The organism is Ahrensia kielensis DSM 5890 (assembly GCF_000374465.1).
Lineage (GTDB): Bacteria > Pseudomonadota > Alphaproteobacteria > Rhizobiales > Rhizobiaceae > Ahrensia > Ahrensia kielensis.
Genome location: NZ_KB894528.1, coordinates 519107 through 633949, shown reverse-complemented (window position 1 = coordinate 633949; position 114843 = coordinate 519107). Strand labels below are relative to the sequence as shown.

Genomic DNA, 114843 nt, shown 5'->3' with positions numbered 1-114843 from the left:
GACATTGCCTTTGCTGCGCCAAATGCCGAGCGCAAAGACCAATGAAAAAGCGATATAGGTGGAAAATGTCGTTGCCAGAATGTAACGCCACTGCGTTAATTCTTCGATTGGCGTCTGTGACAATAGCTTGAAAAACAATGCAGGCAGCGCAATATAGATTATGAAAGTATTCATCCAACCAAGCGCTTCAAGCGGCTGTTTGGTCAAGCGTGCTGTTGCAAATCCGAGTGCTATCAGGCCAAAAAATGGCAGTACAAGCGCGATAATGCTTGCCATTGTTGTTCCTCACAGACGAAAATACGGGCCATTTAAGGCTTAAAGCGCGCGCAGATTGATGGTCAAGCCCTTGAAAAGCCCGATTGAACAGGTCATTTAAACTATATGGGTAAAAGAGCTACAAAAATTGTTGAAACACGCTACGCAATCGGACAAGTCGTCAAACATCGGCTCTATCCGTTTCGCGGTGTTGTTTTTGATGTTGATCCGGAATTTGACAACACCGATGAGTGGTATGATTCAATTCCTGAAGACGTCCGCCCTTCAAAAGAGCAGCCTTATTATCATTTGCTCGCTGAGAATGACGATTCTGAATATGTCGCCTATGTTTCAGAGCAAAATTTGGTGCTGGATGAATCAGGCACGCCCGTTCGTCATCCGCAAGTTGAAGAGATATTTGACTGGAACTCTGAAAAAAACCGTTACATGACGCGCGATAATTTCGGACATTAAGTGTTTGGGTGGAGGGCTTTTATAGCCCCTCACCGGCAGCAATCTTTTTAATCGCCATTGCCAATGTTTCTGGCGCTTGCGCACCCGAAACGCCGTATTTTCCATCAAATATAAAGCACGGTACGCCGCTCACACCGATTTGTTGTGCGTGGTCGATGGCTTGTCTCGTTTCCAAAAGACCATCTTCAGATTTTAATCTTGCGGCAACTTGCTTTGCGTCCATTCCAGCTTCAGTCGCAATTTCAGTCAGAACAGCATGGTCACCGATATTTTTGCCATCTTGAAAATAGGCTTTGAACAGTAATTCGACCATTTGATTTTGCGGTTCATCACCTTGCTGACCAGCCCAAGCAATTAAACGGTGTGCATCAAGTGTGTTGGGAGAGACTTTTATGGCATCAAAGTCGAAATCTATCCCCTCACCCTCGCCTGCTTGCTTTATCGTCTGGTAAAACTTGTCGGCATTTTCTTTTCCGCCAAATTTATCGGATAGATAAAGCTGTCGGTCTTTGCCCTCTGGCGGCAATGTTGCATCAAGCTGAAACGGCAGCCAGTTAATCTCGACACTAATATTCGGATCGGTATTTTCGAGTGCTTTTTCAAGTCGTCTTTTGCCGACAAAGCACCAAGGGCACATCACATCTGAAACGATGTCGAGTTTTACAGTATTTTCCGCAGCGCTCATTCTTCGATCCACCATGTTGGTAATTGGTAGCCGTATAGAGGGCTGTAATCCGGCTGTTTGATGCGTGATCTATGCGCCACGCGTTTTTCGCTCAGGTGGTATAGTGGGATCACATAATGTCCCGATATCAGTAAGCGATCATAAGCGCGTACGGCGGCTGCAAAATCTTCGCGTTCACGCGCATTCACAAGCGCATCAATCATCGCGTCAATGCCCGCAGATGAGCCACCGGAATAGTTAAACGTGCCTTCAGGTTCGACAGATTGTGAGCCCCAACGCCAGATCTGTTCTGCGCCGGGTGACAGAGATGCCGACAGTGCACCTGCAACCATGTCATAATCCCATGTCTGGCGGCGCTTTTGAAATTGTGCATCATCAACAGCGCGAATGCCAACATTGATGCCTACGGCTTCAGCCGTGCGCTGATACGCCAACACCATGCGCTCGATTTCACTTTGTGATGCACCGGCGACACTGCCGATAAGCACTTCAAACGACAATTGCTTGCCGTCTTTCATCATCTTGCCGCCTTCAATTGTGTATCCAGCCTCGCTGAGCTTTTTAACCACATCACGCATAATTTTGCGATCACGGCCCGAACCATCCGTTTTAGTTGGCGCATAGGTGCCATCCATAACACTTGGCAAAACATCATCCATGAAAGGTGCAAGTAGCTCTTTCTCTTTGTCATCCGCAGGGCGGCCAAGAGCAGATAGTTCTTTCGAATTTTGCCAATAGGAGCCAGTACGTGTGAAACGATCATTGAACAGGTTTTTGTTAACCCATTCAAAGTCAAACAGCATGGACAATGCTTCACGCACTGGGCGCTCTTTAAAAATTTCACGGCGTGTATTGAAGAAAAAACCAACCATCCGCTCAGGTTCATCGGATGTGAATGTCGATTTGATTATTTTGCCTTCGCTGACAGCTGGAAAATCATAGTTGTTTTCCCATTTTCCTGGGTCCGTTTCAGGATAGATGTCAAACACACCTTTCTTGAAAGCTTCGAATTGCGCTGTCGTATCGCGGAAATATTCAACTTTGATTTCGTCATAATTATCGACCCCAACTTTCGATGGGATATTTTTGCCCCAATAGTCAGGGTTTCGTTTGTAAGTGATGCTTGTGCCCGGTTTCACTTCACCCACAAGGTATGGCCCGCTGCCAATTGGTGCTTCAAGCGTGGATTGCTCAAATGTTTCAGGGTCAATGGCGTGTTTTGGAAGAACAGGCGTTAGGCCAATAATGAGCGGATATTCGCGGTTTGATTTTTCATTGAAGGTGAATTTAACTTTGCGCTCGCCCGTTTTTTCAATCTTTTCGATACGGGCCATTCTACCATCATAAGGTGGGCGGCCTTTCTCGGTTAAGATTTCATAGGTGAAGATAACATCTTCTGGCGTGACAGGCACACCGTCAGACCATTTTGCACCTGCATTAAGCGTAAATTCGATCCATGTGCGCTCGTCGTCGGTTTCAACCTTCTCGGCTAGCAATCCGTACATGGTAAAAGGTTCATCGTAATTGCGTTGAAGCAATGATTCATAGACAAGATTGCCGAATTCTGGATCCCATATGCCTCGCGCAGTTGTGCGCATGCTTTTTAACACAAAGGGGTTGAGGCTATCGAAAGTGCCAACAACACCATAAGCCATAGAACCACCCTTAGGCGCATCTGGATTTACATATTGGAAGTGTTTGTAATCCGCAGGTAATTGCGGCTCTCCATGCATTGCAATGCCATGTTTAGGCTCGGCGACTGCGAATGAAGTTGTTGCAAGTAATATGGCGCCAACAGCTAAGCAGCTTTGAAATTTAGCAAGCAAAAGGTCTCTCCCAAGGCTGGTATTAATGAGTCGTAACACTATCATTGTGCAATTGTGCCGTCCAACCCAAGCGATAAATTCTATCAAGTCTATATGTGGGGCTGGAAATTACGTGTCCGTTTGTGTAAACGGGCGAGAACAAATGACATTTTGCGGCCTTATTTCAAGCCCAGAGCGTCGATATTACAATTTGAAGTATCTAAAAGGACAAGCTCGCTTATGCGTTCACTCATGAATAAAACAGTTTTCGGTTTTGCTGCCCTCGCAGCTACTTCCATTATGACGCCTGCATCTGCACAAGATGCTGCTCAACAACAGCCGCAGGGTTGGTTTAAAGTTTGTACTCAGCAAGGTGATAATAACATCTGTAATGTACAAAACATTCGCCAAGCCAATACTGGCCAGCTTTTGACAGCTGTGAACCTCATTCAGATCACAGGTAAAACAAACCGTGCTCTCTTCCAGATTGCTGTTCCAACTGGCCGCGTTATTCCAGCCGGTGTTGGCATGCAAATCGATGGTGGCACAGCCAAGAAGATTAATTACTCAATCTGTTTGCCAGACCGCTGTGTTGCTGAAGCTCCATTGACACCGGAATTGGTTGCTTCTTTGAAGCGTGGCGGTGAATTGACATTGACGACTGTTAATTTCCAAAACCAGCCAAACCCAATCAAGATCACTTTGGAAGGTTTTACATCAGCATTTGATGGTGAGCCGCTAAAGCAGTCTGAATTGCAAGATCGCCAGCAAGAACTTCAAGCTGAGATCGTAAAGCGCCGCGAAGAATTCCAGAAAAAGCTCAAAGATGAGCAGGAAAAAGCGAAAAGCGCGCAGTAAAAACTGCTTAAGTTTCTTTATTAGAAATCAAAGCCGCTGGGTAAAACCAGCGGCTTTTTTATTCAGTTGTTTGAAGCTTCTGCGATTTTGGCCAGCTTATTGATGATGACCGCGGCCCCTTTGAGGCGTTTTTCTGCACTTGGCCAATCACGGGCAAAGACAATCGACTGATCCGGACGGATACGGGCCAAAGTGCCCTGCTCGCCAATCCATTTGACAAGACCTGCCGGATCCACAAACGTTTTCTCACGGAATGTGACAACTGCGCCTTTGGGCCCTGCGTCAATTTTCTCAACATTAGCCTTGCGGCAAAGTGCTTTGATATAAACGATTTTCAGCAAGTGCTCGACTTCGCTTGGTAGCGGACCAAAGCGGTCGACCATTTCAGCGCCGAATGCATCAATTTCTTGCAATTCTTCAAAATCACCAAGGCGCCTATAGAGCGACAGACGCAATGACAGGTCAGCAACATAGCTTTCCGGAATCATGACTGGTGTACCGATTGTAATTTGCGGCGACCATTCAGATGATTGCGGGCTGTTATCGCCTTTAAGTTCTGCGACCGCCTCTTCCAGCATTTGCTGATAAAGCTCAAAACCGACTTCTTTGATATGGCCGGATTGCTCATCGCCAAGCAAATTGCCCGCACCGCGAATATCCAAATCATGGCTTGCCAATTGGAAGCCAGCACCAAGCGTGTCCAGCGATTGCAAGACTTTAAGGCGGCGCTCAGCATTTTTCGTCAGCGTTTTATTGACCGGAAGCGTAAACAGCGCATGGGCGCGCAGTTTCGAGCGGCCAACACGTCCACGCAATTGGTAAAGCTGTGCAAGGCCGAACATATCGGCGCGGTGCACGATCAATGTGTTTGCAGATGGAATATCTAATCCCGATTCGACAATCGTGGTTGCTAAAAGCACATCGTAAGAGCCGTCATAAAACGCGTTCATGACATCTTCCAGCTCGCTCGATGCCATTTGGCCGTGGGCGATTGCAACGCGCAGTTCTGGAACATCGCTTTCGAGAAAAGCTTTCACATCAGCGATATCTGAAACGCGTGGGCAGACATAAAAGCTTTGGCCGCCGCGATATTTTTCGCGCAGTAATGTCTCGCGAATAATCAGCGAATCAAACGGCGACACGAAGGTTCGCACCGCTAAGCGGTCAACGGGTGCCGTTGTGATAAGCGATAATTCGCGTACGCCCGTTAGCGCCAATTGCATGGTGCGCGGGATTGGTGTTGCCGATAGGGTCAGCACATGAATGTCTGATTTAAGCTCTTTTAAACGCTCTTTATGTTTCACACCAAAACGCTGCTCTTCATCGATAATAAGCACGCCAAGATTTTTAAAGCTGATGGTTTTTGCCAATAGCGCATGGGTGCCGACCACGATATCAACAGTGCCGTCCGCAATGCCTTTTTTCGCTTCGGACAAGGCTTTGGAGCCTGCAAGCCGTGATGCATGTGCAACTTTGATGGGCAGGCCAGCGAAACGTTCAGAAATTGCTTTGTAATGCTGGCGGGCAAGCAATGTCGTTGGCACAACAACCGCGACCTGAACGCCGTTCATGGCACCTAAAAAGGCTGCACGCTGTGCAACTTCTGTTTTGCCAAATCCCACATCACCGCAAACCAAGCGGTCCATGGGTTTTCCAGCGCCTAGATCATCAATGACGGCATCAATGGCGCTCTGTTGATCTTCTGTTTCATCATAAGGGAAACGGGCTGCAAATTCATCATAAAGACCATCTGGCGAGCGCAATATTGGCGCATCGCGCATTTGGCGTTCAGCGGCAATGGCGATGAGTTCCCCTGCCATCTCAAGCAGTTGCTTCTTAAGCTTGGCTTTGCGTGATTGCCATGCGCCGCCGCCTAGGCGGTCAAGCTGTGCTTCTGCGCTATCCGAACCGTAGCGCGATAAAAGCTCGATGTTTTCAACTGGTAGGAACAGGCGATCATCGCCGTGGTATCTAATTTCGAGGCAGTCATGCGGTGCGCCCGTCACATCAATGGTTTTCAGGCCTGCAAAGCGGCCAATACCGTGATCAACATGAACAACCAGATCGTCCACATTTAGCGATGCGACTTCGGAAATGAAATCAGAGGCGCGTTTTTTGCGGCGGCGGCGCACTAATCTGTCGCCCAAAATGTCCTGTTCGGCTAAAACAATTGTACTTGGTGTTTCAAAGCCGTGTTCAATATTTAATACCGCAGTCGCAGTGACACCATTTTGAACATTGGCAATATCTGATGCGCGCTCAATGGGCTGAAAACCACCCAGACCATGCTCTTCTAGTATCTGGTGTAAACGGCCAAGTGAGCCGTCCGACCAACCGGTCAGCAGCGTGCGCTTATTATCTGCGCGACGATCTGCAATATAGTGCGCCGCAATCTCAAATACATTTAGATTAGGCGTGGCGCGTTCAGCCGAGAAGTTACGGCCGGTTTTCGCATCTAGCGATACGATTGATCGTGTATCGCTTTCCGGCTCATCAAAAGGGGTGATGTTAATGCGGGTGCGGCCTGTTAGGCTGGCTTCAAATTCACTCTTACCGACATAAAGCAGATCAGGATCAAGTGGTTTATAGGGCGTGCCCTGCCCACTTTTGGAATTTTCTAGCGATGTTTTGCGCGAATCATAATGGTCATCGACCTGCGCTCTGCGTTCTGCGATCGAATCCTTCGCCAGATGTTCAAAAATGATCGGCGCGTCATCTAAAATAAGCAGCGGTTCGTCCAGCGCCTCATAAAAAAGAGGCAGCCAGTGTTCCATGCCAGCAAAACGGCTTTGCGCTGTAATGGCTTCATAAAGTGCATCACCGCGCTGTGTGGCGCCAAATGTCTCCAAATAACCCGATCTAAAACGTGCAATCGTCTGCGCGTTGAGCGTGACTTCGCTCATAGGTTGGAGCGAGAATGATTTAAGCTGTGTAATTGTGCGCTGTGTTGCGGGATCAAATGAGCGAATTGTTTCCAGCGTATCGCCAAAAAAGTCCAACCGAACGGGTGCATCACTGCCTGGTGCGAAAAGATCAAGAATACCGCCGCGCACTGCAAATTCACCGATTTCACGCACGGTGCTAACGCGCTCAAAGCCATTACTTGAGAGTTTTCGCGTGATTTCATCCATCGCGATGACGGAACCGGGTTTGGCTGAAAACATCTGCTGTGCGACAGATTCAATCTTTGGAACGCGTTGCAAGACGGCGTTGGCCGATGTGATGATAATAGCCGCTTTGGGTGTTTCTTTTAATGCGCCAATTGCTGCCAATGCCATCATGCGCTGCGCTGAGACTTCTGCGCTCGGTGATACGCGGTCATAGGGCAAACAGTCCCAAGCGGGGAAGTTGATGACTTTTAATTCCGGCGCTTCAAACGCAATGATCTGCGCGAGCTCAGCCATATGTGCGCCATCGCGCGCTACATAATAAACGGGCGCTTTGAGCGTCTGCGCATATCGAGCCGCAAATAATGCTTCTATGCCATCAGCGGCATTGGCAAGTGTAACCTCGCCTGCATCTTTGGGAATATGCGGCAGGTCGAACAAAATAGCTTTATCGCTCATGACAGATCTATTTTATGAAAAGCACAAATTTTGTGAAACACAGGCGTGTTAAATTCGTCAGGCACTGGGCCTTCGCCTGTGAACCATTTGAAAAGATCTCGGTCGAGACTATCCATCAAATCTTCTAAAATTGTCAGATCTGATTCTGATATATCGTTGATATGTGCATCGGCGTAACCGCCCAAAATCATATCCATCTCTTTCATGCCACGGTGCCAAGAACGAAATCGTGCGCGTTTGCGCCGTGCATCAAGTGATATTGCTTCGGTCATGCCTTGCCTTTAATTCGCTTTGATATGCTTTTTTCAATCTTTGCTAGAGTTGGCGGTATAACGCTACACTATTGGTTTGTCAGCCTTGATCTGTCAGCAATTTCGAAACAAAGATAAGTCATGCGCCCTTCTATTCTCGATCCATTGTTTGCACCCGTTACCACGCTTGAGGGCATTGGTAATAAAGTGGCTATTCTTTTGGGCAATCTGCTGGGTAACAGTGGAGAGCTTAATGTGCCGCGCGTGAGTGCCTTGGCATTTCATTTGCCGCACTCTTTGATTGACCGCCGCTCGCGGCCGGGCATTGCCTTTGCTGGCGGCGGCATCGTTACGCTTGCGCTTTATATTGACCGACACCAGCCCACACCGCGCGGTCAGCCGCGTGTGCCATACCGTGTTTTTGGACATGATGAGACGGGCGAAATCAGCCTCACGTTTTTCAGAGCAAAAGGCAATTGGCTGGAAAATGCGCTGCCTGTTGGTGAAAGAGTCATCGTGTCTGGCCGTGTGGAATGGTTCAATGGTCGCGCTTCTATGGTGCATCCAGACTATATGGTGCTTGAAAGTAAATCGCATGAATTGCCATTAGTTGAGCCAATATATGGGCTTACGGCTGGTCTTTCATCTAAAGTATTGCGAAAAGCTGTGACGCAATCTGTAGAACGCGTACCAGAAATGCCTGAATGGATTGATCCAACTCTTCTGGCGCGTGAACAGTTTCCGCCATTTAAGCAAGCACTTGAAACATTGCATAATCCTGATTCGGAGGCTGATCTTGCGCTGGATACTTTACCGCGCCAGCGCCTTGCATATGATGAATTGCTGGCGGGGCAGCTCGCGTTGGCTTTGGTTCGCAAAACGATGAAGCGCAGTGCCGGACGTAAATTGGCTGGCGACAACACCATAAATCAGCGCGTTCTTGAGGCCTTTCATTATCCGCTTACCGATGCGCAAAAACGATCAATTGATGAAATCAAAAAGGATATGGCGTCTGACGAGCGCATGCTTCGTTTGCTGCAAGGTGATGTTGGTAGCGGCAAAACGATTGTGGCTTTATGTGCGCTTAGCACCGCCGTTGAGGCGGGCACGCAAGGAGCTTTGATGGCACCAACTGAAGTGCTGGCGCGCCAACACTTTGCGACAATCAAGCCGATTGCAGAGCGTGCAGGCTTGCGTGTGGACCTACTCACAGGCCGTGAAAAAGGTGTTGTGCGCCGCGATATGCTGGCTGCGCTGGCGGCTGGCGAGCTTGATATTCTCATTGGAACCCATGCGATTTTTCAAGAAGGTGTTGTTTTTAAAGACCTTGGCCTTGCTGTTGTGGATGAGCAGCACCGTTTTGGCGTTCACCAACGCTTGCTCTTGGCGTCTAAAGGGCAAGCAACGGACATGCTGGTTATGACAGCAACACCGATACCGCGCACATTGGTTCTTACGCATTATGGCGATATGGATGTTTCACGGCTTGATGAAAAACCTGTTGGCCGTAAGCCTATTAAGACGGTTGCGCTGCCGCTTGGCCGGATTGAAGAGATTACCACCCGTATGGGCGATGCGATCAAAGAGGGACAAAAAATCTATTGGATTTGCCCTCTTGTTGAAGAAAATGAGGATTTAGGTCTGACCTCAGTTGAGCAACGGCACAAAGAACTGAGTAGCCGTTTTGGCAGCAATGTCGGACTTGTTCACGGGCAGATGAAGGGCGCAGAAAAAGACGCTGCAATGGCTGCGTTTAAATCTGGCGAAACGCGTATTCTTGTTGCAACAACGGTTATTGAAGTTGGCGTTGATGTGCCTGATGCAACGATTATTGTGATTGAACATGCGGAACGCTTTGGCCTGTCGCAATTGCACCAGCTGCGCGGCCGTGTTGGTCGCGGCGATCAAGATTCCAGCTGTTTGTTACTTTACAAAGATCCGCTCGGCGAAACATCGCGTGCACGCCTAGAAGTGATGCGGCAAACCGAAGATGGATTTCGTATTGCTGAAGAGGATTTGCAGCTTCGCGGCGAAGGTGAAGTTTTGGGCACACGGCAGTCCGGCATGGCGGGATTTCGCTTGGCGCGAATGGAGGCGCATGGACATCTTTTGGAGATTGCACGCGACGATGCGCGGCTGATAATCCACAATGATCCAAAGCTGGAAACGCAGCGCGGCCAAGCGCTACGCACCCTGCTCTATTTGTTTGAGCGCGATAGCGCGATCCGGCTTTTGCAAGCAGGTTAGGCTTTCTTTGACGCTTCATAAATTGCTTTGATGCGTGCGCGTAATTTTACGGCTAGACCCAGTTTGGTTTCTTGACGTGCGCGGCCAAAACCAACGGCATCTACTGGAATATCATTCGTGATGACTGAACCTGATGCGATATAGGCATTGTCGCCGATTGTTAACGGTGCAACCAATGAAGAGTTGGAGCCGATAAATGCGCCCGCACCAATCGTCGTCTTGGCCTTGTTCATGCCGTCATAATTGCAGGTAATTGTACCTGCGCCGATATTTGCGCCAGCACCAATAGAGGCATCACCGATATACGTTAGATGATTGACCTTTGCCCCTTCGGCAATGTCAGCATTTTTAACTTCGCAGAAATTGCCAACCTTTGCCTTTTCGCTCAAATTTGCCCCGGGGCGCAGGCGCGCAAAAGGTCCAATCTCTGCATTTGCGCCAATTTGGGCGCCTTCCAAGTGGCTAAAAGCACGAATTCTTGCGCCTTTATCAATGCTTACTTTGGGCCCGAAAAACACATTTGGTTCGATCACAACGCCATATTCGATTTTAGTATCATGATGGAAGAAAACAGTATGCGGCGCGGTCATGCTGACCCCGTTTAGCAGATGTTTTTCGCGTATGCGCTCTTGCCAAATTTGCTCAACATTGGCCAGTTCCACGCGATTATTGACGCCAAGCACATCTTCTTCAGATGCAATCATTGCTTCAACATTCAGGCCTTGAGCATTGGCAACAGCAACAGCATCGGTCAGGTAAAACTCACCCTTGGCATTTTTATTGTCGATCTTATCCAGCAGTCCGCCAAGTTTGCGGCCGTTAAACGCCATCAAGCCGCCATTGCAGAACGTAATTGCGCGTTCGGCGTCATTGGCTTCTTTTTCTTCGACAATAGCGGTTAGCTGCCCATCTTTGACAACCAAACGGCCATAGCCGAATGGATTATCTGTTTCAAAGCCGATCACAACGACGTGGGCACCAGCTTTTAGTTTTTCACGTGCGTCAGCCAGTGTTTCAGGTTTTACCAATGGAGTATCGCCAAACATAGCGATGACATCATCAAAGCCTTCATCGATGACGCTGCGCGCTGCATCAACGGCATTGGCGGTGCCTAATTGTTCTTTCTGGATACATGTTTGCGCGTCCACACCGTGCGACTTCAGCGCCTCGTCAAGCAGTTCTGCGCCGTGCCCTGTCACAACCGCCAGCCTGTCCGTACCAGCTATATTTGCAGCATTGATCGCATGCATAACCATTGGCAGGCCGCCAACAGGATGAAGCACTTTTGGTAAATCGGATTTCATGCGCGTACCCTTGCCTGCTGCAAGGATGATTGTGAGGCATTTTCGCGTCATATGGACGGCTCCATCGTTCGGATAGTCAATTATGACCATCATTTATAGGTGCGCCTTGATTTCATGACAGGACACATAGCGCAAGATATGGCTTGAAGAATATTGCGTTGCGTGAGATTGCGCTAGAATGAGCACACAGTCTTCCCCAAATTGGTTGCCGATCTTAGTCATGATCGCAGCACCGGCATTTTTCTCAACGAATCTTATTTTCGGACGTTATGTAGCACCGGAAACCGACCCTTTTATATTGGCATTTATTCGCTGGGCGTGCGTTGCGATCATTCTTTTGCCATTTGCGATTAAAAGCGGCGGTGCGCAAATGGTGCGTTTGATACGAACTGAGTGGCCCTTCTTCTTGTTTTTGAGCTTTTTGGGCATGGGGATTTCTGGCAGCGGCGTGTATTTAGGCCTTCAATCGACAACCGCGACCAATGCAACGCTGATCTATTCCACAGCGCCGATTCTCATCATTCTGCTAGAGCGTGTGTTTGCGGCACGTAAGTCCAGCCCAGGCGAAGGCTTGGGAATCGCCGTGGCATTTGTGGGCATTGTTATTATTGTCGCTAAGGGCAGTTTTGATACGATTGCGCAGTTTGCGTTTAACCCTGGCGATTTGCTGATTGCTTTGGCCGCTTTGTCATGGGCTGGATATTCCATCCTCTACCGCTCTGAGCGCTTTAGCGGACTTTCCAGTGTTACGCTTTTCGGGATAATCGCTATTTTCGGTGCGATCATCAATTTACCTGTTGCTACTTATGCTTTTTATACAGGCGCGCAATTGCCTCACTCAGCTTCTGCATGGAGTGCTGTGGCTGGCATTATATTCATTTCATCTTTGATCGCGTTTTCAGCTTATCAATATGGGGTGCGTGCGCTTGGTGCATCCATTGCCGGATTGTTTATGTATCTGATGACGCCATATGGCGTACTGATGGCAGTGATCTTTCTTGGCGAAGAATTGCTACCATTTCACATCATTGGCATTATTTGCGTCATGGTCGGCGTAACAATGGCGACTTTTCCCAAATCCATGCTTGATAAATTTAAGCGAAAAGCAGCTTAACCAAGGCGTCCGAGCGCTGGAAACTCTTCAAGCAGCCAAAAGGCCATGCTTTGCATGCCGCCGGTCAAGAACAACACGCCGGCAATGATCAGAAGAACGCCCATTACTTTTTCTACCAAACCCATTTTGCTGCGGAAACGGCTTAAGAATCGCATAAATGCGCCAGAAAACAGTGCTGCAATTAAAAATGGTATGCCGAGACCTGCTGAATAGACCGCTAGCAGCATTGCGCCGTCTGCGACGCTGTCTTTTGCGCCTGCGAGCGTAAGGATTGGGCCGAGCACGGGCCCGATGCAGGGTGTCCAGCCAAATGCGAAGGCAAGGCCCATAATATAAGACATGAAGGGATTGGCTGGTTTTCCTTGCGCTTGAAAACGTGCTTCGCGCGATAATATCGACAAGCGGAAAACGCCAAGAAAATTCAAGCCCATGATAATGATCACGACACCGGCCGCGATTGCCAGTTCTTGCTGATATGCGCGCAAAAAGCCGCCAATCGTGCTGGCCCCTGCTCCAAGCGCCACGAATACGGTTGTAAAGCCTAAAACAAAGGCAAGCGAAGCGGTGATGAGTGCGCCGCGTATGACGATAGCTTTTTTCTCAACGGCCTCTCCGCGAAACTCATCCACAGTAACGCCGGCCATGTAGCACAGATAAGGTGGTACAAGCGGTAAAACGCATGGTGATAGAAATGATAAAGCGCCTGCACCCAGTGCCGTTGCGTAAGAAATGTCCAGTGCCATACAGCTTAATCCGTGTGATTCTCTAATTTAGAGCTTAAGCGGCTTATTTGGTTTGTTTACAAGGTGGTTAAACCGCGCACCCTTTGAAATTAGGGGCACAAATAGGCTGTAAAACGATCACAAGCCAATCACCATTTCGCGTGTGTGGCAAAATTAAGTATTTTTCTACAAATCAACGCAAAAACGCGGTTGACCGCGCGATAATGTATCCCTATACCTCGCGCCGACCAGAAGGATATTTTCTGATTTATCCAATCAAATTTGGTTTCCCTTTGGGAGCGCGTAGCTCAGTTGGTAGAGCAACTGACTTTTAATCAGTAGGTCCAGGGTTCGAATCCCTGCGCGCTCACCATACTCTCTCATAAAATTACATTGATGAATGTTTGAGTGTTTCCATTGAGTTAGAATGGAATGCTAACGCGTTCTAATGTTTGCTTTGCGGAAACCTCAAATGCGTCCTCAGCAAACCCTTTATGGCTTAGTTGTCCATTTTATCCGCGCTTTAGAGTTGTTTTGGCGTTTAGGTATTAAACATCCCCGCTCAATATTTTATTATTACTAATAATTCGCATTATATTTATTTATGTTCTTTAATGTTATGTATTTATGTTTACTTATATTAAATATAATTCACACTAATAAAGAGCTATATTAATCAGTATTTGATAATTCATATCAGGCCTGTTTTATATTTCCGCCTGCGTTTGCGGAGCCTCATGACCACCCAGAAGATCGACTTAATAGTAAGTACTTGGCGTCTCTTAGCGCCATAGCTTGCGTCTAAAGCAGCTTAAAAAGCGAAGATGATGGAAGCGTCATGATGGGTGGTATGCACGCAAATTTTCTTGGGCGGGATATCTGCAGCTAAATAAAAGCGGGAGCCATCGACATGATTTTAGTAACAGGCGCAACAGGTAATGTCGGCTCGAAATTAGTGCAGCGGCTGACAGACAAGAACATCGCCTTTAAAGCACTTACACGCGATCCAGTGGCTGCAAAATCAATATTTCCTGACGGCACGCAGATCGTGAAGGGGGATTATACAGATTTGGACAGCCTCAAAGAGGCAACAATGGGTGTTGAGGCTGTCGTCCTCATTTCTCCTGCGCATCCAGATATGGTTGCTCACCAAACAGCTATTATTGATGCCGCTAAAGCCAATGGTGTAAAAGATATCATAAAATTGTCTGTTCTTGGCGCGAATCTTGGCGCGCCTATTCGACTTCCAAAACTTCATGCGGAAATAGAGATTTATGCTGCAAACAAAGGTTTGCGTGTCACAGCAATTCGGCCCAATCTTTTCATGCAAACTCTGCTTGGCAATCAGGATAGCATTTCATCGAATGGAAAGATTTACGCTCCTGCAAGTAATGCTGCTATTTCTTTCACTGATACATGCGATATTGTTGACGTTATCGTTGGCGTGATCCGAAAAGAGGCTTTGCGCGGCCAGATTCACGAAATTTCCGGTCCCGAAGCACTGACTTATGCGCAAATCGCCAAGAAGATTGGAAAGGTAGCTCGCTATAATGTTGAACATGTTGATGTGTCCGAGGACACCGCGCGCCAATCCATGCTGTCTATGGGAATGGACCCATGGGTGGTTGAAGCTTTTCTTGAGCTTTTCGGTATTTACCGTGCTGGATATGGTGCTGCTATTCATGCGGACAATGTTGCAAAAATAACAGGGTCACCTGCCCGTAAATTTGATCAATTCGCGTTCGACTTCAAAGATAAATTTGCACTTCGTGTATAATCAATTCTGGCAAAATGAGCCTATAGAATAAGCTCAAAAACTGCGCAGAAAGAGCGATCAGATCGCGAGATATTCATTCCGCAATTGCTCATTCTCAAGCACGTCTTTAGCAAGCCCGTCATAAACGAGCGTGCCTGTATCGAGAATAAGAGCGCGGTCAGCAAGTTTAAGCGCAGCAATGGCATTTTGCTCAACCAGAATGGTTGTCATGCCCTGATCGCGGATAATATTGAGGGTTTTCTCGATCTCCTGCACGATCACAGGTGCAAGGCCTTCGTAAGGCTCATCGAGCAACAACACTTTGATGTCACGGGCTAGTGCGCGCGCAATGGCCAGCATTTGTTGTTCACCGCCAGATAGCGTTACGCCCTCCTGTTTACGGCGTTCTCCCAAGCGTGGAAACAGATCATATAGGCGCTCAATCGACCAGCCGATTGGTTCAACAATTTGCGCCAACTGTAAGTTTTCTTCGACCGTCAGGCCGGCAATAATGCGCCGATCTTCTGGCACAAGGCCGATACCGGCAACGGCAGCCTGATGGCTTTTCATCTGGTGCAATGGTTTATGGTCGAGCCAAATTTCGCCGCGCCGAGCTTCGGGCGAATCGAGCCTTGCAATGGCTCTGAGCGTTGATGTTTTGCCTGCACCATTACGGCCCAGAAGAGCGATAATCTCGCCCTCATGAACGTTAAAGCTCACACCTTGAACGATGTAGCTCTCGCCATAATATGCATGCAGATCGTGAACAGACAGATAGGCTGGCGCCGTTGCAGCATGGTTGGCGTTTTTATCAAATTCCGGCATCGCGTTCATTACCTATAACCTTATTGTCAAATTGAGTGTGTCTGGCTTTAAGCCGCTGTCTCACCCAGATAAGCTTCTTTTACTTTCGGATGGCCTTTGATTTTTTCAGGCGTATCCTCAACCAGTGGCCTGCCCTGCGCGAGTACGGTAATGCGCTGTGCAAGCGAGAAAACCACGTGCATATCGTGTTCGATAATTACCATAGTTATGTCGCGGCTGGCTTTGATTTCTTTTAAAAGCTCGATTGTGTTGTTTGTATCGGCGCGTGCCATGCCGGCCGTTGGCTCATCCAGCAGCAAGAGTTTTGGCTCTTGCACAAGACACATCGCCATTTCCAACCGGCGTTTATCACCGCGCGACAATGCACCCGACAAGACATCTTTCTTATCCAGCATATTCACATCATCGAGCATTTTTTCAGCCGTTGACATGACGTCTGTTTCATTGCCGACGGTGCCAATTGCATTCATTCGAAACGAACCATCACGTTTTGCAAAACACGGAATAAGTACGTTTTCCAACACGCTTAGGTCACTGAAAATTTCCGGTGTTTGAAAGACACGGCTAATGCCCAACTGGTTGATTTGGTGCGGTTTTAAGCCGAGTACTGGTTGACCATCAAACGTGACCGAACCTGTATCTGGCTCTAATTTTCCAATCAGGCAGTTAAGCAGTGTCGATTTACCGGCCCCGTTTGGACCGATAATCGCGTGAACCGTATTTTCCTGAATGTCCAGATTAACATCGCCCAGCGCTTGAAGACCGCCGAAGCGCTTATTGACGTTTTTAACTTCGAGAATACCCACGTTAAATCCCCCTATTCGGCTGGTGTTGCTGGAGCGGACAGGCCGCCATTGGTGTCTTTGGGCTTGCGCTTGAACATTGCGCCAATGCGTTGCCCACCTTCAACAAGACCGCCAGGCAAGAAGATCACGACCATCATGAACATAAGACCTAGAGTGAGATGCCAGCCCTTACCAATGAATGGGTGAACGATCGTAATGAGGAAATCCTCAAGACCATCTGGCAAAGCTGAGAACCATTGATGCAAGATATTGTCATTAATCTTGGAAAAGATGTTTTCAAAATATTTGATAAAGCCTGCGCCAAGCACTGGACCAATCAATGTGCCCGCGCCGCCAAGAATAGTCATCAAGACCACCTCGCCTGATGCGGTCCATTGCATGCGTTCAGCACCTGCAAGTGGATCCATTGCCGATAGAAGCCCGCCAGCCAATCCGGCATACATGCCCGAGATGATAAAAGCTGCAAGCGTGTAAGGCTTTGTGTTCAATCCGGTATAAATCATGCGTTGCTGGTTTGACTTCACCGCCCGCAACATCAAGCCGAATGGAGAGCGGAAGATGCGAATAGACAGGTAAAATGCTAAAATCATGATGATCGCGCACATGTAATAGCCAACGTTGAACTGGAAATCCCAGCCGCCAACAGTCAGTGTTTCTGTTGCGCGCATTGGCAAACCGAACAAATGCGGTGCATTTGGCGCGCTGGCTGATTGCAACCATTGCGGATCACTGGCGTAAACTTGCAAACCGGTTTCACCATTAGTCAAGTTAAAGGCCGGATTTGAAAGAACCGAATAGGCAATCGCGAATGACATTTGTGCAAAGGCAAGTGTCAAAATCGAGAAGTAAATGCCTGAGCGCCTAAGACTGATAAAGCCAATCGCTACAGAGAATATGCCAGCCATTACCACTGAGAGCAAAATTCCGGGCACAACATTGTAGCTGAGCAGTTTGAACATCCACACACAGCTATATGAGCCAATGCCTAAGAACGCAGCGTGACCGAAGGATAAATATCCGGTTAGGCCAAACAGGATGTTGAAGCCAACCGCGAAGATGCCAAAAATGACAAATCGCTGCATTAAGTCTGGGTATCCGGCATTGAACTGCGCCAAGGCGCTGTCCGTCGGAAACGGATTTAAGATAAATGGTGCGAATAATGCCAGCACCATGACTATGAGAAGGAGGTTTAGATCCTTTTTATGTAGCCCCATCATGAGCCTATTCCTCCATAACGCCTTTGCGCCCCATGAGACCGCGCGGACGGGTCAAAAGCACAATAATAGCAACGAGATAAATGATAATTTGGTTGATTCCCGGCAGCATATTTGATGCCCAAGTTGTGGACGCAAAACTCTCCAGAATGCCAAGCAGGAAGCCTGCAAGAACGGCGCCTGGTAGTGACCCCATGCCGCCAACCACAACAACAACAAAACTAAGAACCAGAAAGTCCATACCCATATGGTAATTGGGCGAATTGATTGGCGTATACATGACGCCGGCTAGACCTGCGACAGCGGCGGCAATACCAAACATAATGGTGAAGCGCTTATCGATGTTGATGCCTAAAAGGCCGACAGTTTCACGGTCTGCCATGCCTGCGCGCACAACCATTCCAAATGTTGTAAATTGCAAGAAGCAGAATACGGATGTGATGAGTACGCCAGCAAAGGCGAAGTAGATTAGACGCCAATATGGATAGATGATCGAGCTGCTTTGCATGCCAATCAAAGCGCCAAAATCTAGCGAGCCTTTGAATGCATCAGGTGCAGGCATTGGAATTGGGTTTGCACCAAAGAAATATTTCACGATTTCTTGTAGGACAATTGCGAGGCCAAATGTTACCAGAATCTGGTCGGCATGCGGCCGCTTATAAAAGTGCTTAATCAGGCCGCGCTCTATCGTAACGCCTATTAAAACCATGATCGGGATGGCGAATAATATTGATAAGGGAACAGACCAATCAATGATCCAGGCGCCAACCTCAGGACCAAACCAATCGCTCACATAAGGCATTTTCACCTTAAGCGGATTGCCTAGAAAATCAGTTTTTGTCTCATCGACAACAACATAGCTGACCTGAAACAGTCTTGATATAGTTACAGCGCAGAATGAGCCGAGCATGAAAAGCGCACCGTGAGCGAAGTTTACAACGCCAAGTGTGCCAAAGATCAAAGTCAAGCCAAGCGCAATAAGTGCATAGGCGCTGCCTTTGTCTAACCCGTTTAATATTTGAATAATGAGGGCGTCCATTGAGAGACCTGTCAAAGTGCTTGTTCAAAAGGGAAAATACAGTTCATCAATGGGCCGCGCGGAAATATCCACGCGGACCAAAATGTAGAACTCATGGCCTAAGCCATTAAGTCTTATGCGCCTGGGTTACATTTACCCATGTCGCGTCCAGCGAAATCAGGGTGATCCAGTGCATACTCAACTTGAGCACGTGGTGTGATCTCCACAACTTCGAGCAAGTCGAACTCTGATGTTGGGTTTTCTTTACCCTTCACGACGAGAACGTCTTTAAAGCACTGGTGGTCGCCAGCACGGTAAAGTGTTGCGCCATTGCCCATGCCGTCAAACTCAAAGTCTTCCAAAGCTTCAGCAATGCCGCACGGGTTGAATGTGCCTGCACGTTCAGCAGCATCAGCATAAAGAATTGCTTGAACATAACATGTGTGTGCAGCCTGTGATGGCGGGTAGCCAAACTTTTCGCCAAAGGATTTAACGAATGCTTTTGAGCCTTCGTCTGTCAAAGACCAATGCCAGTTGGTTGAACCGAAAATGCCTTTAGCAGCTTCACCAGCACCGCGCGCCATAAGGCGAGAATAAAGCGGTACGATGATTGTGAAGTCTTTGCCGTTAACCTGCTTGTCACGAAGGCCGAACTGAACAGCCTGTGTGAGCGAGTTCACCATATCACCGCCGTAGTGGTTCAAGATGAGCGTATCGGCACCAGAGTTTAGAACGGGCGCGATATAGGATGAGAAATCGCCAGCACCAACGGGTGTTTTAACGGTCTCAACCGTTTCCCAACCAAGAGCCTCAGTATAGGTTTTCATCGAGCTTTCTTGTGAATAGCCCCATGTGTAGTCAGCTGTAAGGTGATACGCTTTACGGTCTTTACCGTAAGCTTTCTCTAAGATTGGGCCTAGCGCCGCACCAGACATTTCAGTGTTGAAGAAATGGCGGAAACCGTTGGCTTTGCCGTCTTTACCAGTTGTGTCGTTTGAGTGTGTCAAACCAGCCATAAAGATAATGCCGGCTTCCTGACAAAGACCTTGAACGCCAATCGCAACACCTGAAGATGATCCACCAGTGATCATAACAGCCTTATCTTTTTCAATAAGTGAACGTGCGGATGAACGGGCTGCATCTGTGTTGGTTTGTGTGTCGCCTGTTACATATTGTACTTTTTTGCCGAGAATACCGTTACCTTTGAGGGCTTTTGATGAGAATGTGTTCATCATGCCGCCGTCGCCAACACCGTTTAGATGCTCGACAGCCAACTCATAAGCACGAAGTTCGTCTAAGCCTTCGTCTGCATAGGCACCTGTTTGAGGTACGTTAAAACCGAAAGTAACGGTGCCGCCAGTTGGTGCATTTGTGTAACCTGCCTGCGTTTGTGCAAAAGCAGGTGAAATAATCGTAGGCATTGCCAAACCAGCGCCTGTAGCAGCCGCTGCCTTGATCAATCCACGACGTGTAAATTGAAAATTGGACATATAGTTCCTCCCTATGTTCCGCCATAACCCCTCCCGAGTTACAGCAGGCTAGATTCGTAGCCTTGGATGGAAGAAACCGCATTTCTAAAATAAAATCTATGCGACTTACGTTGTGGTTAGTCGCATTTTAATCACAAAATTGCCGAATTGCGCCCGATCAGAGAACTGACAAGGCGCAAAATCAGTTAAACGAGCCTGCTTTGTTTCAACGCAGCTTCAATGAAACTGGAGAATAGTGGATGTGGCTCAAATGGGCGTGACTTTAATTCAGGGTGATACTGAACGCCGATAAACCAAGGATGCACGTCTGCTGGATATTCGATGGTTTCCGGTAGTAAGCCATCAGGTGACATGCCAGAGAAGATAAGGCCCGCCTCTTCCAGCTGCTCTTTAAAGTCCAGATTGACTTCATAGCGGTGGCGATGGCGTTCGCTCACATCATTTTTGCCATATATTTCAGCAATATGGCTGCCCTCTTTCAAAGGATGAGGATAGGCACCAAGGCGCATTGTGCCGCCAAGATCGCCAGCTTCTTCACGCTTTTCAAGGCGGTTGCCCTTGAGCCATTCCGTCATAATGCCGACGACATTTGTACCATTTTCATTGGTGTCAAATTCGCTGGAGCGTGCATCTTTAATGCCTGCCAAATTACGCGCAGCTTCAAGAACGGCCATCTGCATGCCGTAACAAATGCCGAAATATGGCACTTTATGCTCGCGTGCGAATTGCGCTGCTTTGATTTTGCCTTCTGCACCCCGTTCGCCAAAGCCGCCTGGTACGAGAATACCATGCACATTTTCGAGATGCGGTGACGGATCTTCTGATTCGAAGACTTCTGATTCGATCCATTCGAGTTTTACACGGGCGCGATTCGCGATGCCACCATGCGTCAACGCTTCCATCAGCGATTTATAAGCGTCTTTCAGGCCTGTATATTTGCCCACAATAGCAATTGTGACTTCCGCATCAGGGTTATGGATACGGTCAGAAATATCGTTCCAAACATCCATGCGCGGCTGCGGCGCAGGTTCAATGCCAAATGCAGACAGAACTTCTTGGTCAAGCCCCTCTTCATGATAGGCTTTTGGCACATCATAGATGGATTTCACATCAAGCGCCTGAATAACGGCTGATTCGCGCACATTACAGAACAAAGACAATTTACGACGTTCAGACTGCGGAATTTCGCGGTCTGCGCGCACAAGCAAAATATCCGGTGCGATACCAATTGAGCGCAGTTCTTTAACAGAGTGCTGCGTTGGCTTTGTTTTGAGTTCGCCCGCGGCCTGAATCCACGGCATAAGCGTTAGGTGCACATAGACAGCATTGCCACGTGGCAAATCATTGCCCAGCTGGCGAATGGCTTCCATGAATGGCATCGCCTCAATATCACCGGCAGTGCCGCCAACTTCGCACAACACAAAATCATAGTCATCATTGCCTGCCAGCACGAAGTCTTTGATTTCATTGGTAACGTGCGGAATGACCTGTACCGTTGCACCAAGATAGTCGCCGCGGCGCTCTTTGGTGATGATATCTTGGTAGATTCGGCCCGTGGTGATGTTGTCTTTCTGATTGGCCGAGCGGCCTGTAAAGCGCTCATAATGACCAAGATCAAGATCGGTTTCAGCCCCGTCATCGGTGACAAAAACCTCACCATGCTGATAGGGCGACATCGTGCCCGGATCGACGTTGAGGTATGGGTCCAGCTTTTTAAGCCGAACGGAATAACCCCGCGCCTGTAAGAGTGCGCCTAAAGCTGCAGCTGCAATACCTTTTCCAAGGGAAGAAACCACGCCACCAGTAATAAAAACATATCGTGCCATGGGAGTTAACGCTTAAAATGGTTTGTGTTGTTTGGCAAAGAAAAAATCAATTCTCAAAAAAAATGCCGGTGGAAAACCGGCATTTAAAAAAGTGTTTCGTAAAAATTATTCCGTTGGTACGGAGGAGCCGCCTTCAGGAGCTGTCTCTGCGCCGCCAAGTTGATCAAGAATACCGCCCTCTGTCGGGACACCACTTTGTGATTCAATTGGCGAATTACCAATACGGTCCAAAATGTCTGTTGGGTTTGTGCCGTAACGGCCAACCACGCCCAATGCTACAGACGTAAAGAAAAACGCTGCGCCAAGAATTGCAGTTGTACGTGTTAGTGTATCAGCTGCGCCGCGTGCGCTCATCATGCCACCGCCACCGCCGCCGCCAATGCCTAGACCGCCGCCTTCAGAACGCTGAAGGAGTACAACGATCACCAGCGCGATAACGACGATCAGGTGAATGACTATAAGGACGTTTTCCATAAACTTATTCCGTTAGATTTCCGGCGCGTCCATACATGCTATATCCAAGCATGCCAAGGCGTAGCGGTAAGATTTATCGCAAATTGCGCTGACTTAACTGTTTGGTACTGCCTCACAGATGGCTAGAAAATCATCAGATTTCAAGCTCGCACCGCCAATTAGACCGCCATTGACGTTCTTTGTACGCAGAATTTCGGCTGCATTGGAAGGTTTTAGTGAGCCGCCATACAAAATGCGCATGTTTTCGCCTTCAACGCCGTAACGTTCTGACAATTTTTGTCTTATGTGCGCATGCATGTCTTCAATGTCATGGTTTGACGGCACCAAGCCTGTTCCAATGGCCCATACTGGTTCATAAGCAATAATTGTGTTTTGGCTGTTCGCATCTTTAGACATTGAGCCTTCTAGCTGTGTGCTGACGATTTCCATCGCCCGACCCTCTTCGCGCTCTTGGCGTGTTTCTCCCACACAAATAATCGCGCTTATGCCTGTTTCATAGGCCGCCAAAGACTTCTTAAGCACATCCGTATTTGTTTCATCATGGTCAGCACGGCGTTCAGAATGGCCCAATATAACATGGCTTGCTCCTGCATCTTTGAGCATGTCGGCCGAAATATCGCCGGTATGTGCGCCGGATTGTTCAAAGTGACAATCTTGTCCACCGAGTAAAAGCGATGTGCCGTTGCATAGCCGCGTTCCGCGCTCAAGCATCGTTGCTGGCAAGCAAATCAAACCATCAAGCTTGTCTGTATGGTTGCTTACACCTTCTGCAATTGTGCGTAATGCGGTTAGTCCGCTGGTGACGCCGTTCATTTTCCAATTGCCTGCAATGAGTGGTTTTGGAGTAGTAGCCATCTTTATTTTTATCCAATTATGGGCATTATTTTGCCTGTTTACTGCAATTTATTGATAGCTAGCGTGTTTGTGATCAGCTTTAAAGCCCGAACCTCCTTGCTTCTGGCGCAAAGCATTCATAAAAGCATTGAACCAAATCAATTCGCTAGAGGTTTAAATGTTAAGTACGCTGCGTGATGCGTCCAAGGGCTGGGTTGCTAAAATATTATTGTTGTTGCTGGTGCTCAGCTTTGCCGTTTGGGGCATAGCCGATCAACTGAATGGCAATATTGGCGGCACGACCGTTATTGAGGCTGGAAATACCAAAGTAACGGCGACCGAGTATCGTCTTGCATATGACCGACAAATTTCGGTTCTTTCGCAACGCCTAGGGCAGCGCATCTCAAATGAGCAAGCGCGCCTGTTCGGAATAGACGGGCAAGTGCTTGGCCGTTTGGTCGGCGGTGCTGTTTTAGATGAGCAAGCCCGTGTGATGAAGCTTGGCCTCTCCGAGGACCGGCTTGCCAGTTTGATTGCCGAAGATGAGGCCTTTCAAGGTTTGAGCGGCCAGTTTGACCGCGGACAGTTTCGTGCTGTGCTCAACAATGTTGGCATGCGTGAACAAGATTACATTGTCAGCCGCCAGCAAGCTGCAATACGTCAGCAAGTCGCTGAAGCCGTTTCAGATGGCATGACAGCGCCGAAAACATTCCTTGATGCATTGTTTCAATTTCAGGGCCAGACGCGTGATGTGCAATATATTTCCATTGATGAGCAAAGCTTGGCTGAAATCGAAATGGCCGATGATGAAGCTTTGAAAGTGTTCTTTGAAGAAAATAAAGCCGATTACCGCGCACCAGAATACCGTACATTCAAAGTTGTAACACTCACGGCGCAAACGCTTGCTAATCCAGATGATATTGCAATGGATGATGTGCGTGCTGAATATGACAAGAATCAAGATCTCTATTCGACACCTGAAACACGCACTATTCAACAGCTCGTTTTTGATAATAAAGAAGCTGCTAATGTTGCGCGTGAGCGTATTCTAGCTGGTGAAACATTTGAGGCAGCTGTTGAAGCTGCTGGTCGCAGCGTGTCTGACGTAACGCTCGGCACGTTTTCTAAAGCTGATGCGCCAAGCACAGAAATTGGTGAGGCTGCATTCGAATTGGCATCAACAACCGATATTAGTCCGGTTATTGATGGCTTGTTTGGCCCAATCCTTATTCGCGTGTCGGAAATCATAAAAGAAGACGTTAAGCCCTTCGCTGCTGTCAGCGATGAAATTCGCCGTGATATGGCGCTCGTTGAAGCGCAGGATATTTTGCTAAATGTTCATGATGGCTATGAAGATGCGCGTGCTGGCGGCGATTCGCTGGATGAAGCAGCTTCAAAACAAAAGCTTGAGGTGAAAACCTTTGAATTGGTCGATCGCCAAGGTTTGGACAATAATGGACAATCAGTCGATATAGGCGATGAAAAATCAGCCATTATCCAAGCGGTTTTCGAAGCTGAAGAAAACACTGAAAATCAGCCGCTTAATGCGGGGCGTGATGGCTTTATTTGGTACGAAGTTACCAAGGTTGAAGAATCCCGTGATCGTGATTTTGACGAAGTTAAAGACCGTGTGCAAGCCGATTGGCTGATTGCGGAAAAATCCAAGCAATTAAGCGCAGAGGCAGAACGTCTTGCATCTGCAATCCGCGACGGCGGTGATATGAACGCGCTTGCAGCGGAGAAGTCATACCCTGTTGAAAGCAAATTTGGCGTTGCGCGCAATGCTGATGATGCCGATTTTGGTAATGCGGGTGTGGGCGAGATTTTCGCCGTCGGTCCGCAAGGTGTTGCCGTTGCCGAAGCTGCGACAGGTAACCGCCGTTTGGTTTTCAAAATACAGGCGATCAATACTCCGCTTGGAAATGGTGAAACGCTCTCTGATCAAGAAACAGCAGCTGTAAATAGTGCTGTTGGCAATGATCTTCTCGACCAGCTTGTTGGTCGTTTGCAGAATGAATTTCCTGTTTCCATCAATCAATCAGCAATTCAAGCTGCGCTCCTTCAATGATCGGGCGCAGACTTAGAACAGATATTTAATTGAGAAGAATATGAGCGGCCTAAAACCTATCATCGCAAAAGTGGCAGACGGCGCTTCTTTAAGTGTTGAAGAGGCCCGTGAAGCGTTCGGTATAATGATGTCTGGCGATGCTACGCCGTCGCAGATTGCAGGCTTTCTTATGGCTTTGCGCGTTCGCGGCGAAACCGTTGAGGAAATCAATGGTGCGGTTTCCACAATGCGTTCTAAAATGCTGAAAGTGGATGCGCCTGAAGGTGCTGTCGATATTGTGGGTACAGGCGGCGATAATTCTGGCAGTTATAATATCTCCACCTGCGCGGCGATTATTGCAGCGGGTGCAGGCGTTAAAATAGCCAAGCACGGCAATCGATCCCTCTCCTCAAAGTCTGGCACTGCGGACGCGCTTTCTCATCTCGGTGTTAATATTGATGCGGACGCCAAAACCATTGGCCGCTCAATTGCTGAAGCAGGTCTGGGATTTATGTTTGCACCAATGCACCATGCAGCTATGCGCCATGTTGGTCCAAGCCGTGTTGAGCTTGGAACCCGTACAATTTTCAATTTACTTGGCCCGCTTTCAAATCCGGCAGGTGTGACCCGTCAACTGGTCGGCGTGTTTGATCCTAAATGGCTTGTACCCATTGCCAATGCGCTTAAGCAATTAGGCTCAAAACATGTTTGGGTGGTTTATGGTGACGGTCTTGATGAATTGACCACGGCGGGCACAACACAAGTTGTGGAGCTTAAAGACGGTCAAATCACTGAGTTTGAGATCACCCCAGAAGATGTTGGACTTACGCGTGTGACGATCGATGATCTGAAGGGCGGCGAACCAGCTTATAATGCAGCAGCGTTGATGGATGTTCTTAAAGGCGCGAAAAATGCCTACCGCGATATTGCGTGTTTGAATGCTGGGGCTGGTTTGGTAGTTGCTGGTCTTGCATCTGATTTGAAGGACGGCATTGCTCAATCACAAAAGGCGCTCGATAGCGGCGCTGCTTTGAACGTTCTAAACAATGTGATCGCTGTTTCCAATGGAAAGGCAATGAGCTGATGGTTGATATTCTAAGCAAGATCGAAGCCTATAAGCTTGAAGAGATCGCCGCAGCAAAGGCTGTGCTGCCTCTTGGCGAGCTCAAGGCACAAATTGACGATGTCGAAGCACCGCGCGGTTTTTTAAACGCATTATATGCCAAACGTGATGCAGGAAATTATGGCCTAATCGCAGAAATTAAAAAGGCCAGCCCATCGAAGGGCTTGATTCGCGAAGATTTTGACCCGCCTGCTCTTGCAAAAGCCTATGAACAAGGCGGCGCTGCCTGTCTTTCTGTTTTAACAGACAAGCCTTCATTCCAAGGTGCGCCTGAATTTTTGACCAATGCACGTGCTGCGGTCAGTATTCCGGCGCTGCGCAAAGACTTTATGCATGATATTTATCAGGTTTATGAGGCTCGAAATTGGGGCGCTGATGCTATTTTGATCATTATGGCAAGTGTCAGCGATGATCTGGCAAAATCGCTTGAGGATACAGCATTCGCGCTTGGCATGGATGCGCTGATTGAAGTGCATGATGAGGCCGAGATGGAACGGGCGTTAAAGCTTGATTCGAAACTTCTTGGCATTAACAACCGCAATTTACGAACCTTTGAAGTGTCTTTAGAGGTAAGCGAAACGCTTTCAAAAATGGTGCCGGATGATCGTTTGCTTGTTGGCGAAAGCGGCATCTTCACACCTGATGACTGTGCGCGGCTGAAAACATCAGGCATCACAAGTTTTCTTGTTGGTGAAAGCCTGATGCGGCAGGAAAATGTGACCGAAGCCACACGCACATTACTCACACAAACACGCGAAACTGCTGCGTAATGGCTGGCGATAAGCTCACCCATCTAACCGGTGACGGCTCGGCCCATATGGTGGATGTGGCGGACAAAAATGTAACGCGCCGAGAAGCTGTTGCCAGTGGCCATGTGATGATGAGCGCTGACACGCTCGCGGCCATTTTAGCGGGTGACGCAAAAAAAGGCGATGTGATCGGCACAGCACGTATTGCCGGTATCATGGCGGCAAAAAAGACGCATGAGCTGATCCCGCTCTGCCATCCGCTTATGTTGTCCAAAATCAATATCGATATAGATCAAGGTACTGATTTTACAGGTCTATCGGTAACAGCAACTGTCAGCCTATCTGGTAAAACAGGCGTTGAAATGGAAGCGCTAACGGCTGTTTCTGTTGCCTGTCTTACGATTTACGACATGGCTAAAGCGCTCGAAAAAGACATGGAAATTGGCTCCATTAAGCTGATTTCTAAAACAGGTGGCAAGTCCGGCACTTGGACACGCGGGGCGTAATGGCGGCTACTCGCAAACCGCTTTTACCTGTTGATGAAGCGCTTGCACGGCTTTTGCATGGCGCTGAGCCTCTTGGCATTGAGACCATTGCCCTTGAAGACGCCCATAACCGCACTCTTGCCACCGACTTGTTTGCCAAACGAACACAGCCGCCCTTTGCTGCTTCTGCCATGGATGGTTATGCCGTTCGTGCGCTTGATGCTGCCCATGTAGGTGCAACGCTCAAAGTGATTGGCGACGTTGCTGCCGGCTATATGTTTGACGGTGTGGTTGGCGCTGGCGAATGCGTGCGCATTTTCACAGGTGCACCGCTACCTGATGGCACGGATGCCATTCTTATTCAGGAAGATGCAGAGCCTGCTGGTGATAACCACATCACAGTGACCGAAACTGTTACTAGCGGCACTTATGTGCGCCCTGCTGGACTGGATTTTTCAGACGGCGATATTTTGCTTTCTCAAGGGCGCGTTCTTGATGCGGGAGCGCTATGCTTGGCTGCTTCTGGAAACCATGCATCCCTGCCCGTCTATAAAAAACCGCGCATCGGTATTTTAGCGACAGGTGATGAATTGCTTGCGCCCGGTTCGACTTTAAAGCCCGGACAAATCATTGCCTCTAACGCTTATGGTGTTGGTGCAATCGCGACTGAATATTATGCAGAAGTCATCGATCTTGGCATAGCGCGCGATGACGAAAAGTCGCTTAAAAATGCTTTGCAGAGCGCCATTGATTCGCAATGTGATGTGCTAATCACACTTGGCGGTGCTTCTGTCGGCGAGCATGATTTGGTGCGCTCGGTTTTCATATCAGCTGGCATGGAACTTGATTTCTGGAAGATTGCCATGCAGCCCGGAAAGCCGCTGATGTTTGGCAAACTTGGCAATATGCGTATTCTCGGCCTGCCAGGAAATCCGGTTTCTAGCCTCGTTTGCACACATTTGTTTGGTGTACCGCTGATCTGCGCACTGGGTGGACGCAGCTATAATCAAGTTCGCCAGAAGGCAACACTGACAGGTCCGATTAAAGCCAATGGCAACCGTGAGCAATATGCCCGCGCGATGATCAAGCGCACAGATTCAGGGTTTGAAGCGTCCGTTTTTGAAAATCAGGATTCTTCGATCATCTCTTTTTACGCCAATGCCAATGGTCTTGTTGTGCGCCCCATTGATGCGCCTGCAGCGATTGCAGGCGATGACGTTGAGTTCATTGCGCTCACACCGATTGGCCGTTAAGCCAGCGTGAAAGCGTCAACAAATGCGTCCACGGCAGCATCGCTATCACCTGCAGCGTAGGCTTCCATGCTTACCGGTCCATTATATCCGATTTTGTTTAGTTTTTGCGCAACGACCTTGTAGTTGATCTCGCCTGTGCCAGGTTCGCATCGTCCCGGATTATCGGCGACTTGAACTTCTCCAATCCACGGCAAGCATTTTTCACACCAACGGATAAGATCACCCTCGCCGATTTGCGTGTGATAAAGGTCAAGATTGATGCGCAATTGAGGACGGTCAATGGATGACACAAGCGCAAGAACATCTTTGGTGGAGCCAAAAGGACAACCGGGGTGATCGAGTAAATTCAGGTTTTCAAGCGTAAACATCACATCTTCATCATTGGCTAAATCACAAATGCGGTTGAGTGTATCGCGGGCTTTGAGCCACATTGCACCATCCGTCACATCGTTTTGCCAAATTGGAATGCCGCCGTCACCGAGCGCGGTGCCATGTAAATTAAGACGGTCGACACCAAGGCGCTTGCCCACTTGAACTGTTTCACGAACCGATTTTAGCAGCAGATCAGCCCCCTCATCGTCAGCCAACCGTCCTTCAAGATAGCCATTCATGATGGTGTAGTTGGCACCGACAGATTCAAGCTTTTCCAAACAATGATTGTTGTAGTTCCACAGCCCGACCCCAAGCCCCCGTTCGTTCAAACGAGCGGCACGCCATTCAATGGGTTTGTCAGTCCAAATCATTTCGGCGCAAACAGCGAGTTCGAAAGGCTGGGTCATTCTGGCTTCTTTCTATTTGGGTTGCAGCCCATTATTTCATCAAATGTTCCAAATTGGGTGCGGCAACAAAGCGCCATGCGCGGCGCGGCCCAGCCATGACGTTGAGATAATACATCTCAAATCCGTGCGGTGCGCCGCAAGGGTGATGGCCGCGCGGAACACATACGACATCATGATCATGCACAGCCATGGTCTCATTGAGGCTTAGATCATCGGTATAGACACGCTGAATGCCAAAACCATCAGCAGGGTTCAGGCGGTGATAATAGGTCTCTTCAAGATAGGTGATGCGCGGAAAGTCATCCTCATCATGGCGATGGCTTGGGTAGGATGACCAATTGCCAGCAGGCGTGAACACTTCTGTCACCAGAAGGCTATCGCAATAGTCTTCGTTTTCCATCGCAATATTATTGATGTGGCGGGCGTTTGAGCCTTCGCCGCGCTGTGTCAATGTGATGCCATCAGGGCCAATGCGGCGTGCCTCATGCCCTGATTTTCCCGGTGCCTTACACACGGCAATGGTCGCATCGGTTGTGGTTTCAAGCGTCCAGTCACTGTCGTTTGGAACGTAAAGACAATGCGGCGGTGTCTTTTCAAACACATTCATCCGCTCACCCAATTCACCCCAGTTTTTTCCAGCTGCGTGAATTTTTGCTTTGCCTTCTACCATGACGAGGATGATCTCATCTTGCCCTGTAACATCTGCAACTGTCTCACCTGCCCGCAGGCGGTAAAGATCGAACCCCACATAACGCCAGCCCGCGCTTTGGGGTGTTATCTGGTGCACTTTTCCATGGGCGCCAAAAGGATGTTTGAGAAGATCAGGCATGATAGAAATTCCTTACTTTGGCTTAGATAAGTTGCGTTTCACGTGCGAGACGTTTCAGTGTCGCCAGACCGAGGGTCTGATATAAGAGTGGATTACGCAATGCTGGGTCTTGTTCTGCTTCAATCACGATCCAGCCATCATAATTATGCTCTTTTAGTATTTGCAAAAGCGGTCCAAATTCCACGGCCCCTTCTTGATCGCCCGGCACTGTGAATACACCGCCGCGCACACCTTCCATAAATGACCAGCCGTCACGCTCGACGACTTCGCGCACAGATGGACGCACATTCTTGGCATGGAAATGGCGCACACGACTTGCGTGTTTTTTGAGCACTTCGACGGGATCTCCGCCGCCAAAATAACAATGACCTGCGTCAAACAACAGCTTTGTCGCTCCGCCAGCTGCCGCCGTTGCGGCCATAAATGCATCAATGTCTTCTGGGCTTTGCACCACGGTTCCCATGTGGTGATGGTAAACCAAATCAATGCCCTGATCTGCACAATAGGCCGCGATCTGTTCCACGCGGTTAGCAAAATCTGTCATCCCAGCATCATCTAAAACTGGGCGCTCAGACAAAGGTTTAACCTCGCCTTGGATCGTATTGGAAGTCTCGCATGCGATACAGACTTTGCAGCCATTATATTTGAGCTTGTCGAGGTGTGGCTGAATAGCCAGCTTTTCGTCCTCAATCGAATTGGTAAGCACATTGAGTGAATGCCAACCTGTAATGAATTGCAATCCATAGCTATTTAGCAGCTCTTTGAGGGCTTTTGGATCATCCTGCGGCCAACGGTGGCCATTCTCGATTCCATCAAAGAAAATTTGACGACCCGCCTCCTCTAAGATTTGCGTCGTTGGAACATGCGCGCCAAGGCTATGGTCATCATCGTTCGCCCATGCAATAGGGTTCGTGCCAAATTGAATCATGGCTCTTGTCTCCGGAAATTGTGTGTTAATTGACGCGGCTCTGACGAGCAATTTGGTCAAGATATAAAAGGTAGCGCTCACGCTGTTCTTGGCGTTCAGAAACTTCAGGCACTGCGACATCCCAGAAGAAGCCGTGCGGACCTGCGGTTGTTTCTAGCCCCGTTCCGGGAAAGTCTTTTGCCGTGGTGTCGATGACAATAACAGTGGGAATATTACGACCACGGGCCGCTTTAACTTCCGCCTCCAACATGTCGGTGCCAGATACTTTAACCGCATGCGCGCCCATGCTTGCTGCATGTGCCACATAATCAATGTTGGGCTGTGTTTCGATGTTGCAATCGACATACATATTGTTGAACGGCTCACCGCTACAGCCCTGTGTCTGCAAACGGTTGATACAGCCATAGCCTGCATTGTCTGTCAGCACGACCGTGAACCGAATACCCCGCATAACGGCCGTTGCCAGTTCCGAGTTCGCCATCATGTAGGAACCGTCGCCGATAAAACAGATCACCTCGCGATCAGGTGTTGCGAGTTTGATGCCCATAGCGCCGGCAATCTCATAGCCCATGCATGAAAAACCGTATTCCATATGATAACCGCCTTGAGCGGGTTGCCATAGGAGTTTGAGCGCGCCGGGCATTGTGCCGGCCGCACACATTGCAACGGTTTTGTCATTAGATGCGCGTTGTACTGCGCCAATGACTTGGCCGTCTGTCGGTTTGGCTGCCTGATCTTCGGGGCGTGCGCAATATACGTCTACAGCACGTAGCCAGTCTGCACGCGCATCCAAATTGGGTGCTTGTGCCTTGTAATCAGGAATAGCTTGCGAGAGTTTTTCAAGCGCGATTTTGGCATCTGCAACAAGGCTTTCTGAGGCGTGTTTAGCTGCATCATAACCATGAATATTAATCGACACGAGCGTTGCACTCTCATTAAAGAGTGTGCGTGATCCCGTTGTGAAATCTTGCAAGCGTGTGCCAACACCAATCACAAGATCGGCCTCTTTCAAAGCTGCATTGGCAGCAGCAGAACCGTCTACGCCGCTTGCACCAAAATTCATTGGATGGCTTTGTGCGAGAGCAGATTTACCTGCCTGCGTTTCAGTCACTGGAATGTTATGCTTGACCGCAAATGCTGCAAGCGTCTCTTCTGCTTGAGCATAAATCACACCGCCACCGGCAATGATTACGGGGTTTTTGGCCAATTTGATGAGATTTGCCACATGGGACAGCTCCTCTGCATCAGGTTCAGGACGACGAATGCGCCATGATTTTTGATCAAAGAAAGCTTCAGGGTAATCATAAGCTTCTGTTTGAACGTCTTGGCAAAAGCTTAGCGTAACCGGTCCGCAATTAGCCGGATCGGTCAACACACGCATCGCACGTGGCAACGCCGTTAAGAGATGCTCAGGCCGTGTAATACGATCAAAATAGCGCGAAACTGGGCGCAAGCAATCATTGGCTGTAACCGTTCCATCATCAAAATCTTCGATTTGTTGCAACACAGGGTCGGGCCTGCGGTTGGCAAAGACATCGCTTGCCACGATTAGCACAGGAAGACGATTAACATGCGCAAGCGCTGCGGTTGTGACAAGGTTTGTTGAACCTGGTCCAATAGAAGATGTTAGAGCCATTGCGCGCGTGCGTTTTTTAGCCTTGGCATAGGCAATAGCCGCATGGCCCATTGTTTGCTCGTTTTGACCGCGCCACGTTGGAAAAACATCGTGATAGGCATGCAGCGCCTCGCCGATACCTGCAACATTGCCGTGACCAAATATGGCCCACATACCGTCAATATAGCGCTCACCCTCGGATGTCATTTGGACAGAGAGCCATTTGATCATCGCTTGGGCAGCTGTTAGCCGAATGGTTTTACTCATGTTATCTCCTTAACCAGCCATGTTCAGGCGGGCGTTTGATCGGGCAGTGTCCCACACTTTACACAATTGGCTATATCGAGCGCTCATTTGTTGGATAGCCGCTGCATCATCAATCTGGCCCATCATCCAAGCGCGTGCTGCATCACCAAAAATCGTGCGTCCAACCGCGAACCCTTTGACCAATGGATAGCTGGAAGCGATCTCAAAGCTCTTTGCAAGCTCGGCTTCCGGGGCATCCAAGCCCAGAACCACAATTCCGCGAGTATGCATATCGTACTCTTCGATGGCAGCCACGGCGGCAGACCAGCCTTCCGCGTCTGCCATCGGTTCCAGCTTCCACCAGTCAGGATAAACACCTGCTTGGTAGAACTGCCGGATCAAGGTTGCGGTCGTGTCGGGAGTAACAGGCCCAACCTTTGATGGAATGACTTCCAGTAAGAATTCAAGATTATTGCGGCGTCCTGCATCAAACAGGCGTTTCACAGTTTGTTCTTGGCTTGCGCGTGTTTGTGCATCATCATCAGGATGGCAAAAGCACAGACATTTGATCACGTTTTCACGTGGCCATTCGTTCAAACCGCCAAAATCAGAGCCAAGCTCAGGCTCCAACGTCAATGGCCGTGATGCTGGCCATTCCGTAGGGCGTCCAATCCAAAGGCCGGAACCAGAAGCAGCATGCAGCGCTGATTTTCCAATCCGGCTGTCACACAAAATGCCGTAGCCAGTTTCGCCGTTTTGCACGTCCAATGCAGCTTTTAAGCACAGTTCTTTAAAGGCGCCCGCTTTATCAATGGAATAGCCTTCCATTTCTTCAAGCTGCAGGCGGTGATCAAAGGCAAAAACCCGCATGGATGACCAATCGCCAGAATTACGTGTATGGCGCGTGGTAGACCAATGGATTTGTTCCAACACAGGATCGTTACGCAGATCCTTTTGCACAACGCCGCGCTCAAGGAAGAGATTAAGCTCTTCCACGCTTGGATAGGCAGGTGTGCAGCCATGACGCGATACCGCAAAGGCACCGCAGGCATTGGCGTATTTGAGCGCTGTTGGCCAATTTACGTCGTCAAGACTGCCTGATTCCATCCAGCCTTTGAGCAAGCCTGAGAAAAAACCATCGCCTGCACCGAGCACATTGAATACCTCAATGGGAAAGCCCTCACCTATCTGCCCATCATCAAGGCTGGCAGGGATTGCGCCTTCAAAAGCCGATGCTCCAAGAGCGCCGCGTTTACACACCAGCGTGGCGGGAGATTTCGTGCGCACTGTGCGCAGCGCCTCAAGCGTATCGCTCGACCCGCCAGCAATATGAAACTCTTCTTCTGTGCCCACAATGAGATCAAAATAATGTAGCGTCGCCAAAAGCTTGTCCGTAACAGCTTGGCTTTCGACAAAGCGATTTTCGCCGTCGCCATGCCCTGCAACACCCCAAAGGTTTGGTCGGTAATCAATATCGAGCGCTGTGCGTAAGCCATGTTCACGTGCTATCTTTAGCGCTTTGATCACAGCTGCGGCCGTGCGTGGGTTGGATAAATGCGTTCCGGTTACCACCAGCGCACGCGCGCGTTTGATAAATGCCTCATCAATATCATCTTCGCACAGCGCCATATCGGCACAATTTTCACGGTAGAAAATCAGCGGAAATTGTTCCTCGTCGCGAATGCCCAAAATCACCAAAGCCGTCAGGCGTTCAGGATCGGTCACAACGCCGTCCGTACACACATTTTCACGCGCGAGTTGCTCTAATATGAAGCGTCCCATGTGCTCATCGCCGACGCGGCTAATCAGGGCTGTTTTCAAACCTAGCCGCGATGTGCCGCATGCAATATTGGTTGGTGATCCGCCGATATATTTCTCAAAGGAACCCATATCCTCCAAGCGTCCACCAATCTGCGCGCCATATAAATCAACGCTTGAACGGCCAATTGTAATTACATCTATATCTTTTGCCATGGTCTATCCAGAATAACAGGGCATCCTTGCGACGCCGACATTGCGTGAATGATCCGCTCAATTTCCAGCCCTTGCTTGAAATTCGGACCTACATTGTGATCGCCTGCTATTGCTGCAAGCAGATCGCGCGCTTCGACGATCTTTTGTTCGTTAAATCCAAAATTATGCCCTGGTGCAGGGCAAAAGTTTGCAAATTCAGGCTGTTCGGGACCGCTGAGGTGGCGTGTAAAACCCGCATCACCCGATTTGTGGACCCACAATTCGTTCATATTTTCTTGGTCAAATATGATTGTCCCATCGGACCCATGTATTTCCCATTGCAGGCGACATTTACGGCCTCTTGCTATACGCGATGTCGCAAATGATCCTTGCGCACCGGAAACAAACTTCAACATAGCCATTGCGCTATCTTCATTCTCAACGGCTCTTGGACCATCAGGTGAACTGCGCTGAGGAATCGCGATATGTGACTGCGCTGTTAACTCGGCAACTGGCCCCATTAAAGCAACCATTTGGCTTACAAGATGGCAGCCCAAATCACCGAGCGCGCCAAGGCCGCCGCCTTCATGCGTCATACGCCAAGACCACGGCAGATCAGGGTCAGCAGAATAATCTTCATCATACACGCCGCGAAAGGTGTGCAGAGCGCCGATTTCACCTTTTTCAATCATACTGCAAGCCGCTTTGAAGGATGGGCTGCGTAGGTAGTTGTATCCCAACATGGTGATTTGCTCTGGATATTGCGCTGCCGTATCCATCATCGCTTCCGCATCTTCGAGCGTTAGTGCCATTGGCTTTTCGAGCCAGACATGTTTGCCAGCTTTAAGTGCTGCTTCTGCCATAGGGCGGTGAAACCCGTTCGGCGTCGTAATAGATACGATATCTACATCTGGGTCAGCAAGCGCACCCTTCCAGTCTGTTGTGGCGCGTTCAAAACCGAATTGTTCAGCATGGTTGTTAGCTTCCGCCTTATTAACATCGCACAAAACCACAAGCCGTGGACGTGCGCCGCCAAAGACTGTCGACACATTGTTCCATGCCATAGCATGGCATTTTCCCATGAAGCCTGTACCGATCAGCGCAACACCGAGGGATGTTTTTGGCAAGTTTGACATGTACATTTCCAATGGCCAAGCGGCCCAATAGATGAAAAATATAGGTAGCAACCCAACAAGACGCTGGGTTGCTATGCGTGTTATTTAAATAGTGCCGCCCAAAGAGCCTTCTAGCTTTGCTAGTTCTTGGCCACCTGCCATCAGGTCTTGCAACTCAGCGGACGTAATCTCATCTTTCTTGGCCGTACCAAGAGTTTGCCCACGGTTGAGAACAGTGAAACGGTCCCCAACAGCCATGGCATGACGCACATTGTGCGAAATGAAGACCACGCCAATGCCTTGTCCACGAACGCGGTCAATCGTTGAGAGCACATTCGACGTTTGGCGCACGCCAAGTGCAGATGTTGGCTCGTCTAAGATCAGGACTTTCGCTCCGAAATATACGGCACGCGCAATCGCTACCGTTTGACGTTCACCGCCCGAAAGTGTGCCAACGGCTTGATCTGGTGCACGCAAATTAATGCCCATTTTGCGCATCTCTTCCATGCAGATCTCATTGGCCGCATCAACATCGAACCGTTTTAAAAGACCTCTCCCCTTGGTTGGTTCACGCCCCATAAAGAAGTTTCGGGTCACACTCATTAGCGGGATCATTGCCAAATCTTGAAACACCGTAGCGATGCCAGCTTCCATTGCATCGCGCGGCGAACTGAATGAAAGTGGCTTGCCTTCAAATGTTATCGTTCCTTCGGTCGGCTTATGAACGCCCGACATGGTTTTGATGAAGGTTGATTTGCCTGCGCCATTGTCGCCTAAAAGACAGTGGCATTCGCCAGAACTTACATCAAAGGTTACGCCATTGAGTGCAATGACATTGCCAAAATGCTTCTTGATGCCTTCCATATGAATGATCGTATTGGTCATATTAGTGCTCCCCTGTCACGCGTTTGCGGATAACGTTGTTGAACACCACGGCGAGTAAAAGCATGCCGCCTAAGAACACTTGAAACCAGTCTTGGTCGAAATTGGTATAAGTTAGACCAATCGTTACCATGCCGAAAATGATCGCTCCGAAGAAGGCACCAATGGCCGAGCCATATCCACCTGTGAGCAAGCAGCCACCAATAACTGCGGTAATGATTGCTTCAAATTCTTTCATGAAACCACGGCGGGCATCTGTAGAACCTGCATCAATCACTGTGATAATCGCGACAAGAGCAGCGGCCATAGCGGTCAACATAAAGAGTGAAATTTTTACTTTTTTGACAGGAACACCAGAGTTGGATGCCGCATTGGAATCACCGCCTGTAGCAAATATCCAGTTGCCAACGGGGGTGCGAAGCAACACATAGGTCGCCACTGCTGCAAGAAGGATAAACCAAAGGATTTCAACTGGAATACCAGGAACCTTTGAGGCACCGTTTTTGAAGGTTTCCACCATACCTATGCTTGCAAGATAGCTAAATAGGCTCTCAAATGCATCGCCAGAGAAGATTTCAATTAGAGGGTCGCCTTCAAGAGCGTCGCGCACACCGCGTAATTGTGTTGAACCACCTGAAAAGAGTTTCAAACCAACGAGAGAGACACCGCGAAGAATAAATAAACCAGCAAGGGTAACGATGAATGATGGTAATCCTGTGCGAATAACAATCGTTCCGTTTACAGCCCCAACCGATGCAGCTGCTCCAAGCGTTAGCGGGATAGCCAGGATCAAAGGTAAGCCGAAGTTAACGGTCAGGACGCCAAAGATCATACCTGCAAAAGCAATCATGGAACCGATCGAAAGGTCAAATTCCCCACCGATCATCAACATAGCTGCCGCAATACCCAGAATACCCAGTTGGGCTGCTGGCGTCATGAAATTCATGGTGCCCGATAAGGTAAACATCGTGCTATCAGCGGTCATGTAAAAGAAAATAGTCACGAGAATGACACCGCCCATAGCGCCAAGCTCTGGACGTTTCATGAATTTAGTAACTAAAGACTCCGATTTTACCCGTTCGTCACTTGTGCTTTCAGCATTGCTGGTCATGTGCTCTCCTCCAAAAGTTAAAAATCAGGCCATGCTGATGCATGGCCTGATAACCGGTTTAGCGAATGCCTTGTGCAGACAGTTCGATCACTTGACCGGCTGCATCTTGAGTCACAAGATTTGGACCAGATGGCACATCACCGCCTGGCATCAATCCGTATTCAGCGTTTAACGCCAAGAATGCGACAGGTAGGTAGCCTTGCAAAAATTGCTGTTGGTCGATGGCAAATGCAGCCTTACCTTCAGACACGTGCTTCAAAAAGCCAGCAGACAGGTCAAAAGATGCGATTAAAACATCGTCACGACCCAAAGCTTGGGCGGCCGCTACCGCTGGTTCACCGACCAATGATGCTCCAAGACCAAGAATAGTATCAACATCTGGATCTGAATCGAGTGCAGCGCGAACCTTAGATTCAACTTCTGCTGGATCAGCCTGTGTCGGAATAACATTTACTTCTTGAGCAAAACCATCGGCAAAACCTTCACAGCGCAAATCGAGCGCAACATTACCAACTTCTTGGTTTACACAAATACCTTTTGTGCCACCCATAGAAGCAAGTTTTTCACCTGCTGCTTTACCTGCATCATATTCAGATTGACCAACATGAAGCAAAACACCAAGGCCTTTAGCAACATCGGAACCAGAGTTCATCGAGATAACAGGAATACCAGCCGCTACGGCACGTTCAATTGCAGGCCCGAGCGCATCAGCGTCTGGGATAGATACCACGAGGCCATCGGGTTCTTGGTTTACAGCTGCGTCAATTAACTGACCCATAGCGACCATGTCGAATGTTTCAGGTGAGCGAAATTCAACATTCGCGCCAGTATCTTCGCCAGCTTTTTGAACGCCGTTTTTCACAACTGACCAGAATGGGTCATTTGCTTGACCATGAGCAACGACAATAATGTCGCTCGCCATTGCAGGGGTAGCAACAGCCAAAGTGGCGGCCATAGCAACAGATGATAAAAGTTTTTTCATGTTTATCCTCCCGAGGATTTTTCAGGTGACTAAAATTAATCACCTCTCCGATATCAGGCGTTTCAAATCGCCCGATCATTGATGCGGCTGGCGCGATCTGCGCCTCACGCAAATCTGTGTTAGTAGCTCACCTCAACGGCCGAGCCTGACTTGAAACTTTCTGTTGCAGCTTCGGCCATTGCCAATGCGGCAACACCGTCCTCCAGCGTCACAGGAATGTCCGCGCCATCAAGAACAGCGCAAACAAACGCCTCCCATTCGGCGATATAAGCGGGCATGTATCGTTCTAAGAAAAAATATGTCGGCTTGGCTGAAACAACGCCGGCGGCGGTTGATTTGACCATTGTGTTTTCAAGCATGTTTTGAACTTGAAGCAGCCCTTCAGAGCCTAGAATCTCGACGCGTTGATCATAACCAAAGGCTGCACGGCGGCTGTTTTTAATCACTGCGATACGGCCATCGTGATAGGTCATGGTAACAACGGCTGTATCAACGTCTCCAGCTTTACCAATTTCAGGATCGACAATTGAACTGCCAACGGCACGAATTGTTGTAGGACGTCTGCCCATCAAGAAATTAGCCATATCAAAATCATGAATCATCATGTCGCGAAACAGACCGCCCGATACTTTAATGTACGATACTGGCGGCGGTGCTGGATCAAACGAGGTGACAGACAGTAATTCTGCCTTGCCTATTTCGCCTGCCGCAAAAGCCTTGCGCACAGCTGCAAAATTAGGATCAAAGCGGCGATTAAAGCCAATCATAACCGGCTTGCCGGTGGCAGATACGGCTGAAAGACAGGCCTTTGCACGTTGCAAAGACAGATCGACAGGTTTTTCACACAGAACCGCTTTTCCAGCAGCCGTGGCCGCCTCAATCAGATCGGAATGAGTGTCGGTAGAAGATGCAATAAGGACAGCATCGATGGCAGGGTCGGCCAAAATTGATTCGACAGAGCGCGCTTCACATTGATGATCAGCCGCTAGTTTTTCAGCAGCCTCCTGATTCACATCAGCAACCGCGACTAAAGTTGAACGTGCGTTTCCCGCTATATTGACTGCGTGGACCTGACCAATTCGTCCAGCTCCAAGTAAACCGACCTTAAGCATTCAAACCTCCCATTTTGCAGCTGTTATGCCGTCTTAGGTAAATCTATAAGCATTTTGCACGCGTGTGCAAGATATTTTTGCACACGCGTGCAAATTATTGTGATAGCTTGAATTGGTAGCGTTGCTATAATTATGAAAACACTATGAAAAATGGTCATTTCGACGTAGACACATGAAATCGGAAAATGGAGTTATTGGTTTGAAATCGTCGCCTTCGACTGGGTATGTTACCGCTGATGATGTTGCGACCGCCGCTGGTGTGTCACGGTGGACCGTCAATCGCGCTTTTAAAAAAGACGCTTCAATATCAGCGGCAGCACGAGCGAAGGTTCTCTTAGCTGCCGAGACATTAGGCTACGTTCCAGACCTGAGGGCTGCATCGCTTGCGTCCGATCATTCCAATCTTGTCGCAATCCTAATTGATGATTTTGCAAACCCACATAAATTGGTCATGCTTGAGCGCCTCACCCGTGTGCTGCGCGGCCGTGGCTGGGACATGATGCTGGTTAACACCTTGGACCGAGATGATGCAGAGCCAGCACTTATGAATGCGCGCCGCCGCCGCGTCGATGCAACAATCCTAATCGGTATACAGTTTGATGACGAGGTTTTAGAAGCAGCTCACAAAGCGCAGCATTTCAAAAAGCTGATTATCTTTGCACGCTCTTCTGAAAACAAAGACACGATCTCAATATCGGTCGATGACCGCGCTGCCACGCTAGAAATTGCTGAATATGTCCGTGACCGAGGCTATAAGGCACCCTTCTATCTTGCGGGCCCTCGCACGAGCTCTGCACACCTATCTCGAAAAGAAACTTTTTTGGATTTTTGGGCCAAAGAGTTTGGCGTCACCTGCGATAGTGTTGCTGTTCCTGCCTATGACTCTATCCTTGCCGCTGATATCATCTCTGAAACATTGTCTAACAAGCCAGAAAATCAAAGGCCTGATATTATTGTGTGCGAAAACGATGCGCTTGCCCTTGGTGTTATTGATGCCATTCGGCACCGCTTAGGACTTCGGGTTCCCGATGATATTGCTGTGATTGGTTTTGATGATGTGCCTCAATGCGAGAGCCCTAATTACCGTCTCACAACATACCGCCAACCCTTGATGGACATGGCAAATTATCTCGTTGATGTTTTGGAAAGTTCCGAAAATTCTCAACTCGATAAAACTTTTATAGGGCGTTTGGTTGTGCGCGAAAGTGCGTAATTAGCTTCATAAACATATGATTTAAAACAGATATTGTTCCTCTCGCAGGGCTTGCCCCGTCATCAAATGGGCCTCAACTAAATCTTACAGGTTGCAGAACACAAATAGAACACGTATAGATGTTCTTGATTTGTTTTATTGATTCTGGAAACCGCCATGCTGACACGTAAGCAACTTGATCTTCTCGTCTTCATTAATGAACGACTGAAGGAGACCGGTGTTCCGCCTTCCTTTGACGAAATGAAGGAGGCGTTGGATCTGGCATCAAAATCAGGCATTCACCGCTTGATCACGGCACTTGAGGAGCGTGGTTTTATTCGGCGCCTGCCCAACCGTGCCCGTGCATTAGAAGTTATAAAACTGCCAGATGCTATGATGCCCGGTAATGGCGCACGGCAAGCATTTTCACCCAGCGTTATTGAGGGCAGTAAAGGCAAGGCCCCAGCCCCAATCAAGACATCGCCAGCACATTTTAATGGTGCCAGCAATGATGATAGTGTCGGCATCCCTATGATGGGTAAAATTGCTGCTGGTGTTCCGATTTCTGCTATTCAGCACCAAACACGTTCCATTCAAATGCCGCCGGATATGATTGGCAAGGGTGAACATTACGCGCTTGAGGTGGAAGGCGATTCCATGATCAATGCCGGTATTCTGGATGGCGATACGGTTATTATCCGCCGCACAGATGTTGCCAATATGGGCGATATTGTTGTGGCTCTGGTTGATGATGAAGAAGCAACGTTGAAGCGCTTCCGCCGCAAAGGTGCATCCATTGCCTTGGAAGCTGCTAACCCTGCCTATGAAACCCGTATTTTCGGACCGGACCGTGTTCAAGTTCAAGGCCGTCTGGTTGGTTTGGTGCGTAATTACTGATCATTCGCGTTGATAAGGCCCGAGATTTCGGGCCGAACGCGAATATTTGCGGTGTGCCTGCCAAGGGCGTGCCGCATCTCCTTGTGCAAAGATTGTTTGATATTGCAGCTTCTTTTCATCCGTTTGACTGGCTTTACGGATATATATCTCCGCACTGCCGTTGAGTGCTAATTGCTGCGCTGTGATGATGATATTCTGCTGGTTTTCACATGTCGCTGTAAAGGGTGCGAATGCGGCAATAATTATGCCCTCTTGCTTGCAGACCGATGTCCATTGCGCTTCATCGGGTGCCTCAGTGAGATAGGTTACAGTGTAGCCGTGGCCATTGACCTGCCCTTCATAATCGCATCGTTGTTTGCTTTGGCAGATAAAACTGCCTTCGCCTTTATCCGGCAGTTTTATTGTTTTTGCGTTATAGGCGGCTTGCCATTGTTCTATAATAAATGCGCTGGGTCGTTTACGGTTTACTTTTAACGCTCTTTCTTCTGCATCAATGATTGCAACTTGTTTTGCGTCCTCAGAAATAATCAGCTGCGGCATTTCAAGCGTTGATTGCGCGATATAGGCCGGTATCAGGCACAATAGCCCCAAATATCGAAGCTGCGAACGCAACAAACAGATCATTAGAATTGTTGCACTCAACCAAATAAGCGCTGCTGGCGACAATGCGCCAGTAGAACCATCCGGCGTGATGTCGGATACTATTTGGGCGATTTCGATGACAATTTTTACAGACCAGTTCATCGCTTTGTAAACATAGCCATCCAGCCCAAATGGAATGAGTAGTGTCGCAATTATGGCAAGTGGCATTGTGATTAAAGACACAATCGGCATGGCCAATAGGTTTCCCAGCAATCCAAGCATGGCAATACGCTGAAAATGATATGCTGCGAATATTCCCGTCGCAGTGCCCGCAACCATAGATGTCACAGATAATCCCGTTAAAAAGCCTGCTGATGTGCGCGTTATGTTTACGGCCACGCTTTGGCTCTCAACAAATTCCCTGCCTGCTCGGTGGCTTGTCCACCAAGCATAAACGCCTATCAAAGCCAGTGTTGCTGCAAATGACATCTGAAAGCTTGGCCCCAGCACAGCTTCCGGCGCGATAAGAATCACAATGATTGCTGCAATTGCCAGATTGCGCATTGTGAGGGCCGACCTGTCAGACAATAGTGCGCCCAACATCACAGCCAGCATGATAAAAGATCGCTGCGTGGCGACGCTTGCCCCCGCTAAAAACAGATAGATAATAATTGCGCTAAATCCGGCAATTGCTGCGTATTTTTTGGTTGGCCGGTTTGCTGACCAATTGGGAGAAAATGCGAATGCCGCGCGCAGAGCAAACATCACGGTGCCGGCAACCAAAGCCATATGCAGCCCAGAGATGGAAAGAATGTGCGCCAAGCCTGATATGCGCAGCACTTCATTCGTCTCTTCTGGAATTGCAGCTTTATCGCCTGTGATAAGCGCAGCAGATACAGCACTCACCGCACTTTTATTGTCACCCCTTATTCTGTTCGCCAACCAGTAACGCGCACGTTCAACCAACAATATGGGGGTGTTTTTGGTATATTGTGCGCCTTGATCGTTGGTTTTGGGCTGCCCTAAGAAGAAACCATTTGCGCCAATACCGCTAAAATAATTGTAGTACGCAAAATCATAGCCCAGTGGCCTGACGGCACCGGATGGCGGGCGCAGGCGCGCATATCCATGAATTCCTTCTCCAATTTGCGCTTTTTGGAGCGGTTTCCTTGCCGTTAGACGTATACGCTCTGGTGCGTAGCGCAGCTTTGGCCGCTCTGTTTTGGTCAAATCAATTGTGTAACGCACCGATCCGTTGGGCCGGTTTTCAATTGCTCTGATTTGACCTGTAATACGCGTTGAAACTTCTGAACCCAGCATAGGCGTTGCCAGCACATGCGTTCGTAACTGCATCAAACCCATTGCGCATAAAATGATAAGCGCGGCATTCATTGCAAAACGCATTAAAATTGGCGCATGGCGCAGTACAATTCGCAAAGCGGCAAAAACAAATAGCGCTGCGGGTATGTTGTGAATGGCAGGCTCAACAGGAAGCGCCATATAGATTGTCACGCCAATAATCATAGCGACGGGAATGAATAGAAATGCTGTGCCCTGCCCGATTTCTATCTGAAGCTGCGCATCAAGCCATTCATGCAACCTTTGGCTAAGCGATAGAGCGCCATATTGTATATTCTGCTTTTGAAGCTTTTTCGCACTTGGCGTTTTCGCTACAACAACATTGTCTTCAAGCGTCCTAATGTCGGAATATGGAGGAATGTCTAAATGATTGAAATCATCAAGCTTTAACAACCAGCGTTCATCTGGCTCGAGCGATTTTTCTTGTTTTAAATCCCCACGCATGGCGCGTCATCCTGCACCGGCCACCCCAAATTACAGCCGCGGGCCGTAACCTAACGTCAGTTTAGGTTAAAACGCAAATTTATCCAGATATTGTCGCCCACGCTTGCACGACAAGGCGGCTGTGCTACATCACACACATCAAAGCGCATATGCTGCGCTCACCCAAATTTGGAGACGTTCTATGACAGCAGGTGTTGTGACCCGCTTTGCCCCTTCGCCAACTGGTTTTCTGCACATTGGCGGGGCGCGGACAGCGCTTTTTAACTGGCTTTATGCAAAACATACTGGCGGCAAAATGCTGCTGCGTATTGAGGATACGGACCGCGCACGCTCTACGGATGAAGCTGTTGAAGCTATTAAAGATGGTTTGACCTGGTTGGGCCTTGATTGGGACGGCGATGTAATTTCTCAATTTGACCGCGCTGAACGCCACCGCGAGATTGCAGAGCAATTGGTTGCCGATGGTAAAGCCTATTATTGCTATGCAACGCCTGAAGAATTGACCCAAATGCGCGAAGAGCAGCGCGCAGCGAAAAAGCCGCCGCGCTATGATGGTCGTTGGCGTGATCGTGATCCGAGCGAAGCACCCGAAGGCGTTAAACCTTCCATTCGTATCAAAGCGCCGCAAACAGGTGAAACGCTTGTTGCAGATGCTGTTCAGGGCGATGTGCGTTTTCCCAATGCTGACCTTGATGATCTGGTAATCCTGCGCTCAGACGGCACACCTACTTATATGCTCGCTGTTGTGGTTGATGATCATGATATGGGCGTTACCGATATTATTCGCGGTGATGACCATTTGACCAATGCCGCACGTCAGCAAATTATCTATGATGCGCTTGGATGGCCGATCCCAAAAATGGCTCATATCCCGCTTATTCACGGTCCTGATGGTGCAAAATTATCCAAACGCCACGGCGCTCTTGGCGCGGAAGCCTATCGCGCAATGGGCTTCTTGCCAGAAGCTTTGCGTAATTATCTTGCGCGTTTGGGTTGGAGCCATGGCGATGATGAAATTATGTCTACCGAGGACATGATCTCATGGTTCCAAGTGAGCGACATTAACAAGGGCGCTGCACGCTTTGATATTCAAAAGCTTGAAGCTCTTAATGGTCATTATATTCGCGAAGCCAATGATATATTTCTCGTTGATTCAATTGAGCAACTTTTGCCTTATCTTGAAGGCGGTGAAGATCTTTCAAAAAGCCTATTTGGACAAAACAAAGAGCGCCTTGTTGCGGCAATGCCAGGCTTAAAAAATCGCGCAAAGACTTTGTTGCAACTCATTGAAAGTACGTATTATATTCACGCCTCAAGGCCGCTAAATTTTGATGACAAAGCAGGCTCCATACTTGATGGCGATGCGCGTGCTTTATTGGTTGATGCGCATACAGCTTTAAGCGCAGTAGATGACTGGACTGTTGAAGCTTTAGATGAAGCTGTGCGTGCTTTTGCAGATAGCAAAGAACTTAAACTTGGCAAGGTTGCGCAGCCAATTCGCGCCGCTTTAACGGGCCGTGCAACATCGCCGGGTGTGTTTGATGTTTTGTTCGTTTTGGGCAAACAGGAAGCGTTAGCGCGTATTTCAGATCAAGCCTCCAACTAAGATATATGAACTTTATTGCATCGCACCAAATAACCCTTTGGGCTAGCTTGGCAGCTTGCCCGAAATGTTCTAGCAAGTGTGCACAGGACAACGGATCTTCGGGTTCGTGCATTGCATGAACCAACGAATGTCCATCATGACGAGGAGTATGAATACGATGGCTGACAATAAGTCAAAGCTGAATGTCAATTCTAAGGATTACGAATACGAAGTTAAAAGCGGGACTATTGGTCCTGACGTAATCGATATTGGCAAGCTATACGCCCAAACAGGTATGTTTACGCTGGACCCTGGCTTTACATCCACCGCTTCATGTGAATCGCAAATTACCTATATCGATGGTGATGAAGGTGTTTTGCTGCACCGCGGTTACCCGATCGATCAATTGGCAGAACAAGGCGACTTCTTAGAAGTTTGCTACCTTCTTCTTTATGGCGAGTTGCCAACAAAAGCGCAGAAGAAAGACTTTGACTACCGCGTAACGCACCACACAATGGTGCATGAGCAGATGCAGCGTTTCTTCACTGGTTTCCGCCGTGATGCGCACCCAATGGCAATCATGTGCGGTGTCGTTGGCGCCCTTTCTGCGTTTTACCACGACTCAACAGACATTGCTGATGAACACCAGCGTATGGTCGCATCATTGCGGTTGATCGCCAAAATGCCAACAATCGCAGCTATGGCCTTCAAATATCATGTGGGACAGCCTTTCATATACCCACAGAACGATCTGGATTATTCTGCAAACTTCCTGCGCATGTGCTTTGCTGTTCCATGTGAAGAGTACAAAGGAAATCCTGTTCTTGCCAAAGCAATGGATAAAATCTTTATCCTTCACGCTGACCATGAACAAAACGCGTCAACATCAACTGTGCGTCTTGCTGGTTCTTCAGGCGCTAATCCTTTTGCATGTATTGCTGCTGGCATTGCATGTCTTTGGGGCCCTGCTCATGGCGGCGCGAACGAAGCTGCGCTTAATATGTTGGCGGAGATTGGTCATGTTGATCGTATTCCTGAATTTATCGCCCGTGCGAAAGATAAGAACGACCCATTCCGCCTAATGGGCTTTGGACACCGCGTTTATAAAAACTACGATCCACGCGCTAAAATCATGCAGAAAACGTGTCATGAAGTTCTTACAGAACTTGGCATTAAGGATGATCCACTGCTTGACGTTGCGATGGAACTTGAAAGAATCGCGCTGACGGACCCATACTTCATTGAGAAGAAGCTTTATCCAAACATTGACTTCTATTCAGGCATTACGCTCAAAGCGCTCGGCTTCCCAACAACAATGTTCACAGTGCTGTTTGCACTGGCACGTACAGTTGGTTGGATTGCTCAGTGGAAAGAGATGATCGAAGATCCAGGTCAGCGTATTGGTCGCCCACGCCAGCTTTATACAGGTTCAGCGCACCGCGATTATAAACCTGTCGAAGAGCGCTAAGCGTTCTTTATAAACATTAAAAAGCCCGGCTTAGACCGGGCTTTTTTAGTTCTTTTGACTGAGCAGTTTGGCGATGATTTCAGCTGAATGTTGGCTGGCACCTTTTTCGATGGCCATTTTCTCGCGCACTTCGCTGTAGCCTTCCAGCACATATTGCCGCGCGAAAAGTTTTGGGTTCACCAGTTCTTCTATCGACCGTGCCAACACGCCGGCACGAACGAACTCTTCATAAAACTCTTTGATAATCGGCCTATCAACAATGATATTGGGCAATGCTGCCGACCATGTTGTGATCAATGATTTGGCAAGCTTCATGATAGGATCAACACGGTAACAGCTGATTGCGGGTATGCCTGCTAAAGCCAGTTCCAACGTCACAGTGCCAGAAGCTGCTAGCGCCACATCTGAGCGCTTATAGGCATCAATCTGGCTCTCACGGTCGGTCGTAATGACGGGCGATACGGGCCAGCTTGCCGTATATTGACGTATACGCGTTTCTAGCCGTGGTAAGGTTGGCAGACATATATTGAGCTTGTTACCGCGCTCATGTAGCAAATGCACCGTTTTACCAAACTCGTCCATCAGCGCATTGATTTCGCCGCTGCGCGATCCGGGCAACACCAATAGGTTTATCGTATCGCTTTCAGGCATTACCTTATTGTAATTGTGGTCCCACACATTTTTCAGTGCAGAATCCGATATAAGGCGATGGCCCACATAATGGGTTTTTGGGCCACCAAGCTTTTGCATAACTTCTGGCTCAAAAGGTAAAATTGCCAGAATTTCATTGATATAGGATGCCATTTTTGCCGCACGCTCAGGCCGCCAAGCCCAAACGGTGGGGGCCACATATTTAACTATGGGCAAGTCCGGCAGCGCGGTTTTGACTTTTTTTGCCACGCGCAACGAAAAGTCAGGACTATCAATCAGTAAAAGGCAATCTGGCTTTTCTTTGATGATTGCATCTGCTGTTTGTTTAATGCGTGCAATCAGCTTCGGCAGTGTTTTGATGACAGCAGAAACGCCCGTAATAGCGATTTCAGCAGGGTCGAAGATAGACTTTAGCCCCAAGCTTTCCAGCCTTTCGCCGCCGACACCGATCAATTTTACGGGCTGGTCAACAATCTCGTTGAGCGCGTCGATGAGTTCACTGGCCAAGAGTTGTCCCGATTCTTCACCGGCAACAATTCCAATTTTATAGGGTTGGCCATCAGTCATTTTGACTGCTCCCATAAGTACCATCAATGCCTATTATAAACATGTCAGCGGCATCAGCCTGTTTGATGACATCTTCAACGTCAACAATCATTGCATTATCGCCATGAACTGCAATGCCGTCGAGCATGGCCAGCGCTGCATTTTCAATGGTGGACTGGCCAATGGTTGGCAAATCAACGCGTTTGTCTTGTTGCGGTTTGCACATTTTGACCAGAACGCCGCCGCGCGTATTTGTAAGGCGGCCATGTTGTTTTTGATCTGCAACACGTTGCAGCATCGCATCGGTGCCTTCAACGCCTTCCAGCGCAATGATATTGCGGCCAATAACAACGCAGCATTGTCCTGCATCAATCACGCCAAGCGCTAAGGCGGCTTCAATGCCCCTTGCTATCGATCCTCGTTGAGAAGCCGTAGGCATAGAGCCTGCAATTTTGCCCATAGGCGCCAATAGCTGCGGCATCACATCATGCGCGCCAACAACTTTGACACCTATTTCTTCGATTGTTTCCACGATTTTAGAAAGCAGTTCATTGTCACCGCTCACGAGACCCGAAACGAATCGACCAAGAAATTTCAGCGTGCTTAAATCAGGGCGCAAATCTGTTATTTTCGGCCGTCTGCGAACACTGCCAATTATAACAACACGCTTGATTTGTTGCTCTTTCAGCACGCAAACCAGCTTGCCAATGGCTGCAACACTTATCTCTTCATGTTCGAAAGCATAAAGCGCTGGATCAGCTTCGCCTGCCAGCATAATTATAAAGGGTTCTTGCTGATTTTTGCGCAAATAGTGTGCGATCTGGACTGGCACTTTGCCGCCGCCTGCGATGATCGCAATGCGGCCGCCAGCGTTCGCATCGCCATTCAGGTCGCTGATTTTTGTATCGCGACCTGTCATGATTTAGATGCCTTCATGTTCACGGGCTTTGCGCCCTGTAATCGGCGTAATGAATTTGCGTTTACTGTCGGCAAGAACAAAGCCAAGCATGTCTTTTACCGCTGCGCTATTGCTGTATTCGATCATCAACTCTGCTGCGTTTTCTCGCAAGGTGCCGCTGTTTTCTGCAAATAGCTTTTTGTAAGCACCACGCACAGCGTTGATTTCATCGCGGGGCATGCCGCCGCGCTTCATGCCAACAAGGTTCAAACCTGCTAAAAATGCGCGGCTGCCGACGACCATGCCGTATGGGATAACATCATTTACCACAGCAGACACGCCGCCGATAAAGGCGTGATGCCCTACCGTGCAGAACTGGTGAATACCTGCGCCGCCGCCCACAATAACGCGGTCTCCGATGGTACAATGACCACCAATCATCACATTATTGGCAAAGGTTACATGTTCGCCCAAAATGGAATCATGGGCGACATGTGAATAGGCAAGAAACATACAATTATCGCCAACAATCGTCGTGCCACGCGCATTACCAGTGCCGCGATTCATCGTCACACCTTCACGCACAACAACGTTTTTGCCAACGACCAATGTGGTTTCTTCGCCCTTATATGCAATGTTTTGTGCGTCAGATCCCAACACAGCGTTCGGAAACACTTTCGTTCCCGCTCCTAAGGTTGTGTGACCGATAACGCTGACATGACTCATCAATTCGACATTTTCATGCAGCTTGGCATCGGCACCGACGTGACAAAACGGTCCGATCTTTACGCCAGATGCGAGTTCAGCCCCATCTTCAACATAGGCAGATGGATGCACTTCTACGGCAGTATTCGTCATTATTTGCTCCGCGACTTCGCATCTGACGGAGAAAGCATGGCTTGCACCTCGGCTTCAGCCACCTTTTCACCACCAACAATGCCAGTACATTCGTACTTGCAGATGCTGCCACGTTGTTTGATGAGCTTTACATGATATTCCAGAATATCGCCCGGCACGACCGGCTTTCTGAACTTCACCTTGTCAATTGTCATAAAAAACACGAGCGCAGGCTTGTCGAGCTTCAAATCGCGGATGCCGATTGCGCCGGATGTCTGGGCCATGCCTTCAACAATCAACACACCTGGCATAATTGGCTCGCCTGGGAAGTGTCCTTGAAAATGTGGCTCATTGAAGGTGACGTTCTTAATGCCAACGGCAGAACGATTGCCATCGATATTGATGATGCTGTCAACCAGCAGCAGAGGATAGCGGTGTGGCAAAAGGCGCATAATCTCGTGCAGATCGGCTTTTTCCAGCGCATTATCATGCGTTGTAACCTGATGTGTCATAGCAAGACTTTCCAAGTAGCGTTATTATTGAATTTTAAGCTTTATTTGGTTTCGCCAAGCGGCGCAATGTTGCTTGTTCACGAAAGAAAGCTTTGAATGGCTGCGCAGGCGTGCCAGCCCATTTTTCACCATCAGGAATATCGTTCATAACGCTTGATGTTGCGGCAAGCTGAACGCCATTGCCCAGAGTGATATGATCGGAAATTCCCACGCGGCCGCCAATGAGGCATCCATCGCCAATTTTAGCCGAACCGGAAATACCCGCAAAAGCTGCGATAGCGCAGCTTCTGCCAATAATGACATTGTGGCCAATCTGAACCAGATTATCAATCTTGGTGCCCTCACCGATCACGGTATCGCTCAAAGCGCCGCGATCAATGGTTGTATTTGCGCCAATCTCGACATTGTCTTGAATGATAACACGGCCGAGTTGCGGCATTTTTTCAAGGCCGGTCTTTGATGCAACAAAGCCAAAACCATCTTGGCCAATGCGAACACCGGGATGTATCGAAACATCATCGCCAATCAGCGCATATTGGATCGTCGCACTGGAACCAATCGAACTATTGCGACCTATCTGGCAATTTTCACCTATTGTCGCATTCGCACCAATGAAAGAACCTGCACCAATTGCAACACCTGCCCTGATAACAGCGCCAGCACAAATCGTAACATCATCTTCAATCGTTGCACTGGGATCGACAATAGAAAATTTCGAAATACCTGTTTCAGCACGACGATTGCCAAGACTATCTGGGTAAAGTTCGCGCGCTAAAGCGGCAAAAGACAGTTGTGGATTTTCAACAATAATCACCAACGGACCATCTGGCATTTGAGCTGCTAGCTTTTCCTGACAGATAACCGCGGCACATATGGATAGCGTGCTTAATTCCAGCCCTTTTGGGGACTGCACAAATGTAAGCATATCTGATTTTGGATTATTGGCTGCACAAAGGCCGAGAATCGCATTGTCCTCTGTGTTCGAGCTTCCTTCGTCAGCGCCTAGGAATGTCTTTATCCAGTTTAGTGATGCTTTTTGAGTATCAATTTTATGGAAGACTGGTGACGAATGGGACAATAGAGGACTCTCAACGAGCAAATACGCGATACAAGTGGAAAGTCCGGCACTTAGCCGGACTTTTTAATTTAGAATGCTGACGACACAGAGAAGTTGAACTGTTGCACGTCATCCGTATCTTCTTTTGATATCGGGAAAGCGTAATCAACACGCAATGGTGCAAATGGCGACTGCCATATCAAGCTGATACCAGCTGACGTACGGAATTTCATATCGTCAGTACCAGCTTGCACACCAGCAAGGTCGCTTCCAAACACTGTACCTGCATCAGCAAACACAGCACCTTTGAAGCCTAGATCACGCGGGATAGCAGGCAGAGGAAACTGTGCTTCAGCAGTAAAGTTCAAATAGTTCTTACCACCGAGATGATTTCCAGCTGCGTCCACAGGCCCGATACCATTATTGGCAAAACCGCGAAGACGCGATGGTCCCATACGTAGATTGTCAAAATATCGAATATCTTCACCAAGGCCAGTAATGTTACCACCGCCTGCGCGCAAGAACCCGACAATGTCAGCCTCTTCAGAAAGCGTATGATAATAGCGTCCATCAGCTGTTGTCTTGATGTAGCGTGCATCACCGCCCAAACCAGCAATTTGTTGCTGTACCGTTACATAAATACCTTCATGCGGGTCATTGCGATCATCAATTGAATTATAGACGAAGCCATAATTGATAGCAGAGCGCGTATATGGGTTACGACCAGCAGAAAACTCAGTCTGAATGGAATCTGGCAAAGTACAGTTAGCAAGAGAATTATCGACGACACCGGCTCCGGTAATACAATTGCCGTCGGCAGTATATTCATCTTGCGAATAAGAATAACCGAAATTGGCACTGAAATTATCCGTAATTGGCAAGCCGAAGCTTACTGAGCCGCCATTTGTCGCGCTATCATAATCTTCATCAGAATACTCATTCGTGCTTCTAAACGCACGGAAAGTAGCCGACATACGGTAGCCCAAGAAATAAGGCTCTGTGAAGGATACGTTATAAGTGCGGGTATCAACACCACCGCCAACAGCAAGGCGAATTGCCTGTCCGCGACCTTGGAAATTACGCTGAGAAATTGAACCTTCAAAGTTCACACCAGCATCAGATGTATCTGTGCTGCCGGTTGAGTAACCAACGCCGATACCAAACTCACCTGTTGGCTTGTCTGCAACTTGTACAACGATAACAACGCGGTCTGGCTGTGAGCCTGCGCGTGTTGTGATTTCAACGCGTTGGAAAAAGTCCAATGCTTCCAAGCGCTTCTGCGCACGGCGGATCAAAATCTGGTTGAAAGCATCGCCTTCTGACAGATCAAATTCACGGCGGATGACATAATCGCGTGTTGTTGTATTACCAACGATTTCAATACGTTCAACATAGGCACGCTGGCCTTGGTCAACGATGTAGGAAACGTCGATTGTGTTATTTTCGAAATTGCGGTTACCAACAGGTGTCACTTCCGCAAACGGAAAGCCTTTAGCGGCAAGCTTTTCAGACATTGAGATAAGCGTGTCTTCAACATCTTTTGCGCTGTATGTTTTGCCGTCGCGGGTTTCTACAGAGCGTTTCAGCTCCTCTGGATCAACACCAGAAACCGTACTGTCGATATCAATATTGCCGAATGCATAGCGTTCGCCTTCATCAACTTCGAAATTGATGGCGAGATTGCCTGTTTCAGGGTCAACATTCGCTGAAGAAGAAATCACACGGAAATCTGCATAACCACGGTTAAAATAGAAACGGCGAAGTTGTTCTTCGTCTGCAGCTAAACGCTGGTCGTCATAAACGTCCGTGCGTGTGAACCATGACAACAAGTTTGTTTTCTTGATAGAAATGATGCCTTGGAGGCGACGATCACCAAACGCATTGTTACCAACAAAGTTGATCTGCGAAATTTTTGTTTTTCCGCCTTCAGCAATCTGGAAGATTACGTTGACGCGGTTCTCACCCAAATCAACAACGCTTGCGTTGACTTCAACGTCAGAACGGCCAGTGCGGCTGTAAGCCTCAACAATAGCGTCAACATCAGCATCAAGTGTTTCTTGGTCAAAACGTTCGCGTGAACGCAAACGCACAACCGCAGAAAGACGATCGTCTTTTAGCTTGCGGTTACCTTGGAAGAGCACCTGATTGACCGTGCCGTATTCAACAACACTGATAACCAGCGTTGAGCCTGACGTCTTTACAGACACATCAGAAAATAGACCTGTACGGAAAAGTGCTTTAACAGCGCTGTCGATTTCAGAACCTGAAAAGTTCTTTCCAGATTTATAGCCGACGAAATCAGCAATCGTTGCATCGGCAACACGCTGATTACCGCTCACTGAAATCGAGCGTACAACGGCTGCTTGTGCAGCAGATACGCTGACAGCCTGAAGAAGAATAGCGCCGCCAACAGCCGGTGTGACGGATAAGGCAAATATCGATGCCGCGTTTAGTAATTTTCTAGCCGCTCTCATGCGGTTACTTCCCCACTATTGTCTGTTTGTTCGCACGCACAGGCGCACCTATTCCACAGTTATCTAAGTCGTATTACAGTCTTTTTACCTACACGCAAGCTTTAGGGTTAAAAAGCCTTTACCTTGTGCCGTTCCGTGACGTTTTAGCCACTAATTTCTCGTTCCTATGGTTAAAAAACCATGATTTTCACGTCAACTAGCGCTAAAAATGCGAGTCACGTCGTTCCACGTCGCAAAGACCATCAAACCAAGAATCAGCGCGAATCCAATCCGATATCCGAATTCCTGTGTTCGCTCTGAAAGTGGCTTTCCTAAGACCGTTTCAAAAAGATAAAACAATAGATGGCCGCCATCAAGTACTGGAATCGGCAGCAGGTTCAAAAGACCGATTGAAACCGATAAAATCGCCGCCAGATTGAGCAATGCTGCAAATCCAAGTGTGGCAACCTGCCCTGAAACCTGAGCAACGCGAATTGGACCGCCAATTTGATCTGCCTTTTCACGCCCTGTGACCACACCAGACAAATACCCACCTGTGCGCGCGATAACCCAGCCGGTTTCTTTGACACCCATCCACAGCGACTCACCGATACCATATTCACGCTTACGGAAATTGCCGACTTCCGAATTATTGGTCACGCCAATAATGCCCTGCTCCATTTTATTGCCGAAGCGATCTTCAATTTCCAAACGCTCAGGCGTAACGGTCAAATCAAGTTCTTCATCGCCGCGGCGCATACGCATGACAATTGGCGTCTCGGCGCGCGGTGCCACATAGCGTTGAACATCGGAAAATGTTTCCACAGATGCACCGTCAACAGAGACAAAGATATCGCCAACCTGAATACCGGCAGCTTCTGCTGCGCTTTGCGTACGCACTTCGGCAACAATGGGATCTGCGATGGTTCGGCCATATGTTGCTGTAATTACTGAAAATATTACGATGGCTAAAATAAAATTGGCAATCGGACCCGCTGCAACAGTTGCTGCGCGCCGCCATACTGCTTTGTTATGAAACGCGCGCGCTTGGTCTGCTACAGACAGTTTTGCATTTGGATCATGCTCGGTGGACGTCGTTGAGGCGGCATTCATATCGCCAACAAATTTAACATAGCCGCCAAGCGGAATGAGAGACAGACGCCAGCGTGTGCCGCGCTTATCATTAATGCCGAAGATCTCTGGGCCAAAGCCCACGGAAAATGTCGTCGCGCCAATACCGCACAAACGCCCTACCCAGTAATGCCCAAGTTCGTGGATAAAAACCACGATGGTCAACACGAAGAGGAAAGGCACAAGTGTGCCCAATATAAATCCATCTGTTGATATCAGGCTGGAGACAAATTCCATGAAAACTACCTATAATAGAATCGCGCTAACGCGTTAAACAAACAATGCTGTTGCTGGTGCAACCAGACCATTGATAACGACACTGAACATCCACAATACAATTGCAGCGAAAACTAGGCCGTCGACCCGGTCCATCATACCGCCGTGCCCTGGAATGATATATCCGGAATCTTTAACGCCTGCGCGCCGTTTAATGCCAGATTCGAACAGATCCCCCATTTGGGAAACAGCAGAGAGCACAATGGCCAACAACAATAAGACGCCTTGGTTGTGCACGCCAGAAACAATGATAATGATCCATGCGCCAAATGCGGCAGCAATGATACCGCCCATTGCTCCTGACATTGTTTTATTGGGAGAGATTGAAGGCGCAAGCTTAGGCCCGCCAACAAGTCTTCCCACAAAATAGGCACCGATATCGGTGAACCAGACGGTGACGCACAAATAAAGGATAGCAATCAATCCGGCTGTGCTTTCAAATCCGCCGCGCAGGCTCACCATCGCGATTAAAAAGCCACCGGCATATAAAAGACCGGATACGCCGCGCGTTCCGCCAGACCAAGATAGCAATAGGCTGCTGGCAATTCCGAATGCCGCAATAATTGTTATGAACAGAAGCGCCCCTGAAAAGAATAACAAGGCGATCGTCATAATGGCGATACAGACAAAGCCGACGAGCTTTGCGCGGTCATCCCCGTCGGGTAGCATAATATTGGTCCATTCAGACCAAATAATTGCCGACATAACGCCAATGAGAGCCGCGAAAAGCCAACCGCCCATAAAGACGGCGAATAAAAACACAACGGCCATAACAATGCCGGAGACAACGCGTAAATAAAGTTCGCTCATAATATAGCGCCTTTTACGGCTTCAACACCGCCATAGCGGCGCTCGCGCCGTGTGAACTCTTGAATAGCCTCTTCCAAGTGGCTTTCGTCGAAGTCTGGCCACATGCAATCCAGAAACACCATTTCTGCATAGGCAACCTGCCAAAGCAAGAAATTAGACAAACGCATTTCACCGCTTGTCCTAAGAATTAAATCAGGATCGGGACTGGCAACAGTATCCATGACGGCTGAAATATGCTGCTCGGTAACAGGTTTTCCGTTTGCAACGGGTCCAGACGGATCATCTATAATGGTTTGCATCGCGCGAACAATTTCATCACGCCCACCATAGTTAAAGGCGATATTCAAATTAAGTTCAGTATTATGCGCGGTTTTTTCTTCTGCAGATTCAATCAGCGCCAATATATCAGGGCGCAAACCTTCTCTGCGGCCGATGATGCGCACCCGTACACCGTTTGAAGCAAGTTCGGCCAAATCACGCCGAATATAGAGTTTTAGCAAACCAAGGAGATCTTTGACCTCGTCGGCTGGCCGCGACCAGTTTTCAGATGAAAACGCATATAAAGTGAGGTGCTTAATACCAAATTTTGGAACAGACTTTACGGTACGGCGCAAAGCCTCGACACCCGCTTTATGACCGAATGTACGCGGCATTCCGCGTGCGGCAGCCCAGCGCCCATTGCCATCCATAATAATGGCAAGATGGTTCACTGGCTGTGTCATGTTGGCGGGTGTGTCATTCAGCAAATCTGCAAAGCTCCTCTTTCATTTGGATTTGCGACTAAAATTAAGCCGCAAATGATCAAACCTGCAAAATTTCCTGCTCTTTTTCGGTCAGCATTTTATCAATGCGCTCGATAAAACCGTCGGTTTGTTTTTGCACAGATTCAGATTCAGCGCGGGCTTCGTCCTTACCCAAATCGCCGTCTTTTTCCAGCTTTTTGAGGATATCCATACCGTCACGGCGCACATGGCGCACAGCAATACGCGCATTTTCCGCATATTGGTTGGCAACCTTCACAAGTTCGCGGCGGCGCTCTTCGTTGAGCTCCGGCAATGGAACACGCACTGTCGTGCCATCTGTCATCGGGTTAAGGCCGAGCGTTGATTCACGGATTGCTTTTTCCACAGCAGAAACCATGCCCTTGTCCCAAACATTAACGGCAAGCATGCGTGGTTCTGGCACTGTGACGTTGGCAACCTGCGTGATTGGCATTTGGCTGCCATACGCATCAATCATAATTGGATCGAGCAAGCTGGCCGAAGCGCGGCCCGTGCGCAAACCTGCCAAATCACCGGAAAATGCATTGATTGCGCCTTCCATACGGCGTTTTAAATCCGCCAAATCATATTCATTACTCATCTGGCTAAACCCCTATAGTTATGCTTTCGCCCTGTGCATATAATCCTGATTATACAGTCTATGTGCACCAATATTGATCAAAATGAGGACTACACCTCGGTTACAACTGTTGCGCGTCCGCGCCCATTCAAAATTTCGGCAAACATGCCTTTTTCGTGGATCGAGAACACGATAATTGGAATGTGGTTTTCGCGTGTAAGCGCAACGGCCGCGACATCCATGACGTTGAGGCCTTTATCCAAAACCTCTTTATGTGTCAGCTTATCAAAGCGCGTTGCTGCCGGATCTTTTTTCGGATCGGCTGAATAGATGCCGTCGACTTGCGTTCCTTTGAACAAGGCATCCGCGCCAATTTCTGCAGCGCGCAAAGCAGATGCAGAATCGGTTGTGAAATATGGATTGCCAGTACCGCCAGCGAAGATCACGACACGTCCTGTATTGATGTAAGCCATTGCTTTGCGCTGAGAGAAACTCTCGCAGATTTCTGGCATTGCAATCGCAGATAAAACAACCGCGTCAATGCCATGTTTTTGAAGTGATGTACGAAGCGCCACAGAATTGATCACAGTGGCTAGCATGCCCATATGGTCGCCGCTGACGCGGTCACCGCCGCGTGAGGCGACCGCGACACCGCGGAAAATATTGCCGCCGCCAATAACGATTGCAACTTCCACGCCTAAGTCGCGGGCTTGTTTGATATCACCGGCAATGCGGTCTGCAACAGAAACATCAATGCCGAAGCCTTGATCGCCCATCAATGCCTCTCCCGAGACCTTAATCAAAACGCGTTTGTAGAGAGGCGTGTCCGTCATCGTTCTATATTACTTTCAATGTGGGCGTGTGGATTCGTACTTTCGATACAACAAGGGCACCGCGTTGTCACGCGATGCCCTATAAATGTTCAATTCAAACCAAAGGTTTTCTTAACAAGATAACCCGCAGGAATTGTTTTAGCCTTTTGCAGCCGCTGCTACTTCTGCAGCAAAGTCGCTTTCTTCTTTTTCAACGCCTTCGCCAAGAGCGAAACGTACCATGCCAGTAATTTTAGCAGGTGCGCCGATTTCTTTTTCAGCTTCTTTAAGAGCAGCTTCAACAGAAAGATCAGGGTTGATAACGAATGCTTGGTTCAACAAGCAAACTTCGCCGTAGAATTTGTTGATGCGGCCTTCGACCATTTTCTCAATAATGTTGGCTGGCTTGCCTGAAGCGGCTGCCTGCTCTGAGAAAATCGCGCGTTCACGCTCAACAACATCCTGATCAAGATCAGAAGGGCTGATTGAAAGTGGGTTAGTCGCAGCAACATGCATAGCGATTTGGCGGCCAATTGCTTGCGCAGCAGCTGCATCGCCAGTTGTTTCGATAGCAATAAGAACGCCCAGCTTACCAAGATCAGTTGCAACAGCATTGTGCACATATGATGCAACAACGCCTGAACCAACGCTCAACTTTGCAGTGCGACGTAGGTTCATGTTTTCGCCGATTGTGCTGATAGCGTCTTTAATCGCGCCATCAACGCTTTTGCCGCCAAGGTCAGCCGCAAGAACAGCTTCAACTGAACCGTCTGTACCCATAGCTGCACCAGCAACACCAGTTACCAACGCTTGGAAGTCATCGTTGCGTGCAACAAAGTCAGTTTCAGAGTTTAGCTCAACAACAACGCCCTCAGTGCCTTCGCTCTTCACGCTAACAAGACCTTCAGCGGCTGTACGGCCAGATTTTTTGTCCGCTTTCGCGATACCTTTTGTGCGAAGCCAGTCCATCGCGGCTTCAATATTGCCGTCGTTTTCCTGAAGTGCTTTTTTACAGTCCATCATGCCTGCGCCAGATGCTTCGCGCAGTTCTTTTACCATTGCTGCAGTAATAGTAGCCATTTTCATTACCTCTTGTGCCGCTCTTGTAAAATAGATGCGGCTTATTTTCGATCAGACCCTAAATAGGTGCTCTGAACGTGATTTTCATCAGTTTTATGAAAGTGCATGTGCGGAAGCTCATTTGCATCCGCACATGTCTTATAAATTCAAGCGTTTAACGCTTATTCAGCAGGTGCAGCTTCTTCAGCCAAAGCTTCTTCTACTGGTGCGTCTACCATGCCGCCAATATCGATGCCTGATGCGCCGGCCTGACGTGCAATGCCGTCAAGCGCTGATTTAGCAATAAGATCGCAATAAAGTGAAATTGCGCGTGCTGCGTCATCGTTACCTGGAATTGGGAAGTCAACAACATCTGGGTTACAGTTTGAGTCAACGATCGCGATAACAGGAATTTTCAAGCGGTGCGCTTCTTGAATAGCGATTGCTTCTTTGTTGGTATCAACAACAAACATAAGGTCCGGCACGCCGCCCATGTCTTTGATACCGCCAAGTGCGCGGTTTAGCTTTTCACGCTCACGTGTGAGGTTCAAAAGCTCTTTCTTCGTAAAGCCTTGGCCTTCGCCAGCAAGCAATTCGTCTAGTTTACGAAGGCGCTGAATTGAATTGGAAATTGTTTTCCAGTTCGTCAACATGCCGCCGAGCCAGCGTGCGTTTACGTAGTACTGTGCTGAACGCTCTGCAGCGTCTGCAACGATCTCAGAAGCCTGACGCTTAGTACCAACGAAAAGAACGCGGCCGCCGCCTGCAACAGTGTCAGACACCATTTTAAGCGCGTTTGAAAGAAGCGGAACAGTCTGTGAAAGATCGAGAATGTGAACGTTGTTACGGTCACCAAAAATGTATTTAGCCATTTTTGGGTTCCAGCGGTGTGTCTGGTGACCAAAGTGTACGCCTGCTTCTAGGAGCTGACGCATTGAGAAATCTGGCAATGCCATCGTATTTTCCTTTCCGGTTTAGCCTCCACGGAGAGAAGCAACATTATGTTGCAACCGGTGGTGCTTTGGGATTTCTCCCCAAAACACACAGACTCCGTGTGTGGAATGGCGCTGCCTTAACGCACAGCGCCTTTAAATGCAATAGAGCCTCGCAGAAACTAGTCTTCGCAGCTTTCCGCTTCGATCAACTCAAGGTCTGTAATCTTTCCTGTCAATGAAAACTCACCATAATCCATTTCCAAATCACGGGTCACGCCATTGTCGTAAAGTTTAAAAGCAATTGTGTACTCCGGCAACGCTTCTTGCTTATCGGCCTTGTCAAAATAAGAGATTGTCACCTTGCGGTAATCATCATCTGCCATTGCGCCCAGCACAGCCTTGTCTTCATCTGCATTTGTTTGTTCAGAGCCAACGATGACTGTCGTTGAGAGAACACGGTCGCCGCCATCAGAACCGTCAAATATTGGCAGTTCAAAAAAGGTTTCGCCCGCATCTGCGCGATTGAGCAAGTCAACGATATGAGCCGTTGGGAACATCGCTGGCGACAATTCCAGATTAATCTCGTCAGGCTTTGCCAATGCCACGGCCGTGTTGTCTTTTTTCGAAACAGCACTGCCTTCGATCTCACGATCTTTCTTATCGTTGACATAGGTTTGCGTGACAAAGCGGAAATTTTCACCCTCAGCATCTTCATATGTGGAGGTGCGTTGATCGGTGACATTTGATTCGCCGCGCGCCGTCACACGGTTCACAAACCTGAAACTCGTCGTGTAGCCCTCACAGGTTGAGCCGCGAAACTCATAAACGATACGTCCGCTCATGCCATTTATGCCGCTGCGTTCGGATGCTTCGTCTAAGTTGACGTCATAGACAGCGCGGTGCGGCACGAGATTAACCTCAGCAAAAGCAGTGTTTGCCGGCACGATAAAGCCCGCCAGTGCTGCACAAGATAAGGCAATTTGATACTTGGTAAAAATTGGACGCATAGGTTTCCTCTAAGATTTGACTTGAATATAGAATTTCTCGTGGCAGAAGCGAGGCAGAAGATATTTATTTACAATCAATTTTTGCATCAGGTTAACAGGAGCATTCAATGAGCGGTACAATTTCAGAACGTTTGGAAGCAATGGGCGTAACAATTCCAGAGGCTGCGGCTCCTGCTGCAAATTATTTGCCTTGGATTCGCTCTGGTGAGCTTTTGCTGACATCCGGCCAGCTGCCGCTTGAAGATGGCAAGCTGATTGCAACAGGCAAGCTTGGCAAAGACGTTGATCTCGAACTTGGTCAAAAAGCAGCACGCCAATGTGCAATCAATATTTTGGCACAGGCCAAAGCTGCCCTTGGCGATTTAGAAAACATCAAGCGTCTTGTGAAAATCACTGTATTTGTCGCTTCTGATCCAGAGTTTAGCAATCAACACTTGGTTGCAAATGGTGCATCTGATTTTCTAGCAGAAGTCTTGGGTGATGCTGGCTTCCATGCGCGTTCAGCGGTTGGTGTTCCTGTGCTGCCTCTTAATGCTGCGGTTGAAATCGAAGCGATTATCGAAGTCAAATGAGCGATTTATCGTTTCTAACGCGCCAGCCAATTGCTCATCGTGGTTTGCACGATGGCAATAATGCTGTGTTTGAGAACTCAATGGGCGCAATGCTTGGCGCTGTTGAGCACGGCTATGCCATTGAACTTGATGTGCAATTGTCAAATGATGACCGCGCAATGGTGTTTCATGACAGCACATTGGACCGCGTGACCGCAAGCCAAGGCGCCCTCAAAGCACTTGGCGCTTCTGATCTTGCTAAAATTAAACTTGGCGGCACCAATGATGTCGTCAACACGCTTGAAGAAGTGCTTGGCGCCGTGGGCGGCAAGGTGCCAGTCGTGATCGAGATGAAGGGCGACGGCAATCAAGCCGATACCATTCGTCTTGCCAATGCGGTTGCAGATGCAGTTCAGGATTATGATGGCGACATTGCTGTTATGAGTTTTGAACATGATTTGCTGCAAGCATTTCGCGATACAGGTTCCAAGCGGCCGCTGGGCTTAACAGCAATGGGCATGACAGAAGACGCATTAGAGAAACACCGTGCTGCGCTAGACTATGGAATTGAATTTGTTTCGTTCTATGTCAAAGAGCTACCCAATGCGTTTGTTTCTGAAATGCGTGAAACGCGCAAAATGCCTGTCATCACGTGGACGGTTCGCACACCGGAAGATGTTGAGCTGACAAAACAGCATGCCGATCAGATGACTTTTGAAGGCTTTTTACCGTAAATGCGTTTTCATGCCTTGCACATGTATCGCGCAGCCTTAAATCTGTCTGTATGAGTGAAACACCGCCTGCCTCCGAATCTAATTCGTCTTCTGACGCCGAATTTATAATTCGGGTGCAGGAAAAGATAAACTCGATCAGTGTTCATGATTGGGCAAAGCTTTCTGGCTCTTCAAAAACTGAATCTAGTATTCCTTATAACCCATTCATAAGTCACGCTTTTTTGAGTGCGCTTGAAGCCTCAGGCTGCGCTGTCCGTGACACTGGTTGGTTGGGACAGCATCTTGTTTTAGAAGATAATAAGGGAACCATACACGGCGTTGTACCTGGCTATATCAAGTCACACAGCCAGGGCGAATATGTGTTCGATCATGCTTGGGCCGATGCCTATGAGCGCGCCGGTGGCCGTTATTACCCCAAATATCAGGCTTCAGTGCCTTTTACGCCCGCGACAGGCCCGCGCCTTTTGGTTTCCAATTCGGTTAATGTGGATGCGGCGCGTGCAGCCTTGGCGCAAGCGATTACGCAATTGACGCAGCAGCTTAATCTTTCATCCGCGCATGTTACCTTTGGTGAAGAAGCCGATATTGCCGCTTTAAAGGCTGCAGGTTTCTTGCACCGGATGGATCAGCAGTTTCATTTTCGCAATGATAATTATGAAACTTATGATGATTTTCTGGGCACGCTGGCATCACGCAAACGCAAAAACCTGAAGAAAGAACGCGCGAACGCGCTGCAAAACGGCATCACGATTGAATGGCTAACGGGCTCCGATATTACCGAAGAAGTCATGGATGCTTTTTATGTGTTTTATGAAGATACCGGAGAGCGCAAATGGGGGCGGCCCTATCTCAATCGTCAGTTTTACAGCATCATTGCTGATACAATGGCGGATGATATTTTACTGATTATGGCAAAACGCGATGGCCAATATATTGCTGGTGCGATCAATTTTATTGGCGGCGATACGCTTTATGGCCGCCATTGGGGCTGCACAGAAAATCATCCGTTTTTGCATTTTGAAGTTTGCTACCACCAAGCGATTGATTTTGCGATTGAGCGTGGGTTGAAATATGTGGAAGCTGGCGCGCAAGGCGAGCACAAGCTCGCACGCGGCTATATGCCAACCATCACGCACTCTGCACACTATCTACCCAATGAAAGTTTTAACCGCGCTGTTGCGGATTACCTTGAACATGAGCGTGCAGAAGTGGCACATTTCGGAACGATTCTCAGCGATCACAGTCCATTTAAAAAGAGTAGAAACGCATGACGCAGTATGATCCCAATAATATTTTCAACAAGATTATAGCTGGTGAAATTCCATCTCACAAAGTCTATGAAGATGATGATACTTTTGCATTTATGGATGTAATGCCTGAATCAGACGGGCATTGTCTTGTTATACCGAAAACTGGATCGCGCAATTTACTCGATGCTGCTCCTATGACACTCGGCGGCTTGATCGTCGTGACGCAAAAGATCGCCGTTGCAGTCAAAAAAGCATTTAACGCTGATGGCATTATCATTCGCCAATTCAATGAAGAACCTGCAGGGCAAACAGTCTTTCACCTGCATTTTCACATTATTCCACGTTATGAGGGCGTTCCGCTTAAACGCCATACGGGGGAAATGGCAGATCATGAACTATTGGCTACTCATGCAGAGAAAATTCGCAATGCGCTTTAGAGCGCTTTGAGATCTTTCTTGAAGCGTTTGGCATTTTGAACATAATTTGCAGCTGAATCGCGCAGTTTTTGTGCTGAATTTTCATCCAAAGTGCGCACAACCTCGGCTGGTGAACCGACAATTAAGCTGTTTTCGGGAAACTCTTTGCCTTCTGTGACAAGCGCCCCGGCACCAACCAGTGAATTTTTGCCAATTTTTGCGCCGTTTAAAACAATTGCGCCAATGCCGATCAGTGAGTTTTCGCCAATTGTGCAGCCATGCAGCATAGCGCGATGGCCAATCGTGCACCCCTCGCCGATGGTCAGCGGATAGCCCATATCAGTATGCATACAGACATGTTCCTGCACATTGGTTCGCGCGCCAATATTGATCTGTTCATTATCACCGCGCAGTACCACGCCAAACCAGATGCCTGTGTCTTGGCCCAGCACAATATCGCCAATAATTTGCGCGTCATCAGCAATAAATGCTGGTCCATCACCTTGAAATTCGGGCTTTTTGTCAGCCAAATTATATAGCGTCATTTGAGTGCTCCGAACCTGTTCAATGTGTACTGTGTTACCAAGCCTAAATATTCAACAGCGACGGTTCAAGCGCTAGATAGGCTGAACGTGTTGCGATGAAGCCTAAAACACCGCTCCACAAAAGTGCAATCGTGCCATTTGCGATAAGTGCCAAGCCCCCTGACTTTTCTTCTCCGTGACGATTTTCATCGAAAAACCAGAGCTTTAAAACCAAAACGGGTCCGCAAAATGCAAAAACAAATGTTGAAAAAACAACGCCTAGATTTTCAACAGTGTGAATATCCATATTGGGCTCGGCGGCGAATATGGCCGACAATAGAAAATATATTGCCAGCGCCACCGCCATTCCGGCGATAATCATCATTAAAACAAACATTACACGCACACTCTTTACTAACTATTTACCATGATACTGCTCAATAGAGGGTGTGCCTAGCACCTGATTCCAGACTCTATCGGAGTAGTTAATGTCCGCTCAGGCCATGAACCCATCGCAAGAAGTTATAAGCCACGGCCTACCTCACATCGTTTGGCGGGTATTTACTGCCTTTGGCATTCTGGCTGTCTTGTCATTGGCGCTGTATTTATTTGGTCCGCTCTATGGCGAGCGAATGAGCCATGCTGGCCATTCAATGGATGAAACCACTTTGCCGATCAGCATTGGTAGCGATAGCTTTCAAATTCCGACCAATATGATCCGGCATGCGAACCAACGTATTGGCGGCAGCACGTCACGCATTGACCTTTATATCCATTGGCCTTCGCAGAGCGGCTACACTGTCGAACTTGCTCCTGCTTTTCGTGAAGCCAACCCAAAAGAAATTCAGCTTGTTTTGGCGAGCGTCACCAAGCGCCGCAGTTTTCTTGACATGGCGGATCGTTTTCAGCCCGTTTATCTTGATGCAATCGATCAAACGAAAATCAAGAAAATGAACAACGGCCTTTATGTTGCACCGCTGCTGAATGAATATGGTTATGTGAATGAAAAGCTTGTTTACGGCTTGGCGCAAGGCACAGATCGCCCAGAATTTATTGCGCGATGCCAAATGTCGACTGTTGCAGGCGACGGGCTGCTTTTGCCCTGCGAGACAGATATATTTATCGGTAATACGTCTGAAGCGAAATTTCGTTTTGCTACATCGCAGCTTGTCGAATGGCAGAGTTTCTCAAAAGAACTCAATGCATTTGCCGACCGCATATCAGCCGGCAAATAATTAGTTTAGAACGCTTAAAGATCTTCGAGATCGAAATCCAAGATAGACATCGAAAGATCGTAAGAGGTTTCGCCCTCATCAACGATTTTCGTTACAATGCCCAAGAACTCCTCGCCCATATAAAGCTCAGCAGAATCTTTGATCTTAGGACGCGCTTTGACAGCCAATGTTGGGTTGTTAAATGTCTTGCGAAAATATTTTGTTAGCAGTGCTAATTCGTCAGCGTTCACGCTCATTCTCCGGCTTTATGTTATAATTTAAGTGATCGCTGTGAACCATGCTCATTGATTCAGCGCAACCTCTTGGCAGATGATTATCCAATCAATTGGTCCATCGCGCGTGATGGCTCTGAACATCCGCTATCGCCAACGACTTTTGCAGGCACACCAGCAACTGTCTTCATCGGCGGAACTTCAGCCAAAACGACAGAACCAGCGGCAATTTTAGAGCAATGTCCAATTTTGATATTGCCAAGAATTTTTGCACCAGCGCCAATCAACACACCATTGCCAATTTTTGGATGGCGATCAGAGCCTTCTTTGCCCGTACCGCCAAGCGTTACAGCGTGCAAAATAGAAACATCATCACCAATCACCGCAGTTTCGCCAACAACCAATCCTGTTGCATGGTCAAGGAATATCCCTTTACCGATGCGCGCAGCCGGATTGATATCCGTTTGGAATACTGATGACGAACGGCTTTGAATATAAAGCGCCATGTCGCGGCGACCATTGTTTAAAAGCCAATGGGCAAGACGGTGCGCTTGTATGGCGTGAAAGCCTTTGAAATAGAGCACAGGCTCCAAATAGCGGCGGCATGCTGGATCGCGGTCATAGATAGCTTGAATATCGACACGCATAAAATGACCGAACTGATCATCGCTTTGTGCAAGTTCGCCAAATGCGTGGCGAATAATATCGGCAGGCACATCGGCATGATCAAGACGTTCGGCTATCCGGTGCGCAACGGCATCTTCAAGCGTTTTGTGGTTGAGTATAGACGAATACATGAATGCGCCGAGCAATGTTTCATCTTTGATCGCGTCCTGCGCTTCATGGCGAATGGACGACCAGATGGGATCAACAGGATTGATCTTTTCACGCGTGGCGATTGGATTTGAAGATGACATTGTCAGTTCCATTATTCGTTGCAGCTCATTTTTGAGCATCATTTAGAGCACAAAAGTAACACGGGAGCTAAATCAATCAAAGTTGATCATTTAAAAAGCTCAATGCAGTTTTTTTGAACGATGCATCGCCCACCGCTAACATATGGTCTCGGCGTTCGATTTCAAAGGCTTGCGCATTGCTCATCAGTGCTGCCAACGCACCAGGATCGCCTGCAATATCGTCTTTTGTGCCAACGGCGATAAGCGCTGGTGCTTTAATTTTGGCAATATCATCTTCAGAAACCAGCGTGCGCGATGCTTTTATGCATGCTGCTAGTGCAAATCGATCTGATTTTGTTTGGTCGGCAAATTTGCGGAAAGTACGCCCCTGCTCGTGTGTTACATCATCAAGCGAAGGCGCAAGCAGCGCGTCAGCAATTGGGTCCCATTCGCCGACACCTTTGACCATGCCGATGCCAAGGCCGCCGAAAATCACACTTTTTACTTTTTCAGGATGACGAAGCGCCAAGAACGCCGAAATACGTGCGCCCATCGAATAGCCCATGACATGCGCCTGCGCGATATCAAGATGATCCAGCAAGGCTGCGGCATCATCGGCCATTTTTTCCGGCATATAGGCTTCTGGCTCATGTGGCTTGTCACTGCCGCCATGACCGCGATTGTCTAGTGCAATCACGCGGTATCCGGCGCCCGTGAGCGTTTGCACCCAGCCGGGGCTTACCCAATTGACCCGTTTATTGGAGGCAAAGCCGTGAATCAGTAAAATCGGCGCACCGTCGCGCGGTCCTTCATCGAGGAATTCGAAGTTCAATTCGTCATGAATAAAGTCAGGCATTGTTGATCCAAGGTTGAGAAAGCCAATTTGCTATGTAGAAATTTTATTCAAGATTGGCTAGAGCATAGAAAGACAATAGCTTTTGAGCGATATAGCGGAGAATTTAGTATGGCTGGCGGCAAAACACCTCATTTCCATAATAGTGAAGGACATGCGCGCATTGAAGTTGGCGTGAAGGAATTCATGTGCATTGGTGCTTTACCACCTTATGACCATCCACATGTGTTTTTGGATATGGGTAGCGATTCAGAAAAAGTGTGTCCTTATTGCTCAACACTTTACGTTTACAATAGCGCACTTAAAGCTGAAGAAACGACACCGCTAGGGTGTGCGTTTGATATTTCTAAAGCTGCTTAATGCGTAAGATCGCCATTGTTGGTGGCGGTATTGCAGGGCTCACGTGTGCTCTTGCATTGGCAGCGCGCGGCATAAGTTCAACAATTTTTGAACAAGCGACAGCTTTAAAGGAAGTTGGTGCTGGCATTCAACTATCGCCTAATGCGGTAAAACCGCTTCAAGCGCTTGGTTTAATGTCGGCAATCAATGGTTTTGCCAGTGCACCGCGTTCAATCGATATTTATGCAGGCCGTTCGGGCAGCCATATCGTGCAATTGCCTTTGGGCGCATCAATCGAAAAACAATTCGGCGCGCCCTATCTATCAGTTCACCGCGCGGACCTTCAATTAGCATTGGCGCAAGCCTGTGAGCGCTCGCCTTTCATTGCGATTAATCTTGGCGCACAAATAGAACGCGTGCCGCTTGAGAATGGCCAAGCTGATATATTCGGCGATTTTTTCGATCTTGTGATTGCGGCCGACGGTGTGAACTCCAAACTGCGCAAGCAATGTTTTGCACTGGAACCCGTTGATACGGGCCTCATTGCTTGGCGCACGACAGTGCCGATGAACGAGCGTCCTCAAGCTTTCTCAAATCATTCAACGACTTTATGTCTTGGACGTTCTGCCCATCTGGTAACATACCCTATCGCATCAGGCTTGGAGCTGAATGCGGTTGCGATTCTGCCTGTCGGAACTCACATCAATGATGGTTTTAATCAATGGTCATCCAAATGGACGCCATTGTTTAAGGGCGACCAAGAATGGCTTGATTGGCCGCTGCGCGCTGCGCCGCGCCTACCCAGCCGCATGAGCGCTCCATTTGTGTTTATGGGCGATGCAGCGCACGCAATGCTGCCTTTTGCAGCACAAGGCGGCGCTATGGCGATTGAAGATGCTTTTACCTTGGCGACAGCCATCGCCAAATTGGACGATGATTCTCAGTCTTTGCAAAAATGGGCAAGCTTTCGCGAAAATCGTTCAGAAAAAGTTGCGGCGCTGGCACGGCAAAACAAACATATTTACCACCTGCCCGCCCCGCTGGCTCTGGCACGTAATTCGAGCATGGCTCTGCTTGGCGCAAAACGTCTTATGGCGCGGCAAAACTGGATTTATGGCTTTGATGCAACCGCTTGGAGCCCTAATTCAAGCGACTGAGATGTTGGTGTCCACACGCCAACGCCAATGCCAATTTCTCGCAAGCGTCTGCCCGTCCATGTATTGCAGCTTAGCCAAGGCGCAAAGCGCCCTTTGCCTTTGTAAAAACGATCGCCAAAACCTTGCGTGACATCCAGCGGCTCCGTGCTTGAGAAGAAGCGTTTCATGTCTTCAAGCAAAGCTTCATATTGCGGCACAGATATTTCGAACGCATATACATTTTCCCCTGCCGCCAAAGCGCCAAGCGGCGTGATGTGCATGACAGATTCATCAAATGCGAGTGCTTTGGCAGCGATGCTAAGTGTTAAATCTGATACGGCCATCAAGCTGGTGTAAGCGGTTTTCGATCCCCAGCCCAAAGCCCAATATTCAACTTGGTCAAGTTGGACGGGATAATCATCTTCTATAAGGTCCAACCGTTCAAACGTGTCACCGCCAAGCCTCGGCACGGCGATATCTGAGTGAAAACCGTTAGAAAGAACATAGATCGTGATGGTCTCATCGCCTTGAGCATCATTACTGATGGTAGCAGGAAAAGGCACGGCCCCAAGCAAAAGCGCCGCGATCAAGATGATCACGGCGCCCGCAAAATATTTAAAGATACGCAGCAGCAATTAATGCAAGATCTGGCTCAAGAACAATTTTGTGCGTTCATGTTGCGGGTTGTCAAAGAACTCATCTGGTTCGTTCTGTTCAACAATCTGACCTTGGTCCATGAAAATCACACGGTTCGCAACCTGACGCGCAAAGCCCATCTCGTGCGTTACGCAAAGCATTGTCATGCCTTCTTCTGCAAGACCAACCATTGTATCGAGCACTTCTTTGATCATTTCTGGATCAAGCGCTGATGTTGGCTCATCAAACAGCATAATGCGCGGGTTCATACACAAAGAGCGTGCAATCGCCACACGTTGCTGCTGGCCACCGGAAAGCTGGCCTGGATATTTATGCGCCTGCTCAGGAATTTTAACGCGCTCAAGAAAGTGCATTGCTGTTTCTTCAGCTTCCTTCTTGGGTGTTTTACGCACCCAAATTGGTGCCAAAGTACAGTTTTCCAAAATTGTGAGATGCGGAAAAAGATTAAAGTGCTGAAACACCATGCCAACTTCGCGGCGCACTTCATCAATCTTTTTCAAATCATTGGTGAGCTCAATTCCATCAACAACGATCTTGCCCTTCTGGTGTTCTTCCAGACGGTTGATACAGCGGATCATTGTCGATTTGCCAGAACCTGACGGTCCAGCAATAACAATGCGCTCGCCGCGCATGACTTTTAGATTGATGTCTTTGAGCACATGAAAGTCGCCATACCATTTGTGCATACCGTCAATTTCAACGGCCACTTCAGTATCTGACACTTGCATTTTTGAGCGATCGACGCCCTTTTCGTCTTTTACGGCGTTATCAGTTGCCATTTTAGTAATCCTAACTTTTGTGGCCAGTGTCGAGACGACGTTCCATATACATGGAATAGCGTGACATGCCGAAACAGAAAATGAAGTAAATAATAGCTGCGAAGATCAAGCCTGTCGCAGGTGTTTTCGAAGAGGCCCAGTTCGCATCTGTGAAGTTAAGCTGAACAATGCCTAGAAGATCGAAAATACCAATAATCAGAACAAGTGTCGTATCTTTAAACAGACCGATAAAGGTGTTCACGATGCCCGGAATAACCAGCGTCAACGCCTGCGGTAAGATGATAAGACGTGTGCTCTGCCAGAATGTCAGAGCCATAGCGTCACCCGCTTCGTACTGACCTTTTGGAATTGCCTGCAACCCGCCCCGAATAACCTCCGCCATATAGGCTGAAGCAAACAGTGTTACACCGACCAATGCACGCAGCAATTTGTCGAAAGAAACACCATCGGGCAAGAAAAACGGTAGCATTACCGACGACATAAACAGCACCGTAATAAGCGGTACACCGCGCCAGAACTCGATAAAGATAATCGAGAGCATCTTGATGATTGGCATATTAGAGCGGCGCCCAAGCGCCAAGAATATGCCGAATGGAAACGAAACGACGATACCAACAATGGCAACGACGAGCGTGACCAACAGGCCGCCCCATAGAGAGGTTTGAACCGGCTCTAGCCCAAGCTTTCCCGTTAGCAGAATGAACGCCAAAATTGGGAAAATAATGAGAACGAAAATAGCGTTCCATTTTTTATAAGGCACAGATGGCATTGCGAGCGGAATTACGCCAGCAACCAAAAGGATACCTGTTAAATCCACGCGCCAACGCTCTTCGAATGGGTAACGCCCATACATAAATTGAGCGAATTTTGCATCAACAAAGGCCCAACAAGCACCAGCACCTGGCACAATACAAGCTTCTCGGTTGTCACCTGTCCAAATCGCATCCGCAATCAGGAAGCGAAACATAGGCGGGATAATATAAACGAGCAGTAATAATGCAAAGATCGTGAATAATGTATCCGGGATTGTTGCAAAGAGGTTCTGACGCAACCAAGCGACAGGGCCTTTGGCGTTGATGGGTGCAGGTTGTTCCTGCACCATTTCAGTTCTTACATATGCAAGTGAGTGATTTCGATCTTGTGCCATGGTTTATCTCTCCACCAGCGATACGCGGCTGTTAAACCAGTTCATGAAGGTCGATGTAATGAGTGAAATTGCCAGATAGACAAGCATTGTCATCAAAACAACCTCAACCGCTTGTCCGGTCTGGTTCAGCACCGTACCGGAGAAAACAGCAACAAGATCAGGATATCCGATCGCAACCGCCAAAGACGAGTTTTTGGTAAGGTTCAAATATTGGCTTGTTAGCGGCGGAATAACCACACGCATCGCCTGAGGCACAATCACTTTACGCATTGTAATGTTCGGACGAACACCCAGCGCGTAAGCAGCCTCTGTTTGACCTTTGGATACAGCTAAGATGCCGGAGCGCACAATTTCAGCGATAAAGGATGCTGTATAAAGTGACAAACCAAGCAACAAAGCGACAAATTCCGGCAAGACAACCGAACCACCATTGAAGTTAAATCCGCCAAGTTTTGGATTTTCAATTGTAAACGGAAAGCCTGTTACAACCAGTGCAAGCAATGGTAGGCCAACAATCAACGCAAAACCGACCATAATCGTTGGAAATTGCTGCCCCGTCGCCATTTGGCGGCGTTTAGCCCATTTTCCGACAATCACAGCGGCGATTACACCAATAATCACAGCCCATAAAATGGCAGACGCACCTGCTTCTGGAATGAATTTTGGAATGGCAAGGCCACGGTTACTTAAGAAAATATCGCCGACTTGCATCGCATCGCGAACATTCGGCAGCACACCCAATACGGCTTTGTACCAAAACAAAAGCTGCAACAATAGCGGTATGTTACGCAAAGTCTCGACGTAAATCATACAGATTTTACGGACGAGATAATTCTTAGAGAGACGACCGATGCCGACAGAAAACCCAATAATTGTCGCAAAAAATATGCCGAGAGCTGAAACGAGCAATGTGTTCGTCAAACCGACATAAAAGGCGCGTAAATAGGAACTGTCATTCGTATATTCTATCAATGACTGGCTTATATCAAAGCCGGCACGATCCGTCAGAAAGCCGAAGCCAGAGGCAACATTTGCTTTCTCAAGGTTTGTGATCGCATTATTAACGCCGGCATAAACGAGCCAAGCGACAATAGCGACAGTCAGACATTGGAAAAATATAGAGCGTGCAACGGGATCGTATAAAAGCGAAGCTTTACTGCTTTGAGCATTGCTGTCGTTATTCATTGTTCAATCACCAAACGCATGTGAATTTATAATACAAAATGGCCCATCCAAAGGGATGGGCCATGATATTTCGTAGCTCTTAACGGACAGGCGGTGCGTACTGCAAACCACCATCAGACCACAAAGCGTTTGTGCCACGTTCAATTTTCAGCGGTGAACCAGCACCAACTGTTCTATCAAAAACTTCGCCGTAGTTACCGACAGTTTTGATGATGTTGTATGCCCAATCAGCGCTTAGGCCGATTGACTCACCGAAGTCGCCTTCTGCACCGAGCAGACGTTTGATGTTCGGGTTATCGCTGTCTTTTTCAAGATCAACATTTTCAGATGTAAGACCAAGCTCTTCAGCGTTGACCATTGCATTGTGTGTCCACTTTGCAATGTTGAACCACTGGTCGTCGCCCTGACGAACAACAGGACCGAGAGGCTCTTTTGAAATGATCTCAGGAAGCACTGTGTGTGCGTCTGGATCTTCAAGTGTCAAACGGATTGAATAAAGGCCAGATGCGTCAGTTGTGTAAACGTCACAACGGTTCGCTGCATAAGCTGCGTTCACTTCTTCAAGTTTTTCGAAAACAACTGGCTTATATTCCATGTTGTTAGCTTTGAAGTAGTCAGTAAGGTTCAATTCAGTTGTTGTACCTGTTTGTACGCAAACTGATGCGCCTGAAAGCTCAAGAGCTGAGTTAAGGCCGAGAGCCTTACGAACCATGAAGCCCTGACCGTCGTAATAGTTTACGCCAGCAAAGTTCAAACCAAGCTGCGTGTCGCGGCTCATTGTCCATGTTGTGTTACGTGAAAGAACGTCGATCTCACCAGACTGAAGAGCTGTAAAGCGCTCTTTAGCAGTCAAAGCAGTGAACTTAACTTTCGTTGGATCACCGAAGACAGCAGCTGCAATACCACGGCAATATTCAACATCAATACCAGACCATTCGCCGGCATCATCCGGTGCAGAAAAGCCTGCAAGTCCTGTGCTCACGCCGCACTGTACAAAGCCTTTAGCTTTAACATCGTCTAGCGTTGCAGCAGAAGCTGTTGATGCGCTTAGTGCGAGTGCAGCAGACGCAAGCATTCCTGTAAAAATTTTCGTTTTCATATGAGTTGAACCCCTTGGTTTCTCAAGTTGTGATTTACGGGCCTGAGTACTAAATAATTTATTGTGAATATGATTATATGACTTCGTAATAAGGCCCTCGCCAGATCACGAACAATTATCAGTACCTCCCAATACCCAAGACATATCCAAGGCCAAAACTACGTAACCGTCAAGTAAAAAACCATATTTTCTACATAGATAGGTAAATGGCGTACCGTTATGGAACTGGGCCACCTTGCAAATGTCCGTTATAAAGGCATCGCGCACAGTGTTGCTGCAACACGATTAAAAAGAAGGCGCGCGCTCAATCATATGCCATCGCAAACGAGACGTTCTCTTGAGCGCGCATTGTGATTCGCAGCCACACTCAAAACATTACCTAGAGTAATCAGATTAGCATTTAAGAACGGGGAATAATGCATTCGGCATAAGCTTGAACATGGCAGAACGGCTTGCCAGCCACCGCGCGAACACCAGCGTCATCATGGCACCTATCAAATAACCGGCAATAACATCCGATAAGTAATGTGCATTGGCCGCAACCCTTGCGAAGGCCAAAAATGAGAAAGCGATTAATGCTGGCCAGCGAATTGCTGGCATATAAAGCGCGATAATCATACCAATTGAGCCGGCCGTTGCTGAATGCCCAGAAGGGAAACTTTGAAAGACGTGCGAAAACTCGAATGATGAAAACACATAAGGTCCAAACTCATCAAATGTTCGCGGCCGGCCCCTTCCCACACATTGCTTGATAATATTCACAATAATGCCAGGCCCTAAGATCGCAACAAAGATAAATGCCGCACGCTCATAAGAACGCACAAGCAGCTTTTGCCGCTGCAGATTGCGACATCGCCAATCACACGACGAAATGATTACCATGATGAGCGCTGCTGGAATGAGATAGTAATGCGCTTTTACCGCATCGGTGACACTGCGCAGGAACGCGAAAAAATCGCTGTTCGTGTGACGCATATGAAGAGAGATTTGGCCGTCAAAATGACTTGCCAGAAAAACGAATGCGGCGGCAAGAACCACAAAGACAGTGAATTCATCAGGCCAAATTTTCAAACCATTGTTGCGCCTTCTACCACATGAGCGCATCCACACCTTGTCTGCGGTCGTGCTTATATTGAGCGCCGTGTCGTCAAACATCTTGGGACGGTTAATCTGCCTGACAGATTGATACACTCTTTCCAACCCTACCCCCACAATTTGACGATCCCCATAGGGCGAGCCATGAATTCGTGGTGGAGGCTTAGCTTTGTTTTATGACAGCCGTTTAAAAGCAGAGCAGCTATAATGGACGCTTTGCGCGGTTAATTCTGCCCTTAAAGCGCGGTACTGTGTGATGAAGTGAATTTTGGCGAACCCGGAAGGATTCGAACCTTCGACCTGATGATTAGAAGTCACCTGCTCTATCCAACTGAGCTACGGGTCCACACAAGCCATGCCTTAGCCATTACAATTGGCTTCGACAAGGCTGTTCGGCAATTAAATAATTAAATAGACGCACTAGTGCGTCCAAGGAACCTTACGGTCAAATTTGAAATTGTCTGAATAGGTCGCGTTGCGGCGCTTTTGCAGCTTTGGCTCTTCTAAGCGATAAGCCAGCCCTTGCTTTTGAGCATAAGCAACAGCGTCCTCTTTGCTGGTGAAGCGCAATTTGACCTGTGCTTGTGTGTCATCAGACGAGGTATACCCCATTAGAGGGTCAATGCTTTTAGCAGAAGAACGATCAAACTCGACAAGCCACACGCTTGCTTTGCCCTTGCCGGACTGCATTGCGGTTTTTGCTGGGCTATAAATGCGTGCGGTCATTAATCTTAATCCTAATTGAATAGAGCAAGCCGTTGGGAAAATGGTTGAAGCGGCATGATTCGAACCTGCGAACCTCTGATCTCAACCCAACTTTTGACCTGCAAGTACCATGCAAAATAATGGTTGTTAAGTCAGAAAATGTGAGAACAATCCAAAACATACGCCTTCTACACCGCACCATGATGCAGCATTTCGTTGTTTCCTTTTGCAAGGAACCAAAACGCTACAGCAGCCTATGCTCTATCGGCACTCGCCTGGGCGCAAGATGCGATAGCCAGCGCTGCGCGCCGTGCAGGCATTGGAAAAGCTACGTACGGACCCCTTGCGTTGTGCGCAGACGGGCGCAAACTCGCGCGTACACACTTTTGAAGGACCGTTCTGCTGCGGGCGGCATTTGCCTTGACTTACAGGACGGAACCCCTTGGCGCGCGCCATGCAAGCATTGGCGAATGTGCGCTGTTCCTTGCCATCTCGGGCGCAGACAGGGCTGTATTCCTTCGTGCAAATTTGTGGGCGGTCGGGGCGTGGTGGTCGCGGACGCTCCGCACCTTCCTCAACGACAACGGTGCAGCTTGTTAGAATGACAGCGGCGCCCAGCAGTGTCGCAGCCCTAGGAATAAGATTTGACCAGAGTATCGGCATAGTTTCCCTCCGCAAAGACTGCGTTACCAGCTAATCTATTGGCTTCTTCCACATTATTTCAGCGGATCAGCGACAAATGATTTTATTTCTCTGAGGAATTCCATAGCTCACAACTTGCAACTTGGCAATTTTGCACCCGCGGACAAGTTTAAGTGAGGTAGCGACGTATGTGATAACTATTAGAAATGTTGGGAAGTAAATGGTCGGAGCGGCAGGATTCGAACCTGCGACCCTCTGGTCCCAAACCAGATGCGCTACCAGGCTGCGCTACGCTCCGACTTCGTGTTTCCACGCTGGCAGTCCACTACACGGCTGATTGGAAATGAGCAATACATAGAATGCAAAGATTCCAAATAAATTTGCTTTTTTTGCGTTTTTTTTATTGAGCAGCACCAATTACTGGATGTTCGAGCGTCTGCCCGACATTGATCCCAAGCTTTTGTGATAAACCTGCGTGAATTTCAAAGGCATATTGAGCCGGCGCGCGTGATGGAATCGGCGTTGTGGAAAACGGCGTGGTGTCACGGGCAATATGAACAATCACACCTTTGGTATCGGCATAAATGATATCCAGCGGTGTTGGCGTGTTTTGCATCCAAAAGAATCGCTGCGCCTCACCATCAAAGACAAAGAGCATGCCGCTGCTTTCAGGCAGATCCACTCTATGCATAAGGCCAGCTGACCTTTGCGCTTCTGTATGCGCAATCTCAATGTCAAACTGACCCAACATTTCTGCCTGATCATATACCGTCAGTTTTTCTGCGTGAACGTCCAGCCGCATTGGTTCTTGTGCGTTACCGCACGCGGCGGCAAAGAAAAACATGAAAAGGCTGATAAATATCTTCATAGGGTACACGCCTGTTAGAAAGGTGGTTTACCCTATATCAATGTGATGCAGGCGGCTGCAATCCAATGTCAGGATAAATTTCGGCGGCCATAAGGCCCTTATCCCCATTGCCAAAGCGCACGATAACCATTTGCCCAGGCCTTAGTTCGGTTAAGCCGAAACGGCGCAAGGTTTCCATATGGATGAAAATGTCTTCTGTCCCCTCGCCGCGCGACAGAAAGCCAAAACCTTTGGTTCGATTGAACCATTTTACAAGCACACGCTCTAAACCGCTGGTCGGGACAATATGCTCGTGAGTTTTTACTTCATTGCTGGCAGGATTAACCGCTGTGGACGTATCCATGGACAGAACGTGAAAAGCTTGAAGCCCGCGCTGACCTTTGTTTGCTTCACAAACAATTCGCGCACCCTCAAGGGCTGTTTGAAAACCATCTCGTCTAAGGCAAGTCACGTGAAGCATCACATCGCCATATTCAGCAATGTCAGGTGTTATAAAACCGTAGCCTTTACCAATATCAAACCATTTGATAGTGCCGGTAATCTCTACAGATACAACTTTTTCGCCGTTGTGATCGACGAATTCTGCGCTTTCTGGACTCTGCGACTTTTCACTCATTACAAACTACCCCTCGGAAACAGGTTTAACCACATAGGTTCGGGCCTGATTCGAACGAAGCATAACATCTGTCTGCACCAATACGGAATAAACAAAAGGTAAAGTTTTAATAAAAACACCCAACTTTTTTTGGTTGCCGCTTTAAATCATCGCCCTATTGTCGCATTAAACAACATTGCGGCACAGATTCGCAGGTACAAATAGAGATTTTAGTCAGGAGCATTCAATGCGTTATCTTCACACCATGGTTCGCGTCAAAAACCTTGAGGAATCATTGGATTTTTACTGCAACAAATTTGGCCTTGAGGAAGTCGACCGCATCGACAATGAAAAAGGTCGCTTTTCACTAATCTTTCTTGCAGCACCCGAAGACAAAGCAAGTTTCCTAGAGGGTAAAGCACCAGCCCTTGAACTTACTTATAATTGGGACCCTGAAGAATATGAGGGTGGACGCAACTTTGGCCATTTGGCCTATGTGGTTGATGACATTTATGCACTGTGCGCGAAATTGCAGGATGCAGGCGTGACAATCAACCGACCGCCACGCGATGGGCATATGGCATTTGTGCGCTCACCGGACGGCATTTCGATTGAAATTTTGCAAAAAGGTGAACGCTTAGAACCTAAGGAGCCGTGGGCTTCTATGGAAAACACTGGCAGCTGGTGAAGAGTACCTTAGAGTACTCAGTTCATTTTTCTGCCTCATTTGAATATTATCGCATTTATTATAGTTTCTTATGGGTGGTGGTAAGGACTTTGTTTACCAACAAAGTCCATGTAAGATTTTTACGATTACCACAGGAATCGGGGGTACGGGCTTGAGACGCATAGCTAAGCGAAACAGATATTTGACGGCTAGCGTTGCGTCTTTATGTGGCTCTATCTTTCTAAGTGGATGCGTAAGCTCTTCTATCAATACCTCTGAAGGCTTTGCTGCCGCGCCTCAAATTCCACAAACGTCTGATATTCTTGCGCTGAACGAAGATGATGTTCTTGAAGCGTCTGGCTCACAAGAAGTCGCCGATTTGGCCGATGAGATGGATGAGGAAGAAGATGATTCAGACGTTGCGCTAACGGCTTTATCTGAAACAGAAGTACCCTCGCTCGCGACAGCTCAATTACCCGTTGCATCGCTTGCAGGGCAATCAGCTATTGTATCGGATGCCCCGCAAGCTGTTATTGCCGAAGCAACAAGCGATATAAATGATGTTGCCACACAGCGCATCGCAGCGGCTGCATCTGCACCGGTTGGCAATTCTACATCGGGTATCAATCCTGCGCCTGCAGATACGTCTACGACCGCAAGTATTGCTGGTACCTCTTTTTCTACCATCACGCCATCTGCTCCTATAGCAACCGCGGCGCTGGCACCCCAAGTGAATACTAAACCTGCTAAGAATCGTCCTGGATTTTTGAGCGCACTCTTTGGTAATGCGCCTAAAAAGCCAGCGGTTCCTGTTGGCGGTTCTCAAAAGATAGCCGCAAAGTCTGCTCCAGCGCCGCGGCGCATTATCGCAACGGCCTCTGCAGCTGGCACAAACTCAGCCCTGCCCGGTGTCGACCGTCAGCGGGCTCTGGGAATCAGCAATAGTTCTTCTTCATCAAATGAGCCTATTCAAGTTGCATCCGCTGCAGGTCTTGCACGTTTGGCGCCGAACGGACTTCAAACGCAGACCAGCAGCGTTGATGTTAAATGTTTAAAACCAGCGCTTGTGCGTGTGCTCAAACAGGTTGAACGAAAATACGGCAAACCAGCGGTGGTAACATCAGGCTATCGCAGCCCATCACGCAATAAACGCGCGAGCGGTGCTAAGAATTCACTCCATATGTATTGCGCTGCGGCTGATATTCAGGTCGAGGGCGTTGATAAATGGGCGTTGGCTAAATATTTGCGCTCAATGCCTGGGCGCGGCGGTGTTGGTACTTACTGCCACACAAAATCTGTCCACATCGACATTGGTCCGAATCGTGACTGGAACTGGCGCTGTCGCCGTAAAAAATAATCTAAGCCGAAGCGACTCGGCTTTACGATTCCCGATAATCACACCTCACTTCAACATTTAAGCATCAACTCACTGATATTTGGCACATTTGTGTTCGGTATTTTTCGGTGTGCGTTTTAACATGTGCATTATTTCAGTTCTCAACAGCCGATTTAGGCCCGTTTTCTGCTGTTTATCGGACTCTTGTGAAATTCATTTGAAAAAAGATCATTCAGATGAAGAAACAGGGTTGCGGCCTTAAAATTTCTTGCATATATACCGCGCATCTTGGACGCGCCCTTCGTCTATCGGTTAGGACGCCAGATTTTCATTCTGGAAAGAGGGGTTCGATTCCCCTAGGGCGTACCAAGATATTTCCCCTAAAATCATTGCACTATTGTGACAGCATCCAGTTAATCGCTGCACGCCAATCGATCATACGAATTGGTGTTCCGTGCGTTCCAGTTTCAAAGCGCACCATGCGCACCGGAAGCCCGTTGCTGCGTGCGCGCGCATAAAATGATTCAACCTGTTGAATATCGAAAACAGTGTCATGGCTTCCATGCGCGATATAAAGCGACACCTTGCGTTTACCTGCCGCAGAAGCAAACAGCGCGTCATTCCAGAACGATCCCAGCAGAGCGATGCCGTCCAAGCGCTGTGCGATATTATTTTGATCTGCCAGCGCATAACAAACCGCGCCGCCCGCAGAGCCGCAAGCCAGCACAATTTTAGCGCTTGGCGAATTTGCTGCAGCCTGACCAATCAGCGCTTCAATCTTTGCTATATCGCTTTGCGCAAAATCACCGGCATCGGGCGATAGATACAGACCGTTATTTTTAAGCATCAGCATTTTGATACGGTTGAAATTGCCGCCAAAACTATGGTCATTGACGCCTTGCTTGGCATTGCCGCCCTTGCCGTGAATATAGATTGTGATGAAACGCGCATTGCTGGTTTTTCCAGCGTACTGATAGTTCAGCGCACCTGCTGGCGTTTCTAATTGTGCTGACTTGGTCGCGCGCCTGCCTGCAAGATCGACATATTGGCGCTTAGCGCGTCTTTCAGGCACAGCGTCGCGCTCATTAATATCGCGTAGCTCGCGGTAATCGACTTTAAGATAAGCACCGCCATCGCGCTCTTCTAATGTTTGCGGATAGGCAAATAGACGATCTTTGAACGGCTTGAGTGTTTCTTGACCGTTCGCGTTGACGGCGGAAAACAACAGCGCGAAAGTGACGGCAGAAATTCCAGTAATTCTCATTATGTTGCAACCCTTTGGCCTTGCTGCCGTAACCCAATAAATCAGTTCATCATCATAGGCATTTAGATCGGCATGAAAAGACTATCGATCTAGTGGACATTTGGTCCAAATTGCATCATGGGAACATTATGGCCCATGTAAAACCCATATTACCGGAAAAAGATTGCGCGCATTGCGGGCGTGTCATGGTTTGGCGCAAAGCTTGGGCCAAGAACTGGGAAGATGTGAAATTCTGTTCGCAGCGCTGCCGCCGCGAAGCAAAATCCAGCAAAACCTCCGATCAGCCGCGCAAATAAGTCTGGTAAAGTTCGGGCGTGTCGATATCGACAAGAACACCTGCGCTACATTCAACATCAACAATGTGCCCTGCCTCAAAAATTGTGCGTGCGCCCTCATCGCCAATGAGCTGCGCTTTGAACTGTTTGGCAAAGCACAGCGGCAAAATGACAGGGTTTCCATTCTTTCCATCATGTACGGCACGAATAATAGCATTGGGCGCTACTTTGCATTGCTCCACGAGCCTATTGATATCTTGCGCAGTAACATCAGGCATATCGCCCAATATTATCATAATATGTGACGCAGATAGCGCGGCGGCATAATCCAGCGCGGCTTTGACGCTATGGGCCATATTGTTGGATTTTATCGTGCGGTAGCTGACTTTGTCATGCGCCTTATTAATTGCGATTTCTCTGGCCTCATGCAGCAGCACAGCAATAGTCTCAAGCTTGGAGGTATCGGCGGTTGCAATCACGGCCTCTAAGACAGTTTGCCCGTCACGCGCAGCCAGCATCAGCTTATCTTTGCCCATGCGGCGAGACTGGCCTGCTGCGAGAATAGTGCCGATGATATTTTCTGGCTGCTTTCTCAAAGTCAAAACCCAAAGCTTGAAATTTCAATCAGTGAACCGCGTCCATGGCCGAATTTGAGTATCACCCTATGCCCCATCCCTAAGGCGGAGCACTTGAATAATTTCTGCCATGATCGCCACAGCAATTTCTGCAGGGCTTGCCGCTGCAATATCAAGGCCAATGGGCGATGATATACGGCTAATCTTCTCTTGTAATATGCCTGCTTCAGCTAAACGCTCCACACGTTTACTGTGCGTTTTTCGGCTGCCTAGCGCACCGACATAAAGGCAATTGGCATAGAGCGCTTCAATGAGTGGTGCGTCGTCAATCTTTGGATCATGGCTCACAGCCACCAATGCGGTGTATGTATCAAGCGGATGTGCAGCCAGATAATCCTCTGGCCACTGCGCATAGACATCCACACCGGGAAAACGCTCAGGCGTTGCAAAGGCGGTGCGTGGATCAACAATATCAATTGTGTAATCAACCGCTTTTGCGATTTGTGCCAATGCCTGCGAAATATGCACGGCGCCAATGACAACAATACGCAAAGCTGGCACATGGGCATTGATAAAAAAGCGCCGACCCTCTGTATCGAAAATAGAAGATTTTCCAGAACGAAGGGCTGCCTGTATCGCATTGCCAAGGGGCCCTTGAATGACATCGCTGCCCGCTTGTTTTACCAGTCGGTCACGCCCGTCACTAAGGTCCGTTACAACGGCGCAAGCGCGCCGTGCTGCACGTTCTATATTGAGTTTTTTAAGAAGGTTCGGGTCCATGTCAGCCTACACGCTCCAGATAGACTTCAATGCGCCCGCCGCAGCTTAAACCCACGCGCCATGCTGTTTCATCAGCAACGCCGAATTCCAGCATTTTAGGCTCGCCGCTTTTCATCACCTCGGACGCTTCTTCAATGACAGCGCCTTCAACGCATCCGCCAGATACCGAACCTTCAAATGTCCCATCTTCACAAATCACCAAATGACTACCGACGGGCCGCGGTGCAGAACCCCATGTTTTAACGACAGTTGCGATGACAACTTCTTTGCCCTCAAGCATCCATCTCTCGGCATGGATGAGCGGATCTAGCATATCCATCATGCACCTTTCGCGGTCGGTTTAGCCAAGCCTTATCATAGGGCTTTATGGGATTGCGACCACCCTGTATCGAGTTTCCAATCAAGATTTTTATTGCTGGTAATGATCCATATAATGATCTTCGCAGCTTAAGTAGACTTTCGATATTATGTCTTGCTCTGATCGCAATCCCGTTGCATCAAAGGCATATGAGATTGCAGCCTTTTAAAACCGCATTGACCTGCACATTTATTTTCAGCGCCTTTACGGTCATGGCGCAAGAAATGCAGCTTATCGCGCCGATGAGCGGCACCAGCACCTTTATTGGCAAGCAGATGGTCAAAGGTTCCGGCCAAGATGCTGCTGATGATGCGTGCAAAGCCGAAACGGCGACTACCGCGACAGATACAGCGCTTAAAAATGGTGCGCGCTTTATCTATGGCCTACCCTGTATTGAGGCATTAGATGCTGCCGCAGATCGTGTCGTTGCCAGTGACGATGATGCTATCATTCTGGCGCTTGGCGTTGAAGTTGATGACATTACCAATCGCGACAAACGTGCTCATTGGCCCGTATTTCGCCTTGGCCCTAAAACATCTGATGAAGCCGTCATTATTGGCAAGTATTTGAAAGCATCATGGCGCGATAAACCTTTTGCAATCATTGATGATGGTACGCTTTATGGGCGGCAATTGGCGCAAGATGTGCGTGCGCTGCTTGAAGACGATAAATTGACACCCGTTTTTACCGACACTTACCGCCCATTGCTTGAGCGCCAAGCGGGTCTTGTGCGGCGCATTGTTAAATCTGGTGCAACACATGTGTTTGTTGGCGGCGATGCCTATGATGTTTCCATTATGGGGACCGATGCACAGGCGATTGGCGCTGATCTTGTTTTTGCAGGTGGCAGCGCATTTCTTGCCCCGCCAGCAGATGGCACATTGCCTGAAGGCGCACTATTTGCCGGACTATCTGATGCTTCCAAAAGCACGGACGGCGCCTATTTTGCAGCCTTGGCAATGGCGGCGAGCCAGATCGGCACGCAAGCTTTAAACTATGCCAAAGACAACGATACGACTATGGCGCGTGCGATGACGGCACAACCGTTTGAGACAAATTTAGGCTTAATCCGCTTTGATCTAAATGGAGAAAACGACCGCCAATGGTTCAGCGTGTTTGAAGTTAAAGACGGTAAGCCAACTCCAATACAGGAAAACAACGGATGATTACCCGCGGCCCCCGCAATCTAATTACTGATATTGATGGCTTGAGCGTTGGCAATGCGCAAGATTTAGCTTTGAAATCCGGCGTTACGGCCCTGATTTGTGACAAACCCTATACCACCAGCGTGCAGGTACTTGGCGGCGCACCCGGCTCACGCGAGACAGATCTGCTTGCACCGCAAAACACCGTCGGCGGTGTTGATGCGCTTGTTTTATCGGGCGGCTCTGCCTTTGGCCTTGATGCTGCATCAGGCGTTGCCAATAGTTTGAGAAGCCAAGGGCGCGGGTTTGAAATTGGGCCAGTGCGCGTGCCAATTGTGCCTGCCGCGATCCTTTTTGATTTGATCAATGGCGGCGATAAAAGCTGGGGTGATCAATCGCCCTATATGGCGCTCGGCGCTCAGGCAGCTCAAAATGCGGCACAAGATTTTTTCCTTGGCTCCGTTGGTGCTGGCGCTGGTGCATTGAGCGCAAACATCAAAGGCGGACTTGGGTCTGCATCCTCTGTGATTGAAGCACATGGCGTGACCATTGGCGCACTGGTTGCAGCCAACCCACTTGGCAGCACAATAATCGGCGATACACATCATTTCTGGGCGGCACCATTTGAACTTGATGATGAGTTTGGCGGTTGTGGATATCCCTCACCGATGCCAAAAGATGCCAAGGATTTGCGCATTAAATTCCGTGATCGCGGTCCTGCACAATCCGGCACCAATACGACCATCGGCATTATTGCAACGGATGCTAAGCTTAGCAAAGCTGAATGTCAGCGCCTTGCGATTGCTGCGCATGATGGGTTCACCCGCGCGATATGGCCATCACACACACCGCTTGATGGTGACCTGATTTTTGGTGTTTCTACAGGCACTGTGGATTTGAAAGGCTCGCTTGATGCGATGATTGATATTTGTGCTGTTGCGGCCAGCACAATGGCACGTGCTGTGGCGCGCGGTATCTATGAAGCAACACCGCAAGACGGGGATATTATGCCTGTTTGGTCGTCTTTGCGTTGACTTGAGTGCGCTCAAAGGCCAATCAGAGCCCACCTTAATCATGCTTACGGAACTAAGATCATGACAGCGCATCGCCCTATTAAAATCGCCCCTTCAATTCTTGCCTCTGATTATTCAAAACTTGGACAAGAAATTCGTGATGTTACAGAAGCCGGTGCAGACTGGATTCACCTTGATGTAATGGATGGCCATTTTGTGCCAAACATATCTTATGGACCTGATGTTATCGCGAAACTTCGCCCCCATACGGATGCCGTGTTTGATTGCCATCTCATGATTTCGCCCGTTGATGTCTATCTTGAGAGCTTTGCAAAAGCAGGATGCGACATCATTACAGTTCATGCAGAAGCAGGACCGCATCTTCACCGTTCGTTGCAAGCGGTTCGCAACCTTGGCAAAAAAGCGGGCGTTGCGCTTAATCCTGCCACACCGATAAGCATTGTCGAGCAAGTGATTGATATGGTTGATCTTGTACTTGTGATGAGCGTGAACCCTGGCTTTGGCGGACAGAAATTCATTCACTCGGTTACAGACAAAATGGCTGATCTTCACGCACTTATTGGTGACCGCCCAATTGATCTGGAAGTCGATGGCGGTGTTACCGCGCAAACAGCAATTGATTGCGCGAAAGCCGGTGCAAATGCGCTGGTGGCCGGTTCTGCTGTCTTCAAAGGCGGGACAATTGATTCCTACCGTGATAATATTAATGCGATTAGAAATGCAGCTGAGGCCAACCGCCCTTAACCTTCGAGGTTTGCAATGAATATGATCCGTTTTTTGACACCCCGTATCGTCCCTGCTGTGCTTCTGACATTGTCCAGTAGCGTTTCTTTAGCTGGTGATTTTTCAACGTTAAATGTGCTTGGATTTTCACAAGACGGTTCGATTTTTGCTTTTGAGGAATATGGCATCCAAGACGGTTCTGGTTTTCCTTATGCCAACCGCTTCTATATCGACACGGCAACCGACAGTTTTGTGAGCGGCTCGCCGATACGAAAACGTCTTGAAGATGAAAATGCGAGCGTTAATGATGTGCGCGATATGGCGGCACAATCCGGCAGCGCTATCATTGAAGATGATGAATTGGTTGACGGCTTTGTTGCGGGCCTAAACAGCGTCACAGAAACATCTGCTGACCCTTACCGTATGGCGGTGAATCCGCGCCCTGTGGTTCCGCCAATTGATGCTGAAATTGAGTTTCGCTTGAAAGAACTGCAATTTGCAGCATCTGGCAGTTGCGCTGGCATTACCGAATCGTCAGTTGGTTTTAAACTAACGCAAATCGCGACAGAGGCTGGTCAAAAAGCAAAAGTGCTTCATGAAGATGTAAGTATTCCCACTTCACGCAGCTGCCCGACAGGGTATCGTATTGGCGGTGTTTACACCTATTATCCGCCTGCATCTAAGCCCGTCTATGCGGTTACGATCGCCGTTAAATCCTTCGGGTTTGAAGGGCCAGACTATCGCTGGATGGCTGTGACGACACACGCTGAAGCCAGTAATTAAACCCAGAAAGCATTTATGTCCGCACTCAAAACGAGATTAGTACAAGCGCTGCCGCCTGCCTATGCGTCGCTTCTGCCTTGGGTTTTCTGGACCTTGGTTTGCGGCACCGCTTGTCTCGTAGCTTTGATTTATACGCGAGGCTGGGCATTGGGCGAGCAAACCATTGCGGTTACATCGCTCTACGCGCTTGGTGCCGCGCTTGCTTTTTGGCCTTCGCTTTATTGCGCACGTCTGTTTGCGCCTAAAGCAGGCCGCCTTCGGTTTTTCTGGCTGATCGTGTTTTTAGCGGGCGGCACCATCTTTTTTACCAGCGTTTTATTCGCCCTGCAGTTTCGTCTATATTTCTCACAATGGCATGGTCCTGCTTTTTCTAAGCTATGGATATGGCAGCAGTTTTTCACCGCTGGCAGCGCGGTCTATACCTATTTTGTGTTGGGTCTTCGGTTTTATTTGCCGATTGGCATTATCGGTCTTGCGATAACAAGCTGGTGGTTAAACCGTCAGCCGGATTGAGAATTGCACCATCATCTGTTAGGCGGTGCAGCATAAATTAACGTAATGATGAGTTTTACCCATGATACCTCGCTATTCACGCCCGCAAATGGTCGATATTTGGTCGCCTGAAACCAAGTTTCGCATTTGGTTTGAAATAGAGGCGCATGGTTGTGATGCGCTTGCTGATCTTGGCGTTATTCCTAAAGATGCAGCCGCGACGATCTGGGAAAAAGGCAATGCAGCGACTTTTGACATTGACCGGATTGATGAGATCGAGCGCGAAACCAAGCACGATGTTATCGCGTTTCTAACGCATCTGGCCGAAATCGTCGGCGAGCCAGCGCGTTTCGTGCATCAGGGCTTTACCTCATCTGACGTGCTCGACACGACGCTAAGTGTTCAGCTCATGCGCGCAACCGATCTTTTGCTTGAAGATATGGATAAGCTGCTTGCAGCAATCAAAAAACGTGCTGAAGAACACAAATATACAGTGTGTATTGGTCGCTCGCACGGCATTCACGCCGAGCCCGTGACATTCGGTCTTAAAATGGCGCAAGCCTATGCTGAATTTGACCGATGCAAAGCGCGGCTTCTAGCGGCACGTGAAGAAATCGCAACTTGCGCTATCTCTGGCGCGGTTGGCACATTTGCCAATATTGATCCTGCGGTTGAAGAACATGTTGCTAAGTCATTGGGTTTGAAAGCAGAACCTGTTTCAACGCAGGTCATTCCGCGTGACCGTCATGCGATGTATTTTGCCGTTCTTGGTGTTGTGGCCTCGTCAATTGAGCGCCTTTCAACAGAAGTGCGTCATTTGCAACGAACAGAAGTTTTGGAAGCTGAAGAGTTCTTCTCTAAGGGCCAAAAAGGCTCGTCCGCAATGCCGCATAAGCGCAACCCTGTGCTTACAGAAAACCTGACAGGCCTTTCACGCATCGTACGTGCATTCGTAACCCCTGCGCTTGAAAATGTGGCGCTTTGGCATGAGCGCGATATTTCGCACTCATCTGTGGAACGCATGGCTGCACCGGACGCAACTGTCACGCTTGATTTCGCGCTGGCACGTTTGACCAATGTGATTGAAAATCTGGTTGTTTACCCTGAACGTATGCTTGCCAATATGGATGCGCTTGGCGGACTTGTGCATTCGCAGCGCGTTTTGCTTGCGCTCACTCAGGCTGGCGTTAGCCGTGAAGATAGCTACCGCCTTGTACAGCGCAATGCGATGAAGGTTTGGGATGCTTATCAGCAACGCTTGCCGAACCCGCCAGTATTCCTCGACGAACTGCTTGTCGATGAAGATGTCCGCAAGGCGCTGAGCGAAGAGCAAATTCGTGATAAATTCGACATTGGCTATCATACCAAACATGTTGATACGATTTTCACCCGCGTCTTCGGCTAATGCCCGCCGCCCACATCGCGCTCGCCATTCTGGTGGCCGCGATTTATGGCACTGCCTTTGTTGCCATTCAATATGCCGTTCTTGAGATCCCGCCGCTTATGGCGACGGGGTATCGCTATGTTTTTACGGCGCTGCCGCTGATTTTCTTTATACGCAAACCCAATGTTGCTTGGCTGCATTTAGCAGCTTACGGCATCATGCAGGCTGTCGTAATGTTCGGCATCATTTTTACGGCAATCAGAATGGGCATGCCGCCTGGCCTTGCATCGATGGTGGTGCAGCTTCAAGTCTTTTTCACGGTCTTTTTTGCTTTCGCGCTGATGGGTGAAAAGCCAACACCTAAACAAATTTTAGGCGCTGCTATCGCTATTTTCGGTGTTGGTATTATTGGCTGGGGGCTTGGTGCATCCGCGCCGCTTGTTCCGTTTTTTATGACCATCGCGTCTGCTGCCGCATGGGGTATTGCAAATATCATCTCTAAAAAAGCAAAGCCAAATTCTATGCTTGGCTATGTGGTTTGCTCAGGTGCATTTGCGCCGCTACCGCTCTTTGCGCTTTCGAGCCTGATTGAAGGCACCAATTTTGGAATATTGCCTGTCTGGCCGCCGAGCCCCATCGTCATCGCTTCGATTTTATATCTTGCCTATCCAACAACCGTATTGGCGTTCACAGCTTGGGTATTCCTGCTGCAAAAGCATAGCGCTGCGGCCGTGACACCGTTTGCTTTGCTCATTCCGATTTTCGGCATGGGATCAACGGCAATCATGTTTGGTGAACCTTTGAGCGCAATAACGCTTTTTGGTGCAGCACTTGTATTTATCGGCCTTGCCGTTGCTGTGATTAGGCGACGAACAATTCGTGTATTCAAGCAATGATTTTTATTTGTCCCGTTGACATTTGCCTTTCAAACCCCACTTTGCATCCATGAAAATACGTGATGCAAATATTCTGATTATTCCTGGTTACAAGGGTGCCGATGAAGACCATTGGCAATCGCGGTGGGAGGCTAAAATGCCGAACGCCACCCGTATCCATCAAGCTGAGTTTAACAAGCCAGTTTGTGAGGATTGGAAGAAGGAAATCGAAACCGCCATTCTTGCCAGCGACAAGCCTGCAATATTGGTTGCGCATTCGCTTGGCGTTGCGGCGGCTGTTCACGTTTTAAGTGAAAATGACGATGTCAAAATGAAAGTTGTCGGCGCGTTTTTTGTCTCGCCGCCCGATGTTTCTAATCCGAAAATTCGACCCAAGCATCTCATGACATTTGGCCCCTATCCAACGGGCCCAATGCCCTGCCCGACATTTGTAATCGGCAGCGTCAATGACAGTTTTTCTGATCAAAAACGCATGCAAGAAACAGCGGCAGATTGGGGCGCGTTCTTTGTTGATGCTGGTGAAAGCGGGCATATTAACAGCGAAACAGGCCACGGGCCTTGGCCTGAAGGGCTTATGGTGTTTGCCGAATTTATGAAGCGCCTTTAATCAATAGCCGCCATCAAGTTTAGTTTCTTTGCCGCCTTTGGCAGCGGCAAGGAACTGAGTCGCGCCCGCGCTGATCAAACCTGTTTCAAAGCCCAATGCGATAAATTGAAAACCCATTTGCGTAAATCGCGGCGCATCACTTGGATCGACCGAGAAGATACCTGCGAATTTATTGGCGGCCTTTGCCTTTTTCGCAATGAGCGCAATGGCTTCCATCATATCTTCACGCGTGGGATCAACACTATCGCCATTTGTCCAAGCAATCGACAGGTCGGAAGGCCCAACAAAGACGCCATCAATGCCTTCGACGCTAAGAATATCATCCAGCGCTGCCAAAGCCTGTCGGGTTTCAATCATTGCAAGTGAAAGCGTATCCTTGTTGGCGCTTTTTAAAAACGCGTTGCCGCCTTCCAAACCACGCAAAGATTGCGCGCGCGGCGCACCCCATGAACGGCTGCCCAGCGGCGGAAATTTCATAGAATCAGCAAATGTTTTTGCATCCTCTGCCGAATTGATCATCGGTGCGATAATTGCATCCGCGCCCATATCAAGCGCGCGCGATGCCATGTCGTTGCGGCCAACCGGAATGCGCACAACGGCGCATTTTTGCCGATTGATGATCGCTAAAAGCCCATCCCAGACAGATTTTTCATCGTGGCCGCCATGCTGCATATCGAGCGTGACAGCATCAAATTCAGTGGTTGCAAGCTGGTCAACCAAATCAACAGAAGGCAGCGACGACCATGCTGTTAGAAGCGTGTCGCCGCGGGACAATTGTTGTGCCATTTGATAGGGTTTAGCCATCTGGGAGGTAGTCCTTTAGTCGTTTTCGATCTGCTTAATTGCTATGTCGATCAATTCAACCATTTTGGCACGAATATCTGTATCGCTGATTGCAACATTGGCCTGATCTAGATCGCCGCGCACTTTGCGGAACACATCTTCATCGCCGGCTTCTTCAAAATCAGACATAACCACTTCTTTTGCGTAAGCAGCAACTTCATCGCCTGTTTTGCCGAGTTTTTCTGCAACCCATTCGCCGAGCAATCTGTTGCGGCGTGCTTCGGCTTTGAAACGAAGTTCGGCATCATGCGCAAATTTGTTTTCAAATGCGTTTTCGCGATCTTCAAGGCTCATGTTTCTCTCCAAATTAGAAATGTTTATCTACTGTCATTAGATGCGATTTAACGCAGACAAAATCAATCACCGCGTCCAACTTTATAAAACATGTGTGTTTATTAAAAAAACCGTGGCATTTCAGCCCATATCCACGACTTGGTGTTTGTACCTTGCCTATAATTGGTTTATCTGAGCGCATATTGTTTCAGTGGCCGACGTCGGCCCTCCCACACAAGCGAGCATTTGCATATGAAACAGCGCCGCCGCATTTATGAAGGCAAAGCCAAGATTCTCTATGAAGGACCGGAGCCAGGCACTCTCATCCAGTTCTTTAAGGATGACGCAACCGCGTTTAACGCTAAAAAGCACGATGTTATTGAAGGTAAAGGCGTTCTGAATAATCGAATTTCAGAACATATCTTCACGCGCCTTGGTGCACTCGGTATTCCGACACACTTTATCAAACGGTTGAACATGCGCGAGCAGTTGATCCGTGAAGTCGAGATCATTCCGATTGAAGTTGTTGTGCGCAATGTTGCCGCTGGCAGCATCGCAAAGCGTTTGGGCCTTGAAGAAGGCACCGTTCTGCCGCGCTCCATCATCGAATTTTACTATAAAAACGATGAGCTTGATGACCCGATGGTCTCTGAGGAACATATCACGGCCTTTGGCTGGGCTAACCCGCAGGAAATCGACGATATGATGGCGATGTCCATTCGTATCAATGATTTTCTATCCGGCATGTTTATCGGCATTGGTATCCAGCTTGTGGATTTCAAAATCGAATTTGGACGCCTGTTTGAAAACGACACGATGCGCGTTGTATTGGCCGATGAAATTTCGCCAGACAGCTGCCGTTTGTGGGATGTGAACAGTCAAGAAAAGCTTGATAAAGACCGCTTCCGCCGTGATCTTGGCGGCCTTGTGGAAGCCTATACAGAAGTTGCACGACGCCTCGGCATCTTGAACGAAAATGACACACCGCGCCCAAGCGGACCAACATTGGTGAAGTGAGACTTTAGATGATCAAAGCACGCGTTATCGTAACCCTGAAAAATGGTGTTTTGGACCCGCAGGGCAAAGCTATTGAAGGTGCCTTGAGCGCACTTTCATTTAGCGGTGTCGATCAGGTTCGCCAAGGCAAAGTGTTTGATATTGCTGTTGAACATGATGACAAAGCCAAAGCTGAGGCAGACATCAACGCCATGTGCGAAAAGCTTTTGGCCAACACAGTGATCGAAGATTACAAGGTGGAGCTGGTTTAATGAAAACCGCAGTCATTCTTCTTCCCGGCCTTAACCGCGACCGCGATATGATTGCGGCAATCACCCATATTTCTGGCGAGCCGCCTGTTACTGTGTGGCAGACGGATACAACCATTCCCGATGTTGATTTGATCATCGTGCCGGGTGGTTTTTCCTATGGTGACTATTTGCGCTGCGGTGCAATTGCTGCGCGTATGCCTTTCATGAAGGCATTGAAGGAAAAAGCAGCCCAAGGCGTTAAAGTTATTGGCGTGTGTAACGGCTTTCAAATTCTGCTTGAGGCAGGTCTTTTGCCCGGTGCATTGATGCGTAACGCATCACTTAAATTCGTTTGCCGCGAAGTTGAATTGGAAGTGTCAAACGCTTCAACCGCGTTTACAAGCGGTTACAGCCAAGGCCAAATCATCCGCTGCCCTGTTGCGCATCATGACGGCAATTATTTTGTCGATGATGCAACGCTCAAAACACTTCAAGATGATAACCGAATCGCCTTCCGCTATGCCAATGGCACCAACCCGAATGGTTCAATCGACAATATTGCAGGCATTTTGAACGCTGAGGGCAATGTGCTCGGCATGATGCCGCATCCTGAGAACCTCATCGAACATGCCCATGGCGGCGTTGATGGCCGTGCCTTGTTTGAAAGCGCTCTTGGGCTTGTCGCCGCTTAATAATTATCCTTATTTTTGAGCGACTTATAATATTTTTGGCGTGACGCGTGGAACATATCTAAGTTCTGAAACAGCGCCGCGCCAAAATCGCAGATTTCTGCTTCTTATTCCGCATCACATAATAATACGTGCCGCTATCAAGTTTTGTGCGAACACGATTGCTGTTTGCACAAAGCTGCGGCAACATAGTAAAAATTACCGCCGGACAACCATGCAAATGAACGGTCATGCGGATGTCTTCACCAACAAAACAACATTGCCACCATGCCCATTTGGCACTCTGGCTCTGATCAAAGGCAAGCTCTTTATGGTTCGATCTATTAGCTCAAATGCTCCGGCGAAACGGTTGGTGGAAAAAACGCGCCCTTGGAAAAACCTAGCGGCAATTCTGCCCGTCATGACACTTGCGCTTTCTGGCTGCACAACCAGTGAACCTGTTGCAGGGCCGCTATCAGGTGAATTTGAATCTAAAAACGCCACAGCGCTGCTTCAAAACATCAATTCATTGGGACTTAAATGTTGGATCAAGTCCGGGGACAAGGCATTTAGGGGGTTCGCCCTCGTCCCCGAACTCGATACGCGCAGCGGCACTCCGCGCATATTGATCGTGCATAAAGGCAAATCTCAAGGTTTGCCGCAGCTGGTGATTGAAGCCACTGGAAGTCCTGTAAAGCTTCAAACATATGGCCCGCTAACATCGTCGCCAGTCTCAACCCGCATTAATAGCGACATCATCGCTTGGAATACGGGCAAGCATAAATGTTAGTCGGCGTATTAGCGTAATTTTGAACGAAAAACGGTTTCCCTTTCGCGGGAAAACCATTCGCCTGATGGTTTTTTAAGCCGCTTAACTTCCTACAAATGCTCTAGCTGTCAGAACGCACATACATCGGAAAGGATTTGCGGATTTCAATATCCGCATCCTCAACCGAAATACCGATATCATGCAGACTATGATGATCGAGCTTCATCAAATTATAGCGCGTGCGGCGCTTTTGGAGCTTCGCAACAGACATCGCTACAGCCACTTTTCCCCATGTGCGAAATGGAACCATGTCCATTGCATCAAAATTTTGAGTGCCAATCCGTACAGATTGATCTTGAAAGCGCATTGTATCGATTGTACCCATTTTATTTCTCCAGTCTAAAAATTTGGGTTACATTGTTGCAGTATTTTGATATATTGAACTAATAATTGTATCAATATAGTGAATTGACACCATGACAAATTGGCTCCCTGAACTGTCAGAAGACAAAGGTCCGCTCTATGTGCGGCTTGCTGACGCGATTGAACGCGACATTAGTTCGGGTACATTGCCTGCTGGTTCCAAATTGCCCCCGCACCGCAATCTGGCTTTTGATATTGGCGTTACGGTTGGCACGGTGAGCCGTGCTTATGGTGTTGTGCGTGAGCGCGGGCTTGTCGCTGGCGAAGTTGGCCGCGGCACTTATATCAAGTCCCCTGCCGCAGACCGAAATTCCACATCCAACAGCTTGAGCCGTTACAATGGCTTGCTGCCCAAAGCGCATCCTGAATTAATTTTGATGAATTCGACCTCTGCGCCAGAAGTTGGTCAGGCAAAAATGATCGCCCGCATTTTCAGTGAAATTGCAGAAGAAGACCCCAAGGCGATCTCCGATTATTTGCGCCATATTCCCGATAGTTGGCGTGAAGCTGGTCGGCGCTGGGTCGAGCGCAATGATTGGTCGCCTTCGCTGGAAAATATCCTGCCCACACAGGGCTCCCACGCGGCTCTGGTTTCTGTGCTCAACACGGTCACGGGAACCGGCGACCGGATTGCCTTTGAAGAACTGACCTATCCCGCCACGGTGCGCGCCAGTGCATTGATGGGCAGGCGCGCGATTAAAATTGCCACAACAGATCAAGGGCTTGATCCTGATTCGTTTGAGCATGTTTGCGCCCAGCAGCATCCTAAGATTGCGGTCATCGTATCAACCTTCAACAATCCGACACTGACGACTATACCGCTCGAAAACCGGTTGAAAATCGTTGAAAGCGCACGGCGTCACAATGTTCTTTTGCTGGATGACGACACTTACGGCGTGCTTGACGTTGATGCACCGCCGCTTTTTTCTGAATTGGCACCGGAGCGCACTTTTCATGTGACGTCCTTATCCAAATCGGTTGCAGCTGGTCTTCGCTCTGGCTTTGTTGTGTGCCCAACGGGTTATGCAAACCGTGTGATGAATGCCCACCGTTTGATTACAGGCAGCGCACCGCGCGCAATCATGGAAATTTCAACACGGCTTATTTTGTCGGGTGAAGCCGATCAGATCATGGCTAAGGTTGCCATTGACACATCAGCACGCATCGAAAAAGTACGTGCGGCGCTTGCTGGCTTTGAATTTCGCAGTGATCCGCGTTGTCCTTTCGTCTGGTTGCGCCTGCCAGAACCTTGGCTTCCGAGCACATTTTGTAAGGCTGCCCGTGCGCAAAATGTTGTTGTGGAAGAAGCTGATGAATTTAAAGTTGGGCAAACGGAATATGCAGTGCCGTTTGTGCGCGTTGGCATTACAGGCGAATTGGAAGCTGATCGGCTTGATGACGGGCTTGCTGTGCTCAAACAATTGCTTAAACAGCCTGCCCTTGCCTATGATACCATTGAATAAGCACGATTTAACTGTGGCATCGTGCAGATAGGGCTGTAAACGCTCGTCATGATCGGCTATCAGAAGGCCAATCAAAAACGCCCGAATTTGCTGGATTGTCATGAAAATCAACAATACCGCCCCGATTACCGAAGCCCTCATTGCTGCGCACGGTTTGAAGCCTGATGAATATGAACGGATTTTAAAGCTGATCGGCCGTGAGCCGAGCTTTACCGAGCTTGGTATTTTCTCGGCAATGTGGAACGAACATTGTTCGTATAAATCGTCCAAGAAATGGCTACGCACGCTGCCAACAACCGGACCGCAAGTCATTCATGGCCCGGGCGAAAATGCCGGCGTTGTCGATATTGGCGATGGTGATTGCGTTATCTTCAAAATGGAAAGCCATAATCACCCGTCTTATATTGAGCCTTATCAAGGTGCTGCGACAGGTGTTGGCGGTATTTTGCGCGATGTCTTTACAATGGGCGCGCGGCCAATTGCTGCAATGAATGCGCTGCGCTTCGGCGAACCTTCCCATACAAAAACAAAGCATCTGGTCAATGGTGTTGTTGCTGGTGTTGGCGGTTATGGCAATGCGTTTGGCGTGCCAACTGTTGGCGGCGAGGTTGAGTTTAATGCGCGTTATAACGGCAATTGCCTTGTTAATGCGTTCGCAGCAGGTATTGCAAAAACGGACGCGATCTTTTTGTCGGAAGCCAAAGGCGTTGGCCTGCCGATCGTTTATCTTGGCGCTAAAACTGGCCGCGACGGTGTTGGCGGCGCAACAATGGCGTCTGCAGAATTTGACGAGACCATCGAAGAAAAGCGCCCGACCGTTCAGGTTGGCGATCCGTTCACTGAAAAGTGCCTTCTGGAAGCTTGCCTTGAATTGATGAAAACTGGTGCGGTGATCGCTATTCAAGATATGGGCGCGGCAGGTCTTACCTGCTCTGCTGTTGAAATGGGCGCGCGCGGCGGACTTGGCGTAGAGCTGATCCTCGACAATGTGCCGATCCGCGAAGACCGCATGACAGCCTATGAGATGATGCTTTCTGAAAGTCAGGAACGCATGCTCATGGTTCTCGACCCAACGCGGGAAGAAGAAGCCAAAGCAATTTTTGTCAAATGGGGTCTCGACTTCGCAATCGTTGGTAAAACAACGGATGATTTGCGTTTCCGTGTGATGCATCAGGGCGAAGAAGTTGCCAATTTGCCGATTAAAGAACTTGGCGATGAAGCGCCTGAATATGACCGTCCGTGGATTGAGCCCGGCTTATGGAATCCGATGGCTTCTTCAGAGTTTCCGGAAGTTGAAGATTACGGTCGGGCGATATTATCGATGCTTGGCTCTGCCAATCTTTCCTCACGCCGCTGGGTGTGGGAGCAATATGACACGCTTATTCAGGGTAATTCTTTGCAACTACCTGGCGGTGATGCCGGTGTTGTGCGCGTTGAAGGCCATGAGACCAAAGCATTGGCTTTCTCATCGGATGTGACACCGCGCTATTGCGAAGCTGATGCGTTTGAAGGCGGCAAACAGGCTGTTGCTGAATGTTGGCGCAACATCACGGCCACAGGTGCCGAGCCTTTAGCATCCACCGATAATTTGAACTTTGGCAATCCTGAACGTCCTGAAATTATGGGCCAGTTTGTCAAAGCGATTGAAGGCATTGGTGCGGCATGTTCTGCTCTTAATTTTCCAATCGTATCGGGCAATGTGTCGCTTTATAATGAGACATTTGGCGAGGCTATTTTGCCCACGCCAACGATTGCTGGTGTTGGCATATTGCCAGACTGGAACCAGATGGCACGTATTGGCACAATGCAAGACGGCGACCATGTGTTTGTGCTTGGCGGTGATGGCACGCATCTTGGCCAATCAATCTATCTCGACATTTTGCATGAACGCAATGATGGTCCGCCGCCGCCAGTCGATCTCGCGATTGAAAAGCGCAATGGTGATTTTGTGCGCTCTGCCATCCGCAATGGTCAGGTAACGAGCTGTCATGATTTGTCGGATGGCGGCCTTGCTATCGCGCTTGCTGAAATGTGCATGGCGTCTGGTAAAGGCATGGATGTTGATCCGGGCGACGCTGAACTGCCGCACGCATTGCTGTTTGGTGAAGACCAAGCACGCTATATCGTGACTGTTCGCGATGAAGATGCAAACTTCTTTGCGATCAATGCGGAAACAGCGGGCGTTCCGTTCCGTGATCTTGGCATTGTGGGAGGTGATACGCTAACATTGACGGGAATCGTATCGACCACCATATCAGTAGCAGACATGCGCAACGCACATGAAAACTGGTTCCCGCATTATATGAGCGCCGACCAAGCGCCAATGGCGGCCGAGTAGGAGAACACTCAATGCCAATGAACGCCAATGACATCGAAAAGATGATCAAGAACGCCATTCCTGATGCCACAGTTACGATTCGTGACTTGGCTGGCGATGGTGACCACTATGCCGCTGAAGTTGTATCGGAAAGCTTTCGTGGTCTTTCCCGTGTGAAACAGCATCAGATGGTTTATGCAGCATTGGAAGGCAATATGGGCGGCGTTCTGCATGCCCTCGCCTTGCAAACATCTGCCCCTGACTAAGCAAATCATCTGGCGCGCTGTGCTGGCTGGCAGAAATGTCATCCAGCATTTGCAAGAAAGACGCATATCAAGGCTGGAATTTGTCTAAGGCCATCGCTACATTGCAGCTAAACAATTTAACGAACAGGAATATGCCATGAGCATGAACGATTTCATCGATAATGAAGTGAAAAACAACAACGTCGTGCTTTTCATGAAAGGCACACCGGATTTCCCGCAATGCGGTTTTTCAGGTCAAGTTGTTCAGATCCTTCAATATTTGGGCGTTGATTATAAAGGCATTAATGTACTTGCTGATGATGATCTGCGCGAAGGCATTAAATCATATTCTGATTGGCCAACTATTCCGCAGCTTTATGTTAAAGGCGAATTTGTTGGCGGCTGCGATATTATCCGCGAGATGTTTCAGGCAGGCGAGCTTCAAACGCATATGAGCGATGCAGGCGTGGAAGTAAAAGTAGCCAGCTGATCTACCATGAGCATCCCGCAATCAAACTTGCTGGGAGAAGGTGCGGCCCAAGCGTTTGAGACGCAATCTCAGGCGTGCGGCCGAATGGGCTCGCCCTTCATGGAAAAGCTGTGTGCGTTGATTGCTCAAAACGGCTTTGCGTCAGGTGCGGTTTTTAATCGCATCAATCATTGGAACGGCACCATTGGCAATAGCGGTGATGCCGTGCCTTTGCGTTTGGCGGGCGCGTTTCACTGGCTTGTTCTTGATGACGCAGATGCAGGCTTAAAGAGCGTTTATCCTCCGAACAATTCTAGCGATGCAGAATTGCTGTCGGCAGTTAATCAGGCTGTTATCAAACATGCTGATTTTATTCTTGAATATTTGAAATCCGCGCCACAAACCAATGAAGTCGGCCGTTCAGCGCTGCTTCTGCCAGCTTTTCTGTCTTTGAATGCGCAATATGGAATGCCGTTTTCTCTGTTTGAAATTGGCTCTAGTGCCGGTTTAAACCAAAACCTGCCGCATTTTCATTATGACTACGGCTCTTGGCAATGGGGCGATGCAGCATCGCCTGTTCAATTAAACTGCGAATGGCGCGGCAAACAACCGCCCGTCACGAACGGCGATATTTACTTTTCAAAAGTTCAAGGCTGTGACTTGGCGCCCGTGCCTATTTCGACAGACAAGCAGCGCGTGAAGCTTTCCTCCTATGTATGGCCAGATCAAACAGAGCGCTATGAACGCCTGTCCGGCGCGCTGGCGCTGGCAAGCAAATTTGCACCTGCGGTTGACGCATGCCAAGCAGCTGAATGGCTTGGCGAGAAACTTAGCACTGCACCAGAAGATGGTGTGCACAGTATAATCATGCATACCGTTATGTGGCAGTATCTATCAAAAGAAGATCAGGCGCTTTGCGAGGCACACATCAATGCCTTTGGTGCGCGCGCTCATGCTCGCGCTCCCGTATCGTGGCTACGCTTCGAGGCAGATGATAATAGCCCCGGCGGTGCGCTTACACTCACCCATTTTGATGGAACGTCTAAGACGCCGCGCACAAACATCCTTGCGCGTGCAGATTTTCACGGGCGATGGATAGAGTGGTCACCAAATCTAGGCAAAGCTTGAACGCGCCATCGGGGCGCGTTTTGTTTTTGTCACAATTGAAATTGTCAGTAGACAGCGCCGCTGCATGCGGCATAGGCAAGCATTAAAGAGGAGTTCGCCAAATGAGCAAAACAGACAAGTGGAACATATATCTTTCCGGTGAGATCCACACAGATTGGCGCGAACAGATTCAAACCTCGGTGTCAGAAGCTGGACTACCTGTCATTTTCAGTGCGCCGGTAACGCACCATGAAGCATCCGATGATTGCGGTGTGGCGATCTTAGGCGCAGAAGAAAACAAGTTCTGGCATGACCATAAAGGCGCGCAGATTAACGCGATCCGCACCCGCACGCTCATCGGCAATGCTGATATTGTGGTTGTGCGTTTTGGCGAGAAATATAAGCAATGGAACGCTGCCTTTGATGCAGGCTATGCCGCAGCACTTGGAAAACCGCTTATTATTATTCATCAAGACGAACATGCCCACGCGCTCAAGGAAGTTGATGCGGCAGCGCTTGCTGTTGCTAAAACACCGGCACAAGTTGCTGATATTTTGCGCTATGTGATTGAAGGCAAACTTGCTGGTTACAATGATAAGTGAACCGGTAAAATTTGCTGGCTTTGAAGAAAGATCGCTTAAGTTTTTGACAGCGCTCGGTTTTCACCAAAACCGCGAATGGTTTCATGAAAACAAAGATCTTTATCTACAACTTGTCAAAGAGCCTATGGGCGATTTGGTCGAGGCGGCATCTACACGCTTTGCTAAGCTTGATATTCCTTTGCATGGCACACGCAAAACATCGCTTTATAAAGTCAATCGTGATGTGCGCTTTGCAAAGAATAAAGATCCATACAACACCCATGCTTCTGCGGTTTTAACGCGCAATGGCACGAAGAAAGACGGCTCAGGCGCCTATATGCACTTTAAACCCGGCAATTGTCTTTTTGCTGCCGGTGTCTGGTATCCTGAACCTTTAGAGCTGCGCGCTTTGCGTGAAACGATCATTAAAAGGCGCGGTGAATTTCTTGAAATCGAGCATAATCTGGCAAGCAAAGGCTTGTCTTTTGACAACGAGAAGGCTCTAAAGCGCGTACCGCCTGCGTTCAAACATATTGAAGATTTGGACTTGCAGCGGCTACTCAAACAAAAGAGTTTTACGGTCACACGGCACGTTGAGGATGCAGATATCCAAAGCCCTGCTTTGATTGAAACTCTTATCGAATTGACCCAAGACACGATGCCCCTCATGCAGTTTTGCTGGCGGGCGATGGACCCGCTACGGGACCAGTAACGGAGTGACTTTTGACGGATTCTGTTCAAACTAAAACGGCCCCTGCTCAAGCCTTGAAAAGCGAGGAATTTATAGCAGGTAACCCGATCAAACGCCCGATGTTCATTGCAATGATTGCGATGTTGATGGCGCTTAATGCGCTCGCGATTGATATTATTTTACCTGCTTTTCCTGCGATGCTTGACACTTTTGGGCAGGATATCGGCAATAAAGTGCAATATGTTCTATCAGCCTATTTGATCGGCTTTGGTATTGCGCAGCTCTTTTATGGTCCGATTACGGATAGTTTTGGCCGCCGCTCACCACTCTTTTTTGGCATGACGCTCTATATTATCTTCGCATTTGCGGCTGTCTTTGCACCAAGTTTTGAAATGCTGCTGTTTTGCCGTGTGATGCAAGGCGTTGGTGCTGCATCAACGCGTGTTATTGCCGTTGCTGTTGTGCGTGACACGCATTCTGGCCGCGCGATGGCATCGACTATGTCACTTGTCATGATGGTGTTTATGGTGGTGCCTATTTTCGCACCGATGATTGGACAAGGAATCATCATTTTCGGCGATTGGCATTTAATCTTTCTCTTTATGGCAGCGATTTGTGCCGTTGTGCTTGTCTGGACGGCGCTGAAAATGCCCGAAACGCTGCCCGTTGAAAAACGACGCGAGCTAACGCTAAAATCAGTTCTAATTTCTTTCAAACTGATTATCACGAACCGTCTTGCATTTTTCTATGCGCTTGCAACCGCGTTCTTTTTCGGCGGTTTGTTTGGCTTTCTAAATGTTGCACAACCTATCTACGGCGATGTTTACGGGCTTGGCTCATGGTTTCCCATTGCCTTTGGCTCAGTTGCTGTCTTGATGGCAATATCATCCTTTGCAAACTCCAAACTCGTTGGCACATTTGGCCAGCGCCGTTTGGCACATAGCGCTCTATTGGCATTCTTTGGCGCGGCTGTGCTGCTTGTTGTCTCATCGATTGGCGGCAACCCACCCTTCTGGGTATTCATGAGCATTCTTGCGCTTGCCATGCCGCTATTTGGGCTCATCGGCGCGAACCTCAACTCACTGGCAATGGAGCCGCTTGGCGCTGTGGCTGGTACGGCGTCTTCTGTGCTTGGCTTTATGCAAACGGTGGGCGGCGCTTTGGTTGGTGCAACGATTGGCCAATATTATTCTGGTCAAGTTTTAGACCTTGCAACGGGCTTTGCACTGGTATCAGGCATTGCAATTGTGTTTGTTTTGGTTGCTGAAAAAGGCCGACTATTTGGCACTGCCGCCGACATTCAAAGAGGCTAACGCACCGCTTTACCGCGTTAATTATCGAGCGCAGTAAAATCAAACAATGTACGGTCAAGTAAATGGCCTGGCCGTACATGAGACAGCGCGCGCAAGATTGTATCTTTTCGCCCCGGTGCCCGTTTTTCAAGATCAGCTAAAAAACGCTTCATTGAATCGCGCTGCAAGCCATCCTGACTGCCGCAAAGATCACAGGGAATTATTGGGAACTGCATCGCCTGCGCGAACTTCTCGATATCAGGTTCGGCTGAAAAACTAAGCGGGCGAAGCACGGTCAAATCTTTTTCATCATTGATCAGTTTTGGCGGCATTGCCTCCAACCGCCCGCCATGAAACATATTCATGAAAAACGTTTCAAGAATATCTTCGCGGTGATGGCCCAGCACCAATGAGGAACACCCCTCTTCGCGCGCGACACGATACAAGTGACCGCGCCGCAGCCTTGAACAAAGCGCACAATAGGTTTTGTTTTCAGGTATTTTATCCGTAACGATGGAATAGGTATCGCGGTATTCTATGCGGTGCGCAATGCCGTGCTTTTCAAGCCATTGCGGCAAAATATGTTTTGGAAAATTCGGCTGCCCTTGATCCAGATTGCAGGCAAGCAGGTCCACGGGCAATTCGCCACGCTTTTTCAAATCCAGCAAAATGGACAATAGCGCGTAAGAATCTTTACCGCCTGAAATGCCCACCAACCAGCGTGCGCCCTCTTTGACCATTGAAAAATCATTCAATGTGGTTTGCACCTGACGCGTCAAACGCTTGCGCAGCTTATTAAATTCTGTGGTGCTCGGCGCGTCTGCAAACAAGTCTTGCGCGACACGATCTATAGTGATGTCAGGTGCGATGTTCATAGTAATTGCAAGTATCGGGTGGCGTGAATTTTAGCAAGCACCATAGTGACTGCAATTAATATGGAGAACACAATGAATTTTCAATTCCGCGCTTTGGATAGCCAAGAATTTGCACATCTACCCGTGTAACGCGTGCTTAATCGGCGGCAACGCTGTTACCTTCTGGCTGCCCAAATATAATATTGATAGGTGGATGGGCCGCCAGCACCCTTTAACGCATCTACTTGCAATGCAGGCAGGCTTGTGAGCTTCCAACCATCGTCCTGCCAATCTTTCACACAATTGGCCTCTTCACAGATCACAAGCAGTGCTTCACGCTTGAAGTCTTTCATATCAAGCCAAGGATTATACGCAGGGTTAGTCTGAAAGATAGTTTGTTTTTTTCCCTCGGCGGAAAATGCCATGCCGTAGGTGAGCGTATTGTCGCCGCCAAATGCAAGCAAACGATCATATCCAGCCTCGTGCCAAATTGCTTCGGCTTGCTGCGCCAGTTCTTCATAAGGCATTACGGAAATGCCTCTTGGTTTTGCAAGGTCCGCATTTTTTAAAAATGGTGAAGCGATCAATGCCACTGTGCAAAAAAGAGAAAAGACAAGCGGCCCGACCCATGGCCTTAATTCAAATTTTTCTGCTGGCAAAAACAGCACAACCAAAAGCGGCGCGACGATATGAATGGGTAAGGACCAGTTACTGGTTAGCGGCGTCCACATCACAAGAGCAATCAGCATTGCCGCAATGATTGGCCCAACAAAAGCCCAAAGGATGATGGCAACCATCGGGTTTTTAAACTTTTGCGGCACATGGGAAAAGTTGAAAATTTGCAGTCCTTCATGAAAGGACCGAAAAAACGCCAATGCAACAAAGCCAGGAAGTAGATAGACAATCTGTCCAATGAAGAACTCTGCCTGCCTGTAGATGATATTGCTTATGCTGTCGTTACCTTGTTCACTTGCCGCAAAGACGAAGGGCCGGAAATCATTATCGATCAGCCAAATAATGTGCGGCAGTAAAACGGCGAGGAACACAGCTGTTGCCACCAGCCCAACACGCCCAAACACCATGGAGCGTATATGTGGCACGGTCATCGCGTGAATAAACAATGTGATGATAAGCGTGGCGGAGAAATATTTGGACAGCATCGCCAAGGCAGCAACCAGCCCTAATGCTGCGGCATCGATCAGCCTGCCTTTTTCATACAATCGAATATAGAAGAAAATGGTTGCAGCCCAATAGGGCAACATGGCGGCATTTGCATTGTAACGGATTGCCTGAAACCCAAGCAAAGGCATAAACAATGCGATCAGCAATGTGCAATCTTGCTGTCGCTCATTTAGAAAACGGCGCGCGATCACAATCATAAACCCAAGGCTTATGGTCAAATTGAGCGCCGCAAGAAGCCAATAATTTAGTCTTGTTCTGGGAAAGAGCTCAAACCAAGCGGCAACTGTCCAGCCAAATAAGGGTGGGTGCGCATCATTGCCCCACTGCCATCGGATGCCCCAGACATAGTTTTCAAACATGTCGCCATAGCTGTCGAAGCTAATCTGCGAAAGCAGCGGGAAAATTGTCCAGAAAACAAGCGTAGCTAGGAGATAATAAAAAATGCGCGTCGATATGGGATACATATCGCCGCGCATTGAAATAGTTTTCGTCACAGTAGAATTAACGTGAGTAGAATTCGACTACGAGGTTTGGTTCCATCATGACTGGGTATGGCACATCGCCCAATGAAGGAACGCGCACATATTTTGATGTCATTTTAGTGTGATCAACTTCGAGGTAATCAGGTACATCGCGTTCAGCAAGCTGAGTTGCTTCAATAACAAAAGCAAGCTGCTTAGATTTTTCACGAACTTCAACAACATCGCCTTCTTTCAGGCGGTATGATGGAATGTTCACGCGTTGGCCGTTCACTTTAACATGGCCGTGGTTCACGAACTGGCGTGCAGCAAAGATCGTAGCAACGAACTTTGAACGGTAAACCATTGCGTCCAAACGGCTTTCAAGCAAACCGATCAAAAGATCAGGTGTATCGCCTTTACGGCGTGATGCTTCGTCGAAAGTTTTACGGAACTGTTTTTCAGAAATGTCGCCGTAGTAGCCTTTAAGCTTCTGCTTGGCACGTAGCTGAACACCGAAGTCAGACAATTTGCCTTTACGGCGCTGACCGTGCTGGCCTGGGCCATATTCGCGGCGGTTAACAGGTGACTTTGGGCGACCCCAAATGTTTTCGCCCATACGGCGGTCTAATTTGTATTTTGTCGATTCGCGCTTGCTCATCGCATTTCCTTTCAAGTTGTATTGCCCAACACATAATGTCTTGGGTCAAGGAAACGCGCCCTCCTCTGATAGCTATTGCCATCTGACAGAACCAGTTACGCACGCATTGTATGTAATGGCTCACGGGACACGTAAAAAACCCCGCAGAAGCGGGATGGCTGCACTTATGATTATTTGCGCGATTTGTCAAACCTTATGCCGCACTAATCCTGATTATTAGGCATGCACGCCTTTGACTAGGCCAAAATCATTTAAACGGAAAGAATATGCTGATCGCAATTATGGAAACGATGCCGACAATAATGTTCATCGGAACGCCAATTTTGAGAAAATCAGTGAATTTATAATTGCCCGCACCATAAACCAGCGTGTTTGTTTGATAGCCAATCGGCGTTGCAAAACTGGCGCTGGCAGCAATCATAACAGCAACAAGAAACGGCCTTGGATCAACGCCAAGCTGCGCGGTCAGTGAAATGACAATCGGTGTTAAAATAACAGCGACCGCATTGTTGGTGACAATCTCTGTTAGGAAGGACGCAATCACATAGACCGCGATCAGCGTTACCAAGAGCGGCAAGCCTGTCAAATATGGCACAATGGCAGATACAACCAGCTCCACAGCTCCGGTTGCTTCTAATCCTGCACCGACAATCAGCATCGAAAAGATAAGGATAAGGATTGAGCCATCAATCGAACTCCAAGCCTCATCATTATCAATGCAGCGCAGCAATAAAATGCCGACAACACCGACAATTGCTAAAAGACTGATTGGCAAAATGCCAAATGCGGCAAAGGCGACAATGCCTATTAGCGTTAAAATGGCAATGGGTGCTTGCCTGCGGCGAAACGCACGCGCGGTAGGCTCTGTTATTGATACAACATCGCCCGATGCCGCCAATGTCTGAAAACCAACGGTGTTGCCTTGCAAGAGCAGCTTATCAGAGGGACGCAAACGCACGCTGGCAAGGTCAGAGCCTGCAATATGTTGAGGGCGATATGCACCAAGCACACGCACACCCGCACGGCGTCCTAAAGCAAGGTCAGAAATACGTATACCGCGCTGCGAGCGCTGCGCTGTCACAATGGCCTCAGCGATATGCACATCTGAATCACTGTCAGCATCTGAAAAACTGCGCAATCCGACGCGCAGCCCAGCCTCTTCGGCCAATGTTAGCAGTTCAGATGTTTTAGCAATCACAATGAGCGCATCGCCTTTTTGAAGCACACAATCATTGATATCAGATCTGCTTATCTTACCGCCGCGCCGAACGCCTGTTGTGCGCACACCAGCGCGCTGCAAATCAGGAATATCTTTGATGGCTTTGCCGATACCAGCATAGCCCGCAAGCACGGTAATCTCGGATAGAAAAGGTGTCTCCTGATCTTCTTCGTTTGCGCCGTCATGTTCACGGTTTGGCAAAAGGAAACGGCTTAACACCACCATCGCAGCCCCGCCAAACAGTGATACGGCAAGGCCAACGGGTGCGATTTCAAAGATCGTAAAGGGTTCAATGCCGCTTTGGCGCGCAACACCATCAACGAGAATATTCGTTGATGTGCCAATCAATGTGATGCTTCCACCTAAAATAGCAGCATAAGAAAGTGGGATTAAAAGCCGTGTCGGTGCAAGGTTTAAACTTACCGCAAGGCGGATAACAACCGGAATTAAGACCAGCACAACGGGCGTATTATTCATAAAAGCGGATGCGGCAATCGTTGCCAAAAAGAAAGCGACAATAGCAATCACAGGCCGCACAACGGCATATTCAATGATAAAATTGGCGATTGCGTCCAAAACACCTGTTCGAACGAGCGCGCCCGACACGACGAACATAGCTGCAATGGTAATCGGTGCCGAATTGGAGAAAACGCCCATAACATCGTCTGTGGGCACCAGTCCAAGAATGATAAAAAGTGCGGCAGCACCCGCTGCTGTTACTTCTGGCGGGTATTTTTCCCAAACAAAGGCGGCAAATAGCAATCCAAGGATCGCAAGTGCAATATAGGGAGCATATGGCGCTAGTACTGCCGTCATATTACCTCTGCGAAATTTCCAACTGATATATTTTCCCGCGATGCGCGTTCTGACTAACTATCATACGGTAATATCGTTCCAAGTTATTCAGCCATCGATGCGAAGAGAAAAACAAGTAAAATATTCCAATTTATTAGCTTCAGCTTGATTTAATTACTAAGATTGATCGCACCGACAACTTCAAGTCCGGCAAGTATAGAATCAACAGCAATTGTTGCCAGAACAATACCCATAACGCGGCTGACAACGCTCGCGCCTGTCGCGCCAATGATTTTATGAATTTTACTTGCCAGCAACAACAAAAGGAGTGTTAGCCCCAAAACAATCAGCAAAATTGTCGCTGTGACAGCCTGTTCAGGTATCGAATAACGATAATTATCGGTCAGGATAACCACACCAAGCATCGCGCCCGGTGATGCAATTGACGGCATAGCAAGCGGGAAAACCGCCCCGGAAAGATGGTCTTTTTCAGCCGCCTTTATTTCAGTGGCTGGTTTTGAATCACCAAAGATCATTTGCAGCGCAAACAGCAAAAGGATCAACCCGCCTGCAATCTGAAAGGCCCCGAGCCTTAACCCTAAGGCTTCGAGTAGAAATTGCCCACCAATGAGAAAAGCCATCAAAACAGCGGCGGAGATAAACACAGCGCGAATGGCAAAGCGTCGATGCAAATGAGATGGCACACCAGCTGTTGCGTATAAAAAGACCGGCAATGAACCGATCGGATCAATCACCACAAAAATGGTGATAAAGTCTTTCAATATGGAAGACCAATCAATCATAATAAGCTTTTCTAATGGGGTGTTGTAGACGAATAGTCGTTATCATCTATGGATATGCCGTTCCAATCAACCCAAATCCCACAACCAAACGCTGAATTTCTTTCGATACTTGATTGGATGTAAACAAAGCAATGTCCGGTAATGCGGCATCACGTTGTTTGAATGTCAAATCACTAGCTAACGACACGGCACGGCGCGCAATTGCCTCGCAGGTGTCAATCCAATCGACAGGCCAAGGCGCAGTCTTGCGCAACCTGTTCACAAGGAATGGATAATGTGTGCAGGCCAGTACGACAATATCCGTGCGCTTGCCATCTTGCTCCACAAAACAAAGTTCGGCTTCTGTTTTCACCGCAGCCTCATCGACAAATCCGGTGCGCATATATGTTTCAGCCAATTGTGCAAGATTTTCGCTGCCGACCAGCCGCACATGGCATTTGCTAGCATATTGCTTGATCAAATCGCGGGTATATTGCCGCCTAACTGTTCCAGGAGTCGCCAAAACAGAAACAAGCCCCGAATGCGTGCGTTCAGCCGCTGGCTTGATCGCAGGCACTGTGCCGACAAAAATCTGATCGGGGTAAACTTTACGCAAATGATGGATCGCCAGTGTGGATGCTGTATTGCAGCCGATTACAATCATGCCCGGATTGTGCCGCTCTATCAACGCGGCAAACAGCTTCGTCATGCGCTCTAAAAGTTCTTGCTCTTCCCACGCGCCATAGGGGAACGCTGCATCATCGGCGACATATATATAGCGCATAGAAGGCAGGATAATGCGCATTTCTTTTAAAACGGAAAGACCGCCAATACCGCTGTCAAAAATAAGTATAGACGCATTGCGCGGTTCAGCCATTTTTGGCAGCCTCTTTTTGCGCCTTACGGTGGGCATCATCATCAGGACTGCCCGCCCCGCGCGGCATTTTTCTGGTAAACCGATCAAGCGATGAAATGACACCGCGCAGCACTTGGATTTCATCTTCTGAAAATCCAGGACGGGTTAGCACAGCGCGCAAGTTTTCAGTCAAGACAGGCTTTTTTTGCGGCGTTCTAAAATACCCACGCGCATCAAGCGCTTCTTCCAACTGATTAAACATCCCAAGCAAATGTTCTTTTGGTGCTTCTTCAAAGCTGGCACCAGCAAACGGCAAAATATCAGCCTCGACGTCTTTGGTTTTCAAAAACTCATAAGACATCAATAAAACGGCCTGCGCTATATTAAGTGATGCATAGGCTGGGTTTACCGGAAATGTGACAATATCATCGGCAAGGCTGACTTCTTCATTGCGCAAGCCAATACGCTCACGCCCGAACAATAGACCGACTTTTTGATTTTTCACAAAGCGAGCACGCAAGTTAAGGCTAGCTTCTTGCGGGCCTAAAACCTGTTTGAACCCATCGCGCATACGCGCCGTTGTCGCGACAACATAGTTCAAATCTTCCATTGCCTCTCGCAAGGTTGGATAGATTGTTGCTTGTTCCAAAACATAAACCGCCCCGCTGGCAGCACTGTTGGCTTTCTCATTTGGCCAACCGTCGCGCGGATTTACAATGCGCAGATCAATAAGGCCAAAATTGGCCATAGCTCGCGCTGCCATGCCGATATTTTCGCCAAGTTGTGGCTCTACCAGAATGATGGATGGGCCTTCGGCCAAAAGTTCTTGTTTGTTGTCAGTGCCTGCCATTGGGCGTCGCTTAATCTTGTCACGGTTACAAATACTGGTCTTGTCATATTCAGAGCGGCCATCAAAGTCATCCCCAAATCAATAAATGGGATAAGATGATGCTTTCTGCTGCTTTTATATTTGTCGACGGTGCTCTGGATGAGGAGTTCTTTCGGTTGGATGGCCTTATTGAGCAAGCGGCAAAAGCAACCGATGGTTATCTTGGCGTCGAGCGCTGGGTCGAACCTGAGGGTAAAAAGCGCAATTCCACCTATTACTGGCGCAACGATGCAGCTTTGAAGTCTTTTTCTAACAATCCGATTCACCTTGAAGCCAAGCGGCAATATCAAAAATGGTATGAAGGCTTTCATGTGATCATTGCGCGGGTCGAAAAAACCTATGGCGACGGTGCGCTGGATAGTTTTTTGCCCGATAATCGCGCAAAATTCCGCAGCTGACACAAAAAACTATTATTAAACGAAAGACACTGGTTCAAAAGTTTGCGCAGTGTGAATGGCTTTGCTATAGCCCATTTCATAATCCGACGGATATGCGCGCTAGCGTATATTCACCACACCAAAAACTGAGGCATCCATGGCTAAAATCAAAGTCGCCAATCCCGTCGTTGAGCTCGACGGCGATGAAATGACACGTATCATCTGGCACTTCATCAAAGAAAAGCTCATTCATCCTTACCTTGATATTGATCTGAAATATTATGATCTGAGCGTAGAATCGCGTGATGCGACGGATGACCAGATCACGATTGATTCAGCCAATGCGATCAAAAAATATGGTGTCGGCGTTAAATGTGCGACGATCACACCTGATGAAGGCCGTGTTGAAGAATTCAAACTGAAGAAAATGTGGCGTTCGCCAAATGGCACAATTCGCAACATTCTTGGCGGCGTGATTTTCCGCGAACCTATCATCTGTAAAAACGTACCACGCCTTGTTCCTGGTTGGACAAAGCCAGTTATCGTTGGCCGCCATGCTTTTGGTGACCAGTACCGCGCTACAGATTTCCGTTTTCCGGGCAAAGGCAAACTGACAATGAAATTTGTCGGTGATGATGGCCAAGAAATCGAACACGAAATTTATGACGCGCCAGCTGCCGGTATCGCTATGGGCATGTACAACCTCGACGCTTCTATCGTCGATTTTGCCCGCGCATCATTGAACTATGGCTTGCAACGCAAGGTTCCTGTTTATCTTTCTACAAAAAACACAATCTTGAAGGTCTATGACGGCCGTTTCATGCAGATTTTTGAAGAAATCTATCAGGCAGAATTCAAAGAGAAATTTGAAGAAGCCAAAATCTGGTATGAGCACCGCCTCATCGACGACATGGTTGCCTCTAACCTTAAATGGTCTGGCGGCTATGTTTGGGCATGTAAAAACTATGATGGTGACGTTCAGTCCGATACGGTTGCACAGGGCTTTGGTTCTCTTGGCCTGATGACATCTGTTTTGATGACGCCAGATGGTCAGACTGTTGAAGCTGAAGCTGCACACGGTACAGTGACACGTCACTACCGCCAGCACCAAAAAGGCGAAGAAACATCAACCAACTCAATCGCTTCGATTTTTGCATGGACACGCGGTCTTGCGCACCGTGCGAAACTCGACAGCAATGATGATCTGATGAACTTCTCACTCACATTGGAAAAAGTTTGCGTTGATACCGTTGAAAGCGGCTTCATGACGAAAGACTTGGCACTCTTGATCGGTCCTGATCAGCCTTGGCTTTCAACAACAGGCTTCCTCGATAAAATCGACGAAAACCTGCAAAAGGCAATGGCTTCCAGCTAATATGGCCCATGGTCAACGCACCATATTAAGGGGGCTTGCGGTAATAATACGCCGCAGGCCCCTTCTTTCTACTGCTTTTTTAGCAACCGCTGCACTGACCTTTATTTTTGGTCTTAAAGCTATTTTCTACTTAACCTATTGGACGGATCATCGGCAAAAACCGATCGCCTCATGGATGTCTATCAACCATATTTCGCGGGTCTGGAAAGTTGATGCGGATGCGCTCAACGGCGCTTTACAAATTTCTGATAGCGCGATGAATGGCGTATCAATCGCCCGTATTGCGCAAGAAAAAGGCGAGCCGGTACAGGTCATTATAAAGCAAATAAAATCAGTCATTGAACAAGAACATGGCGAGCCTCCGTCATGATCGATACTGTTCTGACATGGTTTGCTCTTTACGGCGTGCAAACATTGTTCGTTGCGCTTTTTGCTGGGCAAACAGGCATCATTCCTGTTCCCACAACGATTATTCTTTTAACCGTCGGCACCATGCTGGTCGATAAAACCGTTGCACCCATCAATGTGTTTTTGTCCTGCCTATCGGGCGCTATTCTGGGTGACCAGTTTGGCTATGCCATTGGGCGCGCTGGCGGGCCTGCATTTGCTGCCTATTTAGCCGATAGCCGCTGGGGAAAAATGTTCAAGCGTGCAGAAATGTACTCTTTGAAATGGGGCGCGATTGGCGTTTTCTTTAGCCGCTGGCTGGTTAGTCCGGTTGGCCCATATTTGAATTATCTCGTCGGTATGACCGGCCTGCCTTGGCTGCGATTTACCATCATGAGCGCTTGCGGTGAAGCTGTCTGGATTGCTGGATTTTTAGCAATTGGCTATGGTTTCAGCGCGTCGATAACATCGATCGACAGCCTTGTTGCCAATGTCTCATTCTTTATCGGCGGCCTCGTCGCCACACTGTTTTTCTGGTCACGGGTCAAAAGGTCGCTTGCCAAATCGAAAGCTGGCAAGCGACTTTGAGTTTTTAAAGCGCTGCTGCGATTGCTTCAATCGCTGCTTCTGCTTTTGCACCATCTGGTCCGCCAGCTTGTGCCATGTCTGGGCGTCCGCCGCCGCCTTTACCACCAAGCGCTTCAGAGCCGACACGCACCAATTCAACGGCGCTTTTGTCTGCTGTCAGATCATCAGAAACACCAACCACAATGCTGGCTTTGCCGTCTTCTGAAACGG

Annotated in this window: 118 protein-coding genes, 4 tRNA genes and 1 pseudogene (2 of these 123 only partly in view); 50 read left to right on the top strand and 73 right to left on the bottom strand. The window is 48.5% G+C overall.

Annotated elements, in window-relative coordinates; genetic code table 11:
* Positions 1-276 carry the 5' end (the start) of an AEC family transporter gene (locus C504_RS0103110; protein ID WP_018687844.1) on the bottom strand. It extends 681 nt beyond the left edge of the window, so the window shows 276 of its 957 coding nt (coding positions 1-276); its start codon is at positions 274-276; its stop codon lies off the left edge, out of view.
* A gap of 105 nt (positions 277-381) precedes the next feature.
* Here C504_RS0103110 and hspQ point away from each other — a divergent pair, with 105 nt between their 5' ends.
* Positions 382-729 carry a heat shock protein HspQ gene (gene hspQ, locus C504_RS0103105; protein ID WP_018687843.1) on the top strand — a complete coding sequence of 116 codons (348 nt, stop codon included), beginning with the start codon at positions 382-384 and terminating at the stop codon, positions 727-729.
* Positions 730-748: 19 nt separating this feature from the next.
* Here the strand turns inward: hspQ and C504_RS0103100 are convergent, their stop codons facing one another.
* Both C504_RS0103100 and C504_RS0103095 read right to left on the bottom strand, forming a co-directional pair.
* The gene (locus C504_RS0103100; RefSeq protein ID WP_018687842.1) at positions 749-1414 is read right to left on the bottom strand and encodes a DsbA family oxidoreductase; all 666 of its coding nucleotides are present in this window, start codon (positions 1412-1414) and stop codon (positions 749-751) included.
* Complete coding sequence (locus C504_RS0103095) at positions 1411-3240, bottom strand: extracellular solute-binding protein (protein WP_018687841.1); 1830 nt, start codon at positions 3238-3240, stop codon at positions 1411-1413. Before C504_RS0103095 ends, C504_RS0103100 begins: the two co-directional genes overlap by 4 nt.
* A 231-nt stretch (positions 3241-3471) precedes the next feature.
* Between C504_RS0103095 and C504_RS0103090 the strand changes: the two genes are divergently transcribed.
* The gene (locus C504_RS0103090; protein ID WP_018687840.1) at positions 3472-4077 is read left to right on the top strand and encodes an invasion associated locus B family protein; all 606 of its coding nucleotides are present in this window, start codon (positions 3472-3474) and stop codon (positions 4075-4077) included.
* Between the two features lie 62 nt (positions 4078-4139).
* On the opposite strand, the gene mfd is transcribed toward C504_RS0103090, so the two are convergent.
* Entirely contained in the window at positions 4140-7643 is a 3504-nt protein-coding gene (gene mfd / locus C504_RS0103085) for a transcription-repair coupling factor (protein ID WP_018687839.1), read from the bottom strand.
* Positions 7640-7915, bottom strand: a complete 276-nt coding sequence (locus C504_RS0103080) for an FAD assembly factor SdhE (protein ID WP_018687838.1) — start codon at positions 7913-7915, stop codon at positions 7640-7642. Before C504_RS0103080 ends, mfd begins: the two co-directional genes overlap by 4 nt.
* A gap of 120 nt (positions 7916-8035) precedes the next feature.
* On the opposite strand from C504_RS0103080, the gene recG reads away from it, so the two are divergent.
* On the top strand, positions 8036-10141 hold the full coding sequence (recG, locus tag C504_RS0103075) for an ATP-dependent DNA helicase RecG (protein WP_018687837.1): 2106 nt from the start codon (positions 8036-8038) through the stop codon (positions 10139-10141).
* Here the strand turns inward: recG and glmU are convergent.
* Positions 10138-11496 (bottom strand): bifunctional UDP-N-acetylglucosamine diphosphorylase/glucosamine-1-phosphate N-acetyltransferase GlmU, encoded by a 1359-nt coding sequence (gene glmU / locus C504_RS0103070; RefSeq protein ID WP_026317176.1) that lies wholly within the window; start codon positions 11494-11496, stop codon positions 10138-10140. The two genes, recG and glmU, sit on opposite strands and share 4 nt — an antisense overlap.
* 127 nt (positions 11497-11623) lie before the next feature.
* Between glmU and C504_RS0103065 the strand changes: the two genes are divergently transcribed.
* Positions 11624-12559, top strand: a complete 936-nt coding sequence (locus C504_RS0103065; protein WP_018687835.1) for a DMT family transporter — start codon at positions 11624-11626, stop codon at positions 12557-12559.
* Here C504_RS0103065 and C504_RS0103060 read toward each other — a convergent pair.
* A complete protein-coding gene (locus C504_RS0103060; RefSeq protein ID WP_018687834.1) occupies positions 12556-13302 on the bottom strand; it encodes a cytochrome c biogenesis CcdA family protein in 747 nt (248 codons plus the stop codon). The genes C504_RS0103065 and C504_RS0103060 overlap by 4 nt on opposite strands.
* A gap of 276 nt (positions 13303-13578) precedes the next feature.
* Here C504_RS0103060 and C504_RS0103055 point away from each other — a divergent pair.
* A tRNA-Lys gene (locus C504_RS0103055) sits at positions 13579-13654 on the top strand.
* Positions 13655-14191: 537 nt separating this feature from the next.
* Entirely contained in the window at positions 14192-15058 is an 867-nt protein-coding gene (locus tag C504_RS0103050; protein WP_018687833.1) for an SDR family oxidoreductase, read from the top strand.
* Positions 15059-15115: 57 nt separating this feature from the next.
* Here C504_RS0103050 and C504_RS0103045 read toward each other — a convergent pair whose 3' ends face one another.
* From C504_RS0103045 to tpiA, 9 genes and pseudogenes are all read right to left on the bottom strand, one after another.
* Positions 15116-15871 carry an ABC transporter ATP-binding protein gene (locus tag C504_RS0103045; protein WP_018687832.1) on the bottom strand — a complete coding sequence of 252 codons (756 nt, stop codon included), beginning with the start codon at positions 15869-15871 and terminating at the stop codon, positions 15116-15118.
* A 38-nt stretch (positions 15872-15909) separates the two neighbouring features.
* On the bottom strand, positions 15910-16044 hold the full coding sequence (locus tag C504_RS19060) for an ABC transporter ATP-binding protein C-terminal domain-containing protein (RefSeq protein ID WP_425393370.1): 135 nt from the start codon (positions 16042-16044) through the stop codon (positions 15910-15912).
* 153 nt (positions 16045-16197) lie between these two features.
* Positions 16198-16569: pseudogene (locus C504_RS19055) on the bottom strand (ATP-binding cassette domain-containing protein); the annotation flags it as partial.
* Positions 16570-16679: 110 nt separating this feature from the next.
* Positions 16680-17885, bottom strand: a complete 1206-nt coding sequence (locus C504_RS0103035; RefSeq protein ID WP_018687830.1) for a branched-chain amino acid ABC transporter permease — start codon at positions 17883-17885, stop codon at positions 16680-16682.
* Positions 17886-17889: 4 nt separating this feature from the next.
* The gene (locus C504_RS0103030; RefSeq protein ID WP_018687829.1) at positions 17890-18921 is read right to left on the bottom strand and encodes a branched-chain amino acid ABC transporter permease; all 1032 of its coding nucleotides are present in this window, start codon (positions 18919-18921) and stop codon (positions 17890-17892) included.
* A 113-nt stretch (positions 18922-19034) separates the two neighbouring features.
* Positions 19035-20390, bottom strand: coding sequence for a substrate-binding protein (locus C504_RS0103025; RefSeq protein ID WP_018687828.1), 1356 nt, complete (start codon positions 20388-20390; stop codon positions 19035-19037).
* A gap of 185 nt (positions 20391-20575) precedes the next feature.
* The gene (locus tag C504_RS0103020) at positions 20576-22216 is read right to left on the bottom strand and encodes a CTP synthase (protein WP_018687827.1); all 1641 of its coding nucleotides are present in this window, start codon (positions 22214-22216) and stop codon (positions 20576-20578) included.
* A 105-nt stretch (positions 22217-22321) separates the two neighbouring features.
* Positions 22322-22690 (bottom strand): preprotein translocase subunit SecG, encoded by a 369-nt coding sequence (secG, locus tag C504_RS0103015; protein ID WP_018687826.1) that lies wholly within the window; start codon positions 22688-22690, stop codon positions 22322-22324.
* Positions 22691-22783: 93 nt separating this feature from the next.
* Positions 22784-23545, bottom strand: a complete 762-nt coding sequence (tpiA, locus tag C504_RS0103010; protein WP_018687825.1) for a triose-phosphate isomerase — start codon at positions 23543-23545, stop codon at positions 22784-22786.
* Positions 23546-23702: 157 nt separating this feature from the next.
* Between tpiA and C504_RS0103005 the strand changes: the two genes are divergently transcribed.
* From C504_RS0103005 to C504_RS0102985, 5 genes are read left to right on the top strand one after another with little or no spacing between them, the layout of a single operon-like run.
* Positions 23703-25592, top strand: a complete 1890-nt coding sequence (locus tag C504_RS0103005) for a peptidylprolyl isomerase (protein ID WP_018687824.1) — start codon at positions 23703-23705, stop codon at positions 25590-25592.
* Between the two features lie 40 nt (positions 25593-25632).
* Positions 25633-26655, top strand: coding sequence for an anthranilate phosphoribosyltransferase (gene trpD / locus C504_RS0103000; protein ID WP_018687823.1), 1023 nt, complete (start codon positions 25633-25635; stop codon positions 26653-26655).
* Positions 26652-27464, top strand: coding sequence for an indole-3-glycerol phosphate synthase TrpC (trpC, locus tag C504_RS0102995; RefSeq protein WP_156815834.1), 813 nt, complete (start codon positions 26652-26654; stop codon positions 27462-27464). The genes trpD and trpC overlap by 4 nt, the downstream gene beginning before the upstream one ends.
* Complete coding sequence (gene moaC / locus C504_RS0102990; RefSeq protein ID WP_018687821.1) at positions 27464-27949, top strand: cyclic pyranopterin monophosphate synthase MoaC; 486 nt, start codon at positions 27464-27466, stop codon at positions 27947-27949. The genes trpC and moaC overlap by 1 nt, the downstream gene beginning before the upstream one ends.
* Positions 27949-29181 (top strand): molybdopterin molybdotransferase MoeA, encoded by a 1233-nt coding sequence (locus C504_RS0102985; protein ID WP_018687820.1) that lies wholly within the window; start codon positions 27949-27951, stop codon positions 29179-29181. The genes moaC and C504_RS0102985 overlap by 1 nt, the downstream gene beginning before the upstream one ends.
* Here the strand turns inward: C504_RS0102985 and C504_RS0102980 are convergent.
* From C504_RS0102980 to iolG, 10 genes are all read right to left on the bottom strand, one after another.
* Complete coding sequence (locus C504_RS0102980) at positions 29178-29960, bottom strand: TIM barrel protein (RefSeq protein ID WP_018687819.1); 783 nt, start codon at positions 29958-29960, stop codon at positions 29178-29180. The two genes, C504_RS0102985 and C504_RS0102980, sit on opposite strands and share 4 nt — an antisense overlap.
* A 31-nt stretch (positions 29961-29991) precedes the next feature.
* Positions 29992-30789: a 5-deoxy-glucuronate isomerase gene (gene iolB, locus C504_RS0102975; RefSeq protein ID WP_018687818.1), complete on the bottom strand. Its 798-nt coding sequence runs from the start codon at positions 30787-30789 to the stop codon at positions 29992-29994.
* A gap of 22 nt (positions 30790-30811) precedes the next feature.
* On the bottom strand, positions 30812-31717 hold the full coding sequence (gene iolE, locus C504_RS0102970; RefSeq protein ID WP_018687817.1) for a myo-inosose-2 dehydratase: 906 nt from the start codon (positions 31715-31717) through the stop codon (positions 30812-30814).
* A gap of 25 nt (positions 31718-31742) precedes the next feature.
* Positions 31743-33599 (bottom strand): 3D-(3,5/4)-trihydroxycyclohexane-1,2-dione acylhydrolase (decyclizing), encoded by a 1857-nt coding sequence (gene iolD / locus C504_RS0102965; protein WP_018687816.1) that lies wholly within the window; start codon positions 33597-33599, stop codon positions 31743-31745.
* A 9-nt stretch (positions 33600-33608) separates the two neighbouring features.
* On the bottom strand, positions 33609-35552 hold the full coding sequence (locus C504_RS0102960; RefSeq protein ID WP_018687815.1) for a bifunctional 5-dehydro-2-deoxygluconokinase/5-dehydro-2-deoxyphosphogluconate aldolase: 1944 nt from the start codon (positions 35550-35552) through the stop codon (positions 33609-33611).
* Entirely contained in the window at positions 35537-36667 is a 1131-nt protein-coding gene (locus C504_RS0102955; protein WP_018687814.1) for a Gfo/Idh/MocA family protein, read from the bottom strand. Before C504_RS0102955 ends, C504_RS0102960 begins: the two co-directional genes overlap by 16 nt.
* A gap of 84 nt (positions 36668-36751) precedes the next feature.
* Positions 36752-37531 (bottom strand): ATP-binding cassette domain-containing protein, encoded by a 780-nt coding sequence (locus C504_RS0102950; RefSeq protein WP_018687813.1) that lies wholly within the window; start codon positions 37529-37531, stop codon positions 36752-36754.
* 1 nt (position 37532) lies between these two features.
* On the bottom strand, positions 37533-38639 hold the full coding sequence (locus C504_RS0102945) for an ABC transporter permease (RefSeq protein WP_018687812.1): 1107 nt from the start codon (positions 38637-38639) through the stop codon (positions 37533-37535).
* A gap of 58 nt (positions 38640-38697) precedes the next feature.
* Positions 38698-39621 (bottom strand): sugar ABC transporter substrate-binding protein, encoded by a 924-nt coding sequence (locus C504_RS0102940; RefSeq protein WP_018687811.1) that lies wholly within the window; start codon positions 39619-39621, stop codon positions 38698-38700.
* A 119-nt stretch (positions 39622-39740) separates the two neighbouring features.
* Positions 39741-40733, bottom strand: coding sequence for an inositol 2-dehydrogenase (gene iolG, locus C504_RS0102935; RefSeq protein ID WP_018687810.1), 993 nt, complete (start codon positions 40731-40733; stop codon positions 39741-39743).
* A gap of 199 nt (positions 40734-40932) precedes the next feature.
* Between iolG and C504_RS0102930 the strand changes: the two genes are divergently transcribed.
* Together C504_RS0102930 and lexA are read left to right on the top strand one after the other, a co-directional pair.
* The gene (locus C504_RS0102930) at positions 40933-41946 is read left to right on the top strand and encodes a LacI family DNA-binding transcriptional regulator (RefSeq protein ID WP_026317174.1); all 1014 of its coding nucleotides are present in this window, start codon (positions 40933-40935) and stop codon (positions 41944-41946) included.
* A 156-nt stretch (positions 41947-42102) separates the two neighbouring features.
* The gene (gene lexA / locus C504_RS0102925) at positions 42103-42822 is read left to right on the top strand and encodes a transcriptional repressor LexA (protein ID WP_018687808.1); all 720 of its coding nucleotides are present in this window, start codon (positions 42103-42105) and stop codon (positions 42820-42822) included.
* On the opposite strand, the gene C504_RS17085 is transcribed toward lexA, so the two are convergent.
* Positions 42823-45207, bottom strand: a complete 2385-nt coding sequence (locus C504_RS17085) for a ComEC/Rec2 family competence protein (protein WP_018687807.1) — start codon at positions 45205-45207, stop codon at positions 42823-42825. It lies immediately after the preceding gene.
* 181 nt (positions 45208-45388) lie between these two features.
* Between C504_RS17085 and gltX the strand changes: the two genes are divergently transcribed.
* On the top strand, positions 45389-46813 hold the full coding sequence (gltX, locus tag C504_RS0102915; protein ID WP_018687806.1) for a glutamate--tRNA ligase: 1425 nt from the start codon (positions 45389-45391) through the stop codon (positions 46811-46813).
* Positions 46814-46970: 157 nt separating this feature from the next.
* On the top strand, positions 46971-48260 hold the full coding sequence (gene gltA, locus C504_RS0102910) for a citrate synthase (protein WP_018687805.1): 1290 nt from the start codon (positions 46971-46973) through the stop codon (positions 48258-48260).
* 45 nt (positions 48261-48305) lie between these two features.
* Here the strand turns inward: gltA and lpxB are convergent, their stop codons facing one another.
* From lpxB to C504_RS0102840, 14 genes are all read right to left on the bottom strand, one after another.
* Complete coding sequence (gene lpxB, locus C504_RS0102905; protein WP_018687804.1) at positions 48306-49478, bottom strand: lipid-A-disaccharide synthase; 1173 nt, start codon at positions 49476-49478, stop codon at positions 48306-48308.
* A complete protein-coding gene (locus tag C504_RS0102900) occupies positions 49471-50376 on the bottom strand; it encodes an LpxI family protein (protein ID WP_018687803.1) in 906 nt (301 codons plus the stop codon). The genes lpxB and C504_RS0102900 overlap by 8 nt, the downstream gene beginning before the upstream one ends.
* Positions 50377-50379: 3 nt before the next feature.
* Complete coding sequence (lpxA, locus tag C504_RS0102895) at positions 50380-51213, bottom strand: acyl-ACP--UDP-N-acetylglucosamine O-acyltransferase (protein WP_018687802.1); 834 nt, start codon at positions 51211-51213, stop codon at positions 50380-50382.
* Positions 51213-51704: a 3-hydroxyacyl-ACP dehydratase FabZ gene (fabZ, locus tag C504_RS0102890; RefSeq protein WP_018687801.1), complete on the bottom strand. Its 492-nt coding sequence runs from the start codon at positions 51702-51704 to the stop codon at positions 51213-51215. The genes lpxA and fabZ overlap by 1 nt, the downstream gene beginning before the upstream one ends.
* 34 nt (positions 51705-51738) lie before the next feature.
* The gene (lpxD, locus tag C504_RS0102885) at positions 51739-52782 is read right to left on the bottom strand and encodes a UDP-3-O-(3-hydroxymyristoyl)glucosamine N-acyltransferase (RefSeq protein WP_018687800.1); all 1044 of its coding nucleotides are present in this window, start codon (positions 52780-52782) and stop codon (positions 51739-51741) included.
* A gap of 68 nt (positions 52783-52850) precedes the next feature.
* Positions 52851-55235 (bottom strand): outer membrane protein assembly factor BamA, encoded by a 2385-nt coding sequence (bamA, locus tag C504_RS0102880; protein WP_018687799.1) that lies wholly within the window; start codon positions 55233-55235, stop codon positions 52851-52853.
* Positions 55236-55427: 192 nt separating this feature from the next.
* On the bottom strand, positions 55428-56582 hold the full coding sequence (gene rseP / locus C504_RS0102875; RefSeq protein WP_018687798.1) for an RIP metalloprotease RseP: 1155 nt from the start codon (positions 56580-56582) through the stop codon (positions 55428-55430).
* A gap of 33 nt (positions 56583-56615) precedes the next feature.
* Entirely contained in the window at positions 56616-57431 is an 816-nt protein-coding gene (locus C504_RS0102870) for a phosphatidate cytidylyltransferase (RefSeq protein ID WP_018687797.1), read from the bottom strand.
* Positions 57428-58153, bottom strand: coding sequence for an isoprenyl transferase (locus C504_RS0102865; RefSeq protein WP_018687796.1), 726 nt, complete (start codon positions 58151-58153; stop codon positions 57428-57430). The genes C504_RS0102870 and C504_RS0102865 overlap by 4 nt, the downstream gene beginning before the upstream one ends.
* A 79-nt stretch (positions 58154-58232) precedes the next feature.
* Complete coding sequence (gene frr, locus C504_RS0102860; RefSeq protein ID WP_018687795.1) at positions 58233-58793, bottom strand: ribosome recycling factor; 561 nt, start codon at positions 58791-58793, stop codon at positions 58233-58235.
* Between the two features lie 89 nt (positions 58794-58882).
* On the bottom strand, positions 58883-59605 hold the full coding sequence (gene pyrH / locus C504_RS0102855) for a UMP kinase (protein WP_026317171.1): 723 nt from the start codon (positions 59603-59605) through the stop codon (positions 58883-58885).
* Between the two features lie 138 nt (positions 59606-59743).
* Positions 59744-60664, bottom strand: a complete 921-nt coding sequence (gene tsf, locus C504_RS0102850) for a translation elongation factor Ts (protein ID WP_425393366.1) — start codon at positions 60662-60664, stop codon at positions 59744-59746.
* A gap of 161 nt (positions 60665-60825) precedes the next feature.
* The gene (gene rpsB / locus C504_RS0102845) at positions 60826-61599 is read right to left on the bottom strand and encodes a 30S ribosomal protein S2 (RefSeq protein WP_018687792.1); all 774 of its coding nucleotides are present in this window, start codon (positions 61597-61599) and stop codon (positions 60826-60828) included.
* Positions 61600-61757: 158 nt separating this feature from the next.
* Positions 61758-62585, bottom strand: a complete 828-nt coding sequence (locus tag C504_RS0102840; protein ID WP_018687791.1) for a cell envelope integrity EipB family protein — start codon at positions 62583-62585, stop codon at positions 61758-61760.
* 107 nt (positions 62586-62692) lie between these two features.
* Between C504_RS0102840 and C504_RS0102835 the strand changes: the two genes are divergently transcribed.
* The 4 genes from C504_RS0102835 to C504_RS0102820 are packed head-to-tail and all read left to right on the top strand — an operon-like array spanning position 62693 to position 65557.
* A complete protein-coding gene (locus C504_RS0102835; protein ID WP_018687790.1) occupies positions 62693-63157 on the top strand; it encodes a RidA family protein in 465 nt (154 codons plus the stop codon).
* Positions 63154-63870, top strand: a complete 717-nt coding sequence (locus C504_RS0102830) for a glycerophosphodiester phosphodiesterase family protein (protein ID WP_018687789.1) — start codon at positions 63154-63156, stop codon at positions 63868-63870. Before C504_RS0102835 ends, C504_RS0102830 begins: the two co-directional genes overlap by 4 nt.
* Positions 63871-63920: 50 nt before the next feature.
* Positions 63921-65141, top strand: coding sequence for a GNAT family N-acetyltransferase (locus C504_RS0102825; RefSeq protein WP_018687788.1), 1221 nt, complete (start codon positions 63921-63923; stop codon positions 65139-65141).
* Positions 65138-65557 carry an HIT family protein gene (locus tag C504_RS0102820; protein ID WP_018687787.1) on the top strand — a complete coding sequence of 140 codons (420 nt, stop codon included), beginning with the start codon at positions 65138-65140 and terminating at the stop codon, positions 65555-65557. Before C504_RS0102825 ends, C504_RS0102820 begins: the two co-directional genes overlap by 4 nt.
* Here C504_RS0102820 and C504_RS0102815 read toward each other — a convergent pair.
* Together C504_RS0102815 and C504_RS0102810 are read right to left on the bottom strand one after the other, a co-directional pair.
* On the bottom strand, positions 65554-66081 hold the full coding sequence (locus tag C504_RS0102815; RefSeq protein WP_018687786.1) for a gamma carbonic anhydrase family protein: 528 nt from the start codon (positions 66079-66081) through the stop codon (positions 65554-65556). The two genes, C504_RS0102820 and C504_RS0102815, sit on opposite strands and share 4 nt — an antisense overlap.
* A gap of 43 nt (positions 66082-66124) precedes the next feature.
* The gene (locus C504_RS0102810; protein WP_018687785.1) at positions 66125-66457 is read right to left on the bottom strand and encodes a DUF6949 family protein; all 333 of its coding nucleotides are present in this window, start codon (positions 66455-66457) and stop codon (positions 66125-66127) included.
* 91 nt (positions 66458-66548) lie between these two features.
* Here C504_RS0102810 and C504_RS0102805 point away from each other — a divergent pair, with 91 nt between their 5' ends.
* Complete coding sequence (locus C504_RS0102805; RefSeq protein ID WP_018687784.1) at positions 66549-67295, top strand: hypothetical protein; 747 nt, start codon at positions 66549-66551, stop codon at positions 67293-67295.
* A 14-nt stretch (positions 67296-67309) separates the two neighbouring features.
* Here C504_RS0102805 and C504_RS0102800 read toward each other — a convergent pair whose 3' ends face one another.
* The 3 genes from C504_RS0102800 to C504_RS0102790 form a co-directional block, all read right to left on the bottom strand.
* Positions 67310-67531: a DUF3126 family protein gene (locus tag C504_RS0102800; RefSeq protein WP_035266389.1), complete on the bottom strand. Its 222-nt coding sequence runs from the start codon at positions 67529-67531 to the stop codon at positions 67310-67312.
* Positions 67532-67608: 77 nt separating this feature from the next.
* The gene (gene cysE / locus C504_RS0102795) at positions 67609-68424 is read right to left on the bottom strand and encodes a serine O-acetyltransferase (protein WP_026317169.1); all 816 of its coding nucleotides are present in this window, start codon (positions 68422-68424) and stop codon (positions 67609-67611) included.
* A 76-nt stretch (positions 68425-68500) separates the two neighbouring features.
* Entirely contained in the window at positions 68501-69259 is a 759-nt protein-coding gene (locus tag C504_RS0102790; protein ID WP_018687781.1) for an alpha/beta fold hydrolase, read from the bottom strand.
* Between the two features lie 108 nt (positions 69260-69367).
* Here C504_RS0102790 and C504_RS0102785 point away from each other — a divergent pair, with 108 nt between their 5' ends.
* Entirely contained in the window at positions 69368-69616 is a 249-nt protein-coding gene (locus tag C504_RS0102785; RefSeq protein WP_018687780.1) for a zinc-finger domain-containing protein, read from the top strand.
* Entirely contained in the window at positions 69616-70752 is a 1137-nt protein-coding gene (locus C504_RS17080) for an FAD-dependent monooxygenase (RefSeq protein ID WP_018687779.1), read from the top strand. The genes C504_RS0102785 and C504_RS17080 overlap by 1 nt, the downstream gene beginning before the upstream one ends.
* Here the strand turns inward: C504_RS17080 and C504_RS0102775 are convergent.
* The 12 genes from C504_RS0102775 to C504_RS0102715 form a co-directional block, all read right to left on the bottom strand.
* Positions 70707-71330, bottom strand: coding sequence for a DUF2459 domain-containing protein (locus C504_RS0102775; protein WP_169385076.1), 624 nt, complete (start codon positions 71328-71330; stop codon positions 70707-70709). The genes C504_RS17080 and C504_RS0102775 overlap by 46 nt on opposite strands.
* Before the next feature lie 36 nt (positions 71331-71366).
* The gene (locus tag C504_RS0102770; protein ID WP_018687777.1) at positions 71367-72167 is read right to left on the bottom strand and encodes an amino acid ABC transporter ATP-binding protein; all 801 of its coding nucleotides are present in this window, start codon (positions 72165-72167) and stop codon (positions 71367-71369) included.
* Between the two features lie 10 nt (positions 72168-72177).
* Positions 72178-73314, bottom strand: coding sequence for an amino acid ABC transporter permease (locus C504_RS0102765; RefSeq protein ID WP_018687776.1), 1137 nt, complete (start codon positions 73312-73314; stop codon positions 72178-72180).
* A gap of 3 nt (positions 73315-73317) precedes the next feature.
* Positions 73318-74499, bottom strand: a complete 1182-nt coding sequence (locus tag C504_RS0102760) for an amino acid ABC transporter permease (RefSeq protein ID WP_018687775.1) — start codon at positions 74497-74499, stop codon at positions 73318-73320.
* A gap of 79 nt (positions 74500-74578) precedes the next feature.
* Entirely contained in the window at positions 74579-75598 is a 1020-nt protein-coding gene (locus tag C504_RS0102755; RefSeq protein ID WP_018687774.1) for an amino acid ABC transporter substrate-binding protein, read from the bottom strand.
* 393 nt (positions 75599-75991) lie between these two features.
* Complete coding sequence (locus C504_RS18230) at positions 75992-76753, bottom strand: phosphatase PAP2 family protein (RefSeq protein WP_018687772.1); 762 nt, start codon at positions 76751-76753, stop codon at positions 75992-75994.
* A gap of 209 nt (positions 76754-76962) precedes the next feature.
* Positions 76963-77039: transfer RNA gene (locus tag C504_RS0102740), tRNA-Arg, on the bottom strand.
* A gap of 74 nt (positions 77040-77113) precedes the next feature.
* Positions 77114-77419: an ETC complex I subunit gene (locus C504_RS0102735; RefSeq protein ID WP_018687771.1), complete on the bottom strand. Its 306-nt coding sequence runs from the start codon at positions 77417-77419 to the stop codon at positions 77114-77116.
* 240 nt (positions 77420-77659) lie between these two features.
* On the bottom strand, positions 77660-78061 hold the full coding sequence (locus C504_RS0102730) for a Kazal-type serine protease inhibitor family protein (protein ID WP_018687770.1): 402 nt from the start codon (positions 78059-78061) through the stop codon (positions 77660-77662).
* Positions 78062-78261: 200 nt separating this feature from the next.
* A tRNA-Pro gene (locus tag C504_RS0102725) sits at positions 78262-78338 on the bottom strand.
* A 102-nt stretch (positions 78339-78440) separates the two neighbouring features.
* On the bottom strand, positions 78441-78908 hold the full coding sequence (locus tag C504_RS0102720; RefSeq protein ID WP_018687769.1) for a DUF192 domain-containing protein: 468 nt from the start codon (positions 78906-78908) through the stop codon (positions 78441-78443).
* Positions 78909-78945: 37 nt separating this feature from the next.
* Positions 78946-79524 (bottom strand): cold-shock protein, encoded by a 579-nt coding sequence (locus C504_RS0102715; RefSeq protein WP_018687768.1) that lies wholly within the window; start codon positions 79522-79524, stop codon positions 78946-78948.
* A 226-nt stretch (positions 79525-79750) separates the two neighbouring features.
* Between C504_RS0102715 and C504_RS0102710 the strand changes: the two genes are divergently transcribed.
* From C504_RS0102710 to C504_RS0102700, 3 genes are all read left to right on the top strand, one after another.
* A complete protein-coding gene (locus C504_RS0102710; protein WP_018687767.1) occupies positions 79751-80191 on the top strand; it encodes a VOC family protein in 441 nt (146 codons plus the stop codon).
* Positions 80192-80342: 151 nt separating this feature from the next.
* Positions 80343-81527, top strand: a complete 1185-nt coding sequence (locus C504_RS0102705) for a D-Ala-D-Ala carboxypeptidase family metallohydrolase (RefSeq protein WP_041951546.1) — start codon at positions 80343-80345, stop codon at positions 81525-81527.
* Between the two features lie 273 nt (positions 81528-81800).
* Positions 81801-81875: transfer RNA gene (locus tag C504_RS0102700), tRNA-Glu, on the top strand.
* Positions 81876-81900: 25 nt separating this feature from the next.
* Here the strand turns inward: C504_RS0102700 and C504_RS0102695 are convergent.
* Positions 81901-82770, bottom strand: coding sequence for an alpha/beta hydrolase (locus C504_RS0102695; protein ID WP_018687765.1), 870 nt, complete (start codon positions 82768-82770; stop codon positions 81901-81903).
* 128 nt (positions 82771-82898) lie between these two features.
* On the opposite strand from C504_RS0102695, the gene C504_RS18485 reads away from it, so the two are divergent.
* A complete protein-coding gene (locus C504_RS18485; RefSeq protein WP_018687764.1) occupies positions 82899-83066 on the top strand; it encodes a DUF2256 domain-containing protein in 168 nt (55 codons plus the stop codon).
* Here the strand turns inward: C504_RS18485 and C504_RS0102685 are convergent.
* The 3 genes from C504_RS0102685 to C504_RS0102675 form a co-directional block, all read right to left on the bottom strand.
* Entirely contained in the window at positions 83051-83641 is a 591-nt protein-coding gene (locus C504_RS0102685; RefSeq protein WP_018687763.1) for a nucleotidyltransferase family protein, read from the bottom strand. The two genes, C504_RS18485 and C504_RS0102685, sit on opposite strands and share 16 nt — an antisense overlap.
* A 66-nt stretch (positions 83642-83707) precedes the next feature.
* Positions 83708-84400: an XdhC family protein gene (locus C504_RS0102680; RefSeq protein WP_018687762.1), complete on the bottom strand. Its 693-nt coding sequence runs from the start codon at positions 84398-84400 to the stop codon at positions 83708-83710.
* Between the two features lies 1 nt (position 84401).
* Complete coding sequence (locus tag C504_RS0102675) at positions 84402-84722, bottom strand: XdhC family protein (RefSeq protein WP_018687761.1); 321 nt, start codon at positions 84720-84722, stop codon at positions 84402-84404.
* A gap of 191 nt (positions 84723-84913) precedes the next feature.
* Between C504_RS0102675 and C504_RS17070 the strand changes: the two genes are divergently transcribed.
* The 8 genes from C504_RS17070 to C504_RS0102635 all read left to right on the top strand — a co-directional run bounded on the left by C504_RS17070 (position 84914) and on the right by C504_RS0102635 (position 91822).
* Complete coding sequence (locus C504_RS17070) at positions 84914-85924, top strand: ABC transporter substrate-binding protein (RefSeq protein ID WP_169385075.1); 1011 nt, start codon at positions 84914-84916, stop codon at positions 85922-85924.
* Positions 85921-86937, top strand: coding sequence for a P1 family peptidase (locus C504_RS0102665; protein WP_018687759.1), 1017 nt, complete (start codon positions 85921-85923; stop codon positions 86935-86937). Before C504_RS17070 ends, C504_RS0102665 begins: the two co-directional genes overlap by 4 nt.
* Before the next feature lie 60 nt (positions 86938-86997).
* Entirely contained in the window at positions 86998-87681 is a 684-nt protein-coding gene (rpe, locus tag C504_RS0102660; RefSeq protein ID WP_018687758.1) for a ribulose-phosphate 3-epimerase, read from the top strand.
* A 15-nt stretch (positions 87682-87696) separates the two neighbouring features.
* Complete coding sequence (locus tag C504_RS0102655) at positions 87697-88443, top strand: DUF2259 domain-containing protein (protein ID WP_018687757.1); 747 nt, start codon at positions 87697-87699, stop codon at positions 88441-88443.
* Positions 88444-88458: 15 nt separating this feature from the next.
* The gene (locus C504_RS17065; protein WP_018687756.1) at positions 88459-88956 is read left to right on the top strand and encodes a hypothetical protein; all 498 of its coding nucleotides are present in this window, start codon (positions 88459-88461) and stop codon (positions 88954-88956) included.
* Positions 88957-89017: 61 nt separating this feature from the next.
* Entirely contained in the window at positions 89018-90340 is a 1323-nt protein-coding gene (purB, locus tag C504_RS0102645) for an adenylosuccinate lyase (RefSeq protein ID WP_018687755.1), read from the top strand.
* Entirely contained in the window at positions 90340-91215 is an 876-nt protein-coding gene (locus C504_RS0102640; protein WP_018687754.1) for an EamA family transporter, read from the top strand. The genes purB and C504_RS0102640 overlap by 1 nt, the downstream gene beginning before the upstream one ends.
* Before the next feature lie 49 nt (positions 91216-91264).
* A complete protein-coding gene (locus C504_RS0102635; RefSeq protein ID WP_018687753.1) occupies positions 91265-91822 on the top strand; it encodes an RBBP9/YdeN family alpha/beta hydrolase in 558 nt (185 codons plus the stop codon).
* Here C504_RS0102635 and C504_RS0102630 read toward each other — a convergent pair whose 3' ends face one another.
* Both C504_RS0102630 and C504_RS0102625 read right to left on the bottom strand, forming a co-directional pair.
* Positions 91823-92626, bottom strand: coding sequence for an HpcH/HpaI aldolase family protein (locus C504_RS0102630; RefSeq protein WP_018687752.1), 804 nt, complete (start codon positions 92624-92626; stop codon positions 91823-91825).
* Positions 92627-92641: 15 nt separating this feature from the next.
* Positions 92642-92959 carry a DUF1476 domain-containing protein gene (locus tag C504_RS0102625; protein ID WP_018687751.1) on the bottom strand — a complete coding sequence of 106 codons (318 nt, stop codon included), beginning with the start codon at positions 92957-92959 and terminating at the stop codon, positions 92642-92644.
* Positions 92960-93190: 231 nt separating this feature from the next.
* On the opposite strand from C504_RS0102625, the gene purC reads away from it, so the two are divergent.
* The 4 genes from purC to C504_RS18225 all read left to right on the top strand — a co-directional run bounded on the left by purC (position 93191) and on the right by C504_RS18225 (position 95643).
* Positions 93191-93955: a phosphoribosylaminoimidazolesuccinocarboxamide synthase gene (gene purC / locus C504_RS0102620; protein ID WP_018687750.1), complete on the top strand. Its 765-nt coding sequence runs from the start codon at positions 93191-93193 to the stop codon at positions 93953-93955.
* A gap of 8 nt (positions 93956-93963) precedes the next feature.
* Positions 93964-94206 (top strand): phosphoribosylformylglycinamidine synthase subunit PurS, encoded by a 243-nt coding sequence (gene purS / locus C504_RS0102615; RefSeq protein WP_018687749.1) that lies wholly within the window; start codon positions 93964-93966, stop codon positions 94204-94206.
* Complete coding sequence (gene purQ, locus C504_RS0102610) at positions 94206-94877, top strand: phosphoribosylformylglycinamidine synthase subunit PurQ (RefSeq protein ID WP_018687748.1); 672 nt, start codon at positions 94206-94208, stop codon at positions 94875-94877. Before purS ends, purQ begins: the two co-directional genes overlap by 1 nt.
* Positions 94878-95088: 211 nt before the next feature.
* Complete coding sequence (locus C504_RS18225; protein WP_169385074.1) at positions 95089-95643, top strand: hypothetical protein; 555 nt, start codon at positions 95089-95091, stop codon at positions 95641-95643.
* Positions 95644-95743: 100 nt separating this feature from the next.
* Here C504_RS18225 and C504_RS0102600 read toward each other — a convergent pair whose 3' ends face one another.
* The gene (locus C504_RS0102600; RefSeq protein ID WP_018687746.1) at positions 95744-96007 is read right to left on the bottom strand and encodes a DUF1127 domain-containing protein; all 264 of its coding nucleotides are present in this window, start codon (positions 96005-96007) and stop codon (positions 95744-95746) included.
* 91 nt (positions 96008-96098) lie between these two features.
* Between C504_RS0102600 and C504_RS0102595 the strand changes: the two genes are divergently transcribed.
* The 8 genes from C504_RS0102595 to C504_RS0102560 all read left to right on the top strand — a co-directional run bounded on the left by C504_RS0102595 (position 96099) and on the right by C504_RS0102560 (position 104231).
* Positions 96099-97508, top strand: coding sequence for an aminotransferase-like domain-containing protein (locus C504_RS0102595; RefSeq protein WP_018687745.1), 1410 nt, complete (start codon positions 96099-96101; stop codon positions 97506-97508).
* 100 nt (positions 97509-97608) lie between these two features.
* The gene (gene purL, locus C504_RS0102590) at positions 97609-99846 is read left to right on the top strand and encodes a phosphoribosylformylglycinamidine synthase subunit PurL (protein WP_018687744.1); all 2238 of its coding nucleotides are present in this window, start codon (positions 97609-97611) and stop codon (positions 99844-99846) included.
* A gap of 11 nt (positions 99847-99857) precedes the next feature.
* A complete protein-coding gene (locus C504_RS0102585; RefSeq protein ID WP_018687743.1) occupies positions 99858-100091 on the top strand; it encodes a BolA family protein in 234 nt (77 codons plus the stop codon).
* A gap of 136 nt (positions 100092-100227) precedes the next feature.
* The gene (grxD, locus tag C504_RS0102580; protein ID WP_018687742.1) at positions 100228-100560 is read left to right on the top strand and encodes a Grx4 family monothiol glutaredoxin; all 333 of its coding nucleotides are present in this window, start codon (positions 100228-100230) and stop codon (positions 100558-100560) included.
* Between the two features lie 6 nt (positions 100561-100566).
* Entirely contained in the window at positions 100567-101667 is a 1101-nt protein-coding gene (locus C504_RS0102575; RefSeq protein ID WP_018687741.1) for a DUF2332 domain-containing protein, read from the top strand.
* Positions 101668-101768: 101 nt separating this feature from the next.
* On the top strand, positions 101769-102248 hold the full coding sequence (locus C504_RS0102570) for a YtoQ family protein (RefSeq protein ID WP_018687740.1): 480 nt from the start codon (positions 101769-101771) through the stop codon (positions 102246-102248).
* A complete protein-coding gene (locus C504_RS0102565) occupies positions 102238-102939 on the top strand; it encodes a DUF2461 domain-containing protein (protein WP_018687739.1) in 702 nt (233 codons plus the stop codon). Before C504_RS0102570 ends, C504_RS0102565 begins: the two co-directional genes overlap by 11 nt.
* Positions 102940-102950: 11 nt before the next feature.
* Entirely contained in the window at positions 102951-104231 is a 1281-nt protein-coding gene (locus tag C504_RS0102560; protein ID WP_018687738.1) for a multidrug effflux MFS transporter, read from the top strand.
* Between the two features lie 17 nt (positions 104232-104248).
* Here the strand turns inward: C504_RS0102560 and ttcA are convergent, their stop codons facing one another.
* The 7 genes from ttcA to C504_RS0102525 form a co-directional block, all read right to left on the bottom strand.
* Positions 104249-105085, bottom strand: a complete 837-nt coding sequence (ttcA, locus tag C504_RS0102555) for a tRNA 2-thiocytidine(32) synthetase TtcA (protein ID WP_018687737.1) — start codon at positions 105083-105085, stop codon at positions 104249-104251.
* A gap of 155 nt (positions 105086-105240) precedes the next feature.
* Complete coding sequence (locus C504_RS0102550) at positions 105241-106740, bottom strand: glycosyltransferase family 39 protein (protein ID WP_156815831.1); 1500 nt, start codon at positions 106738-106740, stop codon at positions 105241-105243.
* A 7-nt stretch (positions 106741-106747) separates the two neighbouring features.
* Positions 106748-107365, bottom strand: a complete 618-nt coding sequence (gene rpsD / locus C504_RS0102545) for a 30S ribosomal protein S4 (protein WP_018687735.1) — start codon at positions 107363-107365, stop codon at positions 106748-106750.
* A gap of 247 nt (positions 107366-107612) precedes the next feature.
* Positions 107613-109400, bottom strand: a complete 1788-nt coding sequence (locus C504_RS0102540; protein ID WP_018687734.1) for an SLC13 family permease — start codon at positions 109398-109400, stop codon at positions 107613-107615.
* Between the two features lie 149 nt (positions 109401-109549).
* A complete protein-coding gene (locus C504_RS0102535; protein WP_018687733.1) occupies positions 109550-110182 on the bottom strand; it encodes a MarC family protein in 633 nt (210 codons plus the stop codon).
* A gap of 46 nt (positions 110183-110228) precedes the next feature.
* Positions 110229-111038: a glutamate racemase gene (gene murI, locus C504_RS0102530; RefSeq protein ID WP_018687732.1), complete on the bottom strand. Its 810-nt coding sequence runs from the start codon at positions 111036-111038 to the stop codon at positions 110229-110231.
* Complete coding sequence (locus C504_RS0102525; protein WP_018687731.1) at positions 111031-111867, bottom strand: RNA methyltransferase; 837 nt, start codon at positions 111865-111867, stop codon at positions 111031-111033. The genes murI and C504_RS0102525 overlap by 8 nt, the downstream gene beginning before the upstream one ends.
* 95 nt (positions 111868-111962) lie before the next feature.
* Between C504_RS0102525 and C504_RS0102520 the strand changes: the two genes are divergently transcribed.
* From C504_RS0102520 to C504_RS0102505, 4 genes are all read left to right on the top strand, one after another.
* Entirely contained in the window at positions 111963-112304 is a 342-nt protein-coding gene (locus C504_RS0102520; protein ID WP_018687730.1) for a monooxygenase family protein, read from the top strand.
* 136 nt (positions 112305-112440) lie between these two features.
* A complete protein-coding gene (locus C504_RS0102515; RefSeq protein ID WP_018687729.1) occupies positions 112441-113658 on the top strand; it encodes an NADP-dependent isocitrate dehydrogenase in 1218 nt (405 codons plus the stop codon).
* 1 nt (position 113659) lies between these two features.
* The gene (locus C504_RS0102510) at positions 113660-114028 is read left to right on the top strand and encodes a hypothetical protein (protein ID WP_018687728.1); all 369 of its coding nucleotides are present in this window, start codon (positions 113660-113662) and stop codon (positions 114026-114028) included.
* Positions 114025-114633, top strand: coding sequence for a DedA family protein (locus tag C504_RS0102505; RefSeq protein ID WP_018687727.1), 609 nt, complete (start codon positions 114025-114027; stop codon positions 114631-114633). Before C504_RS0102510 ends, C504_RS0102505 begins: the two co-directional genes overlap by 4 nt.
* Before the next feature lie 4 nt (positions 114634-114637).
* Here C504_RS0102505 and alaS read toward each other — a convergent pair whose 3' ends face one another.
* Positions 114638-114843: the 3' end of an alanine--tRNA ligase gene (alaS, locus tag C504_RS0102500; protein ID WP_018687726.1), read on the bottom strand. The gene runs 2452 nt beyond the window's last position; only the last 206 of its 2658 coding nucleotides appear in the window; its start codon lies beyond the right edge, outside the window; it ends in the stop codon at positions 114638-114640.

What these genes read in the sequence shown, in the direction of transcription:
- hspQ (WP_018687843.1), top strand. Translation starts at nt 382, where the DNA reads ATGGGTAAAAGAGCTACAAAAATTGTTGAAACACGCTACGCAATCGGA.
- C504_RS0103100 (WP_018687842.1), bottom strand. Translation starts at nt 1,414, where the DNA reads ATGAGCGCTGCGGAAAATACTGTAAAACTCGACATCGTTTCAGATGTG.
- C504_RS0103090 (WP_018687840.1), top strand. Translation starts at nt 3,472, where the DNA reads ATGAATAAAACAGTTTTCGGTTTTGCTGCCCTCGCAGCTACTTCCATT.
- mfd (WP_018687839.1), bottom strand. Translation starts at nt 7,643, where the DNA reads ATGAGCGATAAAGCTATTTTGTTCGACCTGCCGCATATTCCCAAAGAT.
- C504_RS0103080 (WP_018687838.1), bottom strand. Translation starts at nt 7,915, where the DNA reads ATGACCGAAGCAATATCACTTGATGCACGGCGCAAACGCGCACGATTT.
- recG (WP_018687837.1), top strand. Translation starts at nt 8,036, where the DNA reads ATGCGCCCTTCTATTCTCGATCCATTGTTTGCACCCGTTACCACGCTT.
- glmU (WP_026317176.1), bottom strand. Translation starts at nt 11,496, where the DNA reads ATGACGCGAAAATGCCTCACAATCATCCTTGCAGCAGGCAAGGGTACG.
- C504_RS0103065 (WP_018687835.1), top strand. Translation starts at nt 11,624, where the DNA reads ATGAGCACACAGTCTTCCCCAAATTGGTTGCCGATCTTAGTCATGATC.
- C504_RS0103060 (WP_018687834.1), bottom strand. Translation starts at nt 13,302, where the DNA reads ATGGCACTGGACATTTCTTACGCAACGGCACTGGGTGCAGGCGCTTTA.
- C504_RS0103050 (WP_018687833.1), top strand. Translation starts at nt 14,192, where the DNA reads ATGATTTTAGTAACAGGCGCAACAGGTAATGTCGGCTCGAAATTAGTG.
- C504_RS0103045 (WP_018687832.1), bottom strand. Translation starts at nt 15,871, where the DNA reads ATGAACGCGATGCCGGAATTTGATAAAAACGCCAACCATGCTGCAACG.
- C504_RS19060 (WP_425393370.1), bottom strand. Translation starts at nt 16,044, where the DNA reads ATGCACGTGGTTTTCTCGCTTGCACAGCGCATTACCGTACTCGCGCAG.
- C504_RS0103035 (WP_018687830.1), bottom strand. Translation starts at nt 17,885, where the DNA reads ATGATGGGGCTACATAAAAAGGATCTAAACCTCCTTCTCATAGTCATG.
- C504_RS0103030 (WP_018687829.1), bottom strand. Translation starts at nt 18,921, where the DNA reads ATGGACGCCCTCATTATTCAAATATTAAACGGGTTAGACAAAGGCAGC.
- C504_RS0103025 (WP_018687828.1), bottom strand. Translation starts at nt 20,390, where the DNA reads ATGTCCAATTTTCAATTTACACGTCGTGGATTGATCAAGGCAGCGGCT.
- C504_RS0103020 (WP_018687827.1), bottom strand. Translation starts at nt 22,216, where the DNA reads ATGGCACGATATGTTTTTATTACTGGTGGCGTGGTTTCTTCCCTTGGA.
- secG (WP_018687826.1), bottom strand. Translation starts at nt 22,690, where the DNA reads ATGGAAAACGTCCTTATAGTCATTCACCTGATCGTCGTTATCGCGCTG.
- tpiA (WP_018687825.1), bottom strand. Translation starts at nt 23,545, where the DNA reads ATGGCTACTACTCCAAAACCACTCATTGCAGGCAATTGGAAAATGAAC.
- C504_RS0103005 (WP_018687824.1), top strand. Translation starts at nt 23,703, where the DNA reads ATGTTAAGTACGCTGCGTGATGCGTCCAAGGGCTGGGTTGCTAAAATA.
- trpD (WP_018687823.1), top strand. Translation starts at nt 25,633, where the DNA reads ATGAGCGGCCTAAAACCTATCATCGCAAAAGTGGCAGACGGCGCTTCT.
- moaC (WP_018687821.1), top strand. Translation starts at nt 27,464, where the DNA reads ATGGCTGGCGATAAGCTCACCCATCTAACCGGTGACGGCTCGGCCCAT.
- C504_RS0102985 (WP_018687820.1), top strand. Translation starts at nt 27,949, where the DNA reads ATGGCGGCTACTCGCAAACCGCTTTTACCTGTTGATGAAGCGCTTGCA.
- C504_RS0102980 (WP_018687819.1), bottom strand. Translation starts at nt 29,960, where the DNA reads ATGACCCAGCCTTTCGAACTCGCTGTTTGCGCCGAAATGATTTGGACT.
- iolB (WP_018687818.1), bottom strand. Translation starts at nt 30,789, where the DNA reads ATGCCTGATCTTCTCAAACATCCTTTTGGCGCCCATGGAAAAGTGCAC.
- iolE (WP_018687817.1), bottom strand. Translation starts at nt 31,717, where the DNA reads ATGATTCAATTTGGCACGAACCCTATTGCATGGGCGAACGATGATGAC.
- iolD (WP_018687816.1), bottom strand. Translation starts at nt 33,599, where the DNA reads ATGAGTAAAACCATTCGGCTAACAGCTGCCCAAGCGATGATCAAATGG.
- C504_RS0102960 (WP_018687815.1), bottom strand. Translation starts at nt 35,552, where the DNA reads ATGGCAAAAGATATAGATGTAATTACAATTGGCCGTTCAAGCGTTGAT.
- C504_RS0102955 (WP_018687814.1), bottom strand. Translation starts at nt 36,667, where the DNA reads ATGTCAAACTTGCCAAAAACATCCCTCGGTGTTGCGCTGATCGGTACA.
- C504_RS0102950 (WP_018687813.1), bottom strand. Translation starts at nt 37,531, where the DNA reads ATGACCAATACGATCATTCATATGGAAGGCATCAAGAAGCATTTTGGC.
- C504_RS0102945 (WP_018687812.1), bottom strand. Translation starts at nt 38,639, where the DNA reads ATGACCAGCAATGCTGAAAGCACAAGTGACGAACGGGTAAAATCGGAG.
- C504_RS0102940 (WP_018687811.1), bottom strand. Translation starts at nt 39,621, where the DNA reads ATGAAAAAACTTTTATCATCTGTTGCTATGGCCGCCACTTTGGCTGTT.
- iolG (WP_018687810.1), bottom strand. Translation starts at nt 40,733, where the DNA reads ATGCTTAAGGTCGGTTTACTTGGAGCTGGACGAATTGGTCAGGTCCAC.
- lexA (WP_018687808.1), top strand. Translation starts at nt 42,103, where the DNA reads ATGCTGACACGTAAGCAACTTGATCTTCTCGTCTTCATTAATGAACGA.
- C504_RS17085 (WP_018687807.1), bottom strand. Translation starts at nt 45,207, where the DNA reads ATGCGTGGGGATTTAAAACAAGAAAAATCGCTCGAGCCAGATGAACGC.
- gltX (WP_018687806.1), top strand. Translation starts at nt 45,389, where the DNA reads ATGACAGCAGGTGTTGTGACCCGCTTTGCCCCTTCGCCAACTGGTTTT.
- gltA (WP_018687805.1), top strand. Translation starts at nt 46,971, where the DNA reads ATGGCTGACAATAAGTCAAAGCTGAATGTCAATTCTAAGGATTACGAA.
- lpxB (WP_018687804.1), bottom strand. Translation starts at nt 49,478, where the DNA reads ATGACTGATGGCCAACCCTATAAAATTGGAATTGTTGCCGGTGAAGAA.
- C504_RS0102900 (WP_018687803.1), bottom strand. Translation starts at nt 50,376, where the DNA reads ATGACAGGTCGCGATACAAAAATCAGCGACCTGAATGGCGATGCGAAC.
- lpxA (WP_018687802.1), bottom strand. Translation starts at nt 51,213, where the DNA reads ATGACGAATACTGCCGTAGAAGTGCATCCATCTGCCTATGTTGAAGAT.
- fabZ (WP_018687801.1), bottom strand. Translation starts at nt 51,704, where the DNA reads ATGACACATCAGGTTACAACGCATGATAATGCGCTGGAAAAAGCCGAT.
- bamA (WP_018687799.1), bottom strand. Translation starts at nt 55,235, where the DNA reads ATGAGAGCGGCTAGAAAATTACTAAACGCGGCATCGATATTTGCCTTA.
- rseP (WP_018687798.1), bottom strand. Translation starts at nt 56,582, where the DNA reads ATGGAATTTGTCTCCAGCCTGATATCAACAGATGGATTTATATTGGGC.
- C504_RS0102870 (WP_018687797.1), bottom strand. Translation starts at nt 57,431, where the DNA reads ATGAGCGAACTTTATTTACGCGTTGTCTCCGGCATTGTTATGGCCGTT.
- C504_RS0102865 (WP_018687796.1), bottom strand. Translation starts at nt 58,153, where the DNA reads ATGACACAGCCAGTGAACCATCTTGCCATTATTATGGATGGCAATGGG.
- frr (WP_018687795.1), bottom strand. Translation starts at nt 58,793, where the DNA reads ATGAGTAATGAATATGATTTGGCGGATTTAAAACGCCGTATGGAAGGC.
- pyrH (WP_026317171.1), bottom strand. Translation starts at nt 59,605, where the DNA reads ATGACGGACACGCCTCTCTACAAACGCGTTTTGATTAAGGTCTCGGGA.
- tsf (WP_425393366.1), bottom strand. Translation starts at nt 60,664, where the DNA reads ATGGCTACTATTACTGCAGCAATGGTAAAAGAACTGCGCGAAGCATCT.
- rpsB (WP_018687792.1), bottom strand. Translation starts at nt 61,599, where the DNA reads ATGGCATTGCCAGATTTCTCAATGCGTCAGCTCCTAGAAGCAGGCGTA.
- C504_RS0102840 (WP_018687791.1), bottom strand. Translation starts at nt 62,585, where the DNA reads ATGCGTCCAATTTTTACCAAGTATCAAATTGCCTTATCTTGTGCAGCA.
- C504_RS0102835 (WP_018687790.1), top strand. Translation starts at nt 62,693, where the DNA reads ATGAGCGGTACAATTTCAGAACGTTTGGAAGCAATGGGCGTAACAATT.
- C504_RS0102830 (WP_018687789.1), top strand. Translation starts at nt 63,154, where the DNA reads ATGAGCGATTTATCGTTTCTAACGCGCCAGCCAATTGCTCATCGTGGT.
- C504_RS0102825 (WP_018687788.1), top strand. Translation starts at nt 63,921, where the DNA reads ATGAGTGAAACACCGCCTGCCTCCGAATCTAATTCGTCTTCTGACGCC.
- C504_RS0102820 (WP_018687787.1), top strand. Translation starts at nt 65,138, where the DNA reads ATGACGCAGTATGATCCCAATAATATTTTCAACAAGATTATAGCTGGT.
- C504_RS0102815 (WP_018687786.1), bottom strand. Translation starts at nt 66,081, where the DNA reads ATGACGCTATATAATTTGGCTGACAAAAAGCCCGAATTTCAAGGTGAT.
- C504_RS0102810 (WP_018687785.1), bottom strand. Translation starts at nt 66,457, where the DNA reads ATGTTTGTTTTAATGATGATTATCGCCGGAATGGCGGTGGCGCTGGCA.
- C504_RS0102805 (WP_018687784.1), top strand. Translation starts at nt 66,549, where the DNA reads ATGTCCGCTCAGGCCATGAACCCATCGCAAGAAGTTATAAGCCACGGC.
- C504_RS0102800 (WP_035266389.1), bottom strand. Translation starts at nt 67,531, where the DNA reads ATGAGCGTGAACGCTGACGAATTAGCACTGCTAACAAAATATTTTCGC.
- cysE (WP_026317169.1), bottom strand. Translation starts at nt 68,424, where the DNA reads ATGTCATCTTCAAATCCAATCGCCACGCGTGAAAAGATCAATCCTGTT.
- C504_RS0102790 (WP_018687781.1), bottom strand. Translation starts at nt 69,259, where the DNA reads ATGCCTGACTTTATTCATGACGAATTGAACTTCGAATTCCTCGATGAA.
- C504_RS0102785 (WP_018687780.1), top strand. Translation starts at nt 69,368, where the DNA reads ATGGCTGGCGGCAAAACACCTCATTTCCATAATAGTGAAGGACATGCG.
- C504_RS17080 (WP_018687779.1), top strand. Translation starts at nt 69,616, where the DNA reads ATGCGTAAGATCGCCATTGTTGGTGGCGGTATTGCAGGGCTCACGTGT.
- C504_RS0102770 (WP_018687777.1), bottom strand. Translation starts at nt 72,167, where the DNA reads ATGGCAACTGATAACGCCGTAAAAGACGAAAAGGGCGTCGATCGCTCA.
- C504_RS0102765 (WP_018687776.1), bottom strand. Translation starts at nt 73,314, where the DNA reads ATGGCACAAGATCGAAATCACTCACTTGCATATGTAAGAACTGAAATG.
- C504_RS0102760 (WP_018687775.1), bottom strand. Translation starts at nt 74,499, where the DNA reads ATGAATAACGACAGCAATGCTCAAAGCAGTAAAGCTTCGCTTTTATAC.
- C504_RS0102755 (WP_018687774.1), bottom strand. Translation starts at nt 75,598, where the DNA reads ATGAAAACGAAAATTTTTACAGGAATGCTTGCGTCTGCTGCACTCGCA.
- C504_RS18230 (WP_018687772.1), bottom strand. Translation starts at nt 76,753, where the DNA reads ATGTTTGACGACACGGCGCTCAATATAAGCACGACCGCAGACAAGGTG.
- C504_RS0102735 (WP_018687771.1), bottom strand. Translation starts at nt 77,419, where the DNA reads ATGACCGCACGCATTTATAGCCCAGCAAAAACCGCAATGCAGTCCGGC.
- C504_RS0102730 (WP_018687770.1), bottom strand. Translation starts at nt 78,061, where the DNA reads ATGCCGATACTCTGGTCAAATCTTATTCCTAGGGCTGCGACACTGCTG.
- C504_RS0102720 (WP_018687769.1), bottom strand. Translation starts at nt 78,908, where the DNA reads ATGAAGATATTTATCAGCCTTTTCATGTTTTTCTTTGCCGCCGCGTGC.
- C504_RS0102715 (WP_018687768.1), bottom strand. Translation starts at nt 79,524, where the DNA reads ATGAGTGAAAAGTCGCAGAGTCCAGAAAGCGCAGAATTCGTCGATCAC.
- C504_RS0102710 (WP_018687767.1), top strand. Translation starts at nt 79,751, where the DNA reads ATGCGTTATCTTCACACCATGGTTCGCGTCAAAAACCTTGAGGAATCA.
- C504_RS0102695 (WP_018687765.1), bottom strand. Translation starts at nt 82,770, where the DNA reads ATGAGAATTACTGGAATTTCTGCCGTCACTTTCGCGCTGTTGTTTTCC.
- C504_RS18485 (WP_018687764.1), top strand. Translation starts at nt 82,899, where the DNA reads ATGGCCCATGTAAAACCCATATTACCGGAAAAAGATTGCGCGCATTGC.
- C504_RS0102680 (WP_018687762.1), bottom strand. Translation starts at nt 84,400, where the DNA reads ATGGACCCGAACCTTCTTAAAAAACTCAATATAGAACGTGCAGCACGG.
- C504_RS0102675 (WP_018687761.1), bottom strand. Translation starts at nt 84,722, where the DNA reads ATGATGGATATGCTAGATCCGCTCATCCATGCCGAGAGATGGATGCTT.
- C504_RS0102665 (WP_018687759.1), top strand. Translation starts at nt 85,921, where the DNA reads ATGATTACCCGCGGCCCCCGCAATCTAATTACTGATATTGATGGCTTG.
- rpe (WP_018687758.1), top strand. Translation starts at nt 86,998, where the DNA reads ATGACAGCGCATCGCCCTATTAAAATCGCCCCTTCAATTCTTGCCTCT.
- C504_RS0102655 (WP_018687757.1), top strand. Translation starts at nt 87,697, where the DNA reads ATGAATATGATCCGTTTTTTGACACCCCGTATCGTCCCTGCTGTGCTT.
- C504_RS17065 (WP_018687756.1), top strand. Translation starts at nt 88,459, where the DNA reads ATGTCCGCACTCAAAACGAGATTAGTACAAGCGCTGCCGCCTGCCTAT.
- purB (WP_018687755.1), top strand. Translation starts at nt 89,018, where the DNA reads ATGATACCTCGCTATTCACGCCCGCAAATGGTCGATATTTGGTCGCCT.
- C504_RS0102640 (WP_018687754.1), top strand. Translation starts at nt 90,340, where the DNA reads ATGCCCGCCGCCCACATCGCGCTCGCCATTCTGGTGGCCGCGATTTAT.
- C504_RS0102635 (WP_018687753.1), top strand. Translation starts at nt 91,265, where the DNA reads ATGAAAATACGTGATGCAAATATTCTGATTATTCCTGGTTACAAGGGT.
- C504_RS0102630 (WP_018687752.1), bottom strand. Translation starts at nt 92,626, where the DNA reads ATGGCTAAACCCTATCAAATGGCACAACAATTGTCCCGCGGCGACACG.
- C504_RS0102625 (WP_018687751.1), bottom strand. Translation starts at nt 92,959, where the DNA reads ATGAGCCTTGAAGATCGCGAAAACGCATTTGAAAACAAATTTGCGCAT.
- purC (WP_018687750.1), top strand. Translation starts at nt 93,191, where the DNA reads ATGAAACAGCGCCGCCGCATTTATGAAGGCAAAGCCAAGATTCTCTAT.
- purS (WP_018687749.1), top strand. Translation starts at nt 93,964, where the DNA reads ATGATCAAAGCACGCGTTATCGTAACCCTGAAAAATGGTGTTTTGGAC.
- purQ (WP_018687748.1), top strand. Translation starts at nt 94,206, where the DNA reads ATGAAAACCGCAGTCATTCTTCTTCCCGGCCTTAACCGCGACCGCGAT.
- C504_RS18225 (WP_169385074.1), top strand. Translation starts at nt 95,089, where the DNA reads ATGCAAATGAACGGTCATGCGGATGTCTTCACCAACAAAACAACATTG.
- C504_RS0102600 (WP_018687746.1), bottom strand. Translation starts at nt 96,007, where the DNA reads ATGGGTACAATCGATACAATGCGCTTTCAAGATCAATCTGTACGGATT.
- C504_RS0102595 (WP_018687745.1), top strand. Translation starts at nt 96,099, where the DNA reads ATGACAAATTGGCTCCCTGAACTGTCAGAAGACAAAGGTCCGCTCTAT.
- purL (WP_018687744.1), top strand. Translation starts at nt 97,609, where the DNA reads ATGAAAATCAACAATACCGCCCCGATTACCGAAGCCCTCATTGCTGCG.
- C504_RS0102585 (WP_018687743.1), top strand. Translation starts at nt 99,858, where the DNA reads ATGCCAATGAACGCCAATGACATCGAAAAGATGATCAAGAACGCCATT.
- grxD (WP_018687742.1), top strand. Translation starts at nt 100,228, where the DNA reads ATGAGCATGAACGATTTCATCGATAATGAAGTGAAAAACAACAACGTC.
- C504_RS0102575 (WP_018687741.1), top strand. Translation starts at nt 100,567, where the DNA reads ATGAGCATCCCGCAATCAAACTTGCTGGGAGAAGGTGCGGCCCAAGCG.
- C504_RS0102570 (WP_018687740.1), top strand. Translation starts at nt 101,769, where the DNA reads ATGAGCAAAACAGACAAGTGGAACATATATCTTTCCGGTGAGATCCAC.
- C504_RS0102565 (WP_018687739.1), top strand. Translation starts at nt 102,238, where the DNA reads ATGATAAGTGAACCGGTAAAATTTGCTGGCTTTGAAGAAAGATCGCTT.
- ttcA (WP_018687737.1), bottom strand. Translation starts at nt 105,085, where the DNA reads ATGAACATCGCACCTGACATCACTATAGATCGTGTCGCGCAAGACTTG.
- rpsD (WP_018687735.1), bottom strand. Translation starts at nt 107,365, where the DNA reads ATGAGCAAGCGCGAATCGACAAAATACAAATTAGACCGCCGTATGGGC.
- C504_RS0102540 (WP_018687734.1), bottom strand. Translation starts at nt 109,400, where the DNA reads ATGACGGCAGTACTAGCGCCATATGCTCCCTATATTGCACTTGCGATC.
- C504_RS0102535 (WP_018687733.1), bottom strand. Translation starts at nt 110,182, where the DNA reads ATGATTGATTGGTCTTCCATATTGAAAGACTTTATCACCATTTTTGTG.
- murI (WP_018687732.1), bottom strand. Translation starts at nt 111,038, where the DNA reads ATGGCTGAACCGCGCAATGCGTCTATACTTATTTTTGACAGCGGTATT.
- C504_RS0102525 (WP_018687731.1), bottom strand. Translation starts at nt 111,867, where the DNA reads ATGGCAGGCACTGACAACAAACAAGAACTTTTGGCCGAAGGCCCATCC.
- C504_RS0102520 (WP_018687730.1), top strand. Translation starts at nt 111,963, where the DNA reads ATGATGCTTTCTGCTGCTTTTATATTTGTCGACGGTGCTCTGGATGAG.
- C504_RS0102515 (WP_018687729.1), top strand. Translation starts at nt 112,441, where the DNA reads ATGGCTAAAATCAAAGTCGCCAATCCCGTCGTTGAGCTCGACGGCGAT.
- C504_RS0102510 (WP_018687728.1), top strand. Translation starts at nt 113,660, where the DNA reads ATGGCCCATGGTCAACGCACCATATTAAGGGGGCTTGCGGTAATAATA.
- C504_RS0102505 (WP_018687727.1), top strand. Translation starts at nt 114,025, where the DNA reads ATGATCGATACTGTTCTGACATGGTTTGCTCTTTACGGCGTGCAAACA.